This is a genomic window from Flavobacterium sinopsychrotolerans (assembly GCF_900110375.1).
GTDB classification, from domain to species: Bacteria; Bacteroidota; Bacteroidia; order Flavobacteriales; family Flavobacteriaceae; genus Flavobacterium; species Flavobacterium sinopsychrotolerans.
Window position 1 is genome coordinate 57672 of the sequence record NZ_FODN01000004.1, and the last position, 115343, is coordinate 173014.

Annotated in this window: 109 protein-coding genes and 4 tRNA genes (2 of these 113 cut by a window edge); 56 read left to right on the forward strand and 57 right to left on the reverse strand. The window is 33.3% G+C overall.

Annotation, left to right across the window (positions count from 1 at the left end):
- On the reverse strand, window positions 1-1369 hold the 5' portion of the coding sequence (locus BMX64_RS08760; RefSeq protein ID WP_091170398.1) for a choice-of-anchor I family protein. It extends 158 nt beyond the left edge of the window; only the first 1369 of its 1527 coding nucleotides appear in the window; its start codon is at window positions 1367-1369; its stop codon lies beyond the left edge, outside the window.
- 184 nt (window positions 1370-1553) lie between these two features.
- Between BMX64_RS08760 and BMX64_RS08765 the strand changes: the two genes are divergently transcribed.
- Complete coding sequence (locus BMX64_RS08765) at window positions 1554-2594, forward strand: agmatine deiminase family protein (protein WP_091170402.1); 1041 nt, start codon at window positions 1554-1556, stop codon at window positions 2592-2594.
- 85 nt (window positions 2595-2679) lie between these two features.
- On the opposite strand, the gene BMX64_RS08770 is transcribed toward BMX64_RS08765, so the two are convergent.
- Window positions 2680-4947: a M1 family metallopeptidase gene (locus tag BMX64_RS08770; protein ID WP_091170405.1), complete on the reverse strand. Its 2268-nt coding sequence runs from the start codon at window positions 4945-4947 to the stop codon at window positions 2680-2682.
- A gap of 173 nt (window positions 4948-5120) precedes the next feature.
- Here BMX64_RS08770 and BMX64_RS08775 point away from each other — a divergent pair, with 173 nt between their 5' ends.
- The 3 genes from BMX64_RS08775 to BMX64_RS08785 all read left to right on the forward strand — a co-directional run bounded on the left by BMX64_RS08775 (window position 5121) and on the right by BMX64_RS08785 (window position 7223).
- Window positions 5121-5975, forward strand: a complete 855-nt coding sequence (locus BMX64_RS08775) for an aldose 1-epimerase family protein (protein WP_091170408.1) — start codon at window positions 5121-5123, stop codon at window positions 5973-5975.
- Window positions 5976-5982: 7 nt separating this feature from the next.
- Window positions 5983-6531 carry a GNAT family N-acetyltransferase gene (locus BMX64_RS08780; RefSeq protein WP_091170411.1) on the forward strand — a complete coding sequence of 183 codons (549 nt, stop codon included), beginning with the start codon at window positions 5983-5985 and terminating at the stop codon, window positions 6529-6531.
- Window positions 6532-6671: 140 nt separating this feature from the next.
- The gene (locus tag BMX64_RS08785) at window positions 6672-7223 is read left to right on the forward strand and encodes a DUF3575 domain-containing protein (protein ID WP_091170414.1); all 552 of its coding nucleotides are present in this window, start codon (window positions 6672-6674) and stop codon (window positions 7221-7223) included.
- A gap of 1 nt (window position 7224) precedes the next feature.
- Here the strand turns inward: BMX64_RS08785 and BMX64_RS08790 are convergent, their stop codons facing one another.
- Entirely contained in the window at window positions 7225-7455 is a 231-nt protein-coding gene (locus BMX64_RS08790) for a VF530 family protein (protein WP_091170417.1), read from the reverse strand.
- A 49-nt stretch (window positions 7456-7504) separates the two neighbouring features.
- Here BMX64_RS08790 and BMX64_RS08795 point away from each other — a divergent pair, with 49 nt between their 5' ends.
- A complete protein-coding gene (locus BMX64_RS08795; RefSeq protein ID WP_091170421.1) occupies window positions 7505-7990 on the forward strand; it encodes a phosphoglycerate mutase family protein in 486 nt (161 codons plus the stop codon).
- A gap of 90 nt (window positions 7991-8080) precedes the next feature.
- Here the strand turns inward: BMX64_RS08795 and BMX64_RS08800 are convergent, their stop codons facing one another.
- A complete protein-coding gene (locus BMX64_RS08800; protein WP_091170424.1) occupies window positions 8081-8764 on the reverse strand; it encodes an OmpW/AlkL family protein in 684 nt (227 codons plus the stop codon).
- Between the two features lie 145 nt (window positions 8765-8909).
- Between BMX64_RS08800 and smpB the strand changes: the two genes are divergently transcribed.
- Both smpB and BMX64_RS08810 read left to right on the forward strand, forming a co-directional pair.
- Window positions 8910-9362, forward strand: coding sequence for an SsrA-binding protein SmpB (gene smpB, locus BMX64_RS08805; RefSeq protein WP_091170427.1), 453 nt, complete (start codon window positions 8910-8912; stop codon window positions 9360-9362).
- Between the two features lie 79 nt (window positions 9363-9441).
- On the forward strand, window positions 9442-10491 hold the full coding sequence (locus tag BMX64_RS08810; RefSeq protein ID WP_091171134.1) for a Fic family protein: 1050 nt from the start codon (window positions 9442-9444) through the stop codon (window positions 10489-10491).
- Between the two features lie 39 nt (window positions 10492-10530).
- Here the strand turns inward: BMX64_RS08810 and BMX64_RS08815 are convergent, their stop codons facing one another.
- The gene (locus BMX64_RS08815) at window positions 10531-11172 is read right to left on the reverse strand and encodes a protein-L-isoaspartate(D-aspartate) O-methyltransferase (RefSeq protein ID WP_091170430.1); all 642 of its coding nucleotides are present in this window, start codon (window positions 11170-11172) and stop codon (window positions 10531-10533) included.
- A gap of 144 nt (window positions 11173-11316) precedes the next feature.
- Between BMX64_RS08815 and BMX64_RS08820 the strand changes: the two genes are divergently transcribed.
- From BMX64_RS08820 to BMX64_RS08855, 8 genes are all read left to right on the forward strand, one after another.
- Entirely contained in the window at window positions 11317-12282 is a 966-nt protein-coding gene (locus tag BMX64_RS08820; RefSeq protein WP_091170433.1) for a Gfo/Idh/MocA family protein, read from the forward strand.
- Between the two features lie 42 nt (window positions 12283-12324).
- Window positions 12325-13212, forward strand: a complete 888-nt coding sequence (locus tag BMX64_RS08825; protein ID WP_091170436.1) for a 3-hydroxyacyl-CoA dehydrogenase family protein — start codon at window positions 12325-12327, stop codon at window positions 13210-13212.
- A 77-nt stretch (window positions 13213-13289) separates the two neighbouring features.
- Window positions 13290-14510 (forward strand): DUF1015 domain-containing protein, encoded by a 1221-nt coding sequence (locus BMX64_RS08830; RefSeq protein ID WP_091170440.1) that lies wholly within the window; start codon window positions 13290-13292, stop codon window positions 14508-14510.
- Window positions 14511-14533: 23 nt separating this feature from the next.
- Window positions 14534-15196, forward strand: a complete 663-nt coding sequence (locus tag BMX64_RS08835; protein WP_091170446.1) for a YggS family pyridoxal phosphate-dependent enzyme — start codon at window positions 14534-14536, stop codon at window positions 15194-15196.
- Between the two features lie 53 nt (window positions 15197-15249).
- Window positions 15250-16611 (forward strand): exonuclease domain-containing protein, encoded by a 1362-nt coding sequence (locus BMX64_RS08840; RefSeq protein ID WP_091170450.1) that lies wholly within the window; start codon window positions 15250-15252, stop codon window positions 16609-16611.
- 24 nt (window positions 16612-16635) lie between these two features.
- Window positions 16636-17466: an ion transporter gene (locus BMX64_RS08845; RefSeq protein WP_091170454.1), complete on the forward strand. Its 831-nt coding sequence runs from the start codon at window positions 16636-16638 to the stop codon at window positions 17464-17466.
- A 162-nt stretch (window positions 17467-17628) separates the two neighbouring features.
- Window positions 17629-18546 (forward strand): tRNA (adenosine(37)-N6)-dimethylallyltransferase MiaA, encoded by a 918-nt coding sequence (gene miaA, locus BMX64_RS08850; RefSeq protein ID WP_091170459.1) that lies wholly within the window; start codon window positions 17629-17631, stop codon window positions 18544-18546.
- 37 nt (window positions 18547-18583) lie between these two features.
- Window positions 18584-19324: an acyl-[acyl-carrier-protein] thioesterase gene (locus BMX64_RS08855; protein WP_091170464.1), complete on the forward strand. Its 741-nt coding sequence runs from the start codon at window positions 18584-18586 to the stop codon at window positions 19322-19324.
- Window positions 19325-19376: 52 nt separating this feature from the next.
- Here the strand turns inward: BMX64_RS08855 and BMX64_RS08860 are convergent, their stop codons facing one another.
- The 12 genes from BMX64_RS08860 to BMX64_RS08915 form a co-directional block, all read right to left on the reverse strand.
- Entirely contained in the window at window positions 19377-20093 is a 717-nt protein-coding gene (locus BMX64_RS08860) for a response regulator transcription factor (RefSeq protein ID WP_091170468.1), read from the reverse strand.
- 3 nt (window positions 20094-20096) lie between these two features.
- On the reverse strand, window positions 20097-21680 hold the full coding sequence (locus BMX64_RS08865; protein ID WP_091170471.1) for a sensor histidine kinase: 1584 nt from the start codon (window positions 21678-21680) through the stop codon (window positions 20097-20099).
- 59 nt (window positions 21681-21739) lie between these two features.
- Window positions 21740-22336 carry a dephospho-CoA kinase gene (gene coaE / locus BMX64_RS08870; protein ID WP_091170475.1) on the reverse strand — a complete coding sequence of 199 codons (597 nt, stop codon included), beginning with the start codon at window positions 22334-22336 and terminating at the stop codon, window positions 21740-21742.
- Between the two features lies 1 nt (window position 22337).
- On the reverse strand, window positions 22338-23339 hold the full coding sequence (locus tag BMX64_RS08875) for a glycosyltransferase family 2 protein (RefSeq protein ID WP_091170479.1): 1002 nt from the start codon (window positions 23337-23339) through the stop codon (window positions 22338-22340).
- A 128-nt stretch (window positions 23340-23467) separates the two neighbouring features.
- Window positions 23468-24658, reverse strand: a complete 1191-nt coding sequence (gene fabV, locus BMX64_RS08880) for an enoyl-ACP reductase FabV (RefSeq protein ID WP_091170482.1) — start codon at window positions 24656-24658, stop codon at window positions 23468-23470.
- Between the two features lie 96 nt (window positions 24659-24754).
- Window positions 24755-26407, reverse strand: coding sequence for a DNA repair protein RecN (gene recN, locus BMX64_RS08885; RefSeq protein ID WP_091170486.1), 1653 nt, complete (start codon window positions 26405-26407; stop codon window positions 24755-24757).
- 55 nt (window positions 26408-26462) lie between these two features.
- Window positions 26463-27347, reverse strand: a complete 885-nt coding sequence (porD, locus tag BMX64_RS08890) for a type IX secretion system protein PorD (RefSeq protein WP_091170490.1) — start codon at window positions 27345-27347, stop codon at window positions 26463-26465.
- Window positions 27348-27413: 66 nt separating this feature from the next.
- Entirely contained in the window at window positions 27414-28631 is a 1218-nt protein-coding gene (gene coaBC, locus BMX64_RS08895) for a bifunctional phosphopantothenoylcysteine decarboxylase/phosphopantothenate--cysteine ligase CoaBC (protein ID WP_091170493.1), read from the reverse strand.
- Between the two features lie 8 nt (window positions 28632-28639).
- Window positions 28640-28957 (reverse strand): DNA-directed RNA polymerase subunit omega, encoded by a 318-nt coding sequence (locus BMX64_RS08900; protein WP_035671643.1) that lies wholly within the window; start codon window positions 28955-28957, stop codon window positions 28640-28642.
- Window positions 28958-28965: 8 nt separating this feature from the next.
- Window positions 28966-29760 carry an outer membrane protein assembly factor BamD gene (locus BMX64_RS08905; protein ID WP_091171137.1) on the reverse strand — a complete coding sequence of 265 codons (795 nt, stop codon included), beginning with the start codon at window positions 29758-29760 and terminating at the stop codon, window positions 28966-28968.
- A gap of 127 nt (window positions 29761-29887) precedes the next feature.
- A complete protein-coding gene (dapA, locus tag BMX64_RS08910) occupies window positions 29888-30775 on the reverse strand; it encodes a 4-hydroxy-tetrahydrodipicolinate synthase (protein WP_091170496.1) in 888 nt (295 codons plus the stop codon).
- 7 nt (window positions 30776-30782) lie between these two features.
- On the reverse strand, window positions 30783-31301 hold the full coding sequence (locus BMX64_RS08915) for a DUF6913 domain-containing protein (RefSeq protein ID WP_091170499.1): 519 nt from the start codon (window positions 31299-31301) through the stop codon (window positions 30783-30785).
- A gap of 47 nt (window positions 31302-31348) precedes the next feature.
- Between BMX64_RS08915 and BMX64_RS08920 the strand changes: the two genes are divergently transcribed.
- Complete coding sequence (locus BMX64_RS08920) at window positions 31349-32125, forward strand: 5'-nucleotidase C-terminal domain-containing protein (protein WP_091170502.1); 777 nt, start codon at window positions 31349-31351, stop codon at window positions 32123-32125.
- 128 nt (window positions 32126-32253) lie between these two features.
- Window positions 32254-33165, forward strand: coding sequence for a bifunctional metallophosphatase/5'-nucleotidase (locus BMX64_RS08925; protein WP_091171141.1), 912 nt, complete (start codon window positions 32254-32256; stop codon window positions 33163-33165).
- 79 nt (window positions 33166-33244) lie between these two features.
- Here the strand turns inward: BMX64_RS08925 and BMX64_RS15590 are convergent, their stop codons facing one another.
- From BMX64_RS15590 to rpsF, 6 genes are all read right to left on the reverse strand, one after another.
- Window positions 33245-33571 (reverse strand): hypothetical protein, encoded by a 327-nt coding sequence (locus BMX64_RS15590; protein ID WP_143056070.1) that lies wholly within the window; start codon window positions 33569-33571, stop codon window positions 33245-33247.
- 373 nt (window positions 33572-33944) lie between these two features.
- On the reverse strand, window positions 33945-35963 hold the full coding sequence (ligA, locus tag BMX64_RS08935) for an NAD-dependent DNA ligase LigA (RefSeq protein ID WP_091170510.1): 2019 nt from the start codon (window positions 35961-35963) through the stop codon (window positions 33945-33947).
- Between the two features lie 75 nt (window positions 35964-36038).
- Complete coding sequence (locus tag BMX64_RS08940; RefSeq protein ID WP_091170514.1) at window positions 36039-36512, reverse strand: DUF6495 family protein; 474 nt, start codon at window positions 36510-36512, stop codon at window positions 36039-36041.
- A gap of 136 nt (window positions 36513-36648) precedes the next feature.
- The gene (gene rplI / locus BMX64_RS08945) at window positions 36649-37092 is read right to left on the reverse strand and encodes a 50S ribosomal protein L9 (protein WP_091170517.1); all 444 of its coding nucleotides are present in this window, start codon (window positions 37090-37092) and stop codon (window positions 36649-36651) included.
- Window positions 37093-37157: 65 nt separating this feature from the next.
- Entirely contained in the window at window positions 37158-37454 is a 297-nt protein-coding gene (gene rpsR, locus BMX64_RS08950) for a 30S ribosomal protein S18 (RefSeq protein ID WP_007138295.1), read from the reverse strand.
- A 5-nt stretch (window positions 37455-37459) separates the two neighbouring features.
- Window positions 37460-37801: a 30S ribosomal protein S6 gene (gene rpsF / locus BMX64_RS08955; RefSeq protein WP_035671622.1), complete on the reverse strand. Its 342-nt coding sequence runs from the start codon at window positions 37799-37801 to the stop codon at window positions 37460-37462.
- A gap of 165 nt (window positions 37802-37966) precedes the next feature.
- On the opposite strand from rpsF, the gene BMX64_RS08960 reads away from it, so the two are divergent.
- The 5 genes from BMX64_RS08960 (at window position 37967) to BMX64_RS08980 (ending at window position 45652) form a co-directional block, all read left to right on the forward strand.
- On the forward strand, window positions 37967-38662 hold the full coding sequence (locus BMX64_RS08960) for a LytR/AlgR family response regulator transcription factor (RefSeq protein WP_091170520.1): 696 nt from the start codon (window positions 37967-37969) through the stop codon (window positions 38660-38662).
- Between the two features lie 434 nt (window positions 38663-39096).
- Window positions 39097-40179, forward strand: coding sequence for a glycine cleavage system aminomethyltransferase GcvT (gene gcvT / locus BMX64_RS08965; RefSeq protein WP_091170524.1), 1083 nt, complete (start codon window positions 39097-39099; stop codon window positions 40177-40179).
- Between the two features lie 5 nt (window positions 40180-40184).
- Entirely contained in the window at window positions 40185-42215 is a 2031-nt protein-coding gene (locus BMX64_RS08970; RefSeq protein WP_091170528.1) for a S41 family peptidase, read from the forward strand.
- A gap of 101 nt (window positions 42216-42316) precedes the next feature.
- Entirely contained in the window at window positions 42317-43030 is a 714-nt protein-coding gene (locus tag BMX64_RS08975; protein WP_073354010.1) for a YebC/PmpR family DNA-binding transcriptional regulator, read from the forward strand.
- Between the two features lie 549 nt (window positions 43031-43579).
- The gene (locus BMX64_RS08980; protein WP_091170533.1) at window positions 43580-45652 is read left to right on the forward strand and encodes a hypothetical protein; all 2073 of its coding nucleotides are present in this window, start codon (window positions 43580-43582) and stop codon (window positions 45650-45652) included.
- Between the two features lie 82 nt (window positions 45653-45734).
- Here the strand turns inward: BMX64_RS08980 and BMX64_RS08985 are convergent, their stop codons facing one another.
- Complete coding sequence (locus BMX64_RS08985; RefSeq protein WP_091170537.1) at window positions 45735-46775, reverse strand: cysteate synthase; 1041 nt, start codon at window positions 46773-46775, stop codon at window positions 45735-45737.
- 69 nt (window positions 46776-46844) lie between these two features.
- Window positions 46845-48980, reverse strand: coding sequence for a S9 family peptidase (locus tag BMX64_RS08990; protein WP_208858966.1), 2136 nt, complete (start codon window positions 48978-48980; stop codon window positions 46845-46847).
- Window positions 48981-49049: 69 nt separating this feature from the next.
- Between BMX64_RS08990 and BMX64_RS08995 the strand changes: the two genes are divergently transcribed.
- Complete coding sequence (locus BMX64_RS08995; protein ID WP_091170546.1) at window positions 49050-49370, forward strand: YbaB/EbfC family nucleoid-associated protein; 321 nt, start codon at window positions 49050-49052, stop codon at window positions 49368-49370.
- A gap of 85 nt (window positions 49371-49455) precedes the next feature.
- Here BMX64_RS08995 and BMX64_RS09000 read toward each other — a convergent pair whose 3' ends face one another.
- On the reverse strand, window positions 49456-50478 hold the full coding sequence (locus BMX64_RS09000) for a threonine aldolase family protein (RefSeq protein ID WP_091170548.1): 1023 nt from the start codon (window positions 50476-50478) through the stop codon (window positions 49456-49458).
- Window positions 50479-50669: 191 nt separating this feature from the next.
- Here BMX64_RS09000 and prfB point away from each other — a divergent pair.
- Window positions 50670-51765, forward strand: a protein-coding gene (prfB, locus tag BMX64_RS09005) for a peptide chain release factor 2 (RefSeq protein WP_143056071.1) whose coding sequence is annotated in 2 segments (ribosomal slippage) — window positions 50670-50732 and window positions 50734-51765 — 1095 coding nt in all. Because the reading frame shifts where the segments join, the coding sequence is not laid out codon by codon here.
- A gap of 93 nt (window positions 51766-51858) precedes the next feature.
- On the forward strand, window positions 51859-52557 hold the full coding sequence (locus tag BMX64_RS09010; RefSeq protein ID WP_091170555.1) for an energy transducer TonB: 699 nt from the start codon (window positions 51859-51861) through the stop codon (window positions 52555-52557).
- Between the two features lie 35 nt (window positions 52558-52592).
- Here the strand turns inward: BMX64_RS09010 and BMX64_RS09015 are convergent, their stop codons facing one another.
- On the reverse strand, window positions 52593-53504 hold the full coding sequence (locus BMX64_RS09015) for a phospholipase A (protein ID WP_091170558.1): 912 nt from the start codon (window positions 53502-53504) through the stop codon (window positions 52593-52595).
- Between the two features lie 186 nt (window positions 53505-53690).
- On the opposite strand from BMX64_RS09015, the gene lpxD reads away from it, so the two are divergent.
- The 3 genes from lpxD to BMX64_RS09030 all read left to right on the forward strand — a co-directional run bounded on the left by lpxD (window position 53691) and on the right by BMX64_RS09030 (window position 57267).
- Window positions 53691-54692 carry a UDP-3-O-(3-hydroxymyristoyl)glucosamine N-acyltransferase gene (lpxD, locus tag BMX64_RS09020; protein WP_091170562.1) on the forward strand — a complete coding sequence of 334 codons (1002 nt, stop codon included), beginning with the start codon at window positions 53691-53693 and terminating at the stop codon, window positions 54690-54692.
- A gap of 167 nt (window positions 54693-54859) precedes the next feature.
- Complete coding sequence (locus BMX64_RS09025; RefSeq protein ID WP_091170565.1) at window positions 54860-56488, forward strand: acyl-CoA carboxylase subunit beta; 1629 nt, start codon at window positions 54860-54862, stop codon at window positions 56486-56488.
- Between the two features lie 149 nt (window positions 56489-56637).
- Window positions 56638-57267 carry a hypothetical protein gene (locus BMX64_RS09030; RefSeq protein ID WP_091170570.1) on the forward strand — a complete coding sequence of 210 codons (630 nt, stop codon included), beginning with the start codon at window positions 56638-56640 and terminating at the stop codon, window positions 57265-57267.
- Window positions 57268-57369: 102 nt separating this feature from the next.
- On the opposite strand, the gene BMX64_RS09035 is transcribed toward BMX64_RS09030, so the two are convergent.
- Window positions 57370-58419 carry an AMP-binding protein gene (locus BMX64_RS09035; RefSeq protein WP_091170573.1) on the reverse strand — a complete coding sequence of 350 codons (1050 nt, stop codon included), beginning with the start codon at window positions 58417-58419 and terminating at the stop codon, window positions 57370-57372.
- A gap of 31 nt (window positions 58420-58450) precedes the next feature.
- Window positions 58451-59371: a CPBP family intramembrane glutamic endopeptidase gene (locus tag BMX64_RS09040; protein WP_091170576.1), complete on the reverse strand. Its 921-nt coding sequence runs from the start codon at window positions 59369-59371 to the stop codon at window positions 58451-58453.
- Window positions 59372-59478: 107 nt separating this feature from the next.
- Between BMX64_RS09040 and arsC the strand changes: the two genes are divergently transcribed.
- Both arsC and BMX64_RS09050 read left to right on the forward strand, forming a co-directional pair.
- Complete coding sequence (gene arsC / locus BMX64_RS09045) at window positions 59479-59823, forward strand: arsenate reductase (glutaredoxin) (RefSeq protein WP_091170581.1); 345 nt, start codon at window positions 59479-59481, stop codon at window positions 59821-59823.
- Between the two features lie 96 nt (window positions 59824-59919).
- Complete coding sequence (locus BMX64_RS09050) at window positions 59920-62370, forward strand: TonB-dependent receptor (protein WP_091170584.1); 2451 nt, start codon at window positions 59920-59922, stop codon at window positions 62368-62370.
- Between the two features lie 127 nt (window positions 62371-62497).
- On the opposite strand, the gene BMX64_RS09055 is transcribed toward BMX64_RS09050, so the two are convergent.
- On the reverse strand, window positions 62498-62662 hold the full coding sequence (locus BMX64_RS09055) for a hypothetical protein (protein ID WP_091170588.1): 165 nt from the start codon (window positions 62660-62662) through the stop codon (window positions 62498-62500).
- Between the two features lie 250 nt (window positions 62663-62912).
- On the opposite strand from BMX64_RS09055, the gene fumC reads away from it, so the two are divergent.
- The gene (gene fumC, locus BMX64_RS09060) at window positions 62913-64310 is read left to right on the forward strand and encodes a class II fumarate hydratase (protein ID WP_091170592.1); all 1398 of its coding nucleotides are present in this window, start codon (window positions 62913-62915) and stop codon (window positions 64308-64310) included.
- Window positions 64311-64416: 106 nt separating this feature from the next.
- Here fumC and BMX64_RS09065 read toward each other — a convergent pair whose 3' ends face one another.
- The 6 genes from BMX64_RS09065 to BMX64_RS09090 form a co-directional block, all read right to left on the reverse strand.
- Window positions 64417-65418 carry an LLM class flavin-dependent oxidoreductase gene (locus tag BMX64_RS09065; RefSeq protein ID WP_091170596.1) on the reverse strand — a complete coding sequence of 334 codons (1002 nt, stop codon included), beginning with the start codon at window positions 65416-65418 and terminating at the stop codon, window positions 64417-64419.
- Between the two features lie 211 nt (window positions 65419-65629).
- The gene (locus tag BMX64_RS09070; protein ID WP_091170600.1) at window positions 65630-66475 is read right to left on the reverse strand and encodes a DUF2911 domain-containing protein; all 846 of its coding nucleotides are present in this window, start codon (window positions 66473-66475) and stop codon (window positions 65630-65632) included.
- Between the two features lie 51 nt (window positions 66476-66526).
- The gene (locus tag BMX64_RS09075; RefSeq protein WP_091170603.1) at window positions 66527-67201 is read right to left on the reverse strand and encodes an HAD family hydrolase; all 675 of its coding nucleotides are present in this window, start codon (window positions 67199-67201) and stop codon (window positions 66527-66529) included.
- A 56-nt stretch (window positions 67202-67257) separates the two neighbouring features.
- Window positions 67258-67971 (reverse strand): tRNA threonylcarbamoyladenosine dehydratase, encoded by a 714-nt coding sequence (locus tag BMX64_RS09080; RefSeq protein WP_091170605.1) that lies wholly within the window; start codon window positions 67969-67971, stop codon window positions 67258-67260.
- 17 nt (window positions 67972-67988) lie between these two features.
- Window positions 67989-68654 (reverse strand): TatD family hydrolase, encoded by a 666-nt coding sequence (locus tag BMX64_RS09085; protein WP_091170608.1) that lies wholly within the window; start codon window positions 68652-68654, stop codon window positions 67989-67991.
- Window positions 68654-69256, reverse strand: a complete 603-nt coding sequence (locus BMX64_RS09090) for a DUF1684 domain-containing protein (RefSeq protein WP_091170614.1) — start codon at window positions 69254-69256, stop codon at window positions 68654-68656. The genes BMX64_RS09085 and BMX64_RS09090 overlap by 1 nt, the downstream gene beginning before the upstream one ends.
- Window positions 69257-69352: 96 nt before the next feature.
- On the opposite strand from BMX64_RS09090, the gene BMX64_RS09095 reads away from it, so the two are divergent.
- The 4 genes from BMX64_RS09095 (at window position 69353) to BMX64_RS09110 (ending at window position 72865) form a co-directional block, all read left to right on the forward strand.
- Window positions 69353-70570: an MDR family MFS transporter gene (locus BMX64_RS09095; RefSeq protein WP_091170618.1), complete on the forward strand. Its 1218-nt coding sequence runs from the start codon at window positions 69353-69355 to the stop codon at window positions 70568-70570.
- Between the two features lie 145 nt (window positions 70571-70715).
- Window positions 70716-71084 (forward strand): BlaI/MecI/CopY family transcriptional regulator, encoded by a 369-nt coding sequence (locus BMX64_RS09100; protein WP_091170621.1) that lies wholly within the window; start codon window positions 70716-70718, stop codon window positions 71082-71084.
- A gap of 43 nt (window positions 71085-71127) precedes the next feature.
- Complete coding sequence (locus BMX64_RS09105) at window positions 71128-72648, forward strand: M56 family metallopeptidase (protein ID WP_091171144.1); 1521 nt, start codon at window positions 71128-71130, stop codon at window positions 72646-72648.
- A gap of 76 nt (window positions 72649-72724) precedes the next feature.
- Entirely contained in the window at window positions 72725-72865 is a 141-nt protein-coding gene (locus BMX64_RS09110) for an SsrA-binding protein (RefSeq protein WP_091170625.1), read from the forward strand.
- Here the strand turns inward: BMX64_RS09110 and BMX64_RS09115 are convergent.
- A complete protein-coding gene (locus BMX64_RS09115; protein WP_091170629.1) occupies window positions 72862-73374 on the reverse strand; it encodes an adenine phosphoribosyltransferase in 513 nt (170 codons plus the stop codon). The genes BMX64_RS09110 and BMX64_RS09115 overlap by 4 nt on opposite strands.
- Before the next feature lie 102 nt (window positions 73375-73476).
- On the opposite strand from BMX64_RS09115, the gene BMX64_RS09120 reads away from it, so the two are divergent.
- Window positions 73477-73550, forward strand: a tRNA-Arg gene (locus BMX64_RS09120).
- A 115-nt stretch (window positions 73551-73665) separates the two neighbouring features.
- On the opposite strand, the gene BMX64_RS09125 is transcribed toward BMX64_RS09120, so the two are convergent.
- From BMX64_RS09125 to BMX64_RS09135, 3 genes are all read right to left on the reverse strand, one after another.
- The gene (locus BMX64_RS09125; protein ID WP_091170633.1) at window positions 73666-74694 is read right to left on the reverse strand and encodes a rod shape-determining protein; all 1029 of its coding nucleotides are present in this window, start codon (window positions 74692-74694) and stop codon (window positions 73666-73668) included.
- Window positions 74695-75161: 467 nt separating this feature from the next.
- Window positions 75162-76205, reverse strand: a complete 1044-nt coding sequence (locus tag BMX64_RS09130; protein ID WP_091170636.1) for an NAD(P)-dependent alcohol dehydrogenase — start codon at window positions 76203-76205, stop codon at window positions 75162-75164.
- A gap of 138 nt (window positions 76206-76343) precedes the next feature.
- Window positions 76344-77231, reverse strand: a complete 888-nt coding sequence (locus BMX64_RS09135) for a YitT family protein (protein WP_091170641.1) — start codon at window positions 77229-77231, stop codon at window positions 76344-76346.
- A 374-nt stretch (window positions 77232-77605) separates the two neighbouring features.
- Here BMX64_RS09135 and BMX64_RS09140 point away from each other — a divergent pair, with 374 nt between their 5' ends.
- The 4 genes from BMX64_RS09140 (at window position 77606) to BMX64_RS09155 (ending at window position 81123) form a co-directional block, all read left to right on the forward strand.
- Window positions 77606-78049 carry a hypothetical protein gene (locus tag BMX64_RS09140; RefSeq protein ID WP_091170644.1) on the forward strand — a complete coding sequence of 148 codons (444 nt, stop codon included), beginning with the start codon at window positions 77606-77608 and terminating at the stop codon, window positions 78047-78049.
- A gap of 95 nt (window positions 78050-78144) precedes the next feature.
- A complete protein-coding gene (locus tag BMX64_RS09145; protein WP_244273275.1) occupies window positions 78145-79902 on the forward strand; it encodes an adenylate/guanylate cyclase domain-containing protein in 1758 nt (585 codons plus the stop codon).
- Between the two features lie 111 nt (window positions 79903-80013).
- On the forward strand, window positions 80014-80451 hold the full coding sequence (locus BMX64_RS09150; protein WP_317614716.1) for a DUF6526 family protein: 438 nt from the start codon (window positions 80014-80016) through the stop codon (window positions 80449-80451).
- A 102-nt stretch (window positions 80452-80553) separates the two neighbouring features.
- The gene (locus tag BMX64_RS09155; RefSeq protein ID WP_091170653.1) at window positions 80554-81123 is read left to right on the forward strand and encodes a pentapeptide repeat-containing protein; all 570 of its coding nucleotides are present in this window, start codon (window positions 80554-80556) and stop codon (window positions 81121-81123) included.
- A gap of 4 nt (window positions 81124-81127) precedes the next feature.
- Here BMX64_RS09155 and BMX64_RS09160 read toward each other — a convergent pair whose 3' ends face one another.
- The 9 genes from BMX64_RS09160 to glyA form a co-directional block, all read right to left on the reverse strand.
- Entirely contained in the window at window positions 81128-81808 is a 681-nt protein-coding gene (locus tag BMX64_RS09160; RefSeq protein WP_091170657.1) for an ABC transporter ATP-binding protein, read from the reverse strand.
- Between the two features lie 2 nt (window positions 81809-81810).
- Window positions 81811-83067 carry an ABC transporter permease gene (locus BMX64_RS09165; RefSeq protein ID WP_091170660.1) on the reverse strand — a complete coding sequence of 419 codons (1257 nt, stop codon included), beginning with the start codon at window positions 83065-83067 and terminating at the stop codon, window positions 81811-81813.
- Window positions 83067-84161, reverse strand: coding sequence for an efflux RND transporter periplasmic adaptor subunit (locus BMX64_RS09170; protein ID WP_091170664.1), 1095 nt, complete (start codon window positions 84159-84161; stop codon window positions 83067-83069). The genes BMX64_RS09165 and BMX64_RS09170 overlap by 1 nt, the downstream gene beginning before the upstream one ends.
- Window positions 84162-84295: 134 nt before the next feature.
- Window positions 84296-84796 (reverse strand): GNAT family N-acetyltransferase, encoded by a 501-nt coding sequence (locus BMX64_RS09175; RefSeq protein WP_317614717.1) that lies wholly within the window; start codon window positions 84794-84796, stop codon window positions 84296-84298.
- Window positions 84797-84813: 17 nt separating this feature from the next.
- Window positions 84814-86610 carry an ATP-binding protein gene (locus BMX64_RS09180; protein ID WP_091170668.1) on the reverse strand — a complete coding sequence of 599 codons (1797 nt, stop codon included), beginning with the start codon at window positions 86608-86610 and terminating at the stop codon, window positions 84814-84816.
- 10 nt (window positions 86611-86620) lie between these two features.
- A complete protein-coding gene (locus tag BMX64_RS09185) occupies window positions 86621-87073 on the reverse strand; it encodes a response regulator (RefSeq protein ID WP_091170670.1) in 453 nt (150 codons plus the stop codon).
- A 30-nt stretch (window positions 87074-87103) separates the two neighbouring features.
- Entirely contained in the window at window positions 87104-87664 is a 561-nt protein-coding gene (locus BMX64_RS09190) for a helix-turn-helix domain-containing protein (protein WP_091170674.1), read from the reverse strand.
- A 202-nt stretch (window positions 87665-87866) separates the two neighbouring features.
- On the reverse strand, window positions 87867-88460 hold the full coding sequence (miaE, locus tag BMX64_RS09195; RefSeq protein ID WP_091170678.1) for a MiaE family protein: 594 nt from the start codon (window positions 88458-88460) through the stop codon (window positions 87867-87869).
- Between the two features lie 121 nt (window positions 88461-88581).
- Entirely contained in the window at window positions 88582-89856 is a 1275-nt protein-coding gene (gene glyA, locus BMX64_RS09200; RefSeq protein WP_091170681.1) for a serine hydroxymethyltransferase, read from the reverse strand.
- Window positions 89857-89964: 108 nt separating this feature from the next.
- On the opposite strand from glyA, the gene fahA reads away from it, so the two are divergent.
- From fahA to argH, 12 genes are all read left to right on the forward strand, one after another.
- The gene (gene fahA, locus BMX64_RS09205; protein WP_091170685.1) at window positions 89965-91248 is read left to right on the forward strand and encodes a fumarylacetoacetase; all 1284 of its coding nucleotides are present in this window, start codon (window positions 89965-89967) and stop codon (window positions 91246-91248) included.
- 156 nt (window positions 91249-91404) lie between these two features.
- Window positions 91405-92589 (forward strand): hypothetical protein, encoded by a 1185-nt coding sequence (locus BMX64_RS09210; protein WP_091170689.1) that lies wholly within the window; start codon window positions 91405-91407, stop codon window positions 92587-92589.
- Window positions 92590-93063: 474 nt separating this feature from the next.
- Window positions 93064-93681, forward strand: a complete 618-nt coding sequence (locus BMX64_RS09220; protein WP_091170696.1) for a GNAT family N-acetyltransferase — start codon at window positions 93064-93066, stop codon at window positions 93679-93681.
- A 4-nt stretch (window positions 93682-93685) separates the two neighbouring features.
- Complete coding sequence (locus BMX64_RS09225) at window positions 93686-94879, forward strand: argininosuccinate synthase (RefSeq protein ID WP_091170702.1); 1194 nt, start codon at window positions 93686-93688, stop codon at window positions 94877-94879.
- Window positions 94872-95849 (forward strand): N-acetyl-gamma-glutamyl-phosphate reductase, encoded by a 978-nt coding sequence (argC, locus tag BMX64_RS09230; RefSeq protein WP_091170706.1) that lies wholly within the window; start codon window positions 94872-94874, stop codon window positions 95847-95849. Before BMX64_RS09225 ends, argC begins: the two co-directional genes overlap by 8 nt.
- 83 nt (window positions 95850-95932) lie before the next feature.
- On the forward strand, window positions 95933-97069 hold the full coding sequence (locus tag BMX64_RS09235; RefSeq protein ID WP_091170713.1) for an aspartate aminotransferase family protein: 1137 nt from the start codon (window positions 95933-95935) through the stop codon (window positions 97067-97069).
- A gap of 162 nt (window positions 97070-97231) precedes the next feature.
- Window positions 97232-98428, forward strand: a complete 1197-nt coding sequence (locus BMX64_RS09240; RefSeq protein WP_091170715.1) for a glutamate-5-semialdehyde dehydrogenase — start codon at window positions 97232-97234, stop codon at window positions 98426-98428.
- Entirely contained in the window at window positions 98412-99182 is a 771-nt protein-coding gene (gene proB, locus BMX64_RS09245) for a glutamate 5-kinase (RefSeq protein WP_091170718.1), read from the forward strand. Before BMX64_RS09240 ends, proB begins: the two co-directional genes overlap by 17 nt.
- Before the next feature lie 58 nt (window positions 99183-99240).
- The gene (locus BMX64_RS09250; RefSeq protein WP_091170722.1) at window positions 99241-100188 is read left to right on the forward strand and encodes an N-acetylornithine carbamoyltransferase; all 948 of its coding nucleotides are present in this window, start codon (window positions 99241-99243) and stop codon (window positions 100186-100188) included.
- On the forward strand, window positions 100178-100963 hold the full coding sequence (argB, locus tag BMX64_RS09255; RefSeq protein WP_091170727.1) for an acetylglutamate kinase: 786 nt from the start codon (window positions 100178-100180) through the stop codon (window positions 100961-100963). Before BMX64_RS09250 ends, argB begins: the two co-directional genes overlap by 11 nt.
- On the forward strand, window positions 100960-102030 hold the full coding sequence (locus BMX64_RS09260) for a M20 family metallo-hydrolase (RefSeq protein WP_091170731.1): 1071 nt from the start codon (window positions 100960-100962) through the stop codon (window positions 102028-102030). Before argB ends, BMX64_RS09260 begins: the two co-directional genes overlap by 4 nt.
- A 143-nt stretch (window positions 102031-102173) precedes the next feature.
- Entirely contained in the window at window positions 102174-103454 is a 1281-nt protein-coding gene (gene argH / locus BMX64_RS09265) for an argininosuccinate lyase (protein ID WP_091170734.1), read from the forward strand.
- A gap of 84 nt (window positions 103455-103538) precedes the next feature.
- On the opposite strand, the gene ytxJ is transcribed toward argH, so the two are convergent.
- Complete coding sequence (ytxJ, locus tag BMX64_RS09270; RefSeq protein WP_091170738.1) at window positions 103539-103928, reverse strand: bacillithiol system redox-active protein YtxJ; 390 nt, start codon at window positions 103926-103928, stop codon at window positions 103539-103541.
- Between the two features lie 145 nt (window positions 103929-104073).
- Here ytxJ and clpB point away from each other — a divergent pair, with 145 nt between their 5' ends.
- Window positions 104074-106680, forward strand: a complete 2607-nt coding sequence (gene clpB / locus BMX64_RS09275; protein WP_091171154.1) for an ATP-dependent chaperone ClpB — start codon at window positions 104074-104076, stop codon at window positions 106678-106680.
- A gap of 126 nt (window positions 106681-106806) precedes the next feature.
- Here the strand turns inward: clpB and BMX64_RS09280 are convergent, their stop codons facing one another.
- Entirely contained in the window at window positions 106807-107274 is a 468-nt protein-coding gene (locus tag BMX64_RS09280; protein WP_091170742.1) for an OsmC family protein, read from the reverse strand.
- 199 nt (window positions 107275-107473) lie between these two features.
- Between BMX64_RS09280 and BMX64_RS09285 the strand changes: the two genes are divergently transcribed.
- Window positions 107474-108343 (forward strand): DUF808 domain-containing protein, encoded by an 870-nt coding sequence (locus BMX64_RS09285; RefSeq protein ID WP_091170746.1) that lies wholly within the window; start codon window positions 107474-107476, stop codon window positions 108341-108343.
- 496 nt (window positions 108344-108839) lie between these two features.
- On the opposite strand, the gene BMX64_RS09290 is transcribed toward BMX64_RS09285, so the two are convergent.
- The 3 genes from BMX64_RS09290 to BMX64_RS09300 all read right to left on the reverse strand — a co-directional run bounded on the left by BMX64_RS09290 (window position 108840) and on the right by BMX64_RS09300 (window position 109109).
- Window positions 108840-108913, reverse strand: a tRNA-Arg gene (locus tag BMX64_RS09290).
- Between the two features lie 22 nt (window positions 108914-108935).
- A tRNA-Pro gene (locus BMX64_RS09295) sits at window positions 108936-109010 on the reverse strand.
- Window positions 109011-109025: 15 nt separating this feature from the next.
- Window positions 109026-109109, reverse strand: a tRNA-Ser gene (locus BMX64_RS09300).
- A 228-nt stretch (window positions 109110-109337) separates the two neighbouring features.
- Between BMX64_RS09300 and BMX64_RS09305 the strand changes: the two genes are divergently transcribed.
- Both BMX64_RS09305 and BMX64_RS09310 read left to right on the forward strand, forming a co-directional pair.
- On the forward strand, window positions 109338-110516 hold the full coding sequence (locus tag BMX64_RS09305; protein WP_091171159.1) for an acetyl-CoA C-acyltransferase: 1179 nt from the start codon (window positions 109338-109340) through the stop codon (window positions 110514-110516).
- A gap of 73 nt (window positions 110517-110589) precedes the next feature.
- The gene (locus BMX64_RS09310) at window positions 110590-111351 is read left to right on the forward strand and encodes a C40 family peptidase (protein WP_091170750.1); all 762 of its coding nucleotides are present in this window, start codon (window positions 110590-110592) and stop codon (window positions 111349-111351) included.
- A gap of 30 nt (window positions 111352-111381) precedes the next feature.
- On the opposite strand, the gene BMX64_RS09315 is transcribed toward BMX64_RS09310, so the two are convergent.
- From BMX64_RS09315 to gyrA, 3 genes are all read right to left on the reverse strand, one after another.
- Complete coding sequence (locus BMX64_RS09315; protein ID WP_091170753.1) at window positions 111382-112446, reverse strand: tetratricopeptide repeat protein; 1065 nt, start codon at window positions 112444-112446, stop codon at window positions 111382-111384.
- 345 nt (window positions 112447-112791) lie between these two features.
- Window positions 112792-114060, reverse strand: a complete 1269-nt coding sequence (locus tag BMX64_RS09320; protein ID WP_091170757.1) for a tetratricopeptide repeat protein — start codon at window positions 114058-114060, stop codon at window positions 112792-112794.
- 45 nt (window positions 114061-114105) lie between these two features.
- On the reverse strand, window positions 114106-115343 hold the 3' portion of the coding sequence (gene gyrA, locus BMX64_RS09325) for a DNA gyrase subunit A (protein WP_091170761.1). Its footprint extends 1405 nt past the window's final position; only the last 1238 of its 2643 coding nucleotides appear in the window; its start codon lies off the right edge, out of view; the stop codon is at window positions 114106-114108.

Sequence of the window (115343 nt, forward strand, 5' to 3'; positions counted from 1 at the left end):
GATTCGAAACATCATACACCATAACGGCATCTACTCGTTCCAACCCTACAAAAAGAATCGTTTTATCGCCCATTTTAGTCACCACAACTGATTCTGGTTCTACTGATTTATCATCACTTCTGGCATCATCATAAATACCCAATTCTTGTGCTTTCTTGTCTAATTCATTTTTACTGTCGAATACCATTTCGCCCGTATTTCCATTCCAAATGGAGAAAGAACGGGCTCCAAAAGAAACTAATTCATCAAAATCACCATCGCCGTCCGTATCACCCATTTTAGTATTGATATTCAATCTTCCCATACTTGTTTCTGCTTTTAAAGCTGCAGCATTAGGAAATATAATTGGATCTAAAATAACTGACGAACTGCTGATTCTTTTTACATCTACAAAAGCTGAATATTCTCTAGCATCACCTTCATTTGCAGTAACGATATAAGGGATTTTATTGATTTCAAAACTACTGATAGCGTCCGGTTGAAACATTCCTTTTAGTTTCCATGTATTAGCCAAAACGCCACCATCTTTATCGCTAATATCGATAGTATTTTCGGCAAGATTGTAATCTTTGTAGCCTAATGGAAATACATTTGTGATTGTTTTAGTAGCCAAATCAATTTTAGCCACTCCGTTATTTTCTTGTAAAGTAACCCAAGCCGTTTTTGAATCAGCAGAAATCGTGATATATTCCGGTTCAATATCAGAAGTGAAATTATTTGTTGGACTTGCAATTCGGAATCCTTTCGTTTTCAACGTACTCAATTGATTGCTAAAACTTCCGAAATTTAAAGTCGTCACAGCGTAATTACTATTGACCGCAATAATAGAAACAGAACCGTCCGGATCTATTGTATACGTATCATTTGGTTCTCCTTCATTAGCAGTCATAATATAATTCCCGTCAGGAGAAAATGTAATCATGTCCGGCAAAGCACCAACTGTAATTTCTTTGATGACACTGTAATTAGCGGTATCAAAAACGACCACTTTTCCGGCATCTTGCTTATTTGGTTTTGCTTCTAAAGCCACTGCTAATTTGCCGTTATATGTAGCAACACTATTTGAAGTTCCATTAAACGAAGTTAAATCGATACTTGTTAGAAAAACTGGACTGGATGGATTAGACAAATCAATAACATCAATCCTATTCGTATTACTGTTGTTTACGGTAAATAATTTTTTAGAAACTTCATCATACGCACTTATTTCAGCAGCTCCGGCGCCTCCAATAGTTATCGAACCAATTTCTTTGAAAGTTGCTGCATTTTCATTTACAACCAACTCAGGAGATTCCTCTTTATTTGAGTCATTTTCGCAACTTGACAAAACCATAATTGCCGCTAATAGTGTAATTCCATATTTTTTCATAACTGTATTTTTAATTTTTTCAAAAATAACTAGCTGAAGCCCGACAAGAATTAACTCAATATTATATAATCATTACCAAAACTATTCTTATAAATTTATGAGTTGGCAAAAATGAATGGTTGCTAACTATTTTAAAATCCTACTGAATGTTTATATTTGCAGTCTTTATAATTAGAAACGCTGTATGACTACAAATAATAGAAGATTTCCTGCCGAATGGGAAAAACAACAAGGGATTTTATTGTGTTTTCCGCATAATGGAAAAGACTGGCCGGGAAAATACGAAGCGGTTCAATGGGCTTTTGTCGAATTCATTAAAAAAGTTGCTACTTTCGAAACTGTTTTTTTAGTGGTTGCCGATGAAAATCAAAAAGAAAAAGTCAATACGATGCTAGAAACAGCTCATGTTGAACTGACTGACGTTTCGTACATTATTCATAAAACCAATAGAAGTTGGATGCGTGATTCGGGTCCAATTATAGTTAAAACCGGAACCGAAAGAGAAGCTTTGAACTTTAATTTTAATGGCTGGGCCAAATATAAAAACATTCAATTAGACAAATTTGTTCCTGCCAAAGTGGGTGAATTTCTGAATATTCCTGTGACTAAAGTCATGTACAAAGGAAAACCGGTAATTGTAGAAGGTGGTGCGATTGATACTAACGGAAGGGGAACTTTATTGACTTCGGAAGAATGTTTGATGCATCCAGATATTCAGGTTCGGAATCCAAATTTCACCAAAGCTGATTACGAAGCGGTTTTCAAGGAATACCTAGGAATTACAAATGTGATTTGGTTAGGCGACGGAATTGAAGGCGATGATACGCACGGTCATATTGATGATTTGTGCCGATTTGTAAATGAAGATACGATTGTGACCATTGTAGAAACAGATCCAACGGATAACAACTACAAACCATTACAAGACAACTTAAAACGCTTGCAAAACGCCAAACTGGAAAACGGAAAATCTCCTATTATTGTGTCTTTACCAATGCCAAAACGTTTGGAATTTGATGGTTTGCGATTACCAGCGAGTTATGCGAATTTCCTGATTTTGAACAATTGTGTTTTGGTTCCTACTTTTAACGACAGTAATGACAGAAAAGCATTAAACATCCTTGCAGAATGTTTTCCGGACAGAGAAATCATTGGTATTAGCGCTACTGATTTTATTTGGGGTTTTGGAACGTTGCATTGCTTAAGTCAGCAAATTCCAGAATAGATTTAGAAAAAAATTGATTATATAAAAAAAGACTTGTAACACTAATTGCTACAAGTCTTTTTTATTTTAATTGTATTTCTAAATACTATTTATCTCTGGTAAACGGTATTTTTTGTCCTTCAGGAACTGTCATGTCAAATCCGTTTAAATTGTCATTAAATTGAAATTTAAGACCCGCTTGTTTCGATTCAAAACTGTTTTTTCCAGTTGGTTCTACTGTGAAACTTGGATAATTTGTTATCAAAACATTTAACGCACCATTTTTCTCTGAAAAAGTAATTTTAAGTGGCGCCATTTTTGTAGAAAAAGTTCCCAAATAGTCATCCAGAATTACATCTTTTTCAACCAAACCTTTATCCGCAGTCCAAGTGTTATTTGCAGTATTAGTATCCGGTAAAACATGATCAGGGTCTAATGTAATACTTTCAATTTCTTCATTTGAATTGTGTTTGAAAGACCAAGCTTTGTTTCTTTGCCAAACTTCAACCGGTAATTTCACACGCGTTAGTTGCCCGCTTTTCGTTTTTACGTCTAAACTTACCGGCATTGCCATTTTTTCGAAATTTTCAATCGAAATCACAACTCCTTGTTTTGGATCATTTTTAACGTATTTTATCGAATTAATTCCTTGGTCTAATCGCCAATTATTTTGGAACCAACCTCTCCAAAACCAACTCAAATCTTCACCTGCAACGTTTTCAATTGTTCTAAAGAAATCGTCTGGTTGTGGATGTTTGTATGCCCAACGCTCTATATAAGTTTTCAAAGCCAAATCAAAACGCTCTGGTCCAATAACTTGTTCGCGCAAAATCACTAATCCAGAACTTGGTTTAGAATACGCCAAAAGACCAATATTTGATTCCTTCATGTTATCCGGAGAACTCATTATAGTTTCAAGAGTTGGACTTGTATACACTTCCGCTCTTTGATGCATATCAACCGGCTTTTCTTTGTACTCGCCATTATTAAAATCTACAGAACTTAATGAATTAATAAAAGTATTAAAACCTTCATCCATCCATGCGAACAGCCTTTCGTTAGATCCAACAATCATAGGAAACCAAATATGTCCAAATTCATGATCTGTAACGCCCCATAAATCTGCCCCTTTTGACTCCCAACTACAAAAAACAATTCCAGGATATTCCATTCCACCTTCGTTTCCGGCAACATTTGTAGCCGCTGGATAAGGATATTCTAACCATCTTTTAGAATAATTTTCAATAGAAGCTTTTGTATATTCTGTCGAACGTCCCCAAGCTGCATCACCAGCACTTTCCACTGGATATACAGAAACAGCTAACGATTTCTTTCCGCTTGGCAAATTTATTTTTGCTGCGTCTAAAATAAATGCCGCTGAAGAAGACCAAGAAAAATCACGAGCATTTTTGATTTTATAATTCCATGTTTTAGTAGTTGCTGAAACAATCTTAGATGTATTTTCAACTTCGGCAGCGGTACGGATAAAAACTGTTTTATCACTTTGTTTTGCTTGTGCCAATCTACTTTGTTCTACAGTAGAATAAACAGCTGTAGGATTAAGTAATTCACCAGATGCAACCACAATATGATTCGCTGGAGCTGTAATGCTTACATCAAATTCCCCGTATTCCAGATAAAATTCCGATGCTCCTAGGTATGGATTTGTATTCCAACCACGTACATCATCATACACACACATACGCGGATACCACTGCGCTATGGTGAAAATCTTACCATTTTTAGTTTCTAAAACTCCCATTCTGTCCGAACCTTCAAAAGGTGCTATAAAAGAAAAGTCGATTTTGATTTTAACAGAACCACCTTTTGGATTTAATCCCTGTGGCAAAAAAACCTGCATTCTCGTATCCGTAATCACATATTTTGCAGTTGCTTCAGTAGCTACTCCTTTTACAGTTGTGATAACTTTCACCGATTTGATTTTATGACCACCATCAAAAACTTGGCCTTGAGCCCCATTTCTGCTTCCTGTCAAAGGTACAATTGCATTTCCACGAGAATCTGCTTTGAATAAATTCTGATCTAAATTCATCCAAACAAAAGCCAATTTATCCGGGCTGTTGTTCGTATAGGTGATGATTCCTGTACCTGAAATCTCGTTGTTTTTTTCATCCAGTTTGGCCGTTAATTTATAATCAGCACTGTTTTGCCAATATTCAGCTCCTGGCTGACCACTTGCAGATCGCGTACTTGTTCCATTTTTTGAGTAAAAATGTGGAGCAAAAGCATCATGATAATCGTATTTTGAAACTGCATTACCGGATGCATTTGTTGGGGTTTGTTGCGCCGAAACGGCCGTAACTCCCAATAATAAAGTCAGATGTAAGATGACTCCGAATCGAATATTTTTCATTTTCTTATGATTTATATCACAAATTAATGAAAAAAAAAGAGATTTTTGAGGTATTGCCATAGAAATGATTCTACTTTAAATAAATAATATGTAACTTAAATTGAATTAGATTTAAAAATTATAAAATATATTTACCATAGAAAATCAATTTTTAAATTAAAAGACAAATAATTTTGACAACTACGATAAAACACGGGAATCTTTCTGCAGAAATTAAACATTTTGGCGCTGAATTAATTTCCTTAAAAACAAATCAAAATAGAGAATACATCTGGGAAGGAAATCCAGAATTTTGGGGCAAGCACTCTCCTATTTTATTTCCAATTGTCGGTACATTAAAAAATAATTCATTTCATTATAACGGAATTAAATATCATTTGTCACGACATGGTTTTGCCAGAGAAATGGAGTTTAAATTAATCGATGCAACAGAAAATAGTGCTACTTTCTCCATACAATCTTCTGAAAAAACACTAAAATTCTATCCGTTTGAATTTGAATTGCAGATCATTTATACATTACAAGACAATAATTTATCAATTGAATATAAAGTCATTAACAACGAAAAAACTGCAATGCCATTTTCTATTGGAGCGCATCCTGCTTTTGCTTTGCCAAATCAATTCGAAAATTACACTCTTGTTTTCGAGAAAGAAGAACCATTAGAATATTACCTTTTGGAGGATGATTTAATTTCAAATAAAACGAAGAATTTAAACGTTCAGAATAAGCGGATTCCACTAACGTATGAATTGTTTAAAAATGATGCTTTAATTTTTAAAACATTACAATCTAATGCCTTGACGATTTTAGAAAATGAAAAACCAATTTTAAAGGTAAATTTTGAAGATTTTCCAAGCTTAGGAATTTGGACTAAAATGAATGCGCCTTTTCTTTGCATCGAACCTTGGTTTGGATATTCGGATACCAATGAAAATTCCGGAAATCTATTTGAAAAAGAAGGCATTCAAATTTTAGAATCAAATAAAACTTTCCATTCAAAATTCAGTATCGAAATCTTTAATTAAAAAAAATATGCTAACTATAAATTTCAGTCCATTTCCAAATTTAGAAACCGAACGTTTACTTTTGAGAAGAGTAGATTCTAATGATATAAAGGAGATTTTCGCATTGCGATCTAATCCCGAAACCATGAAATATATTCCAAGACCTTTAGTAAAAACGAATGAAGATGCGTTAGAACATATTGCAATGATTGACAGTAAAATAGATAGTAACGAAGGGATAAATTGGGCTATTACGTTGAAAGATAACCCCAAACTTATTGGAGTTATTGGTCACTACAGAATAAAACCCGAAAATTATCGCGCCGAGTTAGGTTATATGTTGCTTCCAGAATATCATGGAAAAGGAATTGTTTCCGAAGCGGTGAAAGAAGCTGTAAAGTATGGATTTCAGGTGATGAAATTAAATTCATTAGAGGCAATTATAGATCCTGATAATTATGCTTCTGCAAAAGTTTTAGAAAAAAATGGGTTTGTCAAAGAAGCGCATTTAAAAGAATATGAATTTTTTGAAGGGCGATTTTTAGACACAGTAATTTATTCTATTTTGAACAAATAGTGTCTTTCATAAATACGTATTTTCCTGTTTCTTTTTAAAACATTAAAAATTAAAACGAGAATTTTATAATTCAATTCTATCTATATTTGTCACCGAAAACTACGTCCTGTAATCAAAAAGCAGTTCGCTACTATAATTTTATGAAAAAAATATTTATTCTTACTATCCTTTTCTTTTCTATTCATTCCCAAAGTCAAACTTATGTAAAAGTAAATGCGATGACTACAATTTTCACCATTCCTAATGTCGGTATTGAAACTAGTATTGGGAAAAAATCAACATTTCAATTTGATGTTTTGGCTTCTTTTTGGAAATCAGTAGATGGTAAACCTAGAGAATTTTACACTTTTACACCTGAATATAGATATCATTTTAAAGAAAAACACAATGGATTTTATGCCGGTGCGCATATTGGTGCAAGTATTTTTAATTTTCAAAAATGGAATTACTTAAATACTGATTTGTATGAGAAAGGTTTTGGATATTTTATAGGTTCAACTATTGGATATCAAGTCAAAATCAATGATAAATTCATGTTAGATTGTTTCTTAGGCGGTGGATGGCATCAAGGATTTTACAAAGGATACGATATAAGTACTGGAGAACGGTACGAAAAAGTAAAGAATTATAACAAAAGTGGTGAGTGGCTTCCTTACAGAGGAGGCGTGATGGTTTCTTATAAATTAAATTAAATCAATTTTGTAATTTAGGCAATGATTTTATATACAAATCTTCTACTTGCTTTCTTGCCCAATCCGTTTTTCTTAAAAAAGTCAAACTGGATTTTATACTTGGGTTATCTGTAAAACATTTCACTTTAATGAGTTCTCCCAAAGTATCAAATCCATAATGATCCACTAGCTTTTCAACTATTTTTTGAAGTGTGATTCCGTGAAGCGGATCTTTCGATTTTAAATTTTCCATTTTGCAAATATATAAAATCGGTAAATACTAATTTTTTAAATTCATTCAAATGAAAAAATTTCTCTTACTACTTGCCCTTTTATTTTTAAATATCAGTTTTGGGCAAAGCAACACTGCAATCTATTACTTCATTCGCCACGCTGAAAAAGTTGATAGTTCTCAAAATCCTGATTTATCTGAAAAAGGTTTGAAAAGAGCGGATCTTTGGAGCAAAATATTTTCGGAGATTAGTTTTGATAAAATCTATTCAACGGATTATAAAAGAACAATACAAACTGCAAATCCTACTGCTACAGCGAAGAAGATTCAAGTTAAATTGTATAATCCTAAAACCCTAAATATTGAATCCTTCAAAAAAGAAACATTAGGGAAAAAAGTTTTAATCGTAGGACATAGTAATTCCATTCCGAAATTTGTCAATGAGATGATCAATCAGAACTTATTTTCTGATATTGAGGATGAAACTTTTGGGAATCTTTATATGGTGACTGTAGTCGGAAAAACAATCTCATTCCAATTATTGAAATTAGAATAAAACACTCCAAAGAGATAAAATGAAAATAAAAAAAGTCACTATTGTATGATAGTGACTTTTTGCATTATTGTGGATTCCAACAGTTTTTTTTTAAAATTTCATTCCTAATCCCATTCCTAAAATCAATGGATTTATGGTTACATCTGCAGGAATACTGAGTCCTGCTGCTAAGTTTGAAGCATCTACGGTTACATCGGTTTTCAGAAATAGTTTTTTAGCATCAACATTGATAAAAAACGTGTCGTTTAACATTAAATCAAAACCGACTTGGAAAGCATAACCAACATTGTTTTTATAACTAACATTTTTAACTGTGTTTCCATCCTCTACATTGTAAAAAATAGTATAGTTGACCCCTGCACCAACATAAGGTTTGAACACTTTTTCTTCGAAAGGTGTAAAATGATATTGCAAAGTCAAAGTTGGAGGCAATAACCAAACATTTCCTAAATCTATATTGACATTAGTTGGTCCTCCGATTGCAGAAATATCGGAGCCTACAGTATTAACATCGTGCTTGGTAGTAGCCAAAATTAACTCGGCTGCAAAATGCTTTGTGAAAAAATAAGTAAAGTCCAATTCCGGAACAAATGTGTTTGAAAGAGAAACATCACCTCCAATAATTCCAATTTTGGCACTTTCATACGGTATAACCGCAATTCCTCTAATTCGAGCCTGCCATTTTTTAAAATCCTGAGTACTATTTTGTTCTTGGGCTTGTGCATTTAATGTCAAAAAGGACACCGCCATAAAGGCTAAGATAATTTTTTTCATTTTAACTTTAGTTTAAATTGTTAAACAAATTTAAGGTTGAGCCTTTCATTTTTAACTGATATAAATCATAGTTTGAAAATTATTTACACTTATTTTAGGGCTTATTACTGGATAAATTTTCAATTTTATTATACATTTGCAGTCTATGCTAAAAAAAATAAATATATTCAATAAGAGAGCCAGATTCGACTATGAAATAATCGAAACATTTAATGCTGGAATTGTTTTGGCTGGTACCGAAATCAAATCCATTCGATTAGGAAAAGCAAACATCACAGAAAGTTTTTGTGAATTTAGTAATAATGAGCTTTTTGCAATAAATACCTATATTGAAGAATATACTTTTGGTAATCAATTTAATCACAAGGCAAGAAGCGAACGCAAATTACTTTTGAAAAAAAAGGAATTAAAAGGTTTGTTAAAAAGTGTTCAAGCAAAAGGATTAACAATTGTTCCTTTGAAGCTTTTTACCAATGAAAAAGGATTGGCTAAATTACAAATTGGCCTTTGTAAAGGAAAAAAAACCTATGACAAGCGCGAATCTCTTAAAGAACAGGATACCAAACGCGATCTAGACCGAATCAAAAAATCATTTTAAATTAAAAGAAAATTGGAATATATTTTTTTATGTTTAAAAAATGACTAAATTTGTCAAGACATTTAAAAACATTTTCAAAATGAAAACACTACTCAAAAATGCAAGAGAACAAAAGGGACTCAAAACTAGAGAAGTGGCACAACTTTTAGGAATTGATCAAGCCTTAATCAGTAAGTTTGAAAGTGGAACCAGAAAACCCACCAGAGAGCAAGTTATAAAATTAGCGTTCCTACTAGAAATAGATTTTGAAACAATAATGGTCGCTTGGCTTAAAGAAAAAATTCTTTATGAAATTGGTCAGGATGAATTTGCTCTAAAAGCATTATTAGTTGCGGAGCAAGAAATTAGATATCAAAGTAAACCTTCAAAGAAAAAATTATCTACTACACTTCAAAAAATTTTAGATGAAATAGATACTTTGAAGACAAAACTAGATGGATTTCGTCAGTTTGACAGTTATCGCATTGCACAAGCTTTGGAGCTAGAATATACTTTTGAAAGTAACCGTATCGAAGGAAATACCATGACGTTGCGCGAAACTGATTTGGTTATCAATGAAGGTTTAACTATTTCCGGGAAAAGTATGCGGGAACATCTTGAAGTGATTAATCATCAAGAAGCGATTGCCTACATCAAAGATTTAATGCAAAGAAATACTTCCATAAATGAACGCGAAGTAATGTCTATTCATAATCTTATTTTGAGGGGAATTCACCCGGAAGATGCGGGTCGTTATAGAAAAGTTCAGGTGATGATTCAAGGAAGCAGCCATATGCCACCACAACCTTTTTTGGTCGCTAAAGAAATGGAAGATTTTTTTATTTGGTACGAAACTAATAAATCAACTCTTCACCCAATAGTTTTGGCTGCAGAAATACACGAACGATTAGTCACTATCCATCCATTTATTGATGGTAACGGCAGAACTTCACGTTTGGTAATGAACCTAGTTTTGTTGCAACATGGCTATATTATTGCAAATATCAAAGGAGATTATGAAAATAGAATGCACTATTATCAATCTCTAGAAAAAGCACAAACTAAAAACAATAAAGAAGATTTTTTATTATTCATTGCTCAAATAGAAAAAGAAAGTTTAGAACGGTATTTGAATATTATTGGTCAATAAAAAACCCGTCTCGTTATTTAACCGAGACGGGTTTCTAATTTAATTTTTATCTTCTAATAAAGGAACGAATCGGAATTCTCCAAACTCATGTTTTTCGAACTGTGTTTCATTTTTTCTGATTAATAAAGTCATTATCTGTACCTCTTCTCCTAAAGGAATAACGAGCCTTCCTCCTATTTTTAGTTGTGCCATCAAAGGCTGTGGAATAAATGGCGCGCCTGCAGTTACGATAATACTATCAAAAGGAGCATAACTTGGCAACCCCTTATATCCATCTCCAAAAGAAAGATGTTTGGGACGAATATTCAGTTTTGGAAATAAAACAGTAGTTTGTTTAAACAATTCTTTTTGTCTTTCAACGCTAAATACTTTGGCTCCTAACAAACATAAAACAGCTGTTTGATATCCAGAACCTGTTCCTATTTCTAAAATTTTATGTTCTTTTTTTACTTCTAATAATTGAGATTGAAAAGCTACAGTGTATGGTTGCGATATCGTTTGACCAGCTCCAATAGGAAATGCTTTATCTTGATAGGCATAATCTTCAAAACTGGAATTCAAAAATAAATGTCTTGGAATCTTTTTTATCGCCTCCAAAACACTTTTATCAGTAATCCCTTTTTGCTCTAAAACGCTTACTAATTGATTCCGAAGTCCTTGATGTTTGGCTGTGTCTTTCAAAGTTTACTATTTTATTTTGGTAAAAATAGAAAACAATTTCTGAATTCAAATGTTGGATTTTAAATTTTAAATTAACTGAAGAATTGTCCTGCATCAATAATAGATTAATCATTTTATTCCTATTTTTGTAAAAATTACATCATTATGCTGAAAATTGGAGTATTAGGTGCTGGTCATCTAGGAAAAATACATTTGCGTTTATTACAACAATCTGATAAATATGAATTAGTCGGTTTTTATGACCCAAATCAAGAGAATGCCGAAAAGGTTTCTAAAGAATTTGGTTATAAACATTTTAGCACAATTGCAACTCTAATTCATGCAGTTGATGTAATTGATATTGTAACACCAACCCTTTCTCACTATAAATGTGCCAAAGTAGCTATTAAATCTGGCAAGCATGTTTTTATCGAAAAACCCATTTCAAATACGGTGGAAGAAGCTGAAGAAATTATCGCCTTAGCAAAAGAATATAATGTGAAAGGTCAAGTTGGGCATGTGGAACGTTTCAATCCTGCATTCATCGCTACCAAAAACATGATTGAAAATCCTATGTTCATTGAAACCCATCGTCTTGCTGAATTCAATCCTCGTGGAACCGATGTTCCTGTAGTGTTGGATTTGATGATTCATGATATTGATGCTATTTTGAGTGTTGTAAAATCTAAAGTTAAAAATATAAATGCCAGTGGCGTTTCGGTTATCAGTGATACACCGGATATCGCCAATGCCAGAATCGAATTCGAAAATGGTTGTGTTGCTAATTTAACAGCAAGCCGAATTTCGATGAAAAACATGCGTAAATCTCGTTTTTTCCAAAAAGACGCTTATATCTCAGTTGATTTCTTAGAAAAGAAATGCGAGGTGGTAAAAATGAAAGATGCTCCCGAAGTTCCCGGAGATTTTGATATGATTTTACAAAATGCCGAAGGTGTAAAAAAACAAATCTACTTCTCCAATCCAGATGTAGAACAAAATAATGCCATTCTGGATGAATTAGAATCATTTGCTGATGCCATCAACAATAATACTACTCCTGTGGTGACATTGGAGCAAGCAACTGAAGCCTTAAGAGTGGCATATCAAATTATTGATTGTTTTAAAAAGTAATCTTTAAATCCTAAAATTAAAATATTTTAATCCAAAATAAGAATGAAAACAATAGCTGTAATCGGAGCAGGAACCATGGGGAATGGAATCGCCCATACTTTTGCACAAAGCGGTTTTACCGTAAAATTAATAGATGTTTCTGAAAAATCATTAGATAAAGGAATGGCTACAATTGCCGCAAATTTAGACCGAATGATTGCAAAAGGAAGCATTAGCCAAGAAGATAAAGCCAAAACAATCACCAATATTATAACCTATACGGATATTAAAGATGGTGTTGTAGGTGTTGATTTAGTGGTTGAGGCTGCAACTGAAAATGTGGAATTAAAACTAAATATTTTCAAGCAATTAAACGAAGCTTGTTCTCACAATACAATTTTGGCAACCAATACTTCTTCTATTTCTATTACTCAAATTGGAGCGGTTGTGGCACATCCAGAGCGTGTTATCGGAATGCACTTTATGAATCCGGTACCTATTATGAAATTGGTAGAAATTATTCGTGGGTATAATACAAGCGACGAAGTGACTAAAATCATCATGAATCTTTCGGAAAAATTAGGAAAAACGCCTGTTGAAGTAAACGATTATCCTGGTTTTGTAGCCAATAGAATTTTGATGCCAATGATTAACGAAGCTATCGAAACATTATACAACAAAGTGGCCGGTGTTTATGAAATTGACACTGTTATGAAACTTGGAATGGGACACCCAATGGGCCCCTTACAATTAGCTGATTTTATTGGTCTTGACGTATGTTTAGCCATTTTAAATGTAATGTACGACGGTTTCAAAAATCCAAAATATGCGCCTTGTCCATTACTTGTAAATATGGTTCGTGCAGGAAAAATGGGTGTGAAATCTGGAGAAGGTTTCTACGATTATTCTGAAAGCAAAAAAGCAGAGAAAATTTCCAAACAATTTATATAAAAGTTACCCTTTCCGGTCGCAGTTTTCAGGTTTTATGATCAGCTGAAGACTGCGGCTGTGACTGAAAACTAAATCAAATGGCTAAAATAGTTCCTTTCAAAGCAGTTCGTCCCACTCGTGATAAGGTTTGTCTCGTCACTTGTCGTTCTTATGAAGAATATGTAAATGCAGAATTAGCAGCACAATTGGATTTCAATCCGTTGTCCTTCTTACATATTCTAAAGCCTGCATATACCAATCCTGAAACTGTTTCTTTTGAAAAAAGATACCGACAAGTACATCAAAAATATGAGGATTTCAAAAATGAACTTATTTTAATAAAAGACAATAAACCAGCAATTTATATTCATAAGATTGTTACTAAAACACACTCTTTTACCGGAATTATAGTAGGTACAAGTGTAGTAGACTATTGTAACAATATCATTAAAAAACACGAAGATATTATTGCTTTCCGAGTCCGATTACTAAAAGAATATATGAAATATTCAGAGTTCAATACCGAACCTGTTTTAATGACATATCCAGATAATAAAACGATCGAAAACTGGATTTTTAATTGTACCCAAAAATTAGCCGATTTTGAATTTTCAACCACAAAAAAAGAGATTCATTATCTGTGGAAAATTGAAGATGCGTTAGAAATCAATTGGTTGCAAAATATATTTGAAAAGACGGATAATCTTTATATCGCTGACGGCCACCATCGCACCGAAGCACTGAAATTATTATCTGAGGAAAATGATGATCAAGAAAACACGGCCAAAAATCATATCTTAAGCTATTTAATTTCTGAAAATAACGTCAAAATATATGAATTCAATCGTTTAGTAAAAGATCTAAACGGTTTCTCGAAAGAAGATTTCATAACAGAATTAGAAAAGAATTTTATTATTGAAAACAAATTCCAGCAACCTTTTCAACCTTCTCAAAAGCATCAATTCGGAATGTATCTGGACAATACCTTTTATAGCTTAATTTTACGAAAAGAAAATGAAGTTTTCTTAACTGCTTTGGATAGTTTAGACACACAAATTTTATACAAAAAAGTGCTGCTGCCTATTCTTGCCATTGAGGATTTACGCAATGACGAACGAATAGAATACCTTTCAGGGAAACAATCCGTTTTAGAGGTAAAAAATAAAATTGATCAAGGAGAATTCGAAATCGGTTTTATATTATTTCCATCAAACATTGGAGAAATAAAAGCTTTGGCTGATGCCAATTTGATAATGCCTCCAAAAAGTACGTACATTGAACCAAAGTTTAGAAGCGGATTAGTCGTTTATGAGCTTTAACACCTTAAAATCAAAACATCAAAATGGGAATAGCCAATAATTTACTCCAGATAAAATCCGCTTTGCCGGAACATGTAACCTTAGTTGCGGTTTCAAAAACTAAACCTGTTTCAGATTTAATGGAAGCGTATGAAGCCGGTCAACGCATTTTTGGAGAAAACAAAATTCAGGAAATGGCCGAAAAATGGGAACAAATGCCCAAAGACATTCAATGGCACATGATAGGTCACGTTCAGACCAATAAAGTCAAATTTATGACACTATTTGTGAGTTTGATTCACGGTGTGGACAGTTTGAAATTACTACAGGAAATCAATAAACAAGCACTAAAAAACAACAGAATTATAGATTGTTTATTACAAATACATATTGCCGAAGAAGAAACTAAATTTGGTCTTGACGAGGAAGAACTTGCTTCACTCCTATCTTCAAACGAAATTCAGGAACTAAAAAACATTAGAATCGTTGGATTAATGGGAATGGCTACTTTTACAGACAATAAAGATCAAATCAAAAAAGAATTCCTGCATTTGAAAACAATTTTCGACAAAACAAAAAAACTAAAAACTGAAAACTGCCAACTGGAAACTATCTCAATGGGAATGTCAGGTGATTATCAACTTGCAATTGAATGCGGAAGCACAATGGTTCGGATTGGAAGTAGTATCTTTGGAGGAAGAAATTGATTTTTGATTTCAGATGTTTCGTAACTTGAGACATTAAACATTAAACAAAAAATTTGTACGCAATACTAGATATAGAAACCACTGGAGGACAATTCAACGAGGAAGGAATCACTGAAATAGCCATCTATAAATTTGATGGTCATGAAGTGGTGGATCAATTCATCAGTTTAGTAAATCCAGAAATTCCAATTCAGCCATTTGTAGTGAAACTTACTGGTATCAATAATGCCATGTTACAATCGGCACCCAAGTTTTTTGAAGTTGCAAAACGCATCATCGAAATGACAAATGATTGTGTTATCGTGGCTCATAATGCCTCTTTTGATTACAGAATATTAAGAACTGAATTCCGACGATTAGGATACGATTTTGAAGCCAGGACACTTTGTACGGTTGAATTATCAAAAAAACTATTGCCAGAGCAGCCTTCCCATAGTTTAGGAAAACTGGTTCGTGCGCTTGGAATCCCAATGGCTGACAGACATCGTGCAAGTGGAGATGCTTTGGCAACAGTCAAATTATTCAAAATCCTTTTAGAAAAAGATTTGGAGAAAGAAATTGTAAAAGATTTTATTAAGCTGGAAATCGAAAAAGGTATTGCCCCAAAATTGCTGGATATTGTGGCTAGACTACCTGCAAAAACAGGTATTTACTATATTCATAATGAAAAAGGAAATCTAATTTATATTGGTAAAAGCCGAAACATAAAGAAACGTGTGAATCAGCATTTTACGGGAACTTCCACCAAATGCAAAAAGATTCAATCCGAAGTTTTCACGGTAACGTATGATGAAACCGGAAGTGAATTGATTGCTTTATTGAAAGAAAGCGAAGAAATAAAAATCAACAAACCAATTCATAACCGAGCGCAAAGAAAAAGTATTTATCAATTGGCTTTATACGCTGAAAAAGATAAAAATGGTTATCTGAACCTAAAACTTCAAAAAGCAGATGTTCGAAAAAAAGAAATTACCTCTTTTACTTCGTTGCAGGAAGGCAAAAATGCATTGTTCAGAATCACTTCCCATTACAATTTATGCCAGAAACTGACCGGATTGTATCATACTAAAACAAATTGTTTTCAATACAGTATAAAAGAGTGCGATGGTGCTTGTATTGGCGAGGTTTCGCCCGAAGAATACAATGCCAGAGTGCTCAGTTTTATCGAGAAAAACAGTTTCGAAAATCAAAACATGGTCTTGATTGATAAAGGAAGAACCATAAGCGAGCGATCAGCAGTTTTGATAGAAAATGGAATTTACAAAGGGTATGCTTTTTATGATTTAAACTATCAAATAAATAACATCGAAATACTGAGAAACATCATTATTCCGATGCAAAATAATCGTGACACTAAAAATATCATCCAAGGCCACATCCGAAAAAATAAGACCCTAAAAACCTTGAAATTCTAATCGATTGTTAATCGAATAAAAAGTATGCAAAGAATAAAGTCGAAATTTGACGCTTTCAGACAAAAAACGAATATAGTAATTTACGGAACCAATACAGCTTCTGGACGATTATTTGATTTGGTACTTTTGGGTGTTATTTTACTCAGCGTTATAATTGTTATGTTGGAAACTGTAAAAGGTTTTGATACAAAATATCATGATGAACTTATTATTTTGGAGTGGGTTATTACCATTTTCTTCACTTTAGAATATTTACTCCGTATTATTTCCCTTAAAAAACCCTGGAAATACATATTTAGTTTCTACGGAATAATTGATTTGATAGCCACAATACCCATGTACTTTTCGTTATTTTTTGTTGGTACCAGTGTCTTAACAGTGGTCAGAGCCCTGAGATTATTGCGATTATTCAAAATTTTAAAACATCCACAGTTCTCCAGCCAATCTACACACCTCAAAGAAGCGTTGATTGCCAGCAAAGGAAAAATATTGATATTCATCTATTTCATGCTTATCAGCAGTATCATCATCGGTTCTGTAATGTATGTAGTCGAAGGAAAAGAAGGCGGTTTCACTAGTATTCCTATCAGTATTTACTGGACTATCGTCACGCTCACAACTGTAGGATATGGAGATATTTCGCCTATAACGCCACTTGGTCAAGCCATTGCTTCGTTAGTAATGATCATGGGATACGGTATTATTGCCGTCCCTACAGGAATTGTTTCAGCTGAATTCGCTAACAGCAACCGTAAAAAACCAAGGGCCGAAAGAATCAATCCGTGTTCTGTTTGCGGAACCGAAGGACATGAGCATAATGCAAAATACTGCTACCATTGTGGCGCAGATTTATAATACTAATAATTGGAAGCAATTCCAGCTGTTCACTGCAACTCCTCGTTATTACAGTTGTTTTTCTAAGGCATAAAAGGAGCTTCCTCCAGTCGCTCTTTTACACCAAGAAAAACTAACTTCCATAACTCCGGGGTTTCCGTTTCCATCTGGGCTAAAAAAAATATGAAATACTTAATCACTATTGTCGGACCTACAGCTATCGGAAAAACTTCCTTAAGCATTGTTTTAGCTAATTATTTCAAATGCGAAATTCTTTCCTGCGATAGCCGACAGTTTTTCAAGGAAATGACCATTGGAACAGCAGTTCCCAATGAATCAGAATTAGACACTGCAACTCATCATTTCATCCAAAACAAATCTATATTCGAAAATTATACCGTTGGTGATTTCGAGAAAGAAGCGATTGCAAAACTGGAAGAATTATTTTTGACAAATGATTACGCGATTCTCGTTGGTGGTTCCGGATTGTACGTAGATGCAATTCTAAAAGGTTTTGATGAATTTCCGGAAATTGACGCTTCAGTTCGTACTGAAATAAATACGAATTATGAAAAATTAGGAATCGGATATTTACAGCAAAAACTCGAAGTTTTAGATCCTGATTATTTCAAAACTTTAACTGTTGACAATCCTCAAACCTTACAAAATCCACAACGAATGATGCGTTTTGTAGAAGTATGTTTGGGTTCCGGAAAACCATATTCTTCTTTTTTAAATCAAAAGCAGAACAGTCGCACCTTCACGCCTATTTTAATAGGTTTGGAAGCCGATAGAAAGGTCATTTATAACCGAATCAATCAACGCGTTGATATTATGATAAACGAAGGTTTACTAGCCGAAGCCAAAACATTATTCTCAAATAAAGAGTTGAATGCATTACAAACAGTGGGTTACCGCGAGTTATTCAGTTATTTTGATAGAGAAATTTCATTGGAATTTGCCATCGAAGAAATAAAGAAAAACACCCGACGATTTTCAAAACGCCAACTGACTTGGTTCAAAAAAAATGAAAATACCAAATGGTTTGATTTTGAAACTCCGTATGGAACTATTGTAGATTACATCAATTCAAAAAAATAAAACTAAAGAATACAAATTCATAATTCATAATTTCAATATGCCCATTTCACCTAACTTCACATCCATCCTTAGCAAAGACTGGGAAATCAATTTTACACAATGCGCACCAAATGGATTTTTAAAATACACTGATTTGTGCAATATTTTGCAGTTAACAGCTGCAGCACATTCAGAAATTGGCGGCATTAGTTTTACGGACATGCAGGAATATGACCAAGCTTGGGTTTTGAGTCGGATGCGTATCGAGATAAGCAAATTGCCAAAATGGGGTGATACGGTAACCGTAAAAACATGGATCAATTCCTTGGAGAACTCCCGTTCCGTTCGGGCACTGGAAATGCATGTGAATGGAGAAAAAATTGTAGGTTCTGAGACTTTTTGGGCTGTTTTTAATACTAAAAAGCGTCGACCGGAAGCATTAGCATTACCGTTTGAACATTTTGAATTATATCCCGAAAAAAGAGCTACTCTTGAAGGTTTTTCTAAAATTAATTTCAATAATGAAAAGGAAATGGTTTTTGAAAAAAGTGTCTTTTTATCTGATTTAGACATTGTAAATCATGTTAATAATGTCAAATATCTGGAATGGTGTTTAGATTTGGTTGATGAAAAATTAATTCTGAATCAAAAAATTGAAAGTTTTGAGATGAATTTCTTAAAGGAATTATCACTAAAAGATCAAGTGATTATTCACGAAAGTATTTCTGAAGATGAAACTGTTTTTAGCATTACTAAAGAAGACAAGACGAGTTTCGCTTTACAATTGAACTGGAAATAAATATCTTTTTGATCCAAAAAAAAGCCTCAATTTCTTGAGGCTTAAATCTTTTTTATTCTGCTACTTTATTCTTAACAACTAATCTGAATCCTTCTCCGTGGATGTTCAAAATTTCCACATCTTCATCAAGTTTCAAATACTTTCTCAATTTAGCGATATACACATCCATACTTCTTGAAGTAAAATAGTTATCATCTCTCCAGATTTTTGTCAAAGCTAATTCTCTTGGCATCAAATCATTTTCGTGAAGAATCAACATTTTCAATAATTCATTCTCTTTTGGAGATAATTTTATTGGCTCTTCATTATTAAAAGTTAAAAAACGAAGTTTTGAATTCAAATGGAATTTACCAATATTAAATTCAAATTGTACTTGTTCTGCTTTTGTATCCGATGATTTTCTTTGAATTATAGCTTTGATTTTCATCAACAATACTTCAGAATCAAAAGGTTTATTCAAGTAATCATCAGCGCCTGCTTTATATCCTTTCAACACATCCTCTTTCATCGATTTTGCTGTTAAAAAAATGATTGGCACTTCATTATTTTTTTCTCTGATTTCTTTAGCTAATGTATATCCGTCTTTGTAAGGCATCATCACATCAAGAATACATAAATCATAAGTATCTTTTTTAAATTTTTCGAAGCCTTCCATACCATTTTTGGCCAAAGTAACATCAAAATCATTTAGCATTAAATAATCTTTCAAAACTGCACCAAAATTAAGGTCATCTTCGACTAGAAGTATTTTTTTATTTACATTTTCCATATTCTAATTTATTAATGGTAATTTTATTATGAAGGTACTCCCTTTTCCCTTTTCACTTTCAACATATACTTGACCATTATGGTCGTCAACAATTCTTTTTACATACGCTAATCCTAAACCGTGTCCTTTCACATTATGAATGTCTCCGGTATGTTCTCTGTAAAATTTTTCAAAAATTCTTTTTTGAGCAATTTTACTCATTCCCAAACCTTTATCTTTTACTTTGATAATAATCATGTCTTTGATATTTTCAGTAAAAATCTCAATTTCTGGAACGTTTGGAGAATATTTTATAGCATTCTCCAGAATATTAACAATCACATTGGTAAAATGAACATCATTAATTAATACTGTAGTTCTTACAGCATTGAAATAACAGGTTATTTTTCCTTGTCTATCTTCTAAAATCAAATTCACGTGATCTATTGCATCTTCAATAATTTCATGAATATTATTAGATTCTTTAGTAATATCTAATTCTTTCTTTTCTAATTTAGAAATTCGTAAAACATTTTCAACTTGTGCATGCATACGCTTATTTTCGTCCTTAATCATTTGGAGGTATCGCAGAACTTTCTCTTTATCATCGATTATTTTAGGATTCCTTATAGCATCCAAAGCTAAATTAATCGTTGCAATAGGAGTTTTAAACTCATGCGTCATATTATTAATGAAATCATTCTTGATTTCAGAAATTTGACGTTGTCTAATCAACTGATTCAATGCACTTGAATAGGCAATCAGAATAATAAGCGTAAAAACAATAGAAAGTACGGTTATACTAACCAACTCTGAGAGTAAAAATTTCTTTTTAAGTGGAAATGTAACCAACAATTCATATTTAGTACTCCCTTCATTATCAATGAAAACAGGAATAGAATAGGTAGCTTCTTTATCATATTTAAACTCATTTGATTTAATTTTAGTAGCTAAATTATTACTATAAATACCAAATTCAAACTTAGTTTCAATACCATACTCTTCTAATTCTTTCTTGATAAGTTTCTGTAAAACAGGTACAGAAACACGTTCCTCAAGTGGCATAGCTGACAATACATCTTTAGCTGAAATTTCAAAAAGTGCATTGTCTAAAATATCTAAATTTCCTGATTTTTCAATTCTAACATCTGGAATCAGACTTTGATTTACATCCGATTTATCAATGGAATTATCATTATAAACTTCTGTAATTCGCTTAGAACTAAAGCTTTTAAATTTTTCGGTATCAAATTTTTTATCAAAGAACGTTGGAGAAATATTGTAATCTTCAGAAATTATACTATTAGAATATATGATAGTTTTATTTGTTCTGGGATTTTTTTGAACATAATAAAATTCTAATATATCATCCTTCTTAGGAACTTTTCCAGTACTATCTTTATAATGATTTATTTTATCATAAAAATTATATGCTTCTTGCTTTTGAAGTTTATCGGCCACATTACCAATTACTTGCTTAACATGAAATTTAAATTGCTCATCATTGTTTTTAAATGAAGAATTAAACCAATATACCTGAACAAGAATAATTCCTATTAAGGATAGACTCATCAACAAAACAAGTAATCTAAAAAAAAGTTTATTCATCTAAACAAATTTAGTATTTTAACAATATATTAAATAATAGATTAACCAAACATTAACACCTAAGCTTGTTTTTGTTTAATCTTTAAAATTTTAAGAATTCGATCAATTTCTAACTTTGTAGGTTCAATAGCAATATTTTCAATGACGAAATCGCTTTTTGAAATTCGTTTTTCATCAGTCCACTGAGCGTTTATTCGTTTCAAAACAAGTTCTCGTGTCGTGTTATCTCTCTTAATAACCCTTTGAATCCTTGATTCTATTGGTGCTGTCACAGTTATAATTATATCACAGTCTTTATAACGCCCACTTTCAAATAATATAGCAGCCTCATAAATAACATAAGGAGCTTCTAGATTTTGTAAAAGCCATTGCTCAAAATGTTTTTTTACAGCAGGGTGAACAATACCATTGAGTTTTTCTAAACTTTCAGGATTATTAAATACAATTTTTGCCAATTTTTCTCTATTCAATGTCTCATTTTCAAAAACATCAGCACCAAATAAATCTTTTATAGCTTCCATAATATCTGCTGATTGCATGATTTTTCTGGCTTCATCATCAGCAATATAAACTGGAATTCCGTATGATTTAAAATAATTTGCTACAGTCGTTTTTCCACTGCCAATACCGCCGGTTAAACCAATAATTTTTGTCATACTATACTTTAAAAAATAATTCTGGAAAAGCCTCTTGCGGTTTTTGTCTCAAAATAATTACTTTATAATAAGAATGTATAAAACCCATTCCATATCCATAGAATTGTTTCCAAATTGCAATTAGTGACAAATAACCTATTTTAATACTTTTATTCTGATAAGATGACACCAAAAACAGTACCAAAAAGTAAATAAAATACAATTGAAGCAGGTAATCAAAATTAAAAATCAATAACAATACAATTGAAGTAAAAAATCCAATAATAAAAACCGAAGGAAAGAAAAAAGTAAGTTTATTGTATTTTGGATACCAACTATTTAAAATCGGTCGTGCTTTGCCAAATTTATTTACCTGAGTTGAAAACTTATCCCAATCAATTCTTCGCTTATGATATACAAATGCTTTTGGAAAAAGTTTGGTCTCAAAACCCAAGTTCCACAAACGAATTGACAAATCAGGATCTTCACCTGGATGGATGTTTCCAAAACCTTTGGATGCTTCAAAAGCTTTGCGAGACAATCCCATATTAAAACTCCTAGGTTGAAACTTATCAATTTTTTCAGAACCACCTCTAATTCCGCCAGTAGTTAAAAAAGAAGTCATCGCAAAATTAATTGCTTTTTGTATGTCCGAAAAACTATCTAAAGCTTTATCTGGTCCTCCAAAACAATCCACATAATTTTGTTTTAAAGCTTTATCAACTTCTGACAAATACTCCTCTGGAATAATACAATCCGAATCGAAAATAATAAAATAATCTCCTCTGGCATTTCTCATTCCATAATTTCTAGAGTCACCCGGCCCAGAATTTTCCTTGTAATAATAGGAAATATCAAGTCTATCACCGTATTTGCTGGCAACATCCTTACAAATTAAAGTAGATCCATCTTCAACTAATACAATTTCAAAAATTTCTTTGTATGTTGTATGAGACAAACTTTCTAAAAGTTCATCAACTTCGTCTGGCCGATTATAAACTGGGATTATTAAGGAAAATAACATAAATTAGAATGTGGTATTATTATTATATTTTAAGTGTTGAAAATTTTAACAAATATAATCTTTATCCATAAAAAAACCATCAACTATTAATTGATGGTTCTATAAATATTTTTTAATAAAATAGAGGATTACCCAATACTTTCGATGTTTACCACTTCGTTCGCATCTGCTTTATAATCTACTCCTGCTACGTCAAAGCCAAATAGATTGTAAAAATCTTTTCTGTATCCTTCTAAATCACCGATTTCAGATAAATTTTCAGTTACAGCTTCAATCCACAATTTAGCCACTTTTTCCTGAACGTCAGGACGCATTTCTAAATCGTCAATACGGATTCTTCCTTTCTCATCTACAGGAACTTCATTTCCAGTATATAATCTTTCTTGATACAAACGTTGAATTTGCTCAATACAACCTTCATGAATCCCTTCTTCCTTCATTATTCTGTACAATAAAGAAATATACAATGGAATAACTGGAATTGCTGAACTTGCTTGTGTAACTAATGCTTTATTTACCGAAACAAATGCTTTACCATTAATAGCAGCTAAACTGTCAGTAATAGCAAATGCTGTCGCTTCAAGATGATCTTTAGCGCGACCAATAGTCCCTTTTCTATAAACCGCCTCAGTTAATGATGGCCCTATATAAGAATAAGCAACAGTTGTAGCGCTGGGAGCCAATAGATTTTGAGCTTTTAAAGCATCAATCCACATAGCCCAATCTTCACCACCCATCACGGCAATTGTATTTTCAATATCATCGCCACTACATGGCTCAATTGAAATTTCTGAAACTTTACCAGAATGAAAATCAACCGTTTTATTGGTAAAAGTACTTCCGATAGGCTTCAAAACAGAGCGATGCAAAACACCGGTAAGCGGATGCATACGAACAGGAGAAGCCAAACTGTAGATTACTAAGTCAACTTGCCCTAAATCAGCTTTTATAAGATCTAATGTTTGTTGTTTTACTTCATTCGAAAACGCATCACCATTGATACTTTTTGCATATAAACCTGCTTTATGCGCTTCCGTTTCGAAAGCAGCAGAATTATACCAACCTGGTGAAGCTGTTTTTCCTTCTGTTGGCGGTTTTTCAAAAAACACACCAATTGTAGCAGCATCAGAACCAAAAGCACTTGTAATTCTGGAAGCCAAACCAAAACCGGTTGAAGCTCCAATTACTAATACTTTTTTAGCCCCGTTTATAGGTCCTTTTGATTTTATGTATTCTATTTGATTTTTAACATTTTGTTCGCATCCTTTTGGGTGAGATGTCGTACAAATAAATCCTCTCATTCTAGGTTCTATAATCATACTCTTGGTTATTCGTTTTTTTATTTATTCGTGTAATCGTCTTATTGTTGATGCAAAAATCTTGTTTTCAAAAGTAAGCAAATATAAAGTAAAAAATTAGTTCAGCAAGGCTTTAGCATGATTTAAGGCCGAATCAGAAACGACACTTCCAGATAACATTTGTGCGATTTCCACAACTCTCTCTTCATTGCTTAATAACTTCAATTCAGATTGTGTATCGTCCCCAACAGTCGATTTAAATACTTTGAAATGTGCATTTCCTTTAGCAGCGATTTGTGGTAAATGGGTAATAGCAAAAATCTGCATTTCTTGACTCATTTCTTTCATGATTTCCCCCATTCTGATGGCGATTTCTCCGGAAACACCAGTATCAATTTCATCAAAAATTAATGTTGGGAGTTTTGAGTATTGTGCCAATATAGCCTTAACAGCAAGCATAATCCTTGACATTTCTCCGCCAGAAGCCACTTTTTTTAATAAACCAAAATCAGTTCCTTTATTGGCAGAAAATAAAAACTGAAGTTCATCTTTTCCGTTCTGGAAATAGGTTTCCGTAGTATTTATATCAATATTGAAGCGGACATTTGGCATTCCCAACGTCTCTAGAATGGCAATCAATTTTTGAGATAAAACTGGAATCGATTCCAATCTATTCGTATGAATTGTATTCGAAAAAGCATCTAATTCAATTATTTTTTGTTCGATAGAAATCGTCAGTGCCGCAATTTCCTCTTCCATGTTACCTAATTCTAAAACCGAATTTTCTAGATTGGTTTGAATTCCCAATAGTTCATCAACAGATAAAACCTGATGTTTCTTTTGCAAAGTAAAAATAACCTGAAGCTTTTGACTGATTAAATCCAATTGTTCCGGATCATTAATCAGTTTTTCAGAACAGCGATTCATTTCATCAGAAATATCATCAAACTCAATTGTCAAGCTTGTAATCCTTTCTAACAAAGAATGATATTCAGTCGAAAAAGAGGCGATTTTTTGTAATGAAACCTTGATTTCATTCAAATTATGTAAAACTCCAATTTGTTCTTCATTGGCTATTGCCAAAGATTTATCAATCGATTCTTTTATAATTTCAACATTATTTAATTTTTCAAAATCAACCTCAAGAGTTTCTTGCTCACCAGATTTTAATTGTGCTGCGACTAATTCATCCAGTAAAAAAGTGTTGTATTCCTGCTCTTTCTTAGATTCGCTTTGTCTTTTCAGCAGCGAATTTAATTTGGATTTATCCGATTTATAGCTTTTTAAAAGCGATTGATATTCCAAAATTGTTTCTTTATTATTGGCAATTGCATCAATAATTTCAAACTGCACATTTTCATCCGAAAGTTCCTGGGTTTGCTGTTGTGAATGAATATCAATCAAGAATAAGCTCAGTTCCTGCAATTCCTGAAGATTTACAGGGCTGTCATTTATAAAAGCTCTTGATTTCCCGGAAGGAAGAATTTCACGTCTGATTATGGTATCATTTTCATAATCTAAATCATTAGCTTCAAAAAAAGGAAGTAAATTATACTTAGAAATTTCAAAATGAGCTTCAATAATACACTTTTCATCTTTGTTTTTTAAAGAAGTCAAGTCAGCTCTTTTTCCTAAAACCAGTCCTAATGCTCCTAAAATTATTGATTTACCAGCACCGGTTTCACCTGTAATTGTTGAGAAACCTTTTGAAAAATCGATAGTCAATTTTTCTATTAAAGCATAGTTTTTTATCGAAAGTGACGTTATCATTTTTATTTATTTTTTGTGATGATGAGCTGGAATTAAACTAAAAATTGGAAAACAATTAATATTTTATCAACGCCCATTTACTTGAATTTAAAGGAGATATTTTATTCAGATTATCGACTAAATCTGAAATTGTAATACTAGGTCCACCAGAGAATACAGAAACGATTTCATCTGATTTAGCATCGAAAAAGACACGGGTTAAAAAAGCATTAGGTCTTGAAGCATTTAGTTTAGCTAAATCCATTAATGATCCTTTTATTTTTTCTTTAGACGCTTTTAAATCCTGACTCATTAGATCTAAACCAGTATGATAATCAAACATGGTTTGTCTGATTTGCTTGAATGGAGGCGATAAAATATCATTTATCAAAAAATACCTAGTTTGGTTTCCATCAGCTTGGCTCCATCCTTTTGATCCACCTTGTTGTGCCACATTCGAAATATTTTGGGCTATTTCAAAACTTGGGTTACCAGATTCAGTAACAAATGTGTCTGCATCCATTCCTAAAATTACATACGTGTAAAATGCAAGTACAGAAACTAAATTAGAATCAAACGAAGTTGGATTAAATATTAGATTTTCAAACTCTGTATATCTAAAATTAAAGTCTTTATCATTATAATTTAATACTGGAGATGAATAAGAGGAATTAAAAATAGGTCTGGAAGACTGTACTTGAATTGTGGCTGTAAATTGATCAGAACTATTACCAGAAATAGTGATATACATCGAACAATTAATTTTTTCGTTTTGTTTAAGTGTCTGACCTGTCCAATCCGTTTTATTTACAAACTCACTTACAGAAGCTTCTAAAGTTTTAAAAATTTGTTGATTTGTGACACTCAATCGTTGTGAATCAACTGTTACTGTACAATTTAGTTGTTGTGCTTGAGCAAATCCAAAAATAAAAAGCAGCAAAAAAGTAAATATTTTATTCATCTGTAGATTTTTATTATTTTGGTTTTATCTAAATCGCAACTATATGTGAGGTGAAATTACAAAATACTATATTCCTTTATCAAAGTGAACTACTACTTTGTTAAGGATATCGTCTGCTACTGCTTCTTTCGATTTTAATTCCATAGGTTCAATATTGAAAAACTTATCGATAAAAGTAACCTTATTGGTTGGCTTTCCAAAACCCGCTCCTTGATCTTGTAGCGAATTTAAAACTATCAAATCTAAGTTTTTTTTCTGAATTTTTAGTTTTGCATTTTCAATTTCATTTTCTGTTTCTAATGCAAAACCTATCAAAAACTGATTTTTCTTTTGTTCGCCCAAAGAAGCTAAAATATCTTTCGTTTTTTCGAGTTCTATTGTGAAATTATCAGCGGCTTTTTTTATTTTTTGTTGGGCAACGTTTTTAGGTTTGTAATCTGCAACGGCTGCAGCTGCAATCGCAACATCTACGTCAGCATAAAACTGATGACAAGCCACATACATTTGTTCTGCTGAAACTACTGAGATTACCTTTATCAATGGATTTGAAACTTTACAATTTGTAGGTCCCGAAACCAAAATCACCGAAGCACCTAAATTCGCAGCGCTTAAAGCGATATCAAAACCCATTTTACCCGAAGAATGATTGCCTATAAAACGCACAGGATCTATTGCTTCGTATGTGGGACCGGCAGTAATCAATAATTTTTTTCCTTTAAGAGGCAACTTGCTATTTAAATCCGCTTCAATAAAAGCTACAATGTTTTCAGGTTCTGCCATTCTTCCTTCACCCGATAATCCGCTTGCCAATTCACCGCTTTCAGCAGGAATTATGACATTGCCAAATTGAGTCAGAGAAGAGAAATTAGCAATGGTAGAAGGATGTTTGTACATATCTAAATCCATTGCGGGAGCAAAATACACTGGACATTTTGCTGATAAATAGGCTGCAATCAAAAGATTGTCACAAGTACCATTTGTCATTTTCGACAATGTATTGGCTGTTGCAGGCGCAATAACCATCAAATCAGCCCAAAGTGCTAATTCAACATGATTGTTCCATTTTTCATTCTCGTCGTCTTGATTATAAAAACTGGAATGTACAGGATTTTTGGATAACGTGGATAACGTAAGAGGAGTTACAAAATCCTTAGAAGCAGGTGTCATTATCACTTGGACATGTGCACCTGCTTTTATGAAAAGTCGTACTAATGATGCTGTTTTATAGGCTGCAATTCCACCAGAAATTCCAAGTAGAATTTTCTTACCGCTTAAAACTGACATAGTAACTATTATTTATTTGAATCTCTGTGGTAAATTTTACCATCTAACCATTCCTGAACTGCTAAAGCGTGTGGCTTAGGTAGTTTTTCGTAAAATTTTGAAACCTCAATTTGTTCTTTGTTTTCAAAAACTTCTTCAAGACTGTCATTATATGTAGCAAATTCTTCCAATTTCTCAGTCAATTCTTTTTTAATTTCAGAATTGATTTGGTTTGCTCTTTTAGCCATAATGGTTATCGCTTCATACACATTACCAGTAGGTTCTTCAATAACATTTTTGTTGTATGTTATTGTATTTACTGGAGCATTCGTCTTTTTTAAATCCATGACTTTATTTATTTAGTAAATTTTTGTAAATCTTTATCTATTCGAGCTAACATTTCGTTTGCTACTTTTTTGTATTTAGTTTCAGCATTAAATTTTATTAAATTTGATTGTGCAACTTTAGCTACATTTAATCGCTCTTCCATTTTTGAAGGAATACTATTAATGGCCAATTGATAGGCTGAATCTAATTTATAATACAATGCATCTTCTTTGTAAGGCGTTCCAGGATAATCAGCAACAAAATTATCTAAAGCTACAATAGCCGATTTATAATCAGAAATTGTATTATACCCTTTAGCGTTCTCAAATACTTTTTTCTCAATTTTTTCACTCAGTACTTTTACTGTTGCATTCGCTTCTGCCAAATACTCAGAATTTGGATAATTATCAATAAATGATTGTAATTTATCCAATGCTTTTGTAGTATCCGTTTGATCTAAACTATAAACTGGCGACAACATGGAATAGCTTTTTGCACCAAGATATGCAGCTTCTTGCAGTTTTTCACTTTTTGGATAACCCGAAACGAAACTTTCAAATTGATATCCTGCTAAATAATATTGTTTTGTTTTATAATAGGATTGAGCAAACATATAAAACAATTTTTCCGCTTGAGGTTTTCCTCTATAAGCAGGAGCAATTTGTTCTAAAATACGAATTGCTTTGGTATATTTACCAGCATCATATAATTTAGTGGCCATTTCAAATTTGACAGCGACATCTTCGGTTTTTAATGCTTTCTGGTATTCGTTACAAGAACTGAAAACAGCAACAAGAAGCAATAGAGATAATATTTTTTTCATTTTTTTACTTTTTTTATGATTTCTTGATTGAAACAACCTACGAAATCATACCGAAGTTTCGGTGGCAAATTTAGTTATTAATTTAGCGACTTCAAAATATATTTTTGTTTAAAAAAAGACTGTTTTTTTACCCTTGTTTATTGACTTTTTTAACAAACTGATCAATCCTGCTTGCTAGCGAATCATCTACTTTTACTAATGGCAAACGCACTGTGTTTTCTGAAATTCCCAGTGATAGAAACACTTGTTTGATTCCAGCTGGATTTCCTTGCTCAAAAATCATATCGATACAATCCGCTAAAAGATATTGAGATTTGAAAGCTTCATCCACTTTGCGATTCAAACCTAATCGAATCATTTCAGAAAATTCTTTAGGAAAACCTTGACCTATTACAGATATTACGCCTGATCCACCTGCTAAAACCATTGGTAAAGCAATCATATCATCGCCGGAAATCACAAGAAAATCTTTCGGTTTGTCTTTCAATAATTGCATCGCCTGAACAAGATCTCCTGCAGCTTCCTTAATAGCTACAACATTTTCAAAATCATTAGCCAAACGCAAAACAGTTGTAGGCAGCATATTACTTGCCGTTCTTCCTGGAACATTATATAAAATTACGGGAATTGGGGAGGCTTCAGCAACTGCTTTGAAATGTTGGTAAATCCCTTCCTGAGTTGGTTTGTTATAATATGGAGAAACAGAAAGTATAGCTGTAAATGCAGATAAATCTCTTGTTCTTAGCTCATCAACAACTTTCGCGGTGTTATTTCCTCCCACTCCCAAAACTAATGGTAAAGCACCATTATTAGCTTCGATTACAGTACTAATAACTAATTCTTTTTCGTCTGGAGACAAAGTTGCATTTTCTGCAGTAGTACCCAAAACCACAAGATATTCAATTCCTCCATCGATAGAAAAATTTACAATTTTTTTTAAAGCTTCGGTATCAATTGAAAAATCTTCTTTAAATGGAGTTACTAGAGCAACACCAGTTCCTATTAATGATTGCATATTAGATTTATATTTTGTTTAATAATTTTAAATATTTAAATAATTCACTTATAAAAACGCTGTAATTATTGATTTCAGTTTTAATTATAAAATGATTTAATCTTTTGTCTATTGATGAAAAGCCAACTTTAAATTGTGCTTTTGAATTGTGCGTAATTTGCAATAGTATTGCTTTCTCTACGTTGTAATAACTGATTAATAAATCAAATTTTTCATTGATAAAATCATTTATCTCAACCGATGCAATTTGTCCACTCCATTTAAGTTGTCCTGCACTAAATGTAGTATATTTTATTCCTTGATTTTTCTTTACTATGTCACAATAAACGATTGTTTTTATATTTTCCAGTAAAATTCCCTGCTCTATTAACGCTGCAATCAATAGTTCCGTTGCTGTAAAATCACTGGCATCAACCAGCAAACCAACTGTTTGTATAGTATCATCAGAAACATTAGTTTTTAAATTTTGCAAGCTATTTTTTAATGTTTTTTTTACAAAAAAATTCTTTATATAATTTAAAAACATATTACTTTTACTTGATTACAAAATTAATTAATTAAGTCGCATTTAAAATGGTAAATCTAAAAAAGTATAACGACGTTTCTAAACTTTTTGTTATATTCTTAACATTTTTATTTGTTGCCTCTTGCAGCAAACAAAATTACGTCACAAAAATAGAAGGAAAACGAATTCCTATTACTGAAAAGGAAAATCAAGTTCCTGCAATTGAAAATTTTATAAAACCGTATCGGGAACACATTAACAAAGATTTAGACAGCGTGCTGGCTTATTGTCCTGAAACATTGGATAAAAGCACGGGTAAATGGCAAACTACAATTGGTAATTTGATGGCTGATGTTACTTTGATGAGAGGGAATATCGTATTTCAAGCCAGAGAAAAAAAGAATATTGATATTTGTTTGCTCAATAGCGGAGGGATTCGTTCCATACTTCCAAAAGGAAATGTTACTGCTAGAAACGCTTTTGAAATTATGCCTTTTGAAAACAGTTTAGTTGTTATTGCATTAAAAGGAGAACAAATTTTTGAAATGGTTGACTTTTTTATTGCTGAAAAGAAACCACATCCATTAGCCGGAGTAACATTTACAATTGATAAAAATAATGTTGCCAAAAATATTTTAGTTCAAGGAAAACCTGTTCAAAAAGAGACCATTTATTATGTGGGAACCAATGATTATTTGTCTAATGGTGGAGACAACATGAATTTCTTCAAAAAAGGAGTTCAGAAATTTGATTTAGAATACAAACTTCGAAATATCCTTATTGATTATTTTAAAGAAGTTGATACCATTCCTGTGATAAAAGATGTTAGAATTACGGTTGAATAAGTAATTCGAATTTAAAGAACAAAATAGTTTTAGAAAACGGAAAGCCCTAGCCCTGATTGCAGCGGCATCCCACGCTTTTTTTGCGTGGATACAGCGAAAAGCGGGAAATAGCTCCAAAAAAATATAAAATGAAGAGAAGAGAATTTATAGAGAAAACAGCTGCTGGTTCAGCTTTATTGAGTTTAGGTGTGTCATTGAGTAGTTTTGAGACCTCTAAAACCAGACAATTGACGGTTTTACACACGAATGATGTTCACAGTTATATTGATCCGTTTCCTGCGGATCATCCCAGAAATGCAAATATGGGTGGCGTGGCGCGAAGAGCAGCCTTGATTGAAACGATCAGGAAGGAAAATCCAAACGTGTTACTATTGGATGCCGGTGATATTTTTCAGGGAACGCCTTATTTTAATTATTACGGAGGTGAATTAGAGTTCAAATTGATGAGTATGATGCAATATGATGCGTCTACAATAGGAAATCACGATTTTGATAACGGTGTTGAAGGTTTGCACGCACAAATGCCACACGCTAAATTTGAGTTCATATCCGCCAATTACGATTTTAAAAATACTGTGATGGATGGTTTTGTAAAACCGTATAAAATATTTCATAAAAACGGAATAAAAGTTGGTGTTTTTGGACTTGGAATAGAGCTTGCAGGATTAGTTGACAAAGGAATGTACAAGGAAACCGTGTACAATGATCCTGTTGAAACGGCTCAAGATATGGTTCGGATTTTAAAGAAAGAACAGCAATGTGATATCGTAATTTGTTTGTCACATTTAGGATACAAATATAGAGACGAGCCTACTAAAATTTGTGATTTAAAATTAGCCGAACTGACTCAGGATATTGATTTAATTATTGGTGGTCACACTCATACTTTTCTGGACAAACCTACAGTTGCTAAGAACCTTGTGGGCAAAGAAGTTTTAGTAAATCAAGTAGGTTGCTATGGTATTAATTTAGGAAGAATAGATTTTTATTTAGACAATAATAAAGCAAAAGCATTTGAAGGGAAATCGATTATAGTGTAGCTATAATCGATTTTTTTATAAAATCAAAACATCTTTTCGTACTAATGCTTTTTTGAACAAAGTGAGAAAGTCTCTTACTCTATTCGTTATTTGCTTTTAAGTCGGCATTCAATTTTTCGGCATCAATGACAAATTTGTAAAAAGCGTAATAACTTGTTACATACAAAATCATTCCCAATGGTCTAAAATAGGTTGGCGGCAAATTAGACAAAAAACATTTTTCAATAAAAACAGTAAAATAGAGTGCTGTAGATAATAATCCAAAAATAGATAACCAAGGTGTATTATTACTTTCATTCATGAAATAATTAGACAAAATAACCCCGGCAAGAATCGATACTAAAATATTTTGCATCATTAAGGGATAATAACTTCCCACAGGTATTTCGTCCGAAATAGAAAGCAAATATGAAAAAATAAATATAAAAGGAATTATCGCTATTAGTATTGGTATAAAATCTTTGACCTTATTTAACTTTATAATGTAAACAATTAGTAATGTTCTATGAATTATAATTCCGGCTAACCCCAACATTAAAAAAAATTGTGATTCCGGAATAATAAAAATACTGGTAAGCAACAAAAAAAAGGTAGTTATAAAAAAAAATACATTTCGTTCCTTGGAGGTAATCCAATAAAGATAGATTAGCAGTGCGGCAACTAAGGGTCTAAATGCAAACAAAATCATTTTAAATGAAAACAATTCTGCTAGAACTTCTACAATTGCAAAAGAAAACAAAAAACATACTATTGTATTTTCCTGTATGAAATTATACTTTTTAGTCAGTAGCTGCATCCGTTTGATTTATTAAATTCATAAAATCATCTTCAGAGATTATGGAAATATTAAGTTTATTGGCTTTTTCTAATTTAGCAGGCCCCATATTATCACCAGCTATAAGATAATCCGTTTTTGCCGAAATAGAACTCCCTACTTTTCCCCCATTATCTTCAATTGCTTTTTTCAAATCATCTCTTGAAAATTTCTCAAATACTCCTGAAACTACAAAGGTTTTTCCGGAAAGTATATTGGTTGCATTTGGATTTATTTTTTCAATAATTTCAAATTGTATTCCGTGTTGTTTAAGTCTTTCAATAATATTTCGATTTTCTTCATTTTCAAAAAAATCAAGCACACTTTGCGCAATTCTTTCTCCAATTTCGTCCACTAAAATTAAATCCATCAATGTAGCCTGACTCAATGCATCAATACTTTTATAATGTTTGGCTAGTTTTTTTGCCACTGTTTCTCCAACAAAGCGGATTCCAAGTGCAAACAGAACGCGTTCAAAAGGAATATTTTTTGAGTTAGCGACACCGTTTACTAAATTTTCAGCAGATTTTTGAGCCATTCGCTCCAAAGGAAGAATTTGGTCTACTTTTAATTCATATAAATCAGCATAATTATGAACCAAACCGTTATTGAAAAGTAAAGCTACTGTTTCGCCTCCAAGACCTTCAATATCCATTGCTTTTCTGGAAATAAAATGCTGGATTCTCCCGATAATCTGTGGTGGACAACCATAAAAATTAGGACAATAATGGTTTGCTTCTCCTTCAGATCTGACCAATGCTGTATTGCATTCCGGGCAATTTGTAATGTATTTTGTTGGCTCTGTATTTTCTGGGCGTTTACTTAAATCAACAGCAATAATTTTAGGGATTATCTCTCCTCCTTTTTCTACAAAAACAGTATCTCCAACCCGAATATCTAATTTCTCAATTTGATCTGCATTGTGCAAAGAAGCACGTTTTACTATAGTTCCAGCTAATTGTACAGGCTCTAAGTTAGCTACCGGAGTTATAGAACCAGTGCGGCCAACTTGGTACGAAATAGAATTTAATTTTGTAGAAACCTGTTCTGATTTGAACTTGTAGGCAATTGCCCAACGAGGCGATTTAGCAGTAAAGCCCAACTCATCCTGATAATGAAAAGAATTTACTTTTACCACGACACCATCCGTTTCATAAGGAAGATTGTGCCTATGCGTATCCCAATAATCGATGTATTGAAAAACTTCTTCTAAGTTGTGCGCCAGTTTTGCTTCTTTAGGTGCTTTAAAACCCCATTGTCTAGCAGTTTCCAAGCCTTCAAATTGAGATTTAAAAGGCAGATTATTTCCAATTAAAAAATACAACAAGCAATCTAGCGGTCGTTTTGCCACTTCAGCACTATCTTGTAATTTCAAACTTCCTGAAGCTGTATTTCTCGGATTCGAATAAGGCGTTTCACCAATTTCAATTAATTCCTGGTTCATCTTTTCGAAACCTGCAAAAGGCAAAATGATTTCACCACGAACATCAAATTTATCGGGGAAATTCCCCTTCAACTCTAAAGGAATCGATTTTATAGTTTTGATATTGTTCGTAACATCATCACCTTGAAAACCATCGCCTCGCGTAACTGCACGCTTTAGTTTTCCGTTTTCATAGGTAATACTGATAGAAGCTCCATCATATTTTAATTCACAAGTATATTCTAATGGAACATCGCCTAGAACTTTCTGAATGCGTTTCTCCCAATCGATTAATTCTTCTTTGGAATAGGAATTATCAAGAGAATACATTCGGTGTTCATGCGGTACAGTTTTGAAGTTTTTCGTTATCGTTCCTCCTACACGCTGCGTAGGTGAATTTTCGTCAAAGTATTCCGGATATTGACTTTCAAGCTCTTGAAGCTGTTTTAATTTCAAATCAAATTCATAATCAGAAATTATAGGTTTATCTAACACATAGTAATTATAATTGTGTTGATTTAATTCTTCCCTTAATTTTTGAATCGTATTTTGAATATCCATAGAAAATAAAAATTGGCTATTTTAGTTTTGAAAAAGTGTACTAAAATAACCAATTAAAAATAAATAGCAATACAATTACGATGCTATAATAGTATTTATTTGCTGGTATAAAAGGCCATCGCTCAAAAACGAACCCTGCTGTATCAATTCAAAAATCGAAGTATTACGCTCTTCCGTAAACTCTTTTTTTCCAACTTTCATTTCAATAGTATCTGTAAACATATTATCGCTAAGCCATTGCAATCCTTCTTTAGTCAAAAAATCAACTTCAGGAACTAAGGATTTCAAAACTATCGATTGGACATAGGTGTCAAAACAATGAAAAAGGAAAATATGGTTTTTAGAAAAATGTTCTAAATAAGTTGCTTTCGAAAGAACACCTTCCCAAATTAAATCAGAAAAAACGTCTAATTCTTGTTCCGCAACTTCTGGTTTCTCGGATTTTATTTTGTCCCACTCCGCTTTATCAATAGCTTGAGTTGCTAAAAAAGTACTGAATTCCTGATTCAATTCTTCAAATTGCTCTTTTGTTAATCTTGAGTATTTCATTTATGCTGAATTTATTTCAGCATCTTAATAATTTAAGATGCTCTTTATTTATGAATTAAAGAATCTGAAACAGTTTCAGATTAAACAAAAAAAATCCCGACTTCCATCGGGATTTAATTATATAAATTTAAAAAATTTATGCTTTTTCAGCAACAATTTCATAATCTAATTCAACGATAACATCTCTGTGTAAACGAACGTTGGCAGTATATTTACCAGTACGTTTAACGATTCCGCTTGTGATGAATTTTCTTTCGATTTGTTGTCCACCTTTAGCTAAAGCTTCAGCGATATCAATATTCGTGATTGAACCGAATAATTTTTCACCACCTGCTTTTGCAAAGATTTTAATTTCGATAGCTTTCAAAGCTTCAGCCAATGCTTTTGCATCTGCTACCACTTTAGCTTCTTTGTGTGCTCTTTGTTTTAGGTTTTCAGCTAATACTTTCTTCGCAGAAGAAGTTGCTAAATGTGCATGACCTTGTGGAATCAAAAAGTTACGACCGTAACCATTTTTTACCGTTACAATATCATCTTTAAATCCTAAATTTTGAACGTCTTGTCTTAATATAAGTTCCATGTTGTTGTCCTTTGTTATAGAAGTTAGGTTTCATGTTTCAGAAAACCAACAACTGAGTTAAATTATTATTTTAGTAAATCAGCCACATATGGCATTAAAGCTAAGTGACGTGCTCTTTTCACAGCAACTGAAACTTTTCTTTGGTATTTTAATGAAGTTCCTGTTAAACGACGGGGAAGTATTTTCCCTTGCTCATTAACGAATTTCAATAAGAAATCAGCATCTTTATAGTCAATATATTTGATACCTGATTTTTTGAAACGACAATACTTTTTAGTTTTGTTTGTTTCTATGTTCAAAGGCGTTAGATATCTGATATCTCCGTCTTTTTTTCCTGAAGCCGATTGTTGTAATGTTGCCATGATAATTAAGCTTTTGTAGATTTTAATTTAGTTCTTCTTCTTTCAGCCCAAGAAATAGCATGTTTATCAAGACTTACAGTCAAGAAACGCATTACTCTTTCATCACGTCTAAATTCAGTTTCAAAAGCAATAAGAACTTCTCCAGCTACTTTGAATTCGAATAAGTGATAAAAACCACTTTTTTTGTTTTGAATTTCGTAAGCCATTTTTTTAAGGCCCCAGTCTTCTTTCGATACCATTTCTGCTCCTCTACTAGTAAGAAAATCTTCAAATTTGCTTACTGTTTCCTTTACCTGAACTTCAGATAAAACGGGATTTAAAATGAAAACAGTTTCATAATGATTCATAAATGTATATTTATATATTAATTTGGGTGCAAAAGTAGTTAATTATTTTCAATTTCCAAGCCCTAATTGTATAAAAATTATTTTTGAGTAAAAAAAACTCAATAAATTAGTTCCGTAAAAAAAATAAAATTATATTTACTTACCCGAATTTAAAATTTCAATGTTATGAAACTAAATTGTGTCGTTGTCGATGATAGCTCAATCCAGAGGATGATCATAGCAAAATTAGTAAATAATCATACCAATTTACACCTAATAGGTGATTTTTCCAATGCAATAGAAGCTAAAAATTGCATGTCAATAAATAATGTGGATCTAATTTTTCTAGATATAGAAATGCCTGTAATAAGTGGTTTTGATTTCTTAGATGGTTTAAAAGTAAAACCACAAATTATATTTATTACATCAAAAGCTGAGTATGCAATGAAAGCTTTTGATTATGATGCTACTGATTATCTTCAAAAACCTATAGCTGTTGATCGATTCAACGCATCAGTAAAAAGAGCTATTGATTTATTTTCTTTAAAGAAAGAAAATAAGGAAGAAGAAGGCGAACACATCTTTATAAAGAGTAATCTAAAAAAATTAAAAATTTTCACCTCAAAAATAAAATGGATCGAAGCTTTTGGCGACTATGTTAAAGTAGTTACTGAAGATGACAGCAACCTAGTTCTTTCAACTATGAAATCCTTTGAAAATGATCTGTCTAAAGAAAAATTTATTAGAGTGCACAAATCCTATATTATAAATATAGACAAAGTTGAACGCTTCAATAGCAAATTTGCTGAAATTGGGATTACTAAAATTCCTTTAAGCAGGAATAAAAAAGAAGATTTAGTAAAAGCGTTGTCTTTTGCCTAAAATTCTGAAATATAAATCTTAGATCTATTACAATCATAATCCCTAACTTTAGACAAATCCTAAAAAAGTGGCTGTTGATTATTATAGAGATTTTATAAATAAAAAACCTCTAAAGCTAAAACTTTAGAGGTTTTTTCGTAAGCTTCTATTCATAGTCGCTCTATAAAATTAGCCTAATTAAGAATTAAAACTTTAGCAAAACTTAGCAGTCATTACGGTAGGCACTAACTTTGTCTTCATCTAATAACTTATATTGTAAAGCCAAATATCAATTCGATAACCAAAGATTATTTTAATTCATCACCTATTAATTGAAACATTATATTATCCGCTATTCCGAAAACGTTTGAAACTTCAAACTTTGCCGCTATCACCTTTGTCACCCGAAATAAAATTGATAAATTAGCCCAGTCAAATTTTATATAAAAAACACAATGAAAAATACTGCGCTTACGCACATACACGAGAGTTTGGGAGCAAAAATGCTTCCGTTTGCCGGATACAATATGCCTATTTTATATGAAGGAGTAAATGCGGAACATGAAACGGTGCGCAATGCCGTGGGTGTTTTTGACGTTTCTCACATGGGTGAATTCTTGCTTACCGGGCCAAACGCATTGGCTTTGATACAAAAAGTAACTTCGAATGATGCTTCAACTTTGACCATTGGAAGAGCACAATATTCTTGTTTACCAAACAATGACGGTGGAATTGTAGATGATTTGATAGTTTATAAAATGAAAGATGAACAGTATTTATTAGTGGTAAATGCTTCAAATATTGACAAGGATTGGGATTGGATTTCGGCTCATAATGATTTGGGTGTGGAGATGAAAAACCTTTCGGATGATTACTCATTACTGGCTATTCAAGGACCAAAAGCGGTTGAAGCGATGCAATCCTTAACCTCAAAAGATTTATCAGCGATTCCATATTACCATTTTGAAGTGGGTGATTTTGCCGGTATCGAAAACGTAATTATTTCGGCTACAGGATATACGGGTTCTGGAGGTTTTGAGATTTATTGTAAAAACTCCGAAGTTGAACAAATTTGGAATAAAGTTTTTGAAGCAGGTGCAGCTTTTGGAATCAAACCAATTGGTCTTGCGGCTCGTGATACGTTGCGATTGGAAATGGGTTTTTGTTTGTACGGAAATGATATCAATGACACCACTTCTCCAATTGAAGCTGGTTTGGGATGGATTACAAAGTTCACTAAAGAATTCACGAATTCTGAAAATCTGAAAAAACAAAAAGAAGCTGGAGTCACTAAAAAATTAGTCGCTTTTGAAATGCAGGAACGCGCAGTACCAAGGCATGATTATGAAATCGTGGATGCTTCAGGAAATGTAATCGGAATTGTAACTTCGGGAACAATGTCACCATCGATTAATAAAGGAATTGGTATGGGTTATGTAACTACAGAGCACAGCGCTTTAGACAGTGAAATTTACATCCGAATTCGTAAAAATCATGTTCCTGCAAAAGTAGTGAAACCACCTTTTTACAAGAAATAAAATAGATGAAGAAACTTTTACTTGTCTTTTTATTGACTACATTTTCACTTTTAGGTCAAAATGATACAAAGACTTGTGAAATACTTTCTAAAATAAATAATCTTATCCAAAGTGAACATTATCAACCAAAGCCGATAGACGACAGTTTATCGGTTTTCGTTTTTGATCGTTTTATTGACGAACTCGATCCTTCAAGAAATATTTTTTTGAAATCAGAATATAATATTCTTTCCCAAAAATACCGTTTGAATATTGATAATTTAATCCAAGATAAAAATTGTACTTTCCTATCTGATATTTCTAAAATTTATAAAAATGATCTTTTAAGAAACAAAGCCATTTTAGAAAAGATTGACAGAGAAATATTTAATTATGAACTAAAAGATACGATTCGGTTTTATAAAAAAGCTTTTCCAATCTACATGTTAGATACCCAAGTGGAGAAAGTTTGGAGAAAAAAAATAAAATATGAGGTTTTAGATGATATCGTCCAAAAAAGCAAAAATCTAGATTCTATTAGAGCTAATTTCAATAGTTTGGCAACACTTTCTAAAAATACAATAATCCAAAATGAACTTTGTAGAATAAATAGCCTTTTACAAAATGAATCTGGTTTACAAGAAAGTCTTTATAATCATTTTTGCAACTATTTTGATCCACACACTTCCTATTTTAGTGACGATTCAAAATCAAATTTTGTAGCCTCATTATCAAAAGAACATTTATCAATAGGACTAAATATTAGCATAAATGAAAAAAGTGAAATTATTATAGATGAATTAGATCCAAATGGACCTGCATTTCATAGTGGAAAAATAAAAAAAGGAGATCAAATCATTTCGATTTCAAACCTAAAAGAAACGCTAGTAGTTTCCTGCACAACACTAGAATCTATATCCAACATGATTCTTTCAGAAGTAAATAAAAAAATTATACTGACGCTGAGACGCAGTTCAGGGAAAAACTTTGAAGTACTTATTGAAAAACAAATCATAAAAGACGAAGAAAATATTGTTTACAGTTTTATTATAGAAAAAGAAATCAAAATAGGATACATAAAAATTCCAAGTTTCTATTCCGATTTTGAAGGTAATAGTGGTAAAGGCTGTGCTCAGGATGTTGTCAAGGAAGTGATTAAATTGCAAAAAGACAATATCAAAGGATTAGTAATTGATTTAGTGGACAATGGTGGTGGATCCATGGAAGAAGCTATAAAATTAGCTGGAATGTTTATTGATTATGGTCCAATTTCTTTAGTAATTGATAATAAAAAATCACCTCTTGTAATTGACGATCCTTATAAAGGAATGATTTACAAAGACCCTCTTGTAATTCTTATAAACGGAAATTCAGCATCAGCAAGTGAGTTTTTCGCATCGATTCTTCAAGATTACCATCGTGCATTATTGATTGGCAGTACTACTTTAGGTAAAGCTACGATGCAAACCATTGTTCCATTAGAAGAAAATGATACTGAAAATTTTCTAAAAATAACGATTAATAAATTTTACAGAGTGACAGGGAAAAGCCATCAAAGTTTAGGAGTCATCCCAAATGTATTATTACCCGAAATATACGAGACAATCTTCCAAAAAGAAAGTAACTTTTCAACGGCTTTTAAAAATGATAGCATTGAAACTTTTATTAAATTTAAACCTCATGCAAAAAATAATTTGATCCAAAAAATATCAGAAAAAAGCAGACTACGAATAACTAAAAACTCATACTTTAATACTATTCGAACACTCAATAAAAAAATTGATGATTTAGTCAACGAACAAAAGAAAGAATTACCAATGACAATCGATATGATTTTTGAAGAACAAAATAAGATCAGTGCTTTGTGGGAAGAAATTAATTCTTTTAATTCCGAAAGGATTGATTTGAATGTATACAATTCTAATCTAAATACATTTCATCTCTCTATCCATCCATCAGAGAATCTCAAAAATCAATTTCAATTGAATGCATTAAAAACAAATCAATATTTGAATGAGGCAATTACAATAATTAAAGATTTTAGCTCTTTAAAATAAATAATACTATCAATTTATTTTTAATCAGATAAAAGAGTTTAATTTGATTTTGGTAAAATAACTAATAACTGTATTTTTGCAGTTCAAAATAATAAATAGAAATGGGAAGAGCATTTGAGTTTAGAAAAGGCAGAAAAATGAAACGTTGGTCAGCAATGGCCAAAGCATTTACCAGAATTGGTAAAGATATTGTAATGGCTGTTAAAGAAGGTGGACCAAATCCTGATGCCAACTCCAGATTAAGAGCCGTTATCCAGAACTCTAAGGCAGTAAATATGCCAAAAGAAAATGTAGAACGTGCGATTAAAAAAGCAACCGATAAAGATACGGCCAATTATAAAGAAGTTTTATTTGAAGGATATGCACCTCATGGAATCGCAATTCTAGTTGAAACTGCTACTGATAATAATAACAGAACTGTTGCTAATGTTAGAAGTTATTTTAACAAATGTAATGGTACAATGGGAACACAAGGTTCCGTTGAATTCATGTTTGACCACACCTGTAACTTTAGAATTCCAGCAAACGGAATGGACCCAGAAGAACTGGAATTAGAACTAATCGATTTTGGTGCTGAAGAGGTTTTTGAAGACGAAGACGGTATATTAATTTACGCCCCTTTTGGCAGTTTTGGAACCATTCAAAAAGAATTAGAAAATAGAGGATTAGAAATTCTTTCTTCTGGTTTTGAACGAATTCCTCAAATCACTAAAAAACTCTCTGAAGCAGAAATGGCTGATGTAGAAAAATTAATTGAAAAATTAGAAGAAGATGATGATGTGATGAACGTATATCATACGATGGAAGAAGCTTAGACTTCATGCAATTATACTTAAAACTCTAGCTTTGGCTGGAGTTTTTTTTATTTAACAATTTATGAATAAAGAATATAGCTTCTGTCATTTCTTGTTTAAAGTATTCTCAGAGTTATTTTTTAAAAACGGCTGAAAACATATTTACAAACTAGGTAGTTTCTTGGAATTATGTGTTTTCCTATTGCTTTTCACTTCTTCTGAAGTTTTCAAGTAATAATTATTAATGTATAATACTCTTTTTAATAAGTGTCTACCTTCAAATTATTTTATAAATACCATTTAAATAATGGACTTTAATTAAAAACAGAAGATTTAGCAAACGAGTATTTTTTAATATCTTTTTTACTGCTCTCAAGTTTCTTATATTTGCTAACTTTTGCGAAATGCCACAACCTAAAAACAAGCAATACATAAAACCATTGGGAGTACAATTATTTTTTGTGAAGATTTTTTACAAAAAATAGTCCATGATTGAATGAGTTTAGTTAGCAAGCTAAATATTCCTAATACAGAATATCGTTCTAAGGAACGTTTAAAATTATAAAATATATGACAAACAATATTCTAATTGAAAATCAATATAAAAGAACGAGTTTATTTGAAAAAGAAAATGTAGACTATTTAGTTCGCATTTTAAAAAGATTTAATACCGTACCAAAGATAAATAACATCAATATCATCACTTCAACCAGTGAGCCTACTATTTTCAAAATTGTCCCTAACAAATCAATTATAATTGGTTCCTCCTTTTTGAACAAACCCATTTTAGCTTTAGTCTATTTAAGATATGGAATCGAATGGCAGCTATGGTACAAAGCTTTGAACGCAGAGAAAAAAGATGTTGTTTTATGTGATATTGCAGCTCTTGAAGTAACTCGGATATTTTACAATTTATTGCCTAAAGATGATAAAGAAAAATTAGAGAATCTTGATTATGTTCTAATTAATTTAATCAAAAATGATATTTATTTAAATACTGAATCTTCATTAATAAACGAAGAGCTCCAATCATTTCATGGTTTAAAAAATTCTAATACTGAACTCAAAGAGTCTTGGAAACCTATTGTCGAAAATCTTGCAAAACCTACAGAATACATGTTAATGTCTGGAGGAGATCTTCGATTAAATATAGACGAGATTCATTTGCTAAACAAATACGGATGTCGCCCATTCCCAAGACCTGATGCATTTACTTTTGCTTCATCTACGGCTTCGAGCGTTTCTAATTTTGCTTTTGATAAAACAGATAAAGTCAGAAGCATATTGATTAGAAATAGCTTGAAAAATGGTTTTAAAAATACTACTATCGAGTTTTCTGAATTACTAAAAACTAACCTTAGAAAAATATTTAAATTAAATGAGGAATGTGAAATAATTTTTTCACCATCAGGTACTGATTCTTCACTTCAAATAGCAGCTATAACGCAAATTATTTCCGATAAAGAAATTACACATATTTTAGTGGCCTCTGATGAAACTGGTAGTGGTGTTGCTGCGGCCTTAAAGGGATGTCATTTCGAAAATACTACTGCTTTAAATTTTCCAATTAAAAAAGACGCTAAAATTGAAGGTTTTAGAGATGTTGATTTAATACAAATTCCTTTTAGAGATCAAAATGGCGCATTAAAAACTTCATCTCAATTAGATCAGGAAGTATTTGATGCCGTTATTAGAACCAAAAATCAAGGCAGGCACATCGTATTACATACTATGGACCAATCAAAACTAGGATATCAATCTCCCAGCGACGAATTTATTAAAAAACTAAATACACTTGAAGATTTATCAATTCAAATAATTGTAGATGGATCACAGCTAAGATTAGATCCAAAAGACATACAGAATTATTTAAATAAAGGATATATTGTTACCATAACGGGGAGTAAATTCTTCACTGGCCCTCCATACTGCGGTGCATTAATTTTACCTCAAAGTGTCAATAAATTAATTCAATCTGTAAAAAACACACTACCAAAAGGCTTAACACAATATTATAATCGTTCTGATTGGCCAACTTCATGGTTTTGTTCCAATGAATTATCAGACGGCTATAACTATGGTTCTTATATGCGCTGGAATGCTGCCGTGGTTGAAATGGACAGGTATTACAAAACACCTATTTTATATCGAAATATGGGTATTGAGATGTTTTGCAATTTTGTTGATGACTCCATAAAAGAGGCTACTTTTTTACAGCCTATTTATGGGGATGAAACAAAAACGAAGAGTTACAGTAGTAAAGAATTTGGAATAAGAAATATCCGTACCATTTTTCCTTTCTTTATTTTTAAAGACAATAAAGTCTTATCCGTTGATAAAGTAAAAAAATTATATACTTTATTAAATTCTGATTTATCCGATCAGTTTGAAGGTTCTTCTTTAGAAATCATTCGACTTGCTGCCCAAAAATGTCATATTGGTCAAGCAGTTAATGTAAAATATACTACTGAAATTGAAAGTGCTATTTTAAGAATTAGTTTGGGTGCAAGAGTTATTTCTGAAAGTTGGGTCAGTAGAGATATTAGTCTCTTTTTTAGAAATATAGAATTACAAATGAGTCAGATCACGATCACTATTAAAAAGATTGAATTGATACTTAATAATTCCGAATTATTGGATTAAATAAAAAAGTGTTCTTCTTTATGTCAATAAAAAAGTCCCATTCGCAAAAGCAGATGGGACTTTTTTAATTATAATTTTAAAATTATTTTATCATTTCGATTTTTTGAACTTCTTCTTCGTTGATACTGTCAAAGAAACCTTGTTCATTCATCCAATCATCGCTAAAAACTTTACTCATGTAACGAGAACCGTGATCCGGGAAAATTGCGATTACAATACTGTTGGCGTCAAATTCACCTTCTTCTGCATATTGTCTTATCGCTTGCATCACTGCTCCTGAAGTATATCCAACAAATAAACCTTCTTTTCTAGTGATTTCTCTGGCAGCATGAGCGCTTTCCTCATCCGTCACTTTCATGAACTTATCAATAATATCAAAATCCGTTGCAGATGGAATCAAATTTTTTCCCAGACCTTCTATTCTGTATGGATAAATTTCATCATTATCGAATTCTCTGGTTTCATGGTATTTTTTCAATACAGAACCAAAAGCATCCACTCCAAGAATTCTAATATTTGGATTTTGTTCTTTTAGGTATTTTGCAGTTCCTGAAATAGTTCCACCTGTACCACTACAAGCAATTAAGTGTGTAATTGCTCCGTTAGTTTGTTTCCAAATTTCCGGACCGGTAGACTTATAATGCGCATCAACATTCAACTCATTGAAATACTGATTGATATAAACAGAACCTTTCGTTTCTTCGTGCAAACGTTTGGCTACGTTATAATAAGAACGCTCATCATCAGCAGAAACATGCGCAGGACAAACGTACACTTTAGCACCTAAGCTGCGAAGCATATCTATTTTATCTTTAGATGATTTAGAACTAACGGCAAGAATGCAGTTGTAGCCTTTTATGATACTGACCATTGCTAAACTAAAACCAGTATTACCGGAAGTGGTTTCAATTATAGTATCACCCGGAGATAAAATACCTTTCTTCTCAGCTTCTTCAATTATGTATAATGCTATTCTATCTTTTGAGGAATGTCCTGGATTAAAAGCTTCTACTTTAGCGTAAAAATTTCCTTCTAAATTTTCAGTTACTTTATTTAGCTTAATAAGCGGAGTATTACCTATTAATTCTAAGACATTATTATAAGCTGTTATTTCTTTTTTCATAAAAAAATAGTTAGTCGTGGTAATTTTTCATTAAACACGAATGTTGCAAATTTAACAAAAAAAATCTAATTAGTTTTTAATTCCTTCTAAATCTAATAAAAAACTATATTCCTTTGCTAATTCCTTAAGGGCTTCAAATCGTCCTGAAGCGCCACCGTGACCGGCATCCATATTCGTATTAAGATATAAAACAGTATCATTTGTTTTTAGGGTTCGTAGCTTTGCAACCCACTTTGCAGGCTCCCAATACTGAACTTGAGAATCATGAAGTCCGGTAGAAACAAACATATTAGGGTATTTTTGAGCCTTTACATTGTCATAAGGCGAATACGATAACATATAATCATACGATTTTTTCTCGTTTGGATTTCCCCACTCATCATATTCTCCAGTTGTAAGCGGGATTGTATCATCAAGCATCGTGGTAATTACATCTACAAAAGGCACTTGAGCAATCACTCCGTTGTACAATTCCGGCGCCATATTGACTACTGCTCCCATTAATAATCCGCCTGCTGAACCGCCTTCAGCATATAAATGCTTTGGTGAAGTATATTTTTCTTGAATCAAAAACTTGGAACAATCAATAAAATCAGTGAATGTGTTTTTCTTTTTCAATAATTTTCCGTCCTCATACCATTGTCTTCCTAAATCTTCGCCACCGCGAATGTGCGCTATAGCAAAAACAAATCCTCGATCCAAAATCGACAAACGTGTTGATGAAAAATAAGCATCCATTGTCACTCCGTACGAACCATACGCATAAAGCAATACCGGATTATTCCCGTCTTTTTTCAATCCTTTGTGGTAAACCATTGAGATTGGTACTTTGGTTCCATCAGTTGCTGTAGCCCAAACACGCTCTTCGATATAATTATTTTTATCAAATTTGCCTCCTAGAACTTGTTGCTCTTTCTTAATTTCTTTCTCCTTAGTTTTCATATTAAAATCAATAACCGAAGATGGCGTTGCCAATGATTGGTAGCTATAACGCAAAATATCAGTATCGAAATCCACATTTGTCGTTGTGTAAGCGCTATATGTTTCGCTCCCAAAAGGCAAATAATACTCTCCTTCTCCACTCCAAGGCATAATACGAATGTGGTTCAATCCATTAGAACGTTCTTCTACAACCAAATAGTTGCTAAAAATCTCAATATCTTCCAGTAGAACGTCTTTTCTGTGCGCGATTACATCTTTCCAGTTTTCTTTTGCAGTAGCGTTTTCAGGCGTTTTCATCAACTTGAAGTTAGTTGCTTTATCCTTATTGGTCATGATGTAAAAAGAATCACCAAAATGAGAAATACTATATTCTAATCCGCGAACCCTTGGTTGAAAAACCACAAATTCTCCGTCAGGATTATCTGAATTTAAAATTCTGTACTCGGTTGTTAACGTACTTCCAGAACCTATTACAATATATTTTTTTGATTTTTCTTTCCCTACAGAAACATTGAACGTATCGTCTTTTTCATTAAAAACCAACACATCAGCATCTGAATCTGTGGCTAATTTATGTTTGAAAACTTTATCAGATCGCAACGTAACTTTGTCTTGTCTGGTGTAAAAAATCGTTTTATTGTCATTCGCCCAAACTGAACTTCCTGTAGCATTTTCAATCTTATCCGAAAGAATTTCTCCCGTTTCAAGATTTTTAAATTGTATCGTATAAATACGTCTTCCAACGGTATCGATTCCAAAACTCGCAAATTTATTATCCGGACTCACGCTCAAACCTCCCAATTGAAAGTAGCTTTGTCCTTTTGCCAAGTCATTACAATTGAATAAAATTTCTTCATTGGCAGTCAAACTTCCTTTTTTTCTGGAATAAATAGGATAATCTTTTCCCGTTTCAAAACGCGTTATGTAATAATAACCATTGTATAAATAAGGAACTGATTGGTCGTCTTCCTTGATGCGGGCTTTCATTTCTTCGTATAATTCTTTCTGAAAACCTTTCGTATCCGCAGTCATATCATCATAATAGGTATTTTCCTGATTCAAATAATCGATTACTTCCGGATTCTCTCTGTCGTTTAACCAGAAATAATTATCAACACGTTTTTGATTGTGTTTTTCTAAAGTTTTTGGAATTATTTTAGCTATTGGAGTCGCGATATTTTTTGACATTTGTTGTGCTTTAATTTTAGTAATTGATGCTGCAAAAATAATACAAAGACAACTTAAGACGAGTTTATTTTTCATTAATATTTTATTGATTATGACTATGCAATATAGTAATTTTGTAAATCAATTAATTTAAAAAATTAAAACATGGATTTAATGGGAATGATGGGCAAACTTAAAGAGACCCAACAAAAGATAGAAGATACAAAAAAACGTTTAGATACTGTTCTAATTGACGAGCAAAGTACCGATACTTTATTAAAAGTTACTTTGACTGCTAACAGGACTATAAAATCAATCACCATTGACGACACTTTATTAGAAGATAAAGATCAACTGGAAGATTATTTGATTTTAGTATTGAATAAAGCAATCGAAAAAGCGACTGATGTGAATCAGAGAGAACTGGATGCCGTAACTAAAATGGATATGCCAATGATTCCCGGAATGGAAGATTTGTTTAAGTAAAAAAGTTTAAAGTTTAAGGTTTAACGTTTTTGATTGCGATAAAAAACGTTAAACCTTAAACTTTAAACAAATTCCCTAATAAAATTTACACTAACTTTTGTAGCGTTTCTAATACATACGTGTGCATTACTTCTTTATAATCAAGATGCGTAACGATTCGCAATTTTCCATGACCCATCGAACTGATTAAAATATTTTTTTGTTTCAACAATTCAATTAAATTCTTTTCGATACAATTTGGTACCAAAGTGAATATCAAAATATTAGTTTCAACAGGCTCCACTGATGCAACCCAGCTTACCTTTTTCAAAACTTCTCCTATTTCTTTAGCTCTTCGATGATCTTCAGCAAGACGTTCTACATTATTATCTAGAGCATAAATTCCGGCTGCCGCCAAATATCCTACCTGACGCATTCCGCCACCTAATATTTTTCTGACACGCAATGCTCTGTGAATCGTCGCTTTATCACCCAACAATACCGAACCAATTGGCGCTCCCAACCCTTTAGACAAACAAACTGAAATGGTATCAAATAATTTTCCAAATGCTTTTGGGTCTTGATTTTTGGCTATCAAAGCATTCCAGATTCGGGCACCATCCATATGAAATTTCAAATTGTTAGCATCACAAACCATTTTTATTTTTTGTAAATCTTCCAGTTCATAACAAGCACCACCACCTTTATTGGTAGTGTTTTCAACACAAACTAAACTCGTTAGCGGACTGTGGTAAAATTCCGGATCATTGATGGCTCCAGCCACTTGTTCCGCGGTTATCATTCCGCGATTTCCATCTAATAAACAACAAGAAACACCGCTGTTAAAGGAAACTCCACCACCTTCATAATGGTAAACGTGTGCGTATTTGTCGGCAATCAATTGTTCTCCAGGATGTGTATGCAATTTTATAGCCGTTTGATTGGCCATCGTTCCTGAGGGGAAAAAAAGTCCCGCTTCCATTCCGAACATTTCGGCAACTTTGGCTTCAAGTTCAATAACTGTAGGATCTTGTTTGTAAACGTCATCACCTACTACAGCATTTAACATGTGAACCAACATTTCGCGTGAAGGCTTTGTAATCGTATCGCTAACTAAATTTATTTCCATATTATTTTTTTATTTTTGATAAGGGCAAATCACGACTTGTCCCTGCGTAAAATTTTTCTATTTTTGTGCCACAAATTTACACAATACCGTTTGTTAATTCCAACTAGTTCCGTTAAAACTAAACTAATTGTAGTACACAACGGCATTTTTGATAAATATTGAAAACAGACCTATTAAATTAATATAATTTTATGACAACTACCGAACAAATTAAAGGTATTGTAGAGCGCCTTGGTGCGTTGAGGAGGTATCTTTGACGTTGATGCCAAGCTAATTGAGATTTCTAACGAAGAAGAAAAAACTTTCGCACCAAACTTTTGGAATAATGCCAAAGAAGCTGAACTTATTGTAAAAAACCTTCGGAACAAGAAAAAGTGGATTGAAGATTACAATAAAGCGGTGGAAATGACTGAAGAATTGCAACTCGCCTATGATTTTTACAAAGAAGGAGAACTTACTGGGGAAGAATTAGATGAACATTACATCGCTACCCAAGCACATATTGAAGCCATCGAATTCAAGAACATGCTTTCGGATGAAGGCGATACTTTGAGTGCAGTGGTACAAATAACCGCTGGTGCCGGTGGAACTGAAAGTTGCGATTGGGCCGAAATGCTCATGCGCATGTACATGATGTGGGGCGAAAAATATGGCTATAAAATCAAAGAACTGAATTTCCAGAAAGGAGAAGCTGCCGGTATAAAAACCGTAACACTCGAATTTGAAGGGGATTATTCTTTTGGGTATTTAAAAGGAGAAAATGGCGTACATCGATTGGTGCGTATTTCTCCCTTTGACAGCAACGCCAAACGTCATACTTCATTTGCTTCCGTTTATGTGTATCCGCTAGTAGATGACAGTATTGAAATTGAGATAAATCCTGCTGATATCGAGATTACGACTTCGAGATCCAGCGGTGCGGGAGGTCAAAATGTAAATAAAGTAGAAACTAAAGTACAATTGTTTCATAAACCAACCGGAATCCAAATACAATGTTCCGAAACACGTTCGCAGCAAGACAACAGACAACGTGCCATGCAAATGTTACGATCTCAATTATACGAAATTGAGTTAAAAAAGAAACAGGCACAACGCGCGGATATCGAAGCAGGGAAAATGAAAATAGAATGGGGTTCCCAAATCAGGAATTATGTGATGCAACCTTATAAGTTAGTCAAAGATGTTCGTACAGGATATGAAACCAGTAATGTTGATGGCGTTATGAACGGAGAAATTGACGAATTTCTGAAAGCCTATTTAATGATGATGGGACAGAAGGAAGAATAAATTTATCATATTTTTAAAAAATCCTACACTATAAAATAATTTATATTGTAGGATTTTTTTTATTACTTTTGTTCCGAAATCATTTTTTATCAAATGAAAAAATTACTTCTTCTATTTGTTTTGTTATCCTCCATAACTTTTTATGCTCAGGAAAAAGTATATTTTACCGAGCACTTTAAAGAATTACCATCTGCGGAGAATGCAATTTATTATACTATTTATGAAGACAGTCCAGAAGGAACATTACGAACAACGTACTACCTTGATAATTCCCTTTTTTCCAAAGACCATTTTTCGAATTACAAAAAACGAATTTTAAACGGAACATCAGAACGTTGGTATAAAAATGGCGCAAAAGAAATGCTGGCAATTTATGTTAAAGGTAAACAAGAAGGTATTCAAACTCGGTATTTTGAAAATGGTCAAATAAAACGTACCGAAAATTTTAAAAACGGAAAATTTGTTGACGGGAAATGTTTTGATGAAAATGGAACTGAAATAGAATTTTTCCCTTACTATGTAAAACCTGAATTTCCCGGAGGAATGAAAGCTTTTTATGATTACGTAGCAAAAAATTTTAAATCGCCAAACAGCTCCAAGGGCCAAATAAAAATAGCTTTTGTGGTTGAAAGAGATGGAACTTTAAGCGATTTTAAAATCATTGAAGGAATTAATTATGATATGAATGTTGAAGCAGTAAAAGTTTTATTTAATAGTCCAAAATGGATTCCAGGTAAAGTGGATGGTAAAGATGCACGTGTAAAATTCGACTTGCCAATTACCGTAAAATAATTTATTACCTTTATTGTTTAAATATTTTTTAAAACCTAAAGCCATTCAATCAAAGAGACTCCTACCCCAACAGTAGTTTGCAAATTATTATAATCAATCAGCGTTTCCCCATATCCATGAGAAACTAATAAATATCCCTTAAGATTATTTTTTATGGGATACGACCAGGAAAAGGATGAGTTACCTCTTGCTTTTGAATTAAAATTCAAATTATGACTGCCAATGAAAGAAAATATATTACCATTTTTGGTATAAATCACATTCACATCACCTCGCCCAACATACTCAGAAATATCCGGATTATCATCTTTCGCTGCTGGCATGCGAAACCAAGGCCTAAGATAGATTGTCCAGTTCTTATGTTCCAATCCGGCATGAAGAATAACTCTGTTCCAACTTCTTGAAAAGGGTTCACTTTTTCCATTGGATTGGTGATTGAATGCCACTCCAATCATTCGGGTTTTAAAACCCAAAAAATTAAATTTAACAGGAACATTCAGAATCAGTTCTGGTTCGTAATTAACTTCTCTAAAAGGTCGTGAAAGATCATTATTGTATATTTGCCAATGCGATATTTGTGTGTAAGCAACCCATAAATCGCCATGGCCCCAAAAAATACCTTGTAAAACTTTGGTCTTAAAACTCAACTGAAATTTAGCTTCAATATTATTATAATCAACCCCTGGTGGAGCCACATAATCAGGATCCACATTTCCTGAAGAAGGTCTCTCATTCGGATTATTTGTCCATCGAATGGGTAGAACATACATAGGCTTGTAAGGAGTTACCAAAAATGTTCCTCTAACAGAAGTGGTATCTAATTCCCAACGTTCAGTCAAATCCCGAAGCTGTGTCTTACTGTTAAACAAAGCCTGAAGTTGAGCATTTGCAATGAAACAAGAGCATAAAACTAAAAAGAAAGACAATTTTATTTGAAGGGATTTCATAACAAATGCTGTTTGTATTAAGTTGCAAATGTAATCTATGAGTAGTCTATTATGTTATAGAATTGTATTCATAACTTACATAAATACTACTTTTACTACTGTTAAAGAAATGTGTTGCATTAGGAATTTTAACACTAAATCCTTTTATTTGAAAATTATTAAATAACAAAACCCAATCTATACTTAATGAAATCCTACACAATTCAAGAAATAAATGAGATACTAAAGGGAATTATTGTCGGGAATACTTCCGAAAATATTACTGCTCCAGAACAATTAGAAATGGCTGGTACTACTGAAATTTCATTTATTGGTAACAAAAAATATGAGAAATTTTGGTCAACATCCAAAGCTTGTGTGGCAGTTGTCAACGAGGATATTGCTATAGAACCAGGTGAAAACAGGGCTTTTATAAAAGTTAAAAATGCCGATTTAGCCATGTCTCAAGTATTGGAACTTTTTGCACCACCAACTCCATTATTTACTATTGACATTCACCCAACCGCAGTAATTGATACAACTGCAACTATTTGCAATGGTGCCCGAGTTGGTGCAGGATGTTATATAGGACCTAAAGTTATTATTGGAGATAATACGACAATTTATCCAAATGTGACTATTCTTGATGAATGTACTATAGGAAAAAACACTGTAATTTGGTCAGGAACTGTTATTAGAGAACGATGTCATATTGGGAATGATTGTATTGTACATCCAAATGCTACAATAGGTGCAGATGGTTTTGGTTTTCGACCTGATCCTCAAAGAGGTTTGGTGAAAATTCCACAAATTGGAAATGTAATTATAGGCAATAGTGTCGAAATTGGTGCCAATACCTGCGTTGATAGAGGAAAATTCAGTTCTACAATTTTAGGAGACGGCTGTAAAATTGATAATCTGGTTCAAATTGGTCATAACAGCAAATTGGGAAAATTCTGTATTATGGCTGGAAACAGTGGACTTGCGGGTTCGGTAACATTAGGAAATGGTGTAATTATTGGCGGAAGCGCTTCTATAAAAGACCACACCACTATTGGCGATGGTGCCATTGTAGGTGCTGGTTCAGGTGTTACAGGAGATATTCCTGCAGGAAAAACCATGTTAGGATATCCTGCTGTAGAAGCTCGAGATGCACTGAAACAATGGGCAATTTTGAAAAGACTTGTAAATGAATCCAAACATAAATAAATAATTATTTTTTTATTATTAAATTCATAAAAAAACAGGAGGTAACTTCTGTTTTTTTGTTTTAATATCAAAAAAACATTCCGTTTTCTTTCTAAAGTAATCAAATAATAAAATTTATTTAGTTTGATTTTGTATTTTAGCACAAATTTTTTTAACACTATTTCATCATGGATTTGAACTTCAACAAAAACGAAGACCACAATAAACTTTTACTTTCCGCATTGCGACAAAAATTAAGCGTAGTTAAATTAGGTGGCGGTGAAAAACGCATCCAAAAATTACATGGCGAAGGGAAAATGACGGCACGTGAACGTATCGATTATTTATTAGATCCAAAGGCAAAATGTATAGAAATTGGGGCATTTGTTGGTGAAGGAATGTATGCGGAACATGGTGGTTGTCCATCCGGTGGAGTTGTTGTAAAAATAGGTTACATCAGAGGAAAACAATGTATTGTTGTTGCCAATGATGCTACCGTAAAAGCGGGTGCTTGGTTTCCTATAACCGCAAAAAAAAATCTGCGTGCGCAAGAAATCGCAATGGAAAATCGGCTTCCAATCATCTATTTGGTAGATAGTGCTGGAGTTTATTTGCCTTTACAAGATGAAATTTTCCCTGATAAAGAACATTTTGGACGAATTTTTAGAAATAATGCCCTGATGAGCAGTATGGGAATAACTCAAATTTCTGCTGTAATGGGAAGTTGTGTTGCTGGTGGTGCCTATTTACCAATCATGAGTGATGAAGCTATGATTGTGGATAAAACGGGAAGTATTTTCTTAGCAGGAAGTTATTTAGTAAAAGCTGCTATTGGCGAAAGCATCGATAATGAAACATTGGGAGGAGCAACAACCCATTGTGAAATTTCGGGCGTTACAGATTACAAGGCCAAAGATGACAAAGACGCATTAGATAAAATAAAAAATATAGTCGACAAAATAGGTGATTTTGACAAAGCTGGTTACAGCCGAATCAAAGCAGAAAAACCCGCATTAGATGAAAAAGAAATCTACGGTGTTTTACCAAAAGCCCGAAATGAACAGTACGACATGATGGAAATAATAAATCGTCTGGTTGATAATTCTGAATTTGAAGCGTATAAAGACGGTTACGGTCAAACCATTATAACCGGTTATGCCAGAATTGACGGATGGGCAGTGGGAATTGTTGCCAACCAACGAAAAGTGGTGAAAACCAAAAATGGTGAAATGCAGTTTGGAGGCGTAATCTACTCCGACAGTGCCGATAAAGCCACTCGTTTTATTGCAAACTGCAACCAGAAAAAAATTCCTTTGGTATTCGTTCAAGATGTTACCGGTTTTATGGTTGGATCTAAATCCGAACATGGCGGAATCATAAAAGACGGTGCCAAAATGGTGAATGCAGTATCTAATTCTGTTGTACCAAAATTCACAGTAATTGTAGGGAATTCATACGGTGCAGGAAATTATGCCATGTGTGGAAAAGCGTATGACCCAAGACTAATTTTTGCCTGGCCAAGTGCAGAATTAGCCGTTATGGGCGGAACACAAGCTGCAAAAGTATTGGCACAAATTGAAGCTTCTTCACTTAAAGCAAAAGGCGAATTGGTTGATGAAACTAAAGAAAAAGAATTGTTTGATAAAATAAAAGCAAGATATGACGAACAAGTGTCTCCATATTATGCTGCTTCACGATTATGGACAGATGCGATTATCGATCCTTTAGACACTAGAACTTGGATTTCAATGGGAATCGAAGCGGCGAATCACTCCCCTATTGAGAAAAAATTCAACTTAGGAGTTATTCAAGTTTAATACTGATTATCAAATACTTAAATTATTAATTTGTAAATTTATGGCTGTTATACAACTCTTTTTTAGTAGTTGTATAACAGCCTCATTTATTATATGATTATCAATAAATCTTAACCTAATTCATTTTACTAATTTAAAATTATATAAAAATGAAAAAGATTTTGATTGTACTATTTAGTCTATTATTACTAGTAAATCCTTTAAACGCACAAACTAAATTAGATAATGATATTCCTAAAAATAAAAATAAATCCATTTATCTAGAATCGGGCATCAATCTTTCATTGCCTGTCCACATTCAGATGTATCGTTCCCACCGTCTTGCAATTGGATTTAATGTTAGAGCATGGAAAAATATTTCAAAAAAAAGCGAGCTGGGCATTAAAATCGATTATGATTATCGATTTATCAAAAAAAATACTAGAATATTAACCCCTGAAAGCACATTGGAGGAAAGAGCATTGCATAGTAACTTTAGTTTATTTTGTATAAAACCTAACATACAATTTAATTTAAACTCTAATTGGTACTGGGGTGCAGAATCAGGTGTTGGCTATGCGCTTTCGGATGAAGACGGTCAAATAGGACTTGGCTTTGTATCCGAATATTCAAAAAACCAGCAATTTGGAATATGTTCGGGTTTTTATCTGGGTAAAAATTTCATCGTTGGCAGCAAAAAAAAGGTATTTGGAGTATCCTTGGATTTCACTCAATTTTTAGCACAATGGCACGCAGAAAATAGTCTTGGTTTGAAAATAAAATATCGCTTCATAAACTAATTGTATTACAAAAAAGTTAGCATAAATTAAAAAACCCCCAAATAGTGTCTAACTTTTTGGGGGCAGCCTATTCGTTATGAGATGCTTTTAAAGATAAATACTTTAAATACTTTCCAGAATTTCTTTCCGTTTTATCTTTCCGTTTTCGGTTTCAGTAAATTTTTCTACATAAAAAATTTCTTTTGGTTTTTCATATTTGTCTAAATCCTCAAAAATGTTCTCATCTAATGATTGATTTTTACCTTCTATTATCAATACTAATTTTTCGCCAAGATCAGAGTCTTCTACTCCGGTTACAAAAAATCTTGAATGAATTTTATGGGATAATTTAGCCTCTATTTTCTCTGGAATTAATTTGATTCCACCACTATTTATCACGTTATCCATTCGTCCTAAAAATACAAATTGGTTTTCACCTACAAGTTCTACTAAATCATTGGTGACAATAACTTCATCTGAAATTGCTGGTGCATCAATCACCAGACAATTTCTTTGGTCTTTATCTATTTTAATATTAGGCAAAACTGAGAAAGCCGTCTCCCCTATTTCTTTTGCAGCGATATGAGTAATTGTTTCCGTCATCCCGTAGGTTTCATAGACCTTCGTTTTCAATTTAGAAAGCTCATTTTCAAGTACAGTACTCATTTTAGCTCCTCCGATAATTAACTTTTTAACATTTTTTAATGCAGTTAAAGAATTTTGAGCTTGTAAAGGTACCATAGCTACAAAATCATATTTAGTGGTATCCTCTACTATAGGATTTGAACTTGGTGCCACAAAATCAATATCAAGACCTAGAATAAAGCTTCTCACAAACATCATTTTTCCAGCTATATATTTTGTTGGCAAACAATGTAATGCTTTGTCTCCCGGATTCAAATCAAAAAAATCACCCGTGGCAATTGCTGAATTGACCATTGCTTGTTTATCTATTCGGATCAATTTTGGAGTTCCTGTTGTACCTGATGTATTCAATTCCAAATATGATTTGTTGTCAAACCAATCGAGTATAAAATCACCCACAGCTTTTTCAAACTCTTCACCTTCTTTGATAAAGCTATAAGCCACTTCATATAAATCATTTCGATTCAAATGAAACCCATTAATTTTAAAACGATTATGTATATTCTGGTATGTTACGGTATCAGTCATGATTTAGTTAATTTTAAAATTATTGAAAAGGTTATCTTACTTGGATTTTTCCAGTTAATTTTTCTTTCCAGTTGGTCCAGTTGTATTTTTTACTAAAGATAAATAAAAGTATTGGGTAAATTATAACAACTGGAAGAATAACATCTAATCCTGCTGAGGGATCTGAAATATCCTTAAAAATAGAATGAGTCTGAAAAGCGGACCAATCTGAAGTTACAAGCAAAGCTCCAATCAAATTATTAGCGGCATGAAATCCCAAAGCAAGTTCCATTCCCTCATCCATAAGTGTAATGATTCCTAGAAACAATCCGGTTCCGATGTAATAAACCAAAATTATAGGACCAATTTTAGCAACTTCAGGATTATACCAATGCATTCCACCAAAAATAAGAGAAGTCATTAGTAGCGGAAACCATTTGTTTTTAGCAAGATTAGCAAATCCCTGCATCAAATAGCCCCTGAAAATATATTCTTCGGAACTGGTTTGAATAGGAATAAGTACTATCCCGATTAAAGCCAAAATAGCAAATGGAACAGGTTTAAAATTGATTACAAAATCACTTGGGTTATAATAATAAAATAACAATGTGGATACAATTGTAAATGCGGCCCAAATCAAAAATGAAAATACAATTCGGTTCCAATCAACTTTATCCCGGGAAGTTGTTACGGAAAGTATCGTTTGATGGTGCAAATAACGCACTACCAAAATGATGCCAAGCATAATAAAAACAAACGAAATCATGATCAAAAACAAAGTAAAGTTTGGTTCAAAAAAACGCATTATTGCCTCATTAGATGAAGGATAGGGTTTTCCGTTAACAAATGTTTCATAAAGTAACGTAACAAGAAGCGGAATCTGTCCCAACAATGAAGCGAAAATGATTATTACAGAACCTAAAATATACTTCCAAAACTTATTCTCTGATTTTAAACCTTGTTCTATAAACATGTATTTTTAGTTTAATTTTATACCTGATTAGTTTAACAAATGTTATTTTTGTTACACTCAAAATAATCCTTTCATCACAATTTGCATTAATCAAAATACAAAAAAATATGATACAAATATACCATAATTCCCGCTGCGGAAAATCTAGAAATTGTTTAGCACTTTTAGAAAATGCAGAAAAAGAGTTTGAAGTAATCAATTATTTGTCAAACCCTCCCTCTTTTGAAGAATTATCCAATATCATTCAAAAACTAAAAATGAAACCTATTGAATTAGTTCGCCAGAAAGAAAAAATTTGGATAGAAAATTTTAAAGATCAGAAAATGAACGATGATCAAATTATCCAGGCAATGATATCTAATCCCATTCTGATTGAAAGACCTATAGTTATCACAGATAACAAAGCAATTATAGGACGAGATTTAGAAAAAGTAGCCGCTTTTATTTTATAAAAACTTACTTTTTTAATTAACATTAATTTGTGATTTGTAGTATTAAACCAAATCCTACTTTTGCAATCTAAAAGTTGTAACCAAAGTTTTTTTAAAATGAAAAAAATAAAATCTGTTTTAATTCTTGTTATCTTTTTTAATGCCCTATTCAGTTTTGCTCAAGAAGCTCCAAGCCAAAAAATTAAAATTACTGGTAAAGTAATTGAAAAAATTAGCAAACAGCCGCTTGAATATGCAACAATTACTTTTTTGATTCCAAACAATCCAAAACCAGTAGCCGGAGGAATTACAAACCCAAAAGGAGAATTTAGTATTGATATTAAGCCAGGTATTTACGATATTAAAATTGAGTTTATATCTTTTAAAGTGAATGAAATAAAACAAAAAAACCTGCAGGAAAGCACTAGTTTAGGCTTAATTAGTTTAGAAGAAGATGCCAATCAATTGAATGAGGTTATTATTCGCTCTGAAAAAACGACAGTTGAAATTAAATTAGACAAAAAAGTATATAATGTTGGTAGCGACCTTATGGTAAAAGGAGGAACTGTAAGCGATGTTTTGGATAATATCCCGTCTGTTTCCGTTGATGTTGAAGGAAACGTAAGCCTTCGCGGAAATGAAAACGTAAGAGTACTTATTGACGGAAAACCATCGAATGCCATTAATATTGCTGAAGCGTTACGATTAATTCCAGCCGACGCAATTGAAAAGGTAGAAGTTATTACCAATCCATCTGCACGATATGATGCTGAAGGTGGTGGTGGTTTATTAAATATTATCTTGAAAAAAGGTAAAAATCAAGGTTTAAACGGAACTTTTATAGCGTCTACTGGCTATCCTGAAAATTATGGTTTAAGTGGTACCCTAAATTACAAGTCAAAAAACTTCAATCTTTTTACTACTCAAGGATATAATGATCGTAGTAATCCTGGAAATGCATTTACAGATTCAAGATATTTAAATGCTGATAATACGACCAAAAATTATGTAAATGAAACCAGAGAGAACGAAAGAGACAATAAAGGATATAATGGAAACTTTGGAATGGAATGGTATCTAAGCGAAACTCTTTCATGGTCTAATACCTTCAACTACCGAAAAAGTAATGGAGATAATATTGATAATGTTTTTCAAAATTATTATGATTCAGGCTTTAATTATGATTATTCCCGTAATCGTATCAATGCCGAAAACAGCGACAGTGAAAACGTAGAATTTGCAACAAACTTCACAAAGAAATTTAAAAAAGACGGTCATAAATTAACAATTGACGGTTCGTTCTCTACTAATGATGACATCAATGAGGCTTTAATTACGGACAAAGCCACAAATACAAATGTGGTAAAATTTGATAACACCATCAACAATCAAACTCAAAGCAGAAATTTACTTCAAATGGATTATGTTTTGCCTTTTGGGAAATCAAGCCAGTTTGAAGCAGGATATCGTGGTGATTTCTCAGAATTGACTACCGATTACCAAGTAGAAAATGATGGAGTAATCAATAAAAATTTTACCAACACATTAGAATACAAAGAGAAAGTAAATGCAATTTATACCCAATATGGTGTAAAAATCAATAAATTCTCAGCGTTATTTGGATTGCGTTTTGAAGACTCAAACATTGACATCAACCAATTAGCTACAAATGATTTCAATAATAAAAAATACAACAACTTTTTCCCAAGTGCGTTTTTCACTTATGAAATCTCAGACGAAAGTAGCGCATCTGTAAGTTACAGCCGTAGGATCCAAAGACCACGAGGAAGAATGTTAAATCCGTTCAGCAACTTGTCCAGTAACATCAATATTTTTGTTGGAAATCCAGATTTAGATCCAGCATTTTCTGATGCAATTGATTTTGGTTACATCAAAAGATGGGAGAAATTAACCTTTAATACTTCGTTATACGTAAATAAAACAACGGATGTTTTTCAATTTGCTAGAAGAGAATCAGGTGATTTTGCTAACGGAACTCCTATAATTATTAGTTCTCCAATCAACTTGGCTACTGAATACAGAGCAGGATTTGAATTCACGTTAAATTATTCTCCATTCAAATGGTGGAAATTGAACGGAAATTTCAATTTCTTCAGAAACGAAACACAAGGAAACTATGTTTATACTGATTTTAATAATAACGAAATAACACAAAATTTTGACAATACGGCGACTTCTTGGTTTACCAGAATAACCTCTAAAATTACATTACCGTACAAAATTGACTGGCAAACTAACGCAACCTATAATGGCCCACAAAACAGTGCTCAAGGTAGAAGTTTAGGGGTTTTTGGTGCCAACTTAGCGTTCAGTAAAGACATTTTAAAAGACAAAGGAACACTTTCATTCAACATCAGCGATGTTTTCAATTCAAGAAAAAGAAACATGGAAACGTATCTTCCAGGTGTCGTAAGTTCTTACAGTGAAATGCAATGGAGAGAAAGACAGTTTAATTTATCATTCACATATCGTTTCAACAAACCTAAAAACGAAAGAGAACAACCTAAGCGAAATCAAGGTGATAACGAAGGTGACTTTCAAGGATAACAAAAAATGGACTCATGAAAATGGGTCCTTTTTTATTTTCAGAAACTGTTTGCAGTACATTTGAAAACTATTAGACATAAAAAAAAGGGCCCATGAAAATGAGTCCTTTTTTTATTTAACAAACAGATTAAACTGATTGTTCTTTCTTTGCTTTTCTTTCTTTATACATTTCCCATAGAGCACCGCCAATCCAATATTGAACGAAACCTACAAGAAAAAACATTAACCAAAATCCTATAGTAAGAATGGTTAAGAAAAGTAAAAAGCCTAAATACTGTGAAAATTCAAACATGTTTTCCGGAATTTTTGAATGTAGCCACAAATGTATGTTTAATTCCTTTTCTTACCAATAAAAAACCATAAAAACTATCAATCAATTTTTATAAAAAAGGAATTATCCGTATTTTTGAGCTCAGAATTTGGAGCTGTTTCCCGCTGTTCACTCGAATCTTTTCTTTTTGAAAGCAAAAAGAAAAGGATTTCCGTTACCATCGGGGCTAAAAACCCATTAAACTACATAATTACTTATAAATAACAACAAAATGAAATTCAGAATAGAAAAAGACACCATGGGTGAAGTGCAGGTTCCAGCTGACAAATACTGGGGCGCACAAACAGAACGTTCAAGAAACAACTTCAAAATAGGTTCATCGGCTTCTATGCCAAAGGAAATTATTGAAGGATTTGCATATCTTAAAAAAGCAGCGGCATATGCCAATTGTGATTTAGGAGTTTTACCTGCAGAAAAACGCGATGCCATTGCTGCCGTTTGTGATGAAATTCTAGCTGGAAAATTAGATAACGAATTCCCATTGGTGATTTGGCAGACTGGTTCAGGGACGCAAAGTAACATGAACGTAAATGAAGTAGTTGCCAATCGTGCGCAAGTATTAAAAGGTTTCAACATTGGCGAAGGCGAACAATTCATTAAAGCCAATGACGATGTAAATAAATCACAATCTTCAAATGACACGTTCCCAACAGGAATGCACATTGCGGCCTACAAAGCAGTTGTAGAAGTTACTATTCCCGGAGTTGAAAAATTAAGAGATACACTTCATGCAAAAGCAATTGAATTCAACAATGTGGTAAAAATAGGTCGTACACATTTAATGGATGCTACTCCACTTACATTAGGACAGGAAATTTCAGGCTATGTAGCACAATTAAACTACGGTTTGAAAGCCGTCAAAAATACGTTGGCACACTTATCAGAAGTGGCTTTAGGAGGAACTGCAGTAGGAACTGGATTAAATACTCCAGAAGGATATGATGTAAAAGTAGCAGAATATATTGCTGAATTTACTGGACATCCATTTGTAACTGCCGAAAACAAATTTGAAGCACTAGCAGCACACGATGCCATCGTAGAAACGCACGGTGCGTTAAAACAGCTGGCAGTTTCATTGAATAAAATTGCCAATGATGTACGTATGTTAGCTTCTGGACCACGTTCAGGAATTGGAGAAATCCTTATTCCAGAAAATGAGCCTGGATCTTCTATCATGCCTGGAAAAGTAAATCCAACGCAATGTGAAGCATTGACAATGGTTTGCGCACAAGTTATGGGGAATGATGTTGCAATCTCTGTTGGAGGAATGCAAGGACATTATGAATTGAATGTTTTCAAACCGCTAATGGCAGCAAATTTCTTGCAATCAGCGAGATTACTTGGTGACGCTTGTATGTCTTTTGACGAACATTGCGCACAAGGTATTGCACCTAACTACAAACGAATCAAAGAATTGGTTGACAATTCATTAATGTTAGTTACGGCTTTGAATACTAAAATTGGCTATTACAAATCAGCTGAAATTGCTCAAACAGCACATAAAAACGGAACAACATTGAAAGAAGAAGCAGTACGTTTAGGATACGTGACTCCAGAAGATTTTGATGCTTGGGTTAAACCAGAAGATATGGTAGGAAGCTTAAAATAATTAAATATCAATGATGAATTTTTAATTATTAATATTAAGTTATAAATTAATAATCCTGCAACGTTAAACATTGCAGGATTATTTTATTTTTAAAAGTTACGAAATACTACTCTATTGTATCTATCACTTCCTTCATGATTCGAATGCTTTTCAATTTATCGTCATGATCAAAAATTGGACTGGTAATCATCAATTCATCAATTTGTGTATATTCGATAAATTGCTTCAATTCTGTTTTCAATTTCTTTTTGCTTCCTACAAATGAACAAGCAGTCATTTGATTGACATGAAAATGCTCTTCTTCGCTCATAATTCCATCTAATGAATCAACTGGCGGCTGTAATGGTTTTCTATCATTCCGAATCAGATTCAGAAACATTTGAGTCAAACTAGTCGACAATTTTTCGGCTTCTTCATCGGTATCAGCAGCTATTGCATTTACACAAGCCATCGTTTTGGGTTGGTCTAAATATTCCGAAGGCTCAAAATTATCTCGGTAAAACTGAAATGCCTGATGCATCTGTTTTGGTGCAAAATGTCCCGCAAAGGCATACGGCAATCCATTGGCAGCAGCTAAAGCTGCACTATCCATACTGGAACCTAAGATCCAAATGGGAACATTCGTTCCTTCGGCAGGAAAAGCTCGCACTTTTGCAGTAGCATTATCCTCCGAGAAAAATTCCTGTAGTGCGGCAACATTTTGAGGAAATCGCTGCGATTGCTCGAAGAAATCTTTCCGAATCGCTTGTGCAGTTAATCCATCCGTTCCCGGCGCTCTTCCTAATCCTAAATCGATCCGGTTGGGATACAGTATTTCAAGAGTACCAAATTGCTCTGCAATAATTAGCGGCGCATGATTGGGCAACATGATACCACCAGAACCTACACGAATATTTTGCGTTTGACTAGCAATATAACCAATCAAAACAACCGTTGCCGTACTGGCTACATGAGCCATATTATGATGTTCGGCTAGCCAAAATCTTTTGTAACCTAAACTATCGGCTAGTTTAGCAAGTGCAGTTGTCTTTTGAAATGTTTCGTTTGCATTGCTATCTTGAGTAATTATCGCTAATTCTAATATAGAAATTGGAATATTTTTAGTCATTATAAATTTCAAATTTTAAACAAAATTAGACAATTACAAGAGCTCCTTAAATTATTAGGTGTTAATTCATTTATAATATTTAATACCATCCAAAAATTGGAATATAAATTTGATAAAAAAAAGGTTTCCCAAATATCAGGATAAAGCATAAAAAATCCCGTCTCTATAACTATAATGGAGACGGGATTTTTTTGTAAAACAGTGTGGCTAATTAGTTCTTACTCCATTCTGCAATACTGTCTTTATTCATTTTTACGTAGTCTTGGTTTTTCGCAATTTCAGCTGCTGCAAGAGATAATTTTGCAGTTTCGATTGCTCCTTTTTTATCACCAAGTTTAGCCTGAATTAACGATTTCAATCTGTTATACCAAAACGGTTTGTCTTTAGACATATCCAACGCTTTGTTTACATAAACTAACGCTTTTGCATTATCACCATTCGATTGAAACAAAAATTGAGCAGCAGAAAAATAATCTGCTCCAGTAGGTCCTGCTAATGCTTTCTCAATATTCGCAGTTGCTTTTTGTTGTGTAGGCACTTCAAATTTTACTGCTGCATAGGAGTTCTCCCAGTATATTTCTAAAAAGGCAAAATTGTTGTCTAATCCACTAATTCCAATAGTAAATGTTTCCACACTTCTATTTAAAGTTTCTGGTTTAACAGTAGCTCTAAGGGCTACATTTTCTTCTTTCCATTCTTCTGGATTACCCCAGTTATCAGTAGTTTTATAAAAAATTATTTCCCAGCTTTCTATTTTTGGAATCGTATACAACGAATATTTTCCTTTTTTCAAGGTTTTACCATCAATAACAACATCGTCGCTAAAAGATACAGTTGTATTTTCATTAGCTCCAGTTCTCCATACTTTTCCAAAAGGTATCAAATTTCCAAAAACAGCTCTTCCTCTTGCACTTGGTCTTGAATAATTAATTTCTACATCTGTCAAACCTACTGCTTGCATGATTGTAGATTTTGGACTTGACTGAGGTGTTTTCACTTGTGCCTCAATGGTGAAATTTGCTATAATAATGGCAAATACAATGATTATTTTTTTCATGTTATAATTTTTTATGATTTCCAAATTTACAAATTCAGTGGCTTTCAAATGTTAATTATTCCTTAATTTAGAATCAATATTCTTAACAGCATCAAAACCTAATTCGTTAAAATGATTAATCACAAAATCTGCTTCTGATAAATCTTGTGCCTCAGAGTGAATACTATTGTAACCCACGCACAAAATTCCGGCAGCTTTCGCCGCTTTTATCCCATTCGTACTGTCTTCAATAACAATACAGCTTTCTTTTGGCGCAACCGATAAACTTGCCGCATGTTCAAAAATAGCAGGATGTGGTTTCGATTTAGGAAAATCTTCACCGCTTACCACATGCGTAAAATACTCATGCAATTTAAACCTGCTAAAAACACGTTCAATAGTAACTTTTGATGCCGAAGAAGCCAAAATCAACTGCATTCCGTTTTGATGCAATTCTTTGATAAGATTTTCAACACCTTCCAGTAATTCTAAATCAGCTTTACTATCAAAAGCATCATTAAAAATAGTTCGTTTTCTTTGAATCAAATCTTCCACTTCGTGTTCAATCACAAAAAACTCTTTCAATTTCTGAAAGGTATTTCGAGTAGAAAAACCGGTGAATGAAGTATACATTTCCTCTGTAACAGGAATATTCAACTCATCAAATTGTTTGAAATAAGCATAACGGTGTACGGGTTCAGTATCGACAATTACACCATCCATGTCAAAAATTACGGTTTGTATCATTTGAAATTATAAATTATGAATTTTTATCTTTGAAACTGAAACTAAAAAACTGAACACTATTTCTTAAGTAAATAGCGAATCACGGTTTCTGCAGCATACAAACCAAATAATCCCGGCATGTAACTGTTTGTTCCGTAAAATGATTTTTTAAAATTGGATCCATCGGTCATTTTCAAACTCGATTCGTCTTGAATTTCAGAAGAAAAAACTACTTTTAGTTTGTCAATTTTAAATTCTTTCAATCGTCTTCGAATGGTTTTAGCAAAATAACAATTCACGGTATTCGTAATATCTGTTACTTTCACTTTAGAAGCTTCCATTTTCCCGCCAGCGCCCATACTGCTGATGATTTTTACTCTTTTTCGTTTGGCACCAATGATCAAATTTAGCTTTGGAGTCACACTGTCTATACAATCCAAAACATAATCATATTCTTCTGAAACAATTTCGAAAGCACGCTCAGGCGAAAGAAACTCCTGCACACGAGTCAATTTCAATTCTGGATTGATGTCCATTAATCGATCCCCAACAACAGTCACCTTAGGTTGTCCCACAGTCGAATGTAAAGCAGGCAATTGTCGGTTTATATTGGTAATATCAACTACGTCACCATCAACAATAGTCATCGTTCCCACTCCTGCTCTTGCCAAAAATTCAGCCGCAAAAGAACCAACGCCACCCAATCCTACGACCAGTACATTTGCATTTTTTAAATTATCTAAACCTTCTTTTTTGAATAAAAGTTCGGCTCTTTCTGTCCACTCTGCCATTGTTTTTTGTTTAAAGTTTAATGTTTTTGAAAAATTTTGAAATCAAAAACTTCATTAAAATTTGTATTCACTTTTTCCTGTATTTCTGTGACTGAAATTCCTTTGTATTTTGCTGCCAATTCATAAACTGCCTCAATTCCTTCCTCAACCGTATCCGTTTCCAGAAAAATTCGATTATCAGGAACGCTTTTAAAAACAGCTTCTAGTTCTTTATTTAACAATAAATATTTTCCAAACGAAATATAAAATCCATTGTCCACTAATTGTTTAGCAACTTGTATGTTTTTTGAAAATCCATGAATCAGCATTGGAACTGAAATATTCAATTTTTTCTTAATTGTAATCAATTCCTGAAAAGCCACGACACAATGTATTACTACCGGTTTTCTATATTTTTGTGCCAAAAGCAATTGCTTTTCGAAAACCATTTGTTGCAATTCCATTGGAACTTCGATGCGTTTGTCCAATCCGCATTCGCCAACAGCGAGACAATTTGCCTCGTGCAATTTACTTTCGATTATCGCCAAGTCAGCTTCTATTCGTTCTTCAACGATAAACCAAGGATGAATCCCTATGGAATAATAAGGAATTGTTGCGTCAAATTCCTGTGGATATTGATTCACTAATTCCAACACATTCGGTTGATTAGTCCATTTATGCGTATGCAAATTAAAAAATTCCATTAGTCGTGAAATTTTTTAACTCCTGCTTTTATTTCGATATCCAAATCATTTTCCAGTGGAACTTTTGGACAGGAATATTTATGGTTGTATGCGCAATACGGATTGTATGATGTATTGAAATCAATCACAATCGTATCTCCTTTTGGGATTCTTAAATCGATATATTTCCCGCCAATGTAACTTTCGGTACCTGAAGTCAAATCTGAAAACGGCAGAAATAAATAGTCTTTATATTCCTCTTTTTTCGAAAGCTCAATATTTTTATATGCATTCAGTTTAAAATCCCGACCATTAATTGTAAAAGAAAGTTCGCCATATTTGACATACAATGGTTTTCTGTCCGTTGATGTTTCCATTTCAAATGGCTTCTCTTTTTGAGTCCTAATAAGCTTTGCGACCACAAAAAAAGTTTCGCTTGCAGGGTAAAAATCAAGTGTTTTGAAAACCGCTAAATCTTCTGCAGTCAAAGGACTTGTCTTTGCATCCGCATATTCTGTATTTAATTCCTTTTGGAATTTGGCTACAGCCGAAACATCAAATTGTTCTTGGCTAAAGCCAAAATTAAAGTGTATTAAAAGAAACAAAGTAAATAGCATTCTCATGTTCTTATTTTTATGCAAAAATAGTTTAAAAGTTACTAGGACACAAAGACGCATCGGAACAAAGTTTTCTACCTTTGTAAAATTATAACTTTAGACATGCTCAAAACTGCTTTTCAACGTTACATAAATAATTTCAAGGGCTTTACCAGAGAAATTTGGATTCTTACACTCATCACTTTTATCAATCGTGCTGGTACAATGGTTTTGCCATTTTTATCCAAATATCTGAAAGAAGATTTGAGTTTTTCCTACGCACAAGTAGGATGGATTATGGTTGCTTTTGGTTTTGGTTCTATGTTGGGATCGTGGCTTGGAGGTAAATTATCTGATAAAATAGGTTTTTACAGAATCATGGTTTTCAGTTTGTTCACCAGCGGAATCCTGTTATTTTTTGTACAATACATCCGAACATTTTGGGGATTGTGTATTGGAATGTTTGTCATTATGACTGTAGCTGATATGTTTCGTCCCGCCATGTTTGTATCTTTGGCGACCTACGCCAAACCTGAAAATCGTACAAGAGCACTTACTTTAGTTCGACTAGCCGTAAATTTAGGTTTTACTGCAGGACCGGCTTTAGGAGGTTTAATAATTATGAATTTAGGCTATAGCGGATTATTTTGGGTTGATGGAAGTTCTTGTATTATTTCGATATTAATTTTCACGTTATTAGTAAAAGAGCGCAAAAAACCAGCCGATTTAGACTCCGCAAATAGCGAAACCGAAATACATGCTTCCGTTTTTAAAGACAAAATATTTTGGATTTTTCTCTTTATCTGTTTTATAACGGCCATGCTTTTCTTTCAACTTTTCACCACTTTGCCCTTGTATCACAATGAAAAATTTGGGCTGACCGAATTTCAAAGCGGACTTTTATTATCATTAAACGGACTGTTGATTTTCTTTTTGGAAATGCCAATTGTAAGCATCAGCCAAAGAAAAAACATTGATAAACTCAAAATTATTCTTTGGGGTTCGCTGCTAATGTCCCTTAGTTTCTACGTTTTAATGATTAATATTTGGGCGGGAATATTAGTTGTCAGTATCCTTTTTATCACTTTTGGAGAAATGTTCATCTTCCCTTTCTCTAATTCTTTTGCTTTAAGTAGAGCGCCAAAAGGCCATGAAGGTCGCTATATGGCTTTGTTTACAATGAGTTTCAGCTTAGCGCACATTGCAAGTTCCAAAACCGGACTGGAAATTATTGCTGCATTTGGCTATCAAACCAATTGGTTTGTAATGGGAAGTTTAGGAATTCTTTCGGTAGCCGGCTGCATTTGGCTACAAAAATTAATTAAACTGGAAAACAAATAGTTCCCTTATTACTTATTTGATTTTGATGCTTTTGTACTAAAATAAATTTGATTTTAGTACAAAACCTGTTTTTTTAGTTAATTAACTATATTTTTAGTTGCATAACTAAAAATATAGTTGTAAATTTGATTCAAATAAAAAAATCATGCAAAAACTGACCAACAAAGAAGAAGAAATCATGCACATTTTATGGAAGCTAAAAAAAGCATTCGTAAAAGAAGTCATGACACAAATCACAGAAGAGCAACCCCATTATAACACGCTTTCTACTATTGTGCGAAATCTGGAAGAAAAAGGTTTTGTGTCTCACAATGCTTTTGGAAACACGCACCAATACTATCCTATCGTGAGTTTAGAAGATTATAGAAAACGCTTCATGAACACAGCTATCGATAATTACTTTAACAGTTCTTATAAAAACATGGTCTCCCATTTTGCCAAAGAGGAGAAAATTTCTGCAGCTGAATTGCGTGAAATTTTGGCAATGATTGAAAGCAAACAAGAGGAAAAATAATCTTTCTTTAAAAAACAACTCAAGAATAAAATCAAGAATCGTTATGGAAGTACTATACATTTACCTCATCAAATCCAGTGGATTAATCGCACTGTTTTATTTGGCTTACTATTTTATGTTGCGAAAAGAAACCTTTTTCACAAGTAATCGTTGGTTTCTATTATTGGGTTTATTCACTTCTGTTGTTTTGCCGTTAGTCGTTTATACCAAAATAATTATAGTAGAATCAAGTTCTAAAAACATTGACTGGTCAAAAATTCCTGTGACAACTAGTATCGAAAATGACGCTTTTGAGATCAATTGGTATTTAATCTCTGGAATTGTTTACGCAATTGGAATAGTTTTATTTCTGGGAAAATTTGCTTTCGATTTTTATAGTTTAAATACCCTTTTGAAAGGAAAAAATATCCAAAATCAAGCTGATTTTAAATTTATTGATACTACTGAAAACGTTGCTCCATTTTCCTATTTTAATACCATCGTTTACAACTCGTCTTTATACAGCAGCTCCGAATTAGAAAATATTTTGGAACACGAAAAAGTGCATAGCGATCAAAATCATACCGTTGATGTATTGATTTCAAGACTATTTTGTATTCTTTTTTGGTTCAATCCGTTCATTTGGTTGTACAAAAAGGCGATTTTACAAAATCTGGAATTCATAGCCGACAACGAAGCCACAAAAAACATATCCGACAAAAAAGCCTATCAGTTCACGCTTTTAAAAATAACAACACACGAAAATTGTGTTGCCATTACCAATCATTTTTATCAATCATTAATCAAAAAACGAATCGTTATGTTAAACAAAAATCAATCAAAAAAATCGAATTCCTGGAAGTATGCAATAGTACTTCCAGCTTTAGCCGTATTCATGATGGCATTTCAAGTAAATGTAATCACGCAAGAAAATAACAAAAAACAATCAGGGAGAAATGATACCTCTCAAGTTGTAATTTGCAAATCATCTACTGATAATTACATTAATGAAAGTTGTGAAAGAATAAAAAAAGAGCATAACATTGATTTAAAATTTTCAGAGATTAAGAGAAATACTCAAGGAGAAATTTTGAGCATAGAAGGCACTTTCAACGACAATAAAGGAACAAATGGTAATTATCGCCAAACTAGGGATACTCCAATCAATACCTTAAAATTTTTAATAAAAAAAGGTAAGAATGGTAATGACGAAATTGGTTTTAGCAATGTGGATCAAAAAAACACACTAGAAAATGAAAATCTTGTTTCAGATATCGATGCAACAGAGCCTCCAGTCCCTCCTGCGTTCCCAAGCGGACCAATACCTGAGCTTCCTGAAATTGATATGTCAAAAATGCCAACTCCTCCAGTTCATCCAGCTAATCCAGACAACAAAAAGGCGATGATGCAGTTTAAAAAAGAGATGAAGGAATTTGAATCTAAAATGGAAGCTTTTGAGCCAGATTCCAGTGCTCATGAAAAAGCAATTGAAGATGAAATGGCAAAACGAGCAGCTATATTCGAAAAACAAATGACTGAATATGAAAATGCTATGGAGCGATATAGAAATACCGTGAAAAAATAATAACTCTCATAAAACCAAAAAAGACGGCTCTAATCAAGACCGTCTTTTTTTATATCTTTGTCCAAAACAAAACCATATGTATAAAATTCTAGCACAAATCAACAAAGTCATTTTACCAAGTTTTACCAAACAACGATTGGATTTGGCTAAAGCCAAGAAATGGCAAATGGCAATTATTGGTTTTAGATATTACGTAACCACACGTGCGCTAGATTAATACGTAATCGCAGCAAAAATTTCATTTCCTTTAATTTTTGATCTTCCATTTAAGAAAGCTAATTCCATCAGGAAATTGCATTGCACGATTTCGCCACCCAATCGTTCCACCAATTCACAAACTGCTTTCGCCGTTCCTCCGGTAGCCAAAACATCATCGTGAATTAGGATTCTATCCCCTTTTTTAATCGCATCGGTATGAATTTCTAAAGTATCGGTTCCATATTCCAAATCATATGTTGCCGAAATGGTTTCATAAGGCAACTTGTTCGGCTTTCGAACAGGAATAAAACCAACATTCAACTCCTGTGCAATCAACATCCCAAAGAAAAACCCACGACTCTCTACTCCTATTACCTTGTCAATTTTTTTATTTTTTAAGGATGAGAGTAATATTTCAAGGCATTTATTCCTTGCTTCGGGATCAATTAGCAATGGAGTGATGTCTTTAAATAAAATTCCTTCTTTGGGAAATCCCTGAATATCACGTATATGATTCTTTAGTGTCATATTTTTTTATTTTTTTATAAATTTAGACTTGCAAATTACACATTTATACTTATATTTGCACCCGCAATAAGGCGCTTAATAAGCACTGAAATTGTAAAAAATGGCCTTGTGGCGCAACTGAATAGCGCACTTGATTACGGCTCAAGAGGTTACTGGTTTGAATCCAGTCAAGGTCACAAAACTAAAATCCCATTTCTAGCGAAATGGGATTTTTTTTTCTTTTTCCCTATATGTAATAAACTTTTGTTCAATCAGATATAAAAGCTCAATTGTACTTATGCAATAACGAACTTATTTTATCAGTACTCTTTTATATTTAGGTATATTTTTTAAGACAGTACCAGTACCTCTAACCACGGCTCTTAAAGGATCTTCCGCAATATAGACCGGTAAATCCGTTTTCTGCGAAATCCTTTTATCAAGACCGCGCAGCAATGCTCCTCCACCTGCGAGATACAAACCCGTATTATAAATGTCAGCCGCCAGTTCTGGTGGAGTCAATGAAAGCGTTACCATAATCGCGTCTTCAATTCTCTGTATTGATTTATCCAAAGCTCTTGCAATTTCTCTAAAGGCAATCCTGACCTCCTTGGGTTTCCCGGTAAGCAAATCCCTTCCACGAACCGTTATGTCATCAGGAGCCTCCTCAAGTTCTTCCATTGCAGCTCCAACATCAATTTTTATTCTCTCAGCAGAAGCATCTCCGATATATAAATTATGCTGCGTTCTCATATAAAACAATATATCATTGGTAAAAACATCCCCAGCAATTTTTATAGATTTATCACAAACTATTCCTCCGAGAGCAATAACCGCAATTTCCGTAGTCCCTCCTCCAATATCAACGATAAGATTTCCCTTGGGTTCCATAACATCTAAGCCAATTCCAATAGCAGCAGCCATAGGCTCATGAATTAAATACACTTCTTTCCCATTTACCCGTTCACAAGACTCCTTTACAGCTCTCATTTCTACCTCGGTAATACCGCTGGGAATACATACAACCATTCGCAGTGCGGGAGTAAAGAAATTTTTCTTTATTTCAGGTATGTTTTTTATAAACCAGCTAATCATTTTCTCTGAGGCATCAAAATCTGCAATAACACCGTCTTTAAGTGGCCGGATTGTTTTGATATTCTCGTGTGTCTTACCGTGCATTAAACTGGCATCTTTACCCACAGCAATAATTTTCCCATTTCTAATATCCCTAGCCACCATAGAAGGACTATCCACTACTATTTTTCCGTCATAAATTATTAAAGTATTAGCCGTCCCTAAATCCATAGCTATTTCCACTATCATAAAATCAAATAAGCCCATAATATAGTTTTGTTTTTAAAAACGTTATTGTTGGTGTTTTATTCTCTGTAAAGATGAAAGTTCCTCGAAGAAGATGGGCGAAGCCTCAGGAAAAAGCTCAGAGTGGTGTACTATTCAAGTGCGCTCAGTCCCTAAAAAACCTTTGAAGGATGTTTGGCCGATGAGGCACATTACGAAGTTTTTCAACTTACTCTTCCTTTTCAGATATAACCTATTTGCACAGAGATGATACAAAGACCGAAACCATTATTGAGTTCTTATTAGAGTCCCCGAAATTCATTCATTGTATAGGCTTTAGAGCTATTCGAATCACAATAACTTACAATCTAACATTCCTAATTCAATAGTCCGTTCCACTCAATTTTATAAAATCAGCTAAAAAAAGGTTCAAAAAATTGTTCCGACAAGGTCACAAAAAAACCCTAAATACTTAAACTATTTAGGGTTTCTATATTTTTAAAAAACATTTACAACGTTGCCATATCAATTACAAAACGGTAACGTACGTCCCCTTTTGTCATTCGGTCATACGCTTCATGCACATTTTTTATATCAATCATTTCAATTTCAGAAACAATTCCGTGTTCAGCACAGTAATCCAACATTTCCTGAGTTTCAGGCAAACCTCCTATCAATGAACCTGCAAGACTTCTTCGTCCTCCTATCAGACTAAAAGCTTGAATTTCATAAGGAGTTGGTGGCACCCCTACACAAATATGAACCCCATTGACTCTTAATAAAGATAAATACAAATTCAAATCATGTGGTGCAGAAACCGTATCCAAAATAAAGTCAAAAGAACCCGCAACACTTGCCAGTTGCTTTTCATCTTTGGTAACTATAAAATTATGAGCCCCTAATTTTCTGGCATCTGCTTCTTTATTTGTAGATGTACTCAAGACGGTAACCTCAGCACCAAAAGCAACGCCAAATTTAACTGCCATGTGACCTAAACCGCCAAGACCTAAAACAGCTAGTTTGTGTCCTTTTCCTACTTTCCAATGTCTCAATGGAGAATATGTAGTGATTCCGGCACACAATAAAGGTGCTACAGCAGCTAAAGGCAATTTATCTGAAATATGTAGAACAAAATCTTCATGAACAACAATCGTATCCGAATACCCGCCGTAAGTAGGTGTTACTCCATCTTGTCCCAAAGCATTATAAGTATCTGTTCTTCCTTTTAAACAAAATTGCTCTAAACCCTCTTTACAATTTTCACAAGTTCTGCAGGAATCGACCAAGCAACCTGTTCCCGCTAAATCACCAACCTTAAATTTCTTTACGTGACTTCCTACTTTGACTACCTTCCCTACAATTTCATGTCCGGGAACCATCGGGTATATTGCTCCTCCCCAATCATCTTTTATTTGGTGAAGATCACTATGACACACACCACAAAACTGAATATCAAATTGCACATCATGCGGTCCTAATTCTCTTCTTTCGAAATTCCAAGGAGCTAAATCCGTCTTAGCATCCTGTACTGCATATCCCTTCGTTGGTATCATATTTTCTAATTTTTTATAAAATTATGAAATTTATTCCAGCTCGCCTTTTAAACATATTGCATAATTCCCACTTCTTATTATTTTCCTTAAAGATGAGATTGTAGTCATTAATGATAATCAATTAACATTAACACCAAATCAATGTTTATTCATATTTCTCAGAATACCGCCACTGGCTTCTTTGATATACTGAATAAACATAAATGCTTTGGGATCCAGTTTTCTTATTTCTTCTTTAATTCGGAGTAATTCAAGTCGGGTTACCACGGTGACAATAATATCACAATCTAATTTTACATCAAATTTATCCGGTAAATAGCCCCTTTCCCCTTTAATGATGGTGATTCCTTTTCCATATTTTTGGACGATTAATGATTTAATCAAGTCGCTTTTAGAAGAAATAATATGCAAGGAAGTATATTGCTCTAAACCATGGGATATGTAATCCAAAGATTTTACAGCTGAAAAATAAGTGACAATAGAGTACAAAGCTGTAGAAATTCCAAAAGACCATGCAGCTGCAAGAAACAATAACGTATTTAAGGCAAAAATCACTTCTGATACATTGAGCCCAATTTTTTGAGTGGTTAACAAAGCTAAAATTTCTACTCCATCAGCTGTAGAACCACTTCGAATGCATAATCCCATACCAACACCTATTAAACAGCCACCAAATAAAGCAATTAAAAGAGGATCCGAAGTCACGGCATCCACATCTAAAAAAGTCATACTGACAGCAATTAACAAGAACGTCAATAAACTTTGCAATGCAAATGTTTTACCTAACATTCGGTTACCAATGAATAAAAAAGGAATATTAAACATTAATACCAAGACTCCAAAAGGCCATTTCGTGATTTCATGAACTAGTATTGAAATCCCGATGATACCTCCGTCCAAAAATTTATTGGGTATCATAAAACCTTTTAAGGCAAGGGTTATCAAGGCTACTCCTACTAAATTTAGAATAATATTTTTAAAACAAAATATTTTTTTCCAATTGATTGAATTTTGATCAGTAATCATAAGGATCTATTTGAATTACTATTCTTCTGTAATACTAATTTAACGAATAAACTTCAACTTATTGAATAATAACGACTTACAATTAGTTTCATTTATCTTTTTGTGCTTGTATTCTTAATTTTCTGTTTTATAATTTCTAAAATGATCCCGTTTATGCTTTATTCCTGTCGGATTTCCATTTCATTATTTTATAATAACGGATAATCACACTAGTAATGCATGCATAATAAACTGATGCTTTTCTTGAAAAAAATACTAAATTTGATATTGAAATTAGACTTGTAACCTCTAAAAACCAAGATATTAATTACCACTGCCTCATTCTATACTGGTCTATTTACATTACTATTTAATAAATTTTAAATATAATAATCATGGGCAAAAAAGTAGTAATCGCATTGACTGTTCAAGCCAGCAGTCTTTACGCAATGAGCAATCCATCCCAGAAGGATATTGATAGTACATGTTCCTTATCTGATGATAATTCAGGAAGATCTTCAAACGGAACTTTAAAAGACTTTTTATCTAACGTATACCTCAACCAAGACGTAAGATGGATTGGTTTGACAAATGATAACGGCTATTCCGTTGCCATTGACAGCATTTTTAACGAACCTGAATCCCGAGATATGAATTTCTTTGATGTCACGACCATTTACGGCAGTGGCGGAAGATCAGGAAATGCAACCGCTAAGGTTAAAAATGATTCGAATTTGGTTCATAAAATCGACAAATACACGATAAATTTTAGTGTGTATGCCGATGGAAATTCTTCCAAATCATTTCACATCGATCCAAAATTAGCCGCAAACCCATGATACTTTTAAGAGATTTTAAATATTTTGTCAAAATCTTATTTTCTGTGTTTTTTTTATTTTTTCAGTACTTAAGTGTTTTTGCACAAAATCAAAAAGTGGCTGATAGTCTTGTAAAGATTTATCAGAAAAATAAACTTGGGAATTCTGAAAAATTAGAATTACTGAGAAATTTATCTTTCAATGAAGTAAATAATCTCGAATTGTCCTTAAAATATGCAGATGAACTTATTGCATTATCAAAGTTAGAAAAAAACTATTTATACCTCCACAGAGGATATTATCAAAAAGGAAATAAAAATAGGCTTGCCGGTGATTTAAATAATGCTTTGAACGCTTTTTTCAGAAGTGGTGAAGCAGCTATCAAAGCAAAATTTATTACTGGCGAAGGAGTAGCTTATATGGCTATAGCTGATGTATATTCGACTATGAGAAACTCTGATAATGCCGAAATTTACTATGCTAAATCAATCAACTTATTAAGAAAGACCAATGATTCTATTTCGTTAGCCAGTGCTTTATTAAACGCCGGAGATGAATATTCCAAAAACAAAAAATACAATTTAGCTTTAAAATATTTTGAAGAATCAAGTATCATTTTCGATAAGGTCGATTATTTAATTGGCACTGCTTACAATCTAGGTAATATTGGAATGGTATATGCGAAACAAGGTAACAATGACCTTGCAAAGGTCTATATCAGTAAAGCCATACAAATTCTAGAAAAGCTAAAGGATTATTATGCCATTTCAGAATACCTGATATACATGTCAGATATCTATTTAACACAGAATGATTGGATAACTTCTCTCAGCTATGCCAAACGAAGTCTGGATTTGGCACAAAAATATGGATTGAAAGAACAAATTAGTAATTCAAATCTTAAAATTTCCCAACTCTATCAAAAAGCCGGAAATCACAGAGAGTCCTTTACATATTATAAAAATTACATCACCTACAGAGATAGTGTAACCAACCTTAAATCTGTCCAGCAAATGGCGGATATCAGGACTAATTATGAAGTTTCACAAAAGCAAGTTGAAGTAGATCTACTCGAAAAAGATTCGGAAATTCAGAAATTAAAAGAGAAAAAACAACAAAATATTATATACGCCACAGCAATTTCTCTATTTCTTATTGTAATAATTACCATAGGTTTTTACAGACGCTATAAATTTGTAAAAAAAACGAACAGCATTATTGAAGAAGAAAAAAATCGTTCTAATAATCTATTGCTAAATATTTTGCCGGAAGAAACTGCTCTTGAATTAAAGAAAAATGGAAAAGTACAAGCTAAAAAATTCGAATCAGTGACGGTTTTATTTACTGACTTTGAAGGATTTACACACTATGCTGAAAAACTGCCTCCTGAAAAGCTAGTGGAAAGTATCGATTACTATTTCTCGAAATTTGATACCATTATGGAAAAATATAATCTTGAAAAGATAAAAACCGTTGGTGATGCTTATATGTGCGCAGGTGGTTTGCCATTTCCAACAGGAGATCATGCTTATAAAATGACACTTGCAGCGCTCGAAATTGCACGGTTTGTGAATATATCCGAAGAATTAATTACACAAAACCAAAGTCATTTTAAAATCAGAATCGGTATTAACACAGGCCCTTTAGTAGCCGGAGTGGTTGGTATCAAGAAATTTTCGTATGATATTTGGGGCGATACCGTAAATATTGCTTCTCGTATGGAATCGAATTCAGAACCAGGAAAAATTAATATATCCGAATATACCTATCAGATTATCAAAAACGACTTTGAGTGTGAATATAGAGGTGAAATTGAAGTCAAAAATAAAGGAATGATGAAAATGTATTTTGTCAATAATCCTATTGCGCAGTAAAATTATACCTTGGAAATGAAACATCTTTAGTCGATCTCAAAAGTATTTTTTTATACTCCAAAGAAGTATAACTCCATAAACTAAGGGTTTTTACTATCTTTAAAAAAAAATATGATGAAATCACAATCCTATAAAAATCACATTCGCTATTATCCACCGCATCATTTTGTTTATTATCCAATAATCATGACATTGCTGGCTTTCAGCATATATTTTAGTTGCACCAGAGAAGATTCTTTAATTTGGGGATTTATCAGCGCTGTTTTTGTGGTACTTTTTTGTCTAGCTTTCATGTTGCGCCAGCATTATGCATTGACTTTGCAAAACCGAATCGTACGTTTAGAGCTTCGGTACCGTTATTTTTCCCTTACCGGAAAAAGGCTGGAGGAATTTGATTATCAATTAAATGACGACCAACTATTTGCGTTACGTTTTGCCCCGGACAATGAATTTCCCGCACTTACGGAAAGAGCACTGAAGGAAAATCTTTCGGGAACAGTAATTAAAAAAGCCATTATGAATTGGAAAGGCGACTACGAAAGAGTTTAATGTTCCAAAATAATAAGGGAAATTTAACCCATTTAACAATTCCGAATTTTGTTTCTTTGTGTTGAAGAGAAAGCAATAAAAAACTGAATTTAAAACCCATAAATGGCAGAATATTTTCTAGATATTGAATACAAAGACATAACGTATAAGGAAGAAGAAGTCAATTTTAAGGAATTTGAGTGCTGTACGTTTAACAATTGTAATTTCTCTCAATGTGTTTTTGTGGCGGTTACTTTTATTGACTGTACTTTCAATGATTGCACTTTTAGTAATGCCAAAATAAACTATGTCGCCTTTAGAACAGTGACATTCAATCGGTGCGAAATCAAAGACGTGAATTTTGCCATGTGCGATAAATTGATTTTCGAAATCGCTTTCAATGATTGTGTTTTGGATTTCTCCAAATTTTACACATTAAAAATAAAAGGAACATCATTTACGAATTGCAGTATTATTGCAGTAGATTTTATGAGTACAGATTTGACCGAAGTCGTTTTTGAAAACTGCGATTTATACCGTTCTGAATTTGCAAAAGCGATTGCCAACAAAGCTGATTTCAAAACTAGTTACAACTACACTATTGATCCCAAAACAACAAAATTAAAAAAAGCTGTTTTTGCTTTAGAAGGTATAAAAGGATTACTTTACAAACATGAAATTATAGTAAAATAGTGCTTTAAGAAATTATTTTCCCATCTTCCATGGTAATAATCCTATTGGTTTTTTGGGCAAAATCAGTATCGTGGGTAACTACCAATAAAGTTTGATTTTTCTCCTGAGTCAACTTATTAAAAATATCAAAAACCAAGTCGCTGTTTTTCTTGTCTAAATTCCCTGTAGGCTCATCACCCATTATAATCAACGGATCGTTTATCAAAGCACGTGCAATTGCCACACGCTGCTTTTGTCCACCGCTCAATTGATTGGGCATTTTCAGCGCTTGATCCTGCATATCCAAAGTTTTTAAATGTTCCATGGCGCGATGCTCTAATTCTTTATCTGAATATTTAGCTAACTTCATCCCCGGAAGCATGACATTTTTCAACACATTATATTCTGCCAGTAAGTAATGAAACTGAAATACAAAACCTATTTTTTCATTTCTGATTAATGCTAATTCTTTGTCGGTTTTTCCAGTAACAAGTTCGTTATGAATAATTACCTGACCTTCATAATCCGTATCCATCGTAGAAAGTAAATACAATAATGTCGATTTGCCACAGCCAGATTTCCCAACTATCGAAACAAACTCTCCGTGATTAACACGCATACTTATTTCTTTCAATACCTGGAATTTTACAGGATCGTAAAAATATTTACTCAATCCAATTGTCTCTAAAACAGTATTATTTTCCATTTTTATTTTCCTCTGATGATTTCTACTGGATCTACTTTACTAGCTTTTAAAGCTGGAAAAAGTCCGGCAATGGTCGTTGTAAACAATGCAAAAGTAATTCCGATAATATAAAATAACGGATTGTAATTAATAGGATAGGTTTTCACTGTAGGCAAAGAAGCAGTTTCAAACGGAATCACATCAATAATAGAAGAAAAAACATAGCCAAACAGCAATCCAAACAATCCTCCGGCCAATCCAATAATGATAGAAAGCGAAACAAAAATCCATTTTACATCATTTCCTGAGAATCCGGTGGCTTTCAAAATCGCAATGCTGTCCATTTTTTCATAAATCATCATGTTCAGAATATTATAAATTCCAAAACCGGCAACAATTAGCAACACTACTCCAACGGAATACGAAATAATACTTCGCACTGAGCTTCCTGTTTCAAACTGAGAATTTGCGGTTTGATAATCGATCGTATCCAGATTAAAGGTGTTCTGAAACTCTTTTGCAACAGCAGGCGCCGCAGTCATATCGTACAAATTAAGCTGAATGTCTGTGATATAATTTGTAGGCTCTCCCAGTATTTTTTGAGCTGTTGTCAAAGAGGTATAACTCATCACATTATCGATTTCAGCAATTCCAATTTCGGAAATACCCACAATTTTAAGCGAAGCCAAATTTCCTTTAGAAGTCGTAATCTTGATGATATCTCCTTTGGTAAGCAGCATTTTGTCTGACAAACCTTTCCCGATAATTATACTGTTATTCTGAAGCAAATCAGCTACTTTTCCTTCAATAATATAATCGCTGATTTTAAATAATTTATCTTCTGATAAAACATCAATTCCATTAATTATCCCTGATATTTCAATAGTTCCCGAATTAAAAAAAACGGATGTAGTGACCTTTGGGGCAACGTCAATAATACGTGGATCTTGTTTTAAAACAGCCAAAATGGTTTTACTGTTGTAGATGGATTTCCCTCGGTCTTTCGGTTTAATGGAGCGAACAAAATTGGTCTTTTTTTGGAATTCTTCCGATAAAGAAATAGGTTGGTTTTCTGAAGGTTTAATTTCATTGTACAGCAATACATGAGGCGTTCTATTGAGCATTAAACCATCGAGCAAATCATTTAAACCATTCATAAAACTAACCAAAGCAATAAACATGGCAATACTAAACGTTACGCCAATAGCAGCGACAATCGTTTGCTTCAATCGCGCCCGAAGCAAATGCAATGCAATGTTTAATATGAGTTTAAAGTTCATTATTTGGGTTTATAAATCGTTTCTCCGGCGGTTAAACCAGATAGTATTTCCACTTTTTGATAATCGCTTAAACCCGTTTTTACTTCGCGTCTTTCGTCTTTATTTACTAAAACATATTTACCTTGTATTAAATATGTTTTTGGAATCGTAATGGTATTTTTCTTTATCTGAATGATAATATTGGCTTCGGCAGTAAGATTAGGGTAGAGTTTCTCGGGTGGTTTTATAAAATGTGCTTCGATTTTAAAAGTACGGGAACGTTCGTTCATTATCGGGTAAATTTTATCAATGACTGCATCAAAAACCTGCCCTTTGTAACTATCCATGGTAACCAAAACTCGTTGTCCCGTTCTCACGCGAACCATGTCATTTTCGTCCACTTCCAGTTCCAATAAAAATGAATTTTCCTGACCAATTATTGCCAAAGGAGTTTGTGGCGTAACTAATGTTCCTTCTTTTACCAGGACATCAAATAGTTTTCCGGAGAAGGCGCTTTTGACACTAAAATCACTTTGGGATTTCTGGTTGATTTTTAGGTTGACAGAATTTCTGCTTTGATCATTCTTTAATTGGGCTTTGAGTTGTGCCAATTGTTTTTTAGCCGATTCGTAATTAATTTTGGAACTTTTAAACGCTAATTCGACTCTTTCAAAATCAACTTCCGAAATTCCGCCCTGATTCCTGATGTTTTTATTTCGGTTGTAAATGGATTCGTCCAGCGTCAATTTGTCTCTGCTTGATTGCACTTTCATTTCCATTTCGGCAATTTTATCTTGAATATATCGACTGCTTTCCAGACTCAATTGATACGCCAATCGAGCATTCTCTGTATTTAGTTCCGCTTTATCACTTTCTAATTCAAATAATGATTGACCTTTCGTGATAGATTGACCGGCTATAACATTGACTTTTTGTAATGTGCCGTTTACAGTAGCATAAACAGTGTATTGTCCATCCGCTTTTATAACTCCGGAAGCATAAACACTTTCCGTAACTTCTCCTACTGTTGGCTTAATTCCATCTGTTTTCTTTTTAGAACAAGAAAGCAAACTAAGGATCAATAAACAAAATAGGAATCGTAATTTCAAACTCATTTCGCTTCTTATTTAACTTTATAGTTATTGTAAATTCTTTCTATAAATATACGACAATATCCATTTTGAAGTTAAAATTCATTGTTGTAAAATTATGAGATAAAAAGCGTTGGTTAATAAGTAAAATAGTAGAATTAAAGTTTCTTTTCCATTTTGTAATCTTCCATTTTGTAGCCGTGCTCCAATAGAATTTCTTCTTCGGAAACTACTTCAAATCCTATTTTTTTATAAAACGAAATGGCATTATTGAATTTATTTACATTTAATGAAACAGTAGTAGATTTATTTTCTTTGGCTAAGTTTTCTACAGTATCAATCAGCAATTTACCCGCTCCTTTTCCTTGTGCTTCAGGCAGCAGGTAGATTTTGTGAAGGCGAGTAAAATTTTGGTTTAAATAATTGTGTTCGTACGAAGCAAAACCAAGGCAAACTTCTCCGTCATTTACCAAAAGAAAACAATGTCCTTTTTGATTAAAATTTTCAAGTAGCGTTTGCTCTGAGTAAAACAAATCGAGCATATATTCAATTTGTTCTTTCGATAAAATAGAACCGTAAGTACTTGGCCAGGATTTATAGGCAATTTTTCTAATAGTTTTAAAATCTTTTGCAGTAGCTTCAGATAGTGATGCCATCATATTTCTTTAAAATTTAATTAAAGTAAATCTCCTTTAGGAAAAAAAATGGAGAATTTAGAACCAACATCAGTTTTACCTTTTGCTTTTATGAATCCTTTATGGTTGTCTACTATCCGGTTACAGATAGCAAGACCAAGTCCGGTTCCAGAATATTTAGGATCCGTTTCTAAACGTTTGAATAAAAGAAATATTTTTTCGGCATACTCCTGCTTGAAACCAATTCCATTATCAGTAATAACAATTTTATAATAATCTTCTTTATTAATTGTTTTATTGTTTAGCACATCTTTTTCGGTAATTTTTTTAGTAGCAATACTGATTTGCGGCTGAACATCTTCTTTACTATATTTAAGTGCATTGGAGATTAAATTAATAAAAAGTTGTTTAATCTGAAAAGATATAGCATTTATTGTTGGTAGTTCCCCTATTTGGATGACTGCATTTTTCTCCTCAATATTTGAAGATAAATCCTGTAGTATTTCATCAATAATTTTATTTAAATCTGTTTTCACAAAAACTTTGTCTCCTTTTATTGTTCTGGAATAATTAACTAAGTCAATCAATAAAGCTTGCATTCTGTTTGCCGTTAGACGAACTTTTGAAAAATATTCTTTTCCTTGTTCCGAAAGTGAATCCAATTCTTTTTCTTCTATTCTGGAAATGAACATTTGAATCTTACGAAGTGGTTCCTGCAAATCATGGCTTACAATATTATTAAAAGCCTCCAGTTCTGTATTAATATATTTAAGTTCTTTGTTGTTTTCCTCTAGTTCTAGTGTTTTTTTGTATTGATTTGTGATATCATAATTCACACCTATTTTGATTAAATCTCCATTTCCATCTTTGGTAAAACTTCCTACGCCCATAATATATTTTATGTCTCCGTTTGGAGTCAAAAATCTAAAAATCATGGAGGTAGACTGGTGATTTAGCAACGAATCAATGTGAACTTTGGTTACATAATCTAAATCATCAGGATGAATGTATTTAATTGAATTTTCTATATTAGGCTTGAATGCATTGGGCTCAACCCCCATTAAACGGAACAAATTATCTGAAAAAGAATACACATTCGTTTCTAAATTTACCATCCAATGTCCAAATCCAGCTGTCTTTTCCGCAGTATTATAAGACTCGTTCAGTAATTTTAATTTATCATTTGCCTTTCTGAGTTCATCAATATCAACATTCATCTTATTGAATGACAGCAATAAGATTAAAAGAGAGAGAATCACCAATAAAAAAGCTGTTATGATTGAATCCCGCAACTCAAATTGATGATTGTCATTTTGAAATTTTGTTTTTGTACTTTCCGAAAACACTATTTTAGTGACAAAAGATTTCATCATATCAGTAGCGTCAGAACTTTCCAATAACTTAGCATTTAAATGTACTGCCCCTGAATTTTTACTTTTGGCAATAATTAAGGTTTGTCGGAACAGTTTAAATCTATAATCAATTATCTTTTTAAGCCGATCAATATCCTTGTTTCTAGCTGGAGTTTTTGCGGTTAACGTTTTTAGTTTTTTAATACTTTCTTCAATCTTACCTCTGCTTAAAAAACGATCTTCAATATAAGACTCTTCTTTTGTAATAATATAACTGCGTAAATTCGTTTCATAAATACTGATTACGGATAAAAGTTTTTCCAATTCAATTTGAGTTTCATTAGAATTTGCAATTAACTCAACTGTTGAATCAAGTTTTTTCATTTGAGAATAAAACATTGAAGCTATATAAACTACAATTACGATTGCAACGGATAATGCAATTTTAAAGATCTGAGAATTTTTATATAATCTTAAAAATTTCATTTAAATACTATTATACACTGAAGAAAAAAGTTTCTATGTTTAATCCCGAAGTGTGAAATTGCCAATTCATATTCACGACATCTTTAATTATTTTTTTTAATTCTGTAAAATCATTTGGCTTTTTAATATAAATATTAGCGCCTTCAATGAAAGTATCTTCTATATCCTTTTCTGATGAAGAAGTAGAATATATGGCTATCGAGATATCTTTGTAGCGATTATTGGCTCTAATTTCTTTTAGACATTCAAATCCATTTTTAAATGGCATATTCAAATCAAGGAATAAGATGTGCGGTAATTTTATATTTGGAAGTTTCAGATATTCCATTAAATCTTTTCCATCTTTAAACAATGTCAATTTGCTATTCATTTTTAGCTCATTTATTGCTTCGTTAAAAAAAGCACGATCGTCCTCATCATCATCAGCAATGAGAATATGTATAGAATCTTGATGTGTAATCATAAATTTTGATGTTTTTTAATGATATTTATTTCAACCATTATTTACTAATCGCCTTCTTTTATCAACAATCCTCTTAAACATAGAAGGAGTTAATCCTGTTACTTTTTTAAATTGACTTGATAAATAAGCTACACTACTATAATTTAATATAAATGAAATTTCGGTTAATGTTAATTCCTCATCTATGATCAATTTTTTTGCTTTTTCTATTTTTTGAATTATAATAAAATTTTCAATTGATGTATAAGTATACTCGGAAAAAATATTAGACAAATAACCATAACTCAAATTAAGCTTATCGGAAAGATAATGTGAAATCGTTGTTACAGGCATTTTATCTTTTTCAAAAACCATCTCTACAATTGTATCTTTAATCCTTTGTATAAGCTGGCTCTTTTGATTATTAAGAATATAAATAGAATATTTATTAAGAGCATTTTGTAGCTCTTGGAAAGTTTCCTCAGAGATATCGTCACTAATTTCGATTTCTCCTAAATCGAAAAGTTGGTAACGAACCTCTAATCTTTCCAGCTGTTCTTGCAAGATTACTCGACAAGCAGCATTTCCGTCATAATTGATATAAACCTTCATCTAAAATAACTGTAAATATTTAACATTAAAAGATAAATATAAATCAAAATAAATTAATCGTTAAACAAATATTAAAAATCCTCCTAAATATATTACTGCAATTAAACCCGAAAATGACGATTTTTTTTATAATTAATTCAATCCTAACTAATTAAAAAATGAATTATACTCAATACTTTTCAATACATTTGAAAGTATTCACTTACCCGTGGATCGTTTCATTTTTACCATAATTAGCAATAACCGATTCTTCAAATTCTAACCATTCTCTCCAACGTTTTTCTACATCAATTCCTACACCGTATTTCCTCGCATAGGTTATGAAAGTGGTATAATGTCCCGCTTCACTTTCCATCAGATCTCTGTAAAAAACCGATAATTCCTCATCGTTGATATTCTCCGAAAGCACTTTGAAACGTTCACAACTTCTAGCTTCTATCATTGCAGAAAACAATAACCGTTCCACTAAACTGGAGACTCTGCTTCCGTCGCTGCTTTTTTTCATGTACAAATACAATTCGTTCACATAGTCATCTTTGCGTTCGCGTCCCAATTTGAGTCCACGTTTAATAATAATGTTGTGCACTTGCTCAAAATGATCGATTTCTTCTTTGGCCAAAGCCAATAAATCCTTCACTAAATCCTGATGCTCTGAATTATTGGTAATAATGGTAATGGCATTTGTAGCTGCTTTTTGTTCACACCAAGCATGATCCGTCAAGATTTCCTCGATATTTTTTTCTACAATATTCACCCATCTGGGATCGGTTGGTAATTTTAATCTTAGTACAGACATAATTTTAGTTTGAAAGTTTGAAAGTCATAACGTCAAAAGTCGAAAGCCAAAAGTAAGACAGAATATTAAATTCTATTCAAAGACTTTTGACTTTCGACTTTAAAACTTTAGGACGTATTTATTAATATACGAAAATAGCTCTTTCGCTCATCATTTCGTTTACTTCATTAGCAACCTCTTCAATAATATCTTCATCAGTATGGTTCATTAATACTCTGTCAATTAATGCAACAATAGTTTCCATATCTTCCTCCACAAGACCACGAGTGGTAATTGCAGGAGTTCCTACACGGATTCCTGAAGTGACAAATGGTGATTTATCATCAAATGGAACCATGTTTTTATTTACCGTAATTTCTGCTTTTACCAATGCATTTTCAGCATCTTTTCCAGAAATATTTTTGTTTCTTAAATCAATCAACATCATGTGATTATCCGTTCCGCCAGAAATGATTTCATATCCTCTTTTTACAAAAGCATCCGCCATAGCGTTAGCATTTTTTTGTAATTGTAAAGCATACGTGAAAAATTCATCTTTCAAAGCTTCACCAAAAGCAACTGCTTTTGCAGCAATAATATGCATTAATGGACCACCTTGATTTCCTGGGAAAACAGCCAAGTCTAATAAAGAAGACATCATTCTGATTTCTCCCTTTGGAGTAGTTAAACCAAATGGATTTTCAAAATCTTTACCCATCAAGATTAAACCTCCACGAGGACCACGTAATGTTTTGTGCGTTGTAGTGGTTACAATATGACAATGAGGTAATGGATCATTCATTAAACCTTTTGCAATAAGACCTGCAGGATGTGAAATATCAGCCAATAAAATAGCGCCAACACTATCAGCAATTACTCTAAAACGCTCAAAATCCATATCACGCGAATAAGCCGAAGCTCCAGCGATGATTAATTTTGGTTGTTCTCTAGTCGCTATTTCTTGAATTTTATCATAATTTAATCTTCCTGTTTCCTTATCTACACCATAAAATGAAGGAGTATACAAACGTCCTGAAAAATTAACAGGGGAACCATGAGTTAAATGTCCTCCATGAGACAAATCAAAACCTAAAATTTTATCTCCAGGTTTAATACATGCATGATAAACTGCAGTATTTGCTTGTGAACCAGAGTGTGGTTGCACATTTGCATAAGCAGCACCAAATAATTCTTTGGCTCTGTCAATTGCAATTTGTTCGATAACATCAACTACTTCGCAACCGCCGTAGTATCTTTTGCCAGGATATCCTTCAGCATATTTATTAGTTAGAACAGAACCCGCAGCTTCCATTACTTCATCACTTACGAAATTTTCCGAAGCAATAAGTTCTAATCCGTGTATTTGTCTTTCTTGTTCTTCTAGAATAAGGTCAAAAATTTGTTCGTCGCGTTGCATTTTTTTGATTTTCGTTAATTTGATGCAAAAATACAAAAAAACGTTTGGTTAATAGTTAGATTATAATATATTTGATGAGTAATTTTCAACAAATTAATTAACATCAATATGCCAATAACAGCCAACGATATTAAAAGAAAATCATGGTTAGAAGTCTCTTCTGATAGCGACTTTCCTATTCAAAACATTCCTTTCGGTGTTTTTCTTACAAAAGAAAACATAGTAACGGTAGGTACTAGAATTGGAGATTTCGCAATCGATTTGGGAGCTTTGCAACAATTAAATTATTTTGAAGGCATTGAACTGACGGATGACATGTTCATGCAGGATACTTTGAATGATTTTATTTCTGACGGTCAAAAAACATGGCGTTTGGTTAGAAATAGAATTGCCGAAATTTTTGATGAACAAAATTCAAAATTACGCGACAACACCAAAGACAAAGATATTATTATATTCAAAATGGAAGATGTAGAAATGCAACTACCCGTTTTAATAGGTGATTATACAGACTTTTACTCCAGTAAAGAACACGCTACTAATGTAGGAAAAATGTTCCGTGATCCTGAAAATGCATTGTTACCTAACTGGCTTCACATCCCTGTAGGATATCATGGCAGAAGTTCTACCATAGTTCCATCAGGAATTCCGGTTCACAGACCCATGGGACAAACATTACCAAATGGTGAAACCACACCGGTTTTTGGTCCTTCTCGATCAGTCGACTTTGAACTGGAAACAGCCTTTATCACCACTGATGTCAATATTATGGGTGAAAACATTCATGTAACTGAAGCCGAAGATTATATTTTCGGAATGGTTTTGTTGAATGACTGGAGTGCTCGTGATATTCAAAAATGGGAATATGTGCCACTAGGACCATTCTTGGCAAAGAATTTTGCTTCTTCAATTTCACCTTGGATCGTGACTATGGATGCTTTGGAACCTTTTAGAACCAAAGGTCCAAAACAAGAACCTACCCCACTTCCCTATTTACAGCAGAAAGGAAAGCATTCATTTGACATTAATTTAGAAGTTGCCATTCAACCTGAAAATTCAGAAGCAACGGTTATTTCTCATTCTAATTTCAAATATATGTATTGGACTATGAGTCAACAATTGACACATCATACTTCTAACGGTTGTCGTGTAAACTCAGGAGATATGATGGGTTCTGGGACAATTTCCGGTCCAACTGAAGATAGTTTTGGTTCCATGTTAGAATTAACTTGGGGCGGAAAAAATCCAATAAAATTGAAAGACGGAACGGAACGGAAATTTATCAACGATAACGATACTGTAATCATGAAAGGACACTGTCAAAATGGCCATGTTCGCATTGGTTTTGGTGAAGTTTCCAGTAAGTTACTGCCACCTTTCGTTAGAAAATGAAAAGAATAAACATAGAGTCTAAAACCTAACAATTGTATTATTTTTGTTAGGTTTTTTTATGGGATTATTTTTTAAATTCCAAAATTAAAGCCAATTATCCTGTTTAAAACAGATGAAGTAGACTCAACAAAAATTATTTATTTAATAGTAACGCTTATGAAAAAAATTACTTTTTTATTATCCCTGTTTGTATTGATTTCCTCTTGCAGTGTGAAACAAACCAGAAATTCATTAACCTCAGGCAATTACGATCAGGCAATTGATAACGCCGTATCCAATTTGCGAACCAATAAAGATAAAAAAGGCAAACAGGATTATGTTTACATACTCGAAGAGGCTTTCGCCAAAGCAAAAGAACGGGATTTGAATGCCATTAATTTATTGGCAAAAGATGCTAATCCCGCACAATTGGAAAAATTGTATAATACGTATTTGCAATTAAATTCCCGTCAGGAAAAAATTAAACCTTTACTTCCTTTGAAACTAATTAAAGAAGGACGAAATGCAATTTTCCCATTTGACAATTATAATGATCAAATCATTAACAGCAAAAATGCTCTGTCAGCTTATTTATATGCTAATGCCAAAAAATTAATGGCTACTTCTGATAAAATGAATTTCAGAAAAGCGTATGATGATATGGACTATTTAAACCAAATAAATCCGAATTACAAAGATGTTTTGCGATTGATGGATGATGCAAAATTCAAAGGTTCTGATTATGTTTCGGTTTACACCAAAAATGAAACGAACATGATTATTCCCGCTCGTCTTCAAAATGATTTATTGGATTTTAGCACGTATGGACTTAATGACAAATGGACAGTGTACCACAGCAACAAACAAAAAGGAATCAGCTATGATTACGGAATGATGATTAATTTTCGAGAAATTTACATTTCGCCAGAGCAAATTAAAGAAAGAGAATTTGTAAAAGAACGCATCATCAAAGATGGTCTTAAAAAACTGATTGATGCTAATGGAAAAGAAATGCTGGACGAAAAAGGTAAAGTAGTTATGGTCGACAACCTTAGAACAGTAACAGCTAGAATTTATGAATTCAGACAATTTAAGTCTTGCCAAATTACAGCTAAAATTGACTATATTAATTTTAGAAGTAATCAATTATTACAATCTTTTCCTTTAACCAGCGAGTTCATTTTCGAAAATATTTATGCCACTTATAAAGGCGATCGACGCGCTTCTGACGATAATTATTACTCTTATTTTGACAAAAGAGCGGTAGCTTTTCCTTACAGTGAACAAATGGTTTACGATACAGGAGAAGACTTAAAAGCTAAAATTAAAGATATTATAACCCGAAACAGGTTTAGAAATTAATACTATAAAATCTATACTATTGCACAAAACTCCTTGATAATTAAACCTATCAAGGAGTTTTTTAATTTAAAAAAAATAACAATACATTAAAATTTTGTTACAAAACAAAAAATTAGTGTTGTGTTTTAAAAATATGTGTACTTTTGCACCAATGAATAAAACAAGTTTACATATAACTTCTTTGTCACGGACAAACAGACCTACTACTTCTCCCGAAGTACGGATGCTATAACTATAGTACCCAAAAGCTGTTTCGTTTTTTTATTCATTTTTCATTTTTTTCGTTTTGAAATCACCACTATTTTCCATTGGATTAATACATCCAAAAACCAATACTTATTTATTTCTATTGCATTGTTTTTCAATTTATTGCAAAGCAATCAACAGTTTTAATAGTACATTTGAATTTGACGAAAATGTATTTCAAAAACAAATGCACAAATCATTTTATAACTCAAAAATTCAGCTTTTGAAATGAATATTTCTATCATTATAACTCAGGAAGAACATTATAAGTATTCGCAAGAAATATGCGATACCATAGAATTGTCCGCACTATTGAGAGGTACGGGAATCGCTAAAAGAACTCCGGAATACATCCAGAAAAAAATGGAAAATAAGGATGCCATTATCGCATTAGACAATGGAAAATTTGCCGGTTTTTGCTATATCGAAAGTTGGCAACACGGGAAATTTGTAGCACATTCCGGGTTGATTGTACATCCTGATTACAGAAATTTAGGTTTAGCAAAAAAAATCAAATCAAAAGTATTTGACTATTCATTAGAGAAATATCCAGAAGCTAAAGTTTTTGGAATCACTACTGGTCTTGCGGTAATGAAAATAAATTCCGATTTGGGGTACAAACCGGTTCCTTTTTCAGAATTGACAACAGACCCTACTTTTTGGAAAGGATGTCAAACGTGTACCAATTATGAAATCCTAAAAAGTAAAGACAATAAAATGTGTTTGTGTACCGGAATGCTTTATGACCCTAAAGAAAAGCCTAAAGATCCGCCTAAACACCCATTTAATATCAAAATATTAAACCGATTAAAATCAATAAAACAAGCCTTGTTCTTAAAAAAATAATATCATGAAAAAAGTAGTATTAGCATACAGCGGAGGATTAGATACATCATATTGCCTTAAATATTTAAAAAATGAAAAAGGATATGAAGTTCATACCGTTCTTATAAATACAGGCGGATTTGATGAAGCTGAACTAGCCGCTATCGAAGAAAGAGCCTACGAATTAGGAAGTGCGCAACATGCAAATCTTACCATTGTAGATAAATATTATGATAAAGCCATTAAATATTTGATTTATGGAAATGTATTAAAAAATAACACCTATCCATTATCAGTAAGTGCGGAACGTGTTTTCCAGGCCATTGAAGCGATTAAATATGCAAAATCTGTTGGCGCAGAAGCGATTGCCCACGGAAGTACTGGTGCAGGAAATGACCAAATTCGTTTTGATTTAATTTTCCAAACAATCGCTCCCGAAATTGAAATCATTACTCCTATAAGAGATTTAAAATTATCAAGACAGGAAGAAGTTGATTATTTATCCAAAAACGGAGTTCATTATTCATGGGAAAAAGCACAATATTCCATTAATAAAGGATTGTGGGGAACTAGCGTAGGTGGTAAAGAAACATTGACCTCAAATCAAACTTTACCAAGTGAAGCGTATCCTTCTCAATTGCAAAAAACAGGTGAAGAGAAAGTCACACTACAATTTGAAAAAGGACAATTAGTAGGCATCAATGGGACTTTGGACGCACCAACAAAGAACATCGTTGCATTAGAAAAACTAGCCAGCGCGTATGCAATTGGTAGAGATACTCATGTAGGCGATACGATAATCGGAATTAAAGGACGAGTAGGTTTTGAAGCAGCTGCGCCATTAATAATTATCAAAGCGCACCATTTATTAGAAAAACATACGCTGGGTAAATGGCAACAATACTGGAAAGAACAACTAGGAAACTGGTACGGAATGTTGTTTCATGAAGGACAATTTTTAGATCCTGTAATGAGAAACATCGAGGCTTTCCTGGAAGATACTCAAACGACTGTAAATGGAACCGTTATCGTTTCGTTAAAACCATATCACTTTACTTTGGACGGAATCGAATCTGAAAATGATTTAATGAATACCACTTTTGGACAATATGGAGAAATGAACAATGCTTGGACATCTGACGATGCAAAAGGATTTATCAAAATTCTGGGGAATGCGCAAAACATATTCTCATCTGTAAACAAACTAACACATGATTAATATTGGAATAATTGGCGGATCAGGTTACACAGCGGGGGAACTCATCAGAATATTGATGTTTCATCCTAATGCTACACTTGATTTTGTTTACAGCACGACAAATGCTGGGAAACCTCTTCATGTTGCACATCATGATTTGATGGGCGATATCGAAATGAATTTTACCGATACTGTAAATCCAAATGTTAATGTGGTTTTCTTGTGTTTGGGTCATGGTAAATCAAAATCGTTTTTAGAACAAAATCAATTTGCGAGTCATACCAAAATCATCGATTTAGGAAATGATTTCAGATTGAGAAAAGACAAAGAGTTCGATAATAAATCTTTCGTTTACGGTTTGCCTGAATTGAATAAAGCAGCAATTAAAAACGCTCAATTCATAGCAAATCCGGGGTGTTTTGCAACAGCAATTCAATTGGCATTGTTGCCTTTGGCGAAAGCCGGAATACTAGCAACTGACGTTCATATCAATGCGACAACTGGAAGCACAGGAGCTGGAGTTTCACCTTCAGAAACGACGCATTTTAGTTGGAGATCGAATAATATGTCGCATTACAAAGCTTTTGAACACCAACATTTAGGCGAAATAAACCAAAGTGTCAACCAATTGCAAGCAAATTACACAAACGAATTGATTTTTGTGCCTAACAGAGGGGATTTTGCCAGAGGAATTTTCGCAACATTGTACACAACAATCGAAGAAAGTTTGGAAGATGTATTAGCAAAATACGAGGCTTTTTACAAAGACCAACCTTTCGTAACCGTTACTACCAATGGAATCAATATGAAGCAAGTGGTTCAAACGAATAAATGTATTATTAGTTTAATGAAAAAAGGAAACCGGTTATTGATTACTTCAGTAATTGATAATTTAACAAAAGGAGCCTCAGGACAAGCAATACAAAACATGAATTTAATGTTTGGATTGGATGAAACCACAGGATTGCATTTGAAACCATCTGGATTCTAAAAAATTTGTTTCAAGTTTAAAGTTTAAGGTTGCACATGTAACTTGAAACTTGAAACCTTAAACCATTTAAACAAAAAAATAAAATGAACTTATTTGACGTTTACCCATTATACAACATCACTCCTGTAAAAGCACTGGATTGTACTATTACAGATGAAAAAGGAGTAGAATATTTAGATTTATATGGTGGTCATGGAGTAATTTCCATTGGACACACACAACCGGATTATGTTGCCAAATTAAAAAATCAATTGGATAATATTGGTTTTTATTCCAATGCGATTCAGAATCCATTGCAAGTAGAACTGGCAGAAAAATTAGGAAAACTTTCCGGATTGGAAGACTATACTTTATTCTTGTGCAGTTCTGGAGCTGAAGCCAATGAAAATGCTTTGAAACTGGCTTCTTTTCACAACAATAAATCGCGTGTAATTGCTTTTGATAATTCCTTTCACGGAAGAACTTCGGCGGCAGTTGCAGTTACAGATAACAAAAAAATTGTTGCGCCAATCAATGCACAACAAATCGTTACTTTTTTACCATTGAATAATATCGAATTGGTAGAAAACGAACTAAAAAAAGGAGATGTTTCTTCTGTTATAATTGAAGGAATTCAAGGAGTTGGCGGTTTAGATCAAGGAACAACCGAATTTTTTCAGGCATTAGAAAAAATATGTGCAGCATACGATGCCGTTTTGATTTTGGACGAAGTGCAATCCGGATATGGAAGAAGCGGAAAGTTTTTTGCACACCAACATCATGACATCAAAGCAGATATTATTTGTCTGGCTAAAGGGATGGGTAACGGATTTCCTATTGGCGGAATCTTGATTTCTCCAAAATTTACAGCGAGTTACGGATTATTGGGAACTACTTTTGGAGGAAACCATTTGGCTTGTGCTGCCGGAATAGCAGTTTTGGATGTGATTGAAAGCCAAAAATTAATGGATAACGTAAACGATGTTTACGCTTATTTTTTAGAAGCAATCAAACAAGTTCCTGAAGTGATTCAAGTAAAAGGAAGAGGATTGATGCTAGGTGTAGAATTTGATTTTGACGTAAGTACACTTCGTAAAAAAATGATTGTTGACAAGCATATTTTTACGGGAAATGCTAATAATAAAAACTTATTGAGAATTCTTCCTCCTTTGACAATCAAGAAGGAAGCGATTGACACCTTTATTATAGCTTTAAAAGAAGCATTAGCAGAATTGAAATGATTTTTTTTAAACATCTAAGTCATTTAAGTTTTAAAAAATGAATAATATCATTTATGCATTCTCTGAATTTTTTATTTTAAACAAATAAATATTGACCAAGAACTAAAACTTACATGACTTATATGTTTAGATTTTCCTTCTAAAATAGCAAACCAAAAACTAATGAACCACTTATTACCAATAGAAAAGCGAAATGCAGTTTTAAGCCGTATGGCCGAACTTCTTGAACAAGAAAGAGCCAATCTTAAGACTATAAATCAACAGGATATCAATAATTATTCTGGTGATGACTTGGCAATGGAAAAACGTTTATTAGTTGATGATGCCAAAATTGACGGCATGATTTTGTCCATGCAACAATCAGTAAGTCAAGAAGATCCTATTGGTGTGGAGCGTTTTAATTTCGATCACGAAAACGGAATGAAAATCATCAATAAAACAGCGGCTTTTGGAACTATAATGATTATTTACGAATCCAGACCTGATGTTACTGTTGAAGCTGGTGGAATCGCTTTTAAATCCGGAAATAAAATTCTATTGAAAGGCGGAAAAGAATCGGTACTATCCAATTTAAAAATTGTGGAATTGTGGCACCAAGCCTTAGCAGCAAACAATGTTGCTACAAAATGGGTGGAATACTTAAATTACAATCGAGAAGAGACGCAGGCATTTTTGGAGAAACCAACCCAAAAAGTGGATTTAATCGTTCCTCGTGGCGGTGAAAACCTAATTGCTTTTGTAAAAAAACACGCTACTTGCCCGGTGATTATAAGTGGTCGAGGAAATAATTTTGTTTATGTAAACGCTGAAGCTGATTTAGATCAAGCGCTTGATATTATTATTAACGGAAAGACCTCAAATATATCTGTTTGCAATGCTTTAGATAAAGTTTTAATTGATACAAATCTTAAAAATTGGGAAGCTTTTGCTACCAATATAGTTCAGGAATTACAACAAAGAAACGTAACCGTTTTAGGAGATGAAACAATTTCCAGAGCAACAAATGTTCCGCAGATTGAATCGGATTTAATTTGGTACGAAGAGTTTTTAGATTATAAAATTGTCATTGGAACAACCAATTCGGATCAAGAAGCGATTGACAAAATAAATAAATATTGTGGTGGACATTCGGCTTCCATAATCACAAAAAATGATGCAATTGCTCAAGAATTCATGGAAAATGTAGATACAGCTGCCGTTTATCAAAACGCCTCTACCCGATTTACTGATGGAGGACAATTTGGTTTAGGAGGAGAATTGGCGATAAGCACAGACAAATTACACCAACGTGGACCAATTGGTTTGCAACATTTAGTTACTAATAAGTGGTATATTTACGGAAATGGACAAATCAGGTAAAAAAAGAATTTTATTAAAGTTAGGAAGCAACACGTTAACCAAAGAAACCAATCATATTTCGAGAGGAAAGATTGAAGATATTGGGATGCAAATAGCAGCTTTACAAGACGATTACGAGTTTATCATTGTGAGTTCGGGTGCGATTGCAGCAGCCAAACAATTTGTAAAACTGGAAAATCAAGACAAAGATGTTTTTGTAAAACAAGCATTGGCTTCGATTGGTCAGCCCCATTTAATGCGGATTTATCATGAAAACTTCAGCGATTTAGGATTACTGATTTCGCAGTGTTTGCTTTCTTATTCTGATTTCGAGAAAGAACAATCCAAAGTAAATATCGTGAACACCATCAATGTGTTGATTAAAAATAATTACATTCCGATTATCAATGAAAATGATACGGTGGCTACGGATGAAATTCGGTTTGGCGATAACGATAAATTAGCCGCTTTAACAGCCGTTTTATTAAATGTTGATATTCTGATTATCGCCACCAATACGAACGGGATTTACACCAAAGCATCCATCACTGATGCCGTTCCTGAAACCATTTCTTTGGTAACCGATTTAAAATTATTGGAAAAAGAGATTGGCGATTCGAAATCCTCGCACGGAACCGGCGGAATGCAATCTAAAATAGAAGCTTCGGCAATTGCTAAAGACGCTACTATCGAAACTTGGATTGTCAATGGACTGGAAGACAATTTTATTTTGAAAGCTTTAAAAAACGAAATACCTTTTACTAAAATAATTTAATTCGAATAGTGGATTGTTAGATTTTTGGACAATTCATAATTCATAATTCATAACTAAAATGAACTACATCTCCATACAAAACATAGATTCGCTCGACAAATGGGTGAAACAAGCCCTAAAAATCAAGAAAAAACCACTTAAAAACAAAAAACTGGGTAAAAACAAAACCTTAGGAATGTTGTTTTTTAATTCTAGTTTAAGAACGCGTTTGAGTACCCAAAAAGCCGCTTTGAATTTAGGAATGAACGTCATGGTAATGAATTTTACCAGTGAAGGCTGGACACTTGAATTTGAAGATGGAGCCATCATGAACTCCGGTGCTTCGGAACATATCAAAGAAGCGGCAGCAGTAGTTTCTCAATATTGCGATATTGTTGCTATCAGAGCTTTTGCCGGATTGGTAGACAAAGAAAAAGACAATGCCGAAATCGTACTTTCCGGTTTCCTAAAATACGCCACTGTGCCTGTTGTGAATATGGAAAGTGCAACCGGACACCCGCTACAATCTCTTGCCGATGCCATTACTATGGCAGAACATAAAACTAAACACAGACCAAAAGTAGTTTTGACTTGGGCTCCACACCCTAAAGCTTTACCTCAAGCAGTTCCTAATTCTTTTGTGGAAATGATGCAGTTACAAGATGCTAATTTTGTTATTACCCATCCTGAAGGCTACGAATTGAATCCTGAAATCACGAAAGATTCCAAGATTGAATACGACCAAGATAAAGCTTTCGAAAATGCCGATTTTATCTATGCCAAAAACTGGAGTAATTACAAGGAATATGGTCAAATTACAAATTCCGATCCAAATTGGACTGTAACTGCCGATAAAATGAAACTGACAAATAATGCTAAATTTATGCACTGTTTGCCGGTAAGACGTAACGTAATTGTTACTGATGAAGTGATTGACAGCGAAAATTCAATTGTTATTGAACAAGCCAACAATAGAACCTATGCCGCACAATTAGTGTTGCAAAAAATATTGGAAAATGGAAAATAAAAAACCGGTAACGCTAATAAAAATTGGTGGAAACATTATTGATAATCCAACAGAATTATCACAATTTTTATCTGATTTTTCTAAAATTGAAGGGTGTAAAATACTTGTTCATGGCGGAGGAAAATCAGCTACCAAAATGGCCGAAAGCATAGGTTTAGTACCTCAAATGATTGATGGAAGACGCATCACCGATGCCGCTATGCTTGATGTAGTTGTGATGATTTATGCAGGTCAAATCAACAAAAATATAGTTGCTCAACTACAAGCTAACAATACCAATGCAATGGGTTTTTCCGGTGCTGATGGAAATTTAATTCAATCGGATAAAAGAAACCACCCAACAATCAATTATGGTTTTGTGGGCGATGTGAAAAAAGTGAATACAAACTTCTTGGAAACGTTACTTTTAAACGGTATTGTTCCTGTATTTTGTGCGATAACACACGATGGAAAAGGACAATTATTAAACACGAATGCGGATACCATTGCCAGTGAATTAGCGATTGCTTTATCGGAAGTTTTTGATGTCACTTTGAACTATTGCTTCGAAAAACCTGGCGTTTTATATGATGCCGAAGACGATTCTTCCGTAATTTCAACCATCAATCAAGAATTATATTCCAAATTAAAATCCGAAAAAGCGATACATTCTGGTATGATTCCTAAATTAGACAACTGTTTCAATAGTTTGTCCAAGGGAGTTCAAAAAATAAAAATTGGTCATCATCGAATGTTGCAAGACAAAACCGCATTGTACACTACAATTACACTATGAAGAGTATAGAAATCCTTACACAAGAAGCCATTGCGCTATTAAAAGCACTGATTGAAACGCCTTCCTTTTCAAGTGAAGAAGACAAAACAGCACTTTTAATCGAAAATTGGTTTACACAAAATAATATCCCTTTCGAAAGAGAAAATAATAATATTTGGGCATTCAATAAGAATTTTGATAAGTCCAAACCTACTCTTTTATTGAATTCTCACCACGATACCGTAAAACCAAACCAAGGCTATACCAACGATCCATTTGAAGCCATCTTACAAGACGGTAAACTTTTTGGTCTGGGCAGCAATGATGCCGGAGGTTGTCTGGTTTCGCTTTTAGCCACTTTTGTACATTTTTATTCTAATGAAAATCTGCCATACAATATTGTGATGGTCGCTTCAGCCGAAGAAGAAAGCAGCGGAAAAAATGGATTAAATAGCGTTTTAAAACATTTACCACAACTGGAATGTGCCGTTGTTGGTGAACCAACATTAATGCAATTGGCCGTAGCCGAAAAAGGGTTATTGGTACTCGATGTCATCGTAAAAGGCACAGCCAGTCACGCCGCACACAACAATCCGGACAATCCTATTTACAATGCGATACCCGTTATGGAATGGTTCAACAGCTATCAATTCGAAAAAATATCGGAGGTTTTAGGTCCTGTAAAAATGACCGTGACACAAGTGGCTGCTGGAAAACAACACAACGTAGTTCCTGCGGAATGTCATTTGGTTGTCGATATCAGAGTGAATGATTGTTACAGCAATCAAGAAATTTTAGATACCGTAAGAAAACATTTAACTGCTGAAGTCAATCCGCGTTCGATGCATTTGAATGCGTCATCTATTCCTGTTGCACACGGATTAGTACAAGCCGGAATTGCATTGGGAAGAATCACATATGGCTCACCTACTCTTTCGGATCAATCTGTTTTGAGCTGTCAATCCTTGAAATTAGGACCTGGCGAAACCCTACGGTCACATTCGGCAGACGAATTTATATTTATAAATGAAATAGAAGAAGGAATCCAATTGTACATCAAAATACTAACTGATTTTTTCAAACAATAAAATAATTTGGATTTATCCTGATTATTTTCAGGAGCTAATCCCGCTATACGTTGCAATCTTTTATTTTTTAAAGAAAAAATAAAAGGATTTCCACTGCTATCGGGGCTAAAAATCGAACAGTCTAAAAATCTAATTATTCATATATGAAACTTTGGGAAAAAGGAATACCAACCGATAAACAAATCGAACATTTTACAGTTGGAAACGACAGAGAACTGGATTTAGTTCTGGCAAAATATGATGCTTTAGGTTCTATTGCACATGCAAAAATGCTCGAACAAATTGGTCTTTTAACAGACTCCGAAACCGTTTCTTTGGTTTTGGCTTTGGAAGAAATCATAAAAGATGCTGAAAACGGTAATTTCGAAATTGAAGACAGTTTTGAAGACGTGCATTCTAAAATCGAATATTTACTAACGGTAAAACTTGGGGACGCCGGAAAAAAAATTCACACTGCCCGTTCTCGTAACGACCAAGTTTTAGTAGACGTTAATTTATATCTTAAAGATGTCGTTGCAGCATTTAAAGAGCAAGTAAAAGGCCTTTTTGATTTGCTAATGGAATCAGCTGAAAAACACCAAAATGTATTGTTACCCGGTTATACGCATCTTCAAATTGCAATGCCATCTTCTTTCGGAATGTGGTTTTCCGCTTACGCAGAAACTTTGATTGATGATATTACGATGCTGAATGCTGCTTTAAAAATCGTAGACCAAAATCCATTAGGCTCAGCTGCTGGTTACGGAAGTTCATTTCCTATCAACAGAACATTCACCACACAGGAATTAGGTTTTGAAACCTTAAAATTCAATTCGGTTGCTGCACAAATGAGCCGTGGAAAATCAGAGAAAACTGTGGCTTTTGCTATGAGTAGTGTTGCTGCTACCCTATCAAAATTCTCGATGGATGTCTGTTTGTATATGAGTCAGAATTTTGATTTTATCACTTTGCCTTCGCATCTTACAACTGGTTCCAGCATTATGCCCCATAAGAAAAACCCGGATGTATTTGAGTTGATTCGTGGGAAATGCAACAAAATCCAAGCGTTGCCTTATGAAATTACTTTAATCACCAACAATCTTCCCAGTGGCTATCACAGGGATTTACAATTGTTGAAAGAAGGATTGTTTCCAGCGATTCAAAACCTTAAAGCGTGTTTAGATATCGCCATTTTTGCGATTAAAGACATTAAAGTAAAAGAGCATATTTTAGACGATAAAAAATACGATTATTTGTTCACTGTAGATTCCTTAAACGAAATGGTGGTTGCCGGAATACCTTTTAGAGATGCCTATAAAGCGGTTGCAGAACAACTGGAAAACGGAACATTTCAATCGCCAAAAGAAACCAAACATACGCATGAAGGAAGTATTAACAACCTTTGTTTGGATGCCATAAAAAAGAAAATGGACGATTCTTATTAATTCAAAACAATAATTGCTATAAAAAAATCCATTCGTTAAAGCGAATGGATTTTTTTTATATTTCAAACTTAAATCTTTTGGTTATTAAACCTTTTTGCCTAATTCCTCTGCATCAATATCACTATGCGAAACGTTATAAACAGCTTTTCCTTCCTTAATTAATATCAATTGCGGTGATTGATGATACACTCCAAAACGAGTTGCAATTTCATTAGAAATATCGCGATGCGCTATTAAATCTAAAAAATAAGGCGTAACTTTATCAGAGCTATTAAACTCATTTTCAAACTGTTTCAGCGCCATCCTACTTACGCTGCATCGGGTACTGTGTTTAAAAATCGCAACCGGTTTTTCATTCGATGCAGCGATAATTTCGTTCAGTTGCCCTAAATCGGTTAGTTCATTCCAGTTGATTTTGTTTTCGTTTGAATCTTTTTCTTCTGAACTGTTGAACATATTTTTTAAAAAACTCATAATTGTCTTGTTTTAAGACATTTTGACTTTTAAACATGATAAAAGTCATGAAATTTCTGTCAATTTGTCGGTAGTATTGTATTGGAATATAAATTGAATATTGATTTACAAAGTTAGTCAAATAACCACAAAACAATATAACATCATGAACATAAATAAATTTACCATCAAATCCCAGGAAGCCATCCAGCTTTCGCAACAATTGGCACAAAGCCAAGGACAGCAACAAATAGAAAACGAACATATTTTCAAGGCTATTTTTGAAGTCGATGAAAATGTGGCTCCTTTTATTTTGAAAAAGCTAAACGTAAATGTGCCGTTATTTCTTCAAATTTTAGATAGCACGATTCAGAGTTTCCCGAAAGTTTCCGGTGGCGAAATAATGCTTTCCAGAACTGCAAACACGACGCTTAATGAAGCTGAAATTATCGCTAAAAAAATGAATGACGAATTCGTTTCTGTGGAGCATTTAATTTTGGCAATTTTTGATTCTAAAACCAAAGCAGCCCAAATATTAAAAGATCAGGGCGTAACCGGAAAAGGATTGAAAGCCGCCATAGAAGAATTACGAAAAGGAGAAAGAGTGACTTCTGCTTCTGCTGAGGAAACCTATAACTCATTAAATAAATACGCTAAAAATCTCAACGAATTGGCAAGGTCTGGAAAACTGGATCCTGTTATTGGTCGTGACGAGGAAATTCGCAGAGTATTGCAAATTCTGACCCGTCGAACTAAAAACAACCCAATGCTAGTGGGAGAACCTGGAGTGGGAAAAACCGCCATTGCCGAAGGTTTAGCGCACAGAATCGTAGATGGAGATGTTCCTGACAATTTGAAAGATAAAATCGTGTATTCCCTTGATATGGGGGCGCTGATTGCTGGTGCCAAATACAAAGGGGAATTTGAAGAGCGATTAAAATCAGTAGTAAAAGAAGTAACTTCTGCCGAAGGTGATATTGTTTTATTTATTGACGAAATTCACACACTCGTTGGTGCCGGAGGTGGCGAAGGCGCTATGGATGCGGCTAACATTCTTAAACCGGCTTTGGCTCGTGGGGAACTTCGCGCTATCGGGGCGACAACATTGGATGAATATCAAAAATACTTTGAAAAAGACAAAGCACTCGAAAGACGTTTCCAAAAAATAATGATTGAAGAACCGGATACTGAAAGTGCCATTTCGATTTTACGTGGTATCAAAGAAAAATACGAAACACACCATAAAGTTCAAATAAAAGATGAAGCTATTATTGCTGCCGTCGAATTGTCGCAACGCTATATTACCAATCGTTTTCTTCCGGACAAAGCCATTGATTTAATGGACGAGGCAGCTTCAAAAATACGCATGGAAATCAATTCAAAACCCGAAGAACTGGATGTTTTGGATAGAAAAGTAATGCAATTGGAAATTGAAATTGAAGCGATTAAAAGAGAAAAAGACGAAAGTAAACTCAAAGTTTTAGGAATGGATTTGGCCAACCTAAAAGAAGAGAGAAACGAAATTTATGCCAAATGGAAATCGGAGAAAGATGTGGTCGATAACATTCAAGCGGTAAAAACAGAAATTGAAGATTTCAAATACGAAGCGGAACGTGCCGAACGTGATGGTGATTATGGAAAAGTAGCCGAAATTCGTTATGGAAAAATCAAAGAAGCCCAAGAACGATTGGATGCGTTTCAAAAACAATTGGCTGAAGATCAAACTGGAGGAACTTCATTGATAAAAGAAGAGGTGACCCGCGAAGATATTGCCGAAGTTGTGGCCAAATGGACTGGAATTCCGGTGATGAAAATGCTTCAGGGCGAAAGAGAAAAACTGCTAAAACTGGAAGATGAATTGCATCACAGAGTCGTAGGACAGGAAGAAGCCATTCAGGCGGTGAGTGATGCCGTACGCAGAAGCCGTGCAGGATTGCAGGACATGAAAAAACCGGTAGGAACTTTTCTTTTCCTTGGAACTACAGGAGTTGGGAAAACAGAATTGGCAAAAGCCTTAGCCGAATATCTATTTGACGATGAAAATGCAATGACGCGTATTGACATGAGCGAATACCAAGAACGCCACAGCGTTAGTCGTTTGGTTGGTGCACCTCCAGGATATGTGGGTTATGAAGAAGGCGGACAATTGACGGAAGCTGTTCGTAGAAAACCCTATTCTGTGATATTATTGGATGAAATAGAAAAAGCGCATCCTGACACGTTTAACATCTTGCTACAAGTCTTGGATGAAGGACGTTTAACAGATAACAAAGGACGTCTGGCCGATTTTAAAAACACGATTATCATCATGACTTCTAATATGGGAAGCCAGATAATTCAGGAGAAATTTGAAAACCTAAAAGGAAGCGTCGAAGCCGCAACCGAAGTTGCTAAAGTCGAAGTATTGGGCTTATTGAAACAAACGGTTCGCCCGGAATTCATAAACCGTATTGATGAAATTGTAATGTTTACGCCACTTACTAATGAAAATATCACCAAAATCGTAGGTTTACAACTAAAAAGTGTTACTAAAATGTTAGCACTTCAAGGCATCACTATGGACGCTACTCCAGAAGCTATTGCCTATTTATCTGAGAAAGGATATGATCCGCAATTTGGAGCCAGACCCGTGAAACGTGTGATTCAAAGAGATGTTTTGAACCAGTTATCTAAAGAAATTCTTGCCGGAAAAATCAAAACAGACAGTATTATTCTGTTGGATGCTTTTAATGGGCAGTTGGTTTTTAGAAATCAAAGCGAGTTAGTTTCTTAATCGGAGGAATTTTAAAAATAATGAAAAACATCAGTCGAAAGGCTGGTGTTTTTTTAGGAGTAAACCTTCTGATTTAATTGATGTTTTATAATCAGTATCTAAAAAAAGTAAAAATGCGAAACCACTTTAATCTATAGCTTCAATTTCACAAATTGGAAAGTGTACAATTGGAAAATTACACGAATTGGCTATAAAACAGAGTTGGTTTGCTTTTTTATGCAAGCTAAGTGCCTCCTCTATTTTTTCTTTGTTAGTAATACGAACTTTCGGATTCAGTTTAATGGCAATAAAACGACCGCTACCGTCAGCCGAAACTTCCAGAGTTGCCTCCGCTTCGTCTGTATAAGACACCACGTCGATACCATTTTGTTTACAAACATATAAGTAAGACATCATGTGACAGGAAACCACACTACTCAATAACAGGTCTTCAGGATTGTAAAAAGCAGGATCTCCTTTGAAAGCTTTAGCAGCCGAAACATTTAAAACAGCCTTACCGTCAATCGTTATGGTATGACTTTTAGTATACGTCTCCGCTTCCTTTTTGGAAAAAAACCAATCTAATTTAGCTTTAAAAACATGTTTGAATCCCATAATTATTTTTATTTCAAAAGTAACTAAAAACAGTAGGACTCATGCAGAAAGATTTTGAGTGAATATTAACTAAAAATTCACCCATTTTATAAATAGAGTAAATAAAAAAAGTTTTAGATTCGCAGGAATAAACAAACAAAGCGCAAGATCGAATTTTCGTTCAAAAAAATAATTCAGCGCAGTTTCTAAAACAATCAAAATGGCATCAGGTTTTTTCGCATTATTAGATGATATCGCAGCAATTATGGATGATGTTGCGGTAATGAGCAAAATAGCAGCTAAAAAAACGGCTGGTATTTTAGGTGATGATTTAGCCGTAAATGCGGAGAAAGCCTCTGGATTTATCTCATCAAGAGAACTGCCTGTATTATGGGCAATTGCAAAAGGCTCCCTGCTCAATAAGGTAATCATTTTGCCTATCGCCTTTCTGTTGAGTGCTTTTTTACCGGTGGCTGTTATTGTAATCTTAGTACTTGGAGGACTTTATTTGGCCTACGAAGGTGCCGAAAAAATATACGAATACTTCTTTCCGCACGAGCATGCAAAACACGAAATTTCGTTGGAACCGCTGACCGAAGAACAAATATTAGCCTTTGAAAAAGAAAAAATAAAATCAGCCATCGTAACCGATTTTATTTTATCCGTAGAAATCGTAATTATTGCATTGGGAACTGTAATTGGCAAACCCATTTCATCACAAATAATGGTTGTTTCCATCATTGCACTTATAGCAACCGTGGGAGTTTACGGGATTGTAGCCCTAATTGTACGTATGGATGAAGCAGGTTTAAAACTGATTCAACTGAGTTCTAAGGAAGGAAGTTTTACAAAAAAAGTAGGAAATATTCTCGTACAAGCACTGCCAAAAGTCATCAAGAGTTTATCCGTTATAGGAACTATCGCTTTATTATTAGTGGCAGGCGGAATATTTGTACATGAAATTCCGTTCCTGCACGATATACTACCACAAATACCATCCATTATAACTGAATTTATAATCGGCCTTGTATTCGGGGGAATTGTTTTGGGAATTGTAACCCTGTTCAAAAAAATTATTGGCAAAAAGTAAGCAGCAGTTGAATACACTTTAGCTCTATAAATAATTTAAAACAAGGAAAACATCAGTCGAAAGACTGGTGTTTTTTTATGCCTTTTTTAGGAGCAGAACTATTCTAATTTTTCAAGACGAGCTCTCCCGCTGTCCGCAGTATCTTTTTTATAAATCCATCCCTATCGGGTTACATTTATAAAAAAGGATACTTGCTCCCATCGGGGCTATTTGGCAACGAGTTTTTTCCAGAATGAAGTGGTGCTAAACGATTCGTTTTTCTAAAAACCAAATCTTTCATTAACCACATCCAGATAAAAAAATTGTTCCAATATTTTGTAGTAGATATTTACATTTTAGTAAAACTATATAAAAACGGTTTATAACAAAAAGCTAACCTAAAGTCATTTGCGTTTTCGTTGTAAAATGTTGCGTTTTGTCGTTATAAATGTAGGAAAATAATAAATGTAAAATTCACTAAACGCAAAAAACCCACTGAATCCAGTGGGTTTTGTTGTGAAGGCAGAAGGATTCGAACCTTCGACCGCCTGCTTAGAAGGCAGGTGCTCTATCCAGCTGAGCTATGCCTCCATTGCTCATGAAAAAAATATAGTCGGGGTGGCAGGATTCGAACCTGCGGCCTCCTGCTCCCAAAGCAGGCGCGATAACCGAGCTACGCTACACCCCGAAAAAAAATATAAAGCGGAGGGACAGGGACTCGAACCCTGGCACCGATTGCTCGATGACAGTTTAGCAAACTGCTCCATTACCACTCTGGCACCCCTCCAAGCTCAAAGAAACGTGTCCTGTTTTGCGGTTGCAAATTTAAGACATCTTTAGACTTCTCACAAGTATTTGAGGGCTTTTTTTTAATATTTTTTATCATTTATATAAAAACACTTCACAATCAAACATATAGATTAAAAATAAATTTAAAAAAGATAATCTCAACATCAAAATATGAAATTGTATAAAAAAGATTAAATTTGCTACATAAACCAACATTATGAAAGTCATGAACAAAAGAGTTGTTATCGTTTCTGCCGTTAGAACACCTATCGGAAGTTTTATGGGGGGATTATCTACAGTTACTGCTCCAAGATTGGGCGCAGTGGCTATAAAAGGTGCTTTGGACAAAATAAAATTAGATCCAAATTTAATTGATGAAGTATTTATGGGTAACGTAGTTCAAGCTGGCGTAGGACAAGCTCCTGCTCGCCAAGCAGCTATATTTGCAGGCTTACCTAATACCGTTGCTTGCACCACAATAAATAAAGTTTGTGCTTCAGGAATGAAAGCTGTTATGTTGGGGGCGCAAGCTATTCAATGTGGTGATGCCGAAATTGTAGTTGCCGGTGGAATGGAAAACATGAGTTTGATTCCACATTACATGAACTTAAGAAATGGAACAAAATTTGGTCCAGCAACCATGATAGACGGAATGCAGAAAGACGGACTGACTGATGCCTACGATAACAGCGCTATGGGAGTGTGTGCTGATCTATGTGCTGCAGAATATAACTTTACCCGTGAAGACCAAGATAACTACGCAATTCAATCCTATGAGCGTAGTGCAAAAGCTTGGGATGCTGGAAAATTTGACAATGAAGTTGTTCCAGTTCCAGTTCCACAAAGAAAAGGAGATTCTATCATAGTTTCTAAAGACGAAGAATTTACAAACGTAAAATTAGATAAAATACCAGCATTGAATGCTGTTTTCACAAAAGACGGTACCGTAACTGCCGCTAACGCATCTACAATAAATGACGGAGCAGCAGCCGTGGTATTAATGAGCGAAGAAAAAGCTTTAGCTTTAGGCCTAAAACCTCTGGCCTACATTAAAGGTTATGCTGATGCGGCACAAGAACCAAAATGGTTTACTACAAGCCCCTCAAAAGCAATTCCAAAAGCATTAGAAAAAGCAGGAATAGCAATTAGTGATGTTGATTATTTTGAATTCAATGAAGCTTTTGCTGTTGTAGGTTTGGCTAATTCTAAAATTTTAGGTCTAGATGACAACAAAGTAAATGTAAATGGTGGCGCGGTATCTTTAGGACATCCCCTTGGTTGTTCCGGAGTAAGAATTATTGTTACATTAATCAACGTTTTAGAACAAAATAACGGAACTATCGGTGCAGCTGCAATTTGCAATGGTGGTGGTGGTGCCTCGGCAATTGTTATTGAAAAAGCATAACTAATACTAAAATTGATGAGTTATAGGTTTTCGAACTTATAACTCATTTTTCTTAACTCCTAAATCAACCTAAATGTTTGGAATTTGTAATCTAGCAATGATCCCGCTTCGCTTTGAACCTAGTGACAAAAGTGAAATTGTTTCTCAAGTTTTATTTGGGGAACATTTTGAAATTTTAGAACAACTCAAGCAGTGGTCTTACATCAGAATGCAATATGATGATTATGAAGGCTGGATAGACTCTAAACAATTACAACCGATTTCAGAGTCCAGCTTTAAGCAATTGTCGTCAGAAGCTATCATTTTAAATTCTGATTTGATTGAATATGTTACTGCTCCAAACAACTTATTGATACCAATTCCCCTTGGGTCTTCGTTAGCATTTATCAATCACAATGAGATAAATATTGCTAATTTTGATTTTGAAGGAATTAAAACCAGTGGTGAAAAAGCTAAAAGTAACTTAATCAATACAGCCTTTATGTATCTGAATGCTCCTTATTTGTGGGGAGGAAAAACACCTTTTGGTATTGATTGTTCCGGATTTACTCAAATGGTATATAAGCTAAATGGCTATAAATTACTCAGAGATGCTTCACAGCAGTCAACACAAGGAGAAGCATTAAGTTTTATAGAAGAAAGCGAACCTGGAGACTTAGCTTTTTTTGACAATGACGAAGGTAGCATTACACATGTAGGAATTATAATGGCCGACAATTATATCATTCATGCAAGTGGAAAGGTTCGAATTGACAGATTAGATCATCTTGGAATTTACAATGCCGAAATAAACAAACACACCCATAAACTCAGAGTGATAAAAAAAATTATTTAAATCGGCATCGTTATTATTAATATCTCCAAATTATATGCGTGCTTTTAAAGCATTATACTCAGCAGTCATATCCAGCGCTCTATATAAATTTAATAGTAATTTAGAAATATCCTGATCCTTAGGAATTTCTGCATTACCTTTTTCTAGATAAGAAATAGCCTTTTTAATTAAATTATCTTTTTTAATTATCAACTCATCATAAATCTTCATATCACTAGCTGATGTACCAAGATTGCTCATCTGATCCATTATCGCTTTTTTCTCATCAATTTTTAGATAGGCCAAGTTTAAATAGGAATCAGGATTTTTGGGGTCAATCTCTAATATTTTACTATTAAACTTCTCTGACTTATCTAAATCTCCTTTTTCAAGATACATATAAGCCATATTTGTGTATATCTCCACTTTCTTAGATGGAGATTTTTGCATTCTAGGCTTTATATGAGTTCCTTCTTTAACACTCAAATCTCTTGATGCTGCAGAACTAAACAATTCTTCTTCATTAGTTTGCTTATCAACAGCATAATAATCTAAACCCTTCCCTGAGTATTTGAGAACATCCAATTCTTCATAAAGTTTTAAAGCTTGATTATAATCTTTCGCATCTCTATAATAAGATGCTGCATAATATAAATTTATAGTATCTCTTTTATTAGTCAAATAAATAGTATGCATTTTACTTGCCCCTTCTGAAAATCTTTTCGCCTTAGCATCAGCAATAGCACTATTTAGTAAATCCTTTTTTATTTTTTTTATAGACTCTAATGCCGTAACTGAATATTTAAATTTACCCGATGCCTTTTCAGCTGCAATCAACTCTTGATAAGCTGTAACTGTTAGAGCAACATTTTTAGTTGGTTCAATATTTTTTTCTACTAAACCAGTTAAAACTTTAGCTTTTAAGTTAAAAAATTCAGACTGATCAGATGCTTCTGCATTAAAAATTAAATACTCAGCACTATTCAATATGCCTATCGCCTGCTGTAATTTACCACTATTAAACTCTGTTTCAGCCGCCTTTATTTGACTTTTTTGAGCAAAGGAGGCTATTGAAAAAAATAAAAAATAGATAATCGTTAAGTAGTTCTTTTTCATATTAATCTGGTTTTTGGTTTTAAGGTTAGAATATTGGTTTTTTATTAAGAGTAATACTGTTTAAAAGTTCTCTTTTATATTAAAATTAAGTATTTTATATTTCTAAAAATATAATTTAATTTCTATTTTACAAAAAAAATAGTAACAATTATTTAATTTAACATTATCACATATTCAAAAGACTAATTACCAACACATTAAAAAACATACTATTAAACTATGTTAATTATTATTCCTACTAAATAATAAAAAAGTTACAATTCAAAAAATAAAAAACCCTTTCAAAATAAACTTTTGAAAGGGTTTTTATTTTAACTTGACAGTTATGTTACTTTGAAAACTATATTATAGCTTTGCTTTTAAAGCTTTATATTCAGCTGTCATTTCTAAAGCACTATAAACTCCTAAAAGAGTTTTAGAAACATCCGTATTTTTAGGATCTAGTTCAACTGCTTTTTCAAGATAAGGAATTGTTGCTTTAAAGAGTTCTTCTCTTTTCTTTTTCAATTCATCATAACGCTTCATGTCTTTAGCAGAAGTTCCCAGTTTATTCATTTCATCAATAATTACTTTTTCATTCTCTAACTTCATTGCAGCAAGATTGATGTAAGCATTTGTATATTTTGGGTTAATTTCAATAACTTTTTTGTAATATTTTTCAGCATCTGCTACATTCTTAGCAGTTGCACTTATTACTCCCAAGTTAAAAATCAAATCAGCATCATTTGGATTTTTTTGTAATACTTCAGCGATTAGCTTTTTGTACATTTCAAAATCCTTTGTTTCTAAATAAAGATTAGCCTCAGTCAAAGTCAAAGAAGTGTCTTCAGGATTTGCCATTCTGGCTTCAGCAATTGCTTTTTTAGCCTCTTCAGTTTTACCTTTTTCAACTAAAATCAAAGCCATGTTTTTGTAGATTTCTCCTCTTTTTGAAGGAACAACCTCAGTTCTTGGTTTTTCGTGAGTTCCTAATTTAACCATTTTATCTCTTTCTTGAAGTGTATTAAAAAAGTCTTCCTGACTAGTTAATTTATTCACTGCAAAATAACTTGTTCCTTTTCCAGAATAGTTCAACGTTTTCAAATTATCATACAATTCAAGCGCTTTGTCATATTCTTTTGCATTTACATAAGTAGACGCTGCATAATATAAATTTATGGTGTCTTTTTTATCTAACAAATAAGCATCATATAATTTTTTAGCACTATCAGAGTGTTTATCAATTTTCGAATCTGCAATTGCACCGTTTATCAATTTGAATTTAATATCTGTAATTGAAGCTGCAGCCTGAGTTGAGAATTTAGATTTCCCAGAAGCTTTCTCAGCACCAATTAAATCTTGATACGCTTTTGCAGCAAGAGAAAGATTCGTATCTGTATCAACATTTTTATTTGCTAAATCCAATAAAGCATTTCCTTTTACAAAGAAAAACTGCGCTTTCTCAGCATCTGTTGCATTAGTTATTAAAGACTCCGCTTCCATCAAAATGGTCACTGCTTCTTGAGATTTACCACCTTTCAACGCTTTTTCAGCCGCTTTAATTTGATCTTTTTGAGCAAAAGTAGCTACTGATATCAATAATGCTGATGCTAGTAATACATATTTACTTTTCATAATATTCTATGTTTGTTTAATAATTATTCTTGTTCTCTTTTTTATTTATGCTTCATCATCAGAATCATCCTCTTCAGTCTCCTCGTCAATTTCATCCTCTTCAGAATCGTCTTCATCCTCTTCCGTACCTTCGTCCTCTAGAACTTCTAAGACTGGCTTCACTCTTTCAATAGCTTCCGTTTCGATAACATTTCCATCTTCGTCAACAACTACTTCTGCTACATCGTCTTTCATTACTTTGGTAACTGCTGCAATTGAATCTTTACCTTTTAGATTTATCAATTTAACCCCTTGAGTAGCACGTCCCATTACACGCAAATCTTCAATAGCCATTCTGATTGTTAATCCAGATTTATTAATAATCATCAAATCATCAGCGTCAGTAACTGCATTTATCGAAATAAGTTTTCCGGTTTTTTCTGTTATATTAAGTGTTTTCACACCCTTTCCTCCACGATTAGTAATTCTATAAACATCTTCACCATCTTCATCAACTAATTTGGTACGTTTACCATAACCATTTTCAGTTACTACTAAAATTTGTGAATCATTAATATTTTCCTTATCAACAGTAACCATGCCAATTACTTCATCGGTATCATCCTTAAGTGTAATTCCACGAACTCCGGAAGCTGTTCTTCCCATTGGACGTGTTTTAGTTTCTTCAAAACGAACTAATTTTCCAGATTTCACGGCCAAAATAATTTGACTTTCTCCATTGGTTAATTTAGCTTCCAATAATTCATCGCCTTCCTTAATAGTAATTGCAGCGACACCATTAACTCTAGGTTTAGAATATTTCTCTAAAGATGTTTTCTTAACCTGACCTTTTTTGGTCACCATAATAAGGTTGTGGCTTTTTATGTAATCCTGATCTTTTAAATCTTGCGTACAAATAAATGCTTTTACTTTATCGTCACTTTCAATATTTACTAAGTTTTGGATTGCTCTACCTTTAGCAGTTTTACTTCCTTCCGGTATTTCATAAACACGCATCCAGAAACATTTCCCTTTTTGGGTAAAGAACATCATATATTGGTGATTCGTTGCCACAAACATGTGTTCTAAGAAATCTTGATCTCTTGTACCAGCGCTTTTTTGACCAACTCCACCTCTATTCTGAGTTTTGTATTCCGTAAGATTAGTACGTTTAATATAACCCGCATGTGAAATGGTAATAACTACATTCTCATCGGCAATTAAATCCTCGATACTTACATCACCACCTGAATATTCTATGATAGAACGACGCTCATCTCCGTATTTATCACGGATTTCAGTCA

Coding starts and splice junctions, on each gene's coding strand:
- BMX64_RS08765 (WP_091170402.1), top strand. CDS start 1,554: ATGACTACAAATAATAGAAGATTTCCTGCCGAATGGGAAAAACAACAA.
- BMX64_RS08770 (WP_091170405.1), bottom strand. CDS start 4,947: ATGAAAAATATTCGATTCGGAGTCATCTTACATCTGACTTTATTATTG.
- BMX64_RS08780 (WP_091170411.1), top strand. CDS start 5,983: ATGCTAACTATAAATTTCAGTCCATTTCCAAATTTAGAAACCGAACGT.
- BMX64_RS08785 (WP_091170414.1), top strand. CDS start 6,672: ATGAAAAAAATATTTATTCTTACTATCCTTTTCTTTTCTATTCATTCC.
- BMX64_RS08790 (WP_091170417.1), bottom strand. CDS start 7,455: ATGGAAAATTTAAAATCGAAAGATCCGCTTCACGGAATCACACTTCAA.
- BMX64_RS08795 (WP_091170421.1), top strand. CDS start 7,505: ATGAAAAAATTTCTCTTACTACTTGCCCTTTTATTTTTAAATATCAGT.
- BMX64_RS08800 (WP_091170424.1), bottom strand. CDS start 8,764: ATGAAAAAAATTATCTTAGCCTTTATGGCGGTGTCCTTTTTGACATTA.
- smpB (WP_091170427.1), top strand. CDS start 8,910: ATGCTAAAAAAAATAAATATATTCAATAAGAGAGCCAGATTCGACTAT.
- BMX64_RS08810 (WP_091171134.1), top strand. CDS start 9,442: ATGAAAACACTACTCAAAAATGCAAGAGAACAAAAGGGACTCAAAACT.
- BMX64_RS08820 (WP_091170433.1), top strand. CDS start 11,317: ATGCTGAAAATTGGAGTATTAGGTGCTGGTCATCTAGGAAAAATACAT.
- BMX64_RS08825 (WP_091170436.1), top strand. CDS start 12,325: ATGAAAACAATAGCTGTAATCGGAGCAGGAACCATGGGGAATGGAATC.
- BMX64_RS08830 (WP_091170440.1), top strand. CDS start 13,290: ATGGCTAAAATAGTTCCTTTCAAAGCAGTTCGTCCCACTCGTGATAAG.
- BMX64_RS08835 (WP_091170446.1), top strand. CDS start 14,534: ATGGGAATAGCCAATAATTTACTCCAGATAAAATCCGCTTTGCCGGAA.
- BMX64_RS08845 (WP_091170454.1), top strand. CDS start 16,636: ATGCAAAGAATAAAGTCGAAATTTGACGCTTTCAGACAAAAAACGAAT.
- miaA (WP_091170459.1), top strand. CDS start 17,629: ATGAAATACTTAATCACTATTGTCGGACCTACAGCTATCGGAAAAACT.
- BMX64_RS08855 (WP_091170464.1), top strand. CDS start 18,584: ATGCCCATTTCACCTAACTTCACATCCATCCTTAGCAAAGACTGGGAA.
- BMX64_RS08860 (WP_091170468.1), bottom strand. CDS start 20,093: ATGGAAAATGTAAATAAAAAAATACTTCTAGTCGAAGATGACCTTAAT.
- BMX64_RS08865 (WP_091170471.1), bottom strand. CDS start 21,680: ATGAATAAACTTTTTTTTAGATTACTTGTTTTGTTGATGAGTCTATCC.
- coaE (WP_091170475.1), bottom strand. CDS start 22,336: ATGACAAAAATTATTGGTTTAACCGGCGGTATTGGCAGTGGAAAAACG.
- BMX64_RS08875 (WP_091170479.1), bottom strand. CDS start 23,339: ATGTTATTTTCCTTAATAATCCCAGTTTATAATCGGCCAGACGAAGTT.
- fabV (WP_091170482.1), bottom strand. CDS start 24,658: ATGATTATAGAACCTAGAATGAGAGGATTTATTTGTACGACATCTCAC.
- recN (WP_091170486.1), bottom strand. CDS start 26,407: ATGATAACGTCACTTTCGATAAAAAACTATGCTTTAATAGAAAAATTG.
- porD (WP_091170490.1), bottom strand. CDS start 27,347: ATGAATAAAATATTTACTTTTTTGCTGCTTTTTATTTTTGGATTTGCT.
- coaBC (WP_091170493.1), bottom strand. CDS start 28,631: ATGTCAGTTTTAAGCGGTAAGAAAATTCTACTTGGAATTTCTGGTGGA.
- BMX64_RS08900 (WP_035671643.1), bottom strand. CDS start 28,957: ATGGATTTAAAAAAGACGAATGCTCCAGTAAATACAATAACATACAAC.
- BMX64_RS08905 (WP_091171137.1), bottom strand. CDS start 29,760: ATGAAAAAAATATTATCTCTATTGCTTCTTGTTGCTGTTTTCAGTTCT.
- dapA (WP_091170496.1), bottom strand. CDS start 30,775: ATGCAATCATTAATAGGAACTGGTGTTGCTCTAGTAACTCCATTTAAA.
- BMX64_RS08915 (WP_091170499.1), bottom strand. CDS start 31,301: ATGTTTTTAAATTATATAAAGAATTTTTTTGTAAAAAAAACATTAAAA.
- BMX64_RS08920 (WP_091170502.1), top strand. CDS start 31,349: ATGGTAAATCTAAAAAAGTATAACGACGTTTCTAAACTTTTTGTTATA.
- BMX64_RS08925 (WP_091171141.1), top strand. CDS start 32,254: ATGAAGAGAAGAGAATTTATAGAGAAAACAGCTGCTGGTTCAGCTTTA.
- ligA (WP_091170510.1), bottom strand. CDS start 35,963: ATGGATATTCAAAATACGATTCAAAAATTAAGGGAAGAATTAAATCAA.
- BMX64_RS08940 (WP_091170514.1), bottom strand. CDS start 36,512: ATGAAATACTCAAGATTAACAAAAGAGCAATTTGAAGAATTGAATCAG.
- rplI (WP_091170517.1), bottom strand. CDS start 37,092: ATGGAACTTATATTAAGACAAGACGTTCAAAATTTAGGATTTAAAGAT.
- rpsR (WP_007138295.1), bottom strand. CDS start 37,454: ATGGCAACATTACAACAATCGGCTTCAGGAAAAAAAGACGGAGATATC.
- rpsF (WP_035671622.1), bottom strand. CDS start 37,801: ATGAATCATTATGAAACTGTTTTCATTTTAAATCCCGTTTTATCTGAA.
- BMX64_RS08960 (WP_091170520.1), top strand. CDS start 37,967: ATGAAACTAAATTGTGTCGTTGTCGATGATAGCTCAATCCAGAGGATG.
- gcvT (WP_091170524.1), top strand. CDS start 39,097: ATGAAAAATACTGCGCTTACGCACATACACGAGAGTTTGGGAGCAAAA.
- BMX64_RS08970 (WP_091170528.1), top strand. CDS start 40,185: ATGAAGAAACTTTTACTTGTCTTTTTATTGACTACATTTTCACTTTTA.
- BMX64_RS08975 (WP_073354010.1), top strand. CDS start 42,317: ATGGGAAGAGCATTTGAGTTTAGAAAAGGCAGAAAAATGAAACGTTGG.
- BMX64_RS08980 (WP_091170533.1), top strand. CDS start 43,580: ATGACAAACAATATTCTAATTGAAAATCAATATAAAAGAACGAGTTTA.
- BMX64_RS08985 (WP_091170537.1), bottom strand. CDS start 46,775: ATGAAAAAAGAAATAACAGCTTATAATAATGTCTTAGAATTAATAGGT.
- BMX64_RS08990 (WP_208858966.1), bottom strand. CDS start 48,980: ATGAAAAATAAACTCGTCTTAAGTTGTCTTTGTATTATTTTTGCAGCA.
- BMX64_RS08995 (WP_091170546.1), top strand. CDS start 49,050: ATGGATTTAATGGGAATGATGGGCAAACTTAAAGAGACCCAACAAAAG.
- BMX64_RS09000 (WP_091170548.1), bottom strand. CDS start 50,478: ATGGAAATAAATTTAGTTAGCGATACGATTACAAAGCCTTCACGCGAA.
- BMX64_RS09010 (WP_091170555.1), top strand. CDS start 51,859: ATGAAAAAATTACTTCTTCTATTTGTTTTGTTATCCTCCATAACTTTT.
- BMX64_RS09015 (WP_091170558.1), bottom strand. CDS start 53,504: ATGAAATCCCTTCAAATAAAATTGTCTTTCTTTTTAGTTTTATGCTCT.
- lpxD (WP_091170562.1), top strand. CDS start 53,691: ATGAAATCCTACACAATTCAAGAAATAAATGAGATACTAAAGGGAATT.
- BMX64_RS09025 (WP_091170565.1), top strand. CDS start 54,860: ATGGATTTGAACTTCAACAAAAACGAAGACCACAATAAACTTTTACTT.
- BMX64_RS09030 (WP_091170570.1), top strand. CDS start 56,638: ATGAAAAAGATTTTGATTGTACTATTTAGTCTATTATTACTAGTAAAT.
- BMX64_RS09035 (WP_091170573.1), bottom strand. CDS start 58,419: ATGACTGATACCGTAACATACCAGAATATACATAATCGTTTTAAAATT.
- BMX64_RS09040 (WP_091170576.1), bottom strand. CDS start 59,371: ATGTTTATAGAACAAGGTTTAAAATCAGAGAATAAGTTTTGGAAGTAT.
- arsC (WP_091170581.1), top strand. CDS start 59,479: ATGATACAAATATACCATAATTCCCGCTGCGGAAAATCTAGAAATTGT.
- BMX64_RS09050 (WP_091170584.1), top strand. CDS start 59,920: ATGAAAAAAATAAAATCTGTTTTAATTCTTGTTATCTTTTTTAATGCC.
- BMX64_RS09055 (WP_091170588.1), bottom strand. CDS start 62,662: ATGTTTGAATTTTCACAGTATTTAGGCTTTTTACTTTTCTTAACCATT.
- fumC (WP_091170592.1), top strand. CDS start 62,913: ATGAAATTCAGAATAGAAAAAGACACCATGGGTGAAGTGCAGGTTCCA.
- BMX64_RS09065 (WP_091170596.1), bottom strand. CDS start 65,418: ATGACTAAAAATATTCCAATTTCTATATTAGAATTAGCGATAATTACT.
- BMX64_RS09070 (WP_091170600.1), bottom strand. CDS start 66,475: ATGAAAAAAATAATCATTGTATTTGCCATTATTATAGCAAATTTCACC.
- BMX64_RS09075 (WP_091170603.1), bottom strand. CDS start 67,201: ATGATACAAACCGTAATTTTTGACATGGATGGTGTAATTGTCGATACT.
- BMX64_RS09080 (WP_091170605.1), bottom strand. CDS start 67,971: ATGGCAGAGTGGACAGAAAGAGCCGAACTTTTATTCAAAAAAGAAGGT.
- BMX64_RS09085 (WP_091170608.1), bottom strand. CDS start 68,654: ATGGAATTTTTTAATTTGCATACGCATAAATGGACTAATCAACCGAAT.
- BMX64_RS09090 (WP_091170614.1), bottom strand. CDS start 69,256: ATGAGAATGCTATTTACTTTGTTTCTTTTAATACACTTTAATTTTGGC.
- BMX64_RS09095 (WP_091170618.1), top strand. CDS start 69,353: ATGCTCAAAACTGCTTTTCAACGTTACATAAATAATTTCAAGGGCTTT.
- BMX64_RS09100 (WP_091170621.1), top strand. CDS start 70,716: ATGCAAAAACTGACCAACAAAGAAGAAGAAATCATGCACATTTTATGG.
- BMX64_RS09105 (WP_091171144.1), top strand. CDS start 71,128: ATGGAAGTACTATACATTTACCTCATCAAATCCAGTGGATTAATCGCA.
- BMX64_RS09110 (WP_091170625.1), top strand. CDS start 72,725: ATGTATAAAATTCTAGCACAAATCAACAAAGTCATTTTACCAAGTTTT.
- BMX64_RS09115 (WP_091170629.1), bottom strand. CDS start 73,374: ATGACACTAAAGAATCATATACGTGATATTCAGGGATTTCCCAAAGAA.
- BMX64_RS09125 (WP_091170633.1), bottom strand. CDS start 74,694: ATGGGCTTATTTGATTTTATGATAGTGGAAATAGCTATGGATTTAGGG.
- BMX64_RS09130 (WP_091170636.1), bottom strand. CDS start 76,205: ATGATACCAACGAAGGGATATGCAGTACAGGATGCTAAGACGGATTTA.
- BMX64_RS09135 (WP_091170641.1), bottom strand. CDS start 77,231: ATGATTACTGATCAAAATTCAATCAATTGGAAAAAAATATTTTGTTTT.
- BMX64_RS09140 (WP_091170644.1), top strand. CDS start 77,606: ATGGGCAAAAAAGTAGTAATCGCATTGACTGTTCAAGCCAGCAGTCTT.
- BMX64_RS09150 (WP_317614716.1), top strand. CDS start 80,014: ATGATGAAATCACAATCCTATAAAAATCACATTCGCTATTATCCACCG.
- BMX64_RS09155 (WP_091170653.1), top strand. CDS start 80,554: ATGGCAGAATATTTTCTAGATATTGAATACAAAGACATAACGTATAAG.
- BMX64_RS09160 (WP_091170657.1), bottom strand. CDS start 81,808: ATGGAAAATAATACTGTTTTAGAGACAATTGGATTGAGTAAATATTTT.
- BMX64_RS09165 (WP_091170660.1), bottom strand. CDS start 83,067: ATGAACTTTAAACTCATATTAAACATTGCATTGCATTTGCTTCGGGCG.
- BMX64_RS09170 (WP_091170664.1), bottom strand. CDS start 84,161: ATGAGTTTGAAATTACGATTCCTATTTTGTTTATTGATCCTTAGTTTG.
- BMX64_RS09175 (WP_317614717.1), bottom strand. CDS start 84,796: ATGATGGCATCACTATCTGAAGCTACTGCAAAAGATTTTAAAACTATT.
- BMX64_RS09180 (WP_091170668.1), bottom strand. CDS start 86,610: ATGAAATTTTTAAGATTATATAAAAATTCTCAGATCTTTAAAATTGCA.
- BMX64_RS09185 (WP_091170670.1), bottom strand. CDS start 87,073: ATGATTACACATCAAGATTCTATACATATTCTCATTGCTGATGATGAT.
- BMX64_RS09190 (WP_091170674.1), bottom strand. CDS start 87,664: ATGAAGGTTTATATCAATTATGACGGAAATGCTGCTTGTCGAGTAATC.
- miaE (WP_091170678.1), bottom strand. CDS start 88,460: ATGTCTGTACTAAGATTAAAATTACCAACCGATCCCAGATGGGTGAAT.
- glyA (WP_091170681.1), bottom strand. CDS start 89,856: ATGCAACGCGACGAACAAATTTTTGACCTTATTCTAGAAGAACAAGAA.
- fahA (WP_091170685.1), top strand. CDS start 89,965: ATGCCAATAACAGCCAACGATATTAAAAGAAAATCATGGTTAGAAGTC.
- BMX64_RS09210 (WP_091170689.1), top strand. CDS start 91,405: ATGAAAAAAATTACTTTTTTATTATCCCTGTTTGTATTGATTTCCTCT.
- BMX64_RS09220 (WP_091170696.1), top strand. CDS start 93,064: ATGAATATTTCTATCATTATAACTCAGGAAGAACATTATAAGTATTCG.
- BMX64_RS09225 (WP_091170702.1), top strand. CDS start 93,686: ATGAAAAAAGTAGTATTAGCATACAGCGGAGGATTAGATACATCATAT.
- argC (WP_091170706.1), top strand. CDS start 94,872: ATGATTAATATTGGAATAATTGGCGGATCAGGTTACACAGCGGGGGAA.
- BMX64_RS09235 (WP_091170713.1), top strand. CDS start 95,933: ATGAACTTATTTGACGTTTACCCATTATACAACATCACTCCTGTAAAA.
- BMX64_RS09240 (WP_091170715.1), top strand. CDS start 97,232: ATGAACCACTTATTACCAATAGAAAAGCGAAATGCAGTTTTAAGCCGT.
- proB (WP_091170718.1), top strand. CDS start 98,412: ATGGACAAATCAGGTAAAAAAAGAATTTTATTAAAGTTAGGAAGCAAC.
- BMX64_RS09250 (WP_091170722.1), top strand. CDS start 99,241: ATGAACTACATCTCCATACAAAACATAGATTCGCTCGACAAATGGGTG.
- argB (WP_091170727.1), top strand. CDS start 100,178: ATGGAAAATAAAAAACCGGTAACGCTAATAAAAATTGGTGGAAACATT.
- BMX64_RS09260 (WP_091170731.1), top strand. CDS start 100,960: ATGAAGAGTATAGAAATCCTTACACAAGAAGCCATTGCGCTATTAAAA.
- argH (WP_091170734.1), top strand. CDS start 102,174: ATGAAACTTTGGGAAAAAGGAATACCAACCGATAAACAAATCGAACAT.
- ytxJ (WP_091170738.1), bottom strand. CDS start 103,928: ATGAGTTTTTTAAAAAATATGTTCAACAGTTCAGAAGAAAAAGATTCA.
- clpB (WP_091171154.1), top strand. CDS start 104,074: ATGAACATAAATAAATTTACCATCAAATCCCAGGAAGCCATCCAGCTT.
- BMX64_RS09280 (WP_091170742.1), bottom strand. CDS start 107,274: ATGGGATTCAAACATGTTTTTAAAGCTAAATTAGATTGGTTTTTTTCC.
- BMX64_RS09285 (WP_091170746.1), top strand. CDS start 107,474: ATGGCATCAGGTTTTTTCGCATTATTAGATGATATCGCAGCAATTATG.
- BMX64_RS09305 (WP_091171159.1), top strand. CDS start 109,338: ATGAACAAAAGAGTTGTTATCGTTTCTGCCGTTAGAACACCTATCGGA.
- BMX64_RS09310 (WP_091170750.1), top strand. CDS start 110,590: ATGTTTGGAATTTGTAATCTAGCAATGATCCCGCTTCGCTTTGAACCT.
- BMX64_RS09315 (WP_091170753.1), bottom strand. CDS start 112,446: ATGAAAAAGAACTACTTAACGATTATCTATTTTTTATTTTTTTCAATA.
- BMX64_RS09320 (WP_091170757.1), bottom strand. CDS start 114,060: ATGAAAAGTAAATATGTATTACTAGCATCAGCATTATTGATATCAGTA.